The organism is Wolbachia endosymbiont (group A) of Sturmia bella (assembly GCF_964030905.1).
GTDB lineage: Bacteria > Pseudomonadota > Alphaproteobacteria > Rickettsiales > Anaplasmataceae > Wolbachia > Wolbachia pipientis.
Genome location: NZ_OZ034988.1, coordinates 1,210,520 through 1,325,862, shown reverse-complemented (window position 1 = coordinate 1,325,862; position 115,343 = coordinate 1,210,520). Strand labels below are relative to the sequence as shown.

General features: G+C 35.5%; 90 protein-coding genes, 4 tRNA genes and 17 pseudogenes (2 of these 111 running past the window's edge). 47 read left to right on the top strand and 64 right to left on the bottom strand.

From position 1 onward, the window contains the following. From ACQH3L_RS06260 to ACQH3L_RS06250, 3 genes are all read left to right on the top strand, one after another. Positions 1 to 359, top strand: the end of a protein-coding gene (locus ACQH3L_RS06260; RefSeq protein ID WP_425384785.1) for a hypothetical protein. The gene continues 1,255 nt to the left of window position 1, outside the view; the window shows 359 of its 1,614 coding nt (coding positions 1,256-1,614); its start codon lies beyond the left edge, outside the window; the stop codon is at positions 357 to 359. Between the two features lie 177 nt (positions 360 to 536). Next, positions 537 to 884 carry an IS630 transposase-related protein gene (locus ACQH3L_RS06255; protein WP_022626382.1) on the top strand — a complete coding sequence of 116 codons (348 nt, stop codon included), beginning with the start codon at positions 537 to 539 and terminating at the stop codon, positions 882 to 884. 167 nt (positions 885 to 1,051) lie between these two features. Then, the gene (locus ACQH3L_RS06250; RefSeq protein ID WP_425384784.1) at positions 1,052 to 1,387 is read left to right on the top strand and encodes a transposase; all 336 of its coding nucleotides are present in this window, start codon (positions 1,052 to 1,054) and stop codon (positions 1,385 to 1,387) included. A 416-nt stretch (positions 1,388 to 1,803) separates the two neighbouring features. On the opposite strand, the gene ubiB is transcribed toward ACQH3L_RS06250, so the two are convergent. Further along, entirely contained in the window at positions 1,804 to 3,234 is a 1,431-nt protein-coding gene (gene ubiB, locus ACQH3L_RS06245; protein WP_070356945.1) for a 2-polyprenylphenol 6-hydroxylase, read from the bottom strand. Next, the gene (locus ACQH3L_RS06240) at positions 3,231 to 3,971 is read right to left on the bottom strand and encodes a metal ABC transporter ATP-binding protein (protein WP_038199232.1); all 741 of its coding nucleotides are present in this window, start codon (positions 3,969 to 3,971) and stop codon (positions 3,231 to 3,233) included. Before ACQH3L_RS06240 ends, ubiB begins: the two co-directional genes overlap by 4 nt. Here ACQH3L_RS06240 and ACQH3L_RS06235 point away from each other — a divergent pair. After that, positions 3,963 to 4,844, top strand: coding sequence for a zinc ABC transporter substrate-binding protein (locus tag ACQH3L_RS06235; RefSeq protein WP_010962934.1), 882 nt, complete (start codon positions 3,963 to 3,965; stop codon positions 4,842 to 4,844). The genes ACQH3L_RS06240 and ACQH3L_RS06235 overlap by 9 nt on opposite strands. Positions 4,845 to 5,068: 224 nt before the next feature. Here the strand turns inward: ACQH3L_RS06235 and ACQH3L_RS06230 are convergent. From ACQH3L_RS06230 to rpmG, 3 genes and pseudogenes are all read right to left on the bottom strand, one after another. Continuing rightward, a pseudogene (locus ACQH3L_RS06230) lies at positions 5,069 to 5,978 on the bottom strand (IS5 family transposase). Positions 5,979 to 6,286: 308 nt separating this feature from the next. After that, entirely contained in the window at positions 6,287 to 6,562 is a 276-nt protein-coding gene (locus tag ACQH3L_RS06225; protein WP_010082632.1) for a helix-turn-helix domain-containing protein, read from the bottom strand. 25 nt (positions 6,563 to 6,587) lie between these two features. After that, on the bottom strand, positions 6,588 to 6,788 hold the full coding sequence (gene rpmG, locus ACQH3L_RS06220) for a 50S ribosomal protein L33 (protein ID WP_010082633.1): 201 nt from the start codon (positions 6,786 to 6,788) through the stop codon (positions 6,588 to 6,590). Between the two features lie 149 nt (positions 6,789 to 6,937). On the opposite strand from rpmG, the gene ACQH3L_RS06215 reads away from it, so the two are divergent. From ACQH3L_RS06215 to ACQH3L_RS06195, 5 genes and pseudogenes are all read left to right on the top strand, one after another. Beyond that, entirely contained in the window at positions 6,938 to 8,701 is a 1,764-nt protein-coding gene (locus ACQH3L_RS06215) for an Rne/Rng family ribonuclease (RefSeq protein WP_425384783.1), read from the top strand. An 86-nt stretch (positions 8,702 to 8,787) separates the two neighbouring features. Beyond that, positions 8,788 to 10,710: a molecular chaperone DnaK gene (gene dnaK, locus ACQH3L_RS06210; protein ID WP_425384782.1), complete on the top strand. Its 1,923-nt coding sequence runs from the start codon at positions 8,788 to 8,790 to the stop codon at positions 10,708 to 10,710. A gap of 79 nt (positions 10,711 to 10,789) precedes the next feature. Beyond that, positions 10,790 to 11,074: a BolA family protein gene (locus ACQH3L_RS06205; RefSeq protein WP_425384781.1), complete on the top strand. Its 285-nt coding sequence runs from the start codon at positions 10,790 to 10,792 to the stop codon at positions 11,072 to 11,074. A gap of 7 nt (positions 11,075 to 11,081) precedes the next feature. Continuing rightward, positions 11,082 to 12,315: pseudogene (metC, locus tag ACQH3L_RS06200) on the top strand (cystathionine beta-lyase). Next, positions 12,290 to 13,864, top strand: a complete 1,575-nt coding sequence (locus ACQH3L_RS06195; RefSeq protein WP_425384780.1) for a UDP-N-acetylmuramoyl-L-alanyl-D-glutamate--2,6-diaminopimelate ligase — start codon at positions 12,290 to 12,292, stop codon at positions 13,862 to 13,864. The pseudogene metC and the gene ACQH3L_RS06195 overlap by 26 nt, the downstream one beginning before the upstream one ends. Here the strand turns inward: ACQH3L_RS06195 and ACQH3L_RS06190 are convergent. The 5 genes from ACQH3L_RS06190 to ACQH3L_RS06170 all read right to left on the bottom strand — a co-directional run bounded on the left by ACQH3L_RS06190 (position 13,856) and on the right by ACQH3L_RS06170 (position 23,236). Further along, positions 13,856 to 14,719: an ankyrin repeat domain-containing protein gene (locus tag ACQH3L_RS06190; protein ID WP_425384779.1), complete on the bottom strand. Its 864-nt coding sequence runs from the start codon at positions 14,717 to 14,719 to the stop codon at positions 13,856 to 13,858. The two genes, ACQH3L_RS06195 and ACQH3L_RS06190, sit on opposite strands and share 9 nt — an antisense overlap. A gap of 67 nt (positions 14,720 to 14,786) precedes the next feature. Then, the gene (locus tag ACQH3L_RS06185) at positions 14,787 to 15,512 is read right to left on the bottom strand and encodes a ComF family protein (RefSeq protein ID WP_208571762.1); all 726 of its coding nucleotides are present in this window, start codon (positions 15,510 to 15,512) and stop codon (positions 14,787 to 14,789) included. A 596-nt stretch (positions 15,513 to 16,108) separates the two neighbouring features. Further along, positions 16,109 to 18,904 (bottom strand): excinuclease ABC subunit UvrA, encoded by a 2,796-nt coding sequence (gene uvrA, locus ACQH3L_RS06180; protein WP_425384778.1) that lies wholly within the window; start codon positions 18,902 to 18,904, stop codon positions 16,109 to 16,111. Between the two features lie 616 nt (positions 18,905 to 19,520). After that, positions 19,521 to 20,033, bottom strand: a complete 513-nt coding sequence (locus ACQH3L_RS06175) for a hypothetical protein (RefSeq protein WP_022626376.1) — start codon at positions 20,031 to 20,033, stop codon at positions 19,521 to 19,523. Between the two features lie 95 nt (positions 20,034 to 20,128). Then, a complete protein-coding gene (locus ACQH3L_RS06170) occupies positions 20,129 to 23,236 on the bottom strand; it encodes a phosphoribosylformylglycinamidine synthase subunit PurL (protein WP_425384777.1) in 3,108 nt (1,035 codons plus the stop codon). 99 nt (positions 23,237 to 23,335) lie between these two features. Here ACQH3L_RS06170 and ACQH3L_RS06165 point away from each other — a divergent pair, with 99 nt between their 5' ends. Next, positions 23,336 to 26,134, top strand: coding sequence for a WPE palindromic element domain-containing protein (locus ACQH3L_RS06165; protein ID WP_425384776.1), 2,799 nt, complete (start codon positions 23,336 to 23,338; stop codon positions 26,132 to 26,134). A 116-nt stretch (positions 26,135 to 26,250) separates the two neighbouring features. Here the strand turns inward: ACQH3L_RS06165 and ACQH3L_RS06160 are convergent. Then, positions 26,251 to 26,851 (bottom strand): annotated as a pseudogene (locus ACQH3L_RS06160) (transposase); the annotation flags it as partial. 57 nt (positions 26,852 to 26,908) lie between these two features. Between ACQH3L_RS06160 and ACQH3L_RS06155 the strand changes: the two are divergent. Beyond that, positions 26,909 to 27,741 (top strand): IS5-like element ISWpi1 family transposase gene (locus tag ACQH3L_RS06155; RefSeq protein WP_264374449.1). Its coding sequence is split into 2 segments (ribosomal slippage): positions 26,909 to 27,278 and positions 27,278 to 27,741, totalling 834 coding nucleotides; the frame shifts between segments, so codons are not numbered across the junction. A 21-nt stretch (positions 27,742 to 27,762) separates the two neighbouring features. Here ACQH3L_RS06155 and ACQH3L_RS06150 read toward each other — a convergent pair. The 6 genes and pseudogenes from ACQH3L_RS06150 to ACQH3L_RS06125 form a co-directional block, all read right to left on the bottom strand. Continuing rightward, positions 27,763 to 28,107, bottom strand: a pseudogene (locus ACQH3L_RS06150) (DUF6444 domain-containing protein); the annotation flags it as partial. Between the two features lie 247 nt (positions 28,108 to 28,354). Beyond that, positions 28,355 to 30,628: a polyribonucleotide nucleotidyltransferase gene (gene pnp, locus ACQH3L_RS06145; RefSeq protein WP_095742791.1), complete on the bottom strand. Its 2,274-nt coding sequence runs from the start codon at positions 30,626 to 30,628 to the stop codon at positions 28,355 to 28,357. 14 nt (positions 30,629 to 30,642) lie between these two features. Further along, positions 30,643 to 30,915 carry a 30S ribosomal protein S15 gene (gene rpsO / locus ACQH3L_RS06140; RefSeq protein WP_006279944.1) on the bottom strand — a complete coding sequence of 91 codons (273 nt, stop codon included), beginning with the start codon at positions 30,913 to 30,915 and terminating at the stop codon, positions 30,643 to 30,645. Between the two features lie 12 nt (positions 30,916 to 30,927). Further along, complete coding sequence (locus ACQH3L_RS06135; protein WP_231115842.1) at positions 30,928 to 31,266, bottom strand: hypothetical protein; 339 nt, start codon at positions 31,264 to 31,266, stop codon at positions 30,928 to 30,930. A 7-nt stretch (positions 31,267 to 31,273) separates the two neighbouring features. After that, positions 31,274 to 32,190 (bottom strand): annotated as a pseudogene (locus tag ACQH3L_RS06130) (IS5 family transposase). Next, a complete protein-coding gene (locus ACQH3L_RS06125; protein WP_425384775.1) occupies positions 32,165 to 32,311 on the bottom strand; it encodes a hypothetical protein in 147 nt (48 codons plus the stop codon). The pseudogene ACQH3L_RS06130 and the gene ACQH3L_RS06125 overlap by 26 nt, the downstream one beginning before the upstream one ends. 122 nt (positions 32,312 to 32,433) lie before the next feature. Here ACQH3L_RS06125 and ACQH3L_RS06120 point away from each other — a divergent pair. Then, positions 32,434 to 33,416 (top strand): annotated as a pseudogene (locus ACQH3L_RS06120) (IS4 family transposase); the annotation flags it as partial. A 193-nt stretch (positions 33,417 to 33,609) separates the two neighbouring features. Here ACQH3L_RS06120 and ACQH3L_RS06115 read toward each other — a convergent pair. Next, positions 33,610 to 34,541 (bottom strand): annotated as a pseudogene (locus tag ACQH3L_RS06115) (IS110 family transposase). 216 nt (positions 34,542 to 34,757) lie between these two features. Between ACQH3L_RS06115 and ACQH3L_RS06110 the strand changes: the two are divergent. Further along, positions 34,758 to 35,165: pseudogene (locus tag ACQH3L_RS06110) on the top strand (IS4 family transposase); the annotation flags it as partial. A gap of 7 nt (positions 35,166 to 35,172) precedes the next feature. Here ACQH3L_RS06110 and ACQH3L_RS06105 read toward each other — a convergent pair. Next, a pseudogene (locus tag ACQH3L_RS06105) lies at positions 35,173 to 35,716 on the bottom strand (DUF6444 domain-containing protein); the annotation flags it as partial. A gap of 497 nt (positions 35,717 to 36,213) precedes the next feature. Between ACQH3L_RS06105 and ACQH3L_RS06100 the strand changes: the two are divergent. The 4 genes from ACQH3L_RS06100 (at position 36,214) to lepB (ending at position 40,026) form a co-directional block, all read left to right on the top strand. Beyond that, positions 36,214 to 37,239, top strand: coding sequence for a Fe(3+) ABC transporter substrate-binding protein (locus ACQH3L_RS06100; protein WP_010082338.1), 1,026 nt, complete (start codon positions 36,214 to 36,216; stop codon positions 37,237 to 37,239). A gap of 203 nt (positions 37,240 to 37,442) precedes the next feature. Further along, a complete protein-coding gene (locus tag ACQH3L_RS06095; RefSeq protein ID WP_425384774.1) occupies positions 37,443 to 38,330 on the top strand; it encodes an aspartate carbamoyltransferase catalytic subunit in 888 nt (295 codons plus the stop codon). A gap of 45 nt (positions 38,331 to 38,375) precedes the next feature. Further along, positions 38,376 to 38,507 (top strand): hypothetical protein, encoded by a 132-nt coding sequence (locus ACQH3L_RS06090; RefSeq protein ID WP_255317428.1) that lies wholly within the window; start codon positions 38,376 to 38,378, stop codon positions 38,505 to 38,507. Between the two features lie 772 nt (positions 38,508 to 39,279). Next, positions 39,280 to 40,026 (top strand): signal peptidase I, encoded by a 747-nt coding sequence (lepB, locus tag ACQH3L_RS06085; protein ID WP_425384773.1) that lies wholly within the window; start codon positions 39,280 to 39,282, stop codon positions 40,024 to 40,026. A gap of 7 nt (positions 40,027 to 40,033) precedes the next feature. On the opposite strand, the gene hscA is transcribed toward lepB, so the two are convergent. The 4 genes from hscA to iscU are packed head-to-tail and all read right to left on the bottom strand — an operon-like array spanning position 40,034 to position 43,020. Next, positions 40,034 to 41,782 (bottom strand): Fe-S protein assembly chaperone HscA, encoded by a 1,749-nt coding sequence (hscA, locus tag ACQH3L_RS06080; RefSeq protein WP_425384772.1) that lies wholly within the window; start codon positions 41,780 to 41,782, stop codon positions 40,034 to 40,036. After that, a complete protein-coding gene (locus ACQH3L_RS06075) occupies positions 41,760 to 42,218 on the bottom strand; it encodes an iron-sulfur cluster co-chaperone HscB C-terminal domain-containing protein (RefSeq protein ID WP_010962909.1) in 459 nt (152 codons plus the stop codon). The genes hscA and ACQH3L_RS06075 overlap by 23 nt, the downstream gene beginning before the upstream one ends. Continuing rightward, the gene (locus ACQH3L_RS06070) at positions 42,211 to 42,624 is read right to left on the bottom strand and encodes a HesB/IscA family protein (RefSeq protein ID WP_038199190.1); all 414 of its coding nucleotides are present in this window, start codon (positions 42,622 to 42,624) and stop codon (positions 42,211 to 42,213) included. Before ACQH3L_RS06070 ends, ACQH3L_RS06075 begins: the two co-directional genes overlap by 8 nt. Before the next feature lie 12 nt (positions 42,625 to 42,636). Next, positions 42,637 to 43,020, bottom strand: a complete 384-nt coding sequence (gene iscU / locus ACQH3L_RS06065) for a Fe-S cluster assembly scaffold IscU (RefSeq protein WP_007548853.1) — start codon at positions 43,018 to 43,020, stop codon at positions 42,637 to 42,639. 191 nt (positions 43,021 to 43,211) lie between these two features. On the opposite strand from iscU, the gene ftsY reads away from it, so the two are divergent. Next, positions 43,212 to 44,123 carry a signal recognition particle-docking protein FtsY gene (gene ftsY / locus ACQH3L_RS06060; protein WP_010962907.1) on the top strand — a complete coding sequence of 304 codons (912 nt, stop codon included), beginning with the start codon at positions 43,212 to 43,214 and terminating at the stop codon, positions 44,121 to 44,123. Here the strand turns inward: ftsY and radA are convergent. From radA to ACQH3L_RS06015, 9 genes are all read right to left on the bottom strand, one after another. Continuing rightward, positions 44,110 to 45,453 (bottom strand): DNA repair protein RadA, encoded by a 1,344-nt coding sequence (radA, locus tag ACQH3L_RS06055; RefSeq protein WP_425384771.1) that lies wholly within the window; start codon positions 45,451 to 45,453, stop codon positions 44,110 to 44,112. The genes ftsY and radA overlap by 14 nt on opposite strands. A 783-nt stretch (positions 45,454 to 46,236) precedes the next feature. Continuing rightward, positions 46,237 to 46,974, bottom strand: a complete 738-nt coding sequence (locus ACQH3L_RS06050) for a putative folate metabolism gamma-glutamate ligase (protein ID WP_010081866.1) — start codon at positions 46,972 to 46,974, stop codon at positions 46,237 to 46,239. A 1-nt stretch (position 46,975) separates the two neighbouring features. Further along, entirely contained in the window at positions 46,976 to 47,455 is a 480-nt protein-coding gene (locus tag ACQH3L_RS06045; protein ID WP_038199174.1) for a dihydrofolate reductase, read from the bottom strand. Further along, the gene (folP, locus tag ACQH3L_RS06040) at positions 47,452 to 48,732 is read right to left on the bottom strand and encodes a dihydropteroate synthase (RefSeq protein WP_138317886.1); all 1,281 of its coding nucleotides are present in this window, start codon (positions 48,730 to 48,732) and stop codon (positions 47,452 to 47,454) included. The genes ACQH3L_RS06045 and folP overlap by 4 nt, the downstream gene beginning before the upstream one ends. After that, positions 48,729 to 49,115 carry a dihydroneopterin aldolase gene (locus ACQH3L_RS06035; protein WP_007548841.1) on the bottom strand — a complete coding sequence of 129 codons (387 nt, stop codon included), beginning with the start codon at positions 49,113 to 49,115 and terminating at the stop codon, positions 48,729 to 48,731. The genes folP and ACQH3L_RS06035 overlap by 4 nt, the downstream gene beginning before the upstream one ends. Before the next feature lie 39 nt (positions 49,116 to 49,154). Continuing rightward, a complete protein-coding gene (locus ACQH3L_RS06030) occupies positions 49,155 to 49,811 on the bottom strand; it encodes a CADD family putative folate metabolism protein (protein WP_022626367.1) in 657 nt (218 codons plus the stop codon). A gap of 70 nt (positions 49,812 to 49,881) precedes the next feature. Beyond that, positions 49,882 to 49,958: transfer RNA gene (locus ACQH3L_RS06025), tRNA-Ile, on the bottom strand. Positions 49,959 to 50,000: 42 nt separating this feature from the next. Beyond that, a complete protein-coding gene (gene trxA, locus ACQH3L_RS06020) occupies positions 50,001 to 50,324 on the bottom strand; it encodes a thioredoxin (RefSeq protein WP_010962901.1) in 324 nt (107 codons plus the stop codon). Between the two features lie 127 nt (positions 50,325 to 50,451). Further along, on the bottom strand, positions 50,452 to 51,072 hold the full coding sequence (locus ACQH3L_RS06015) for a ribonuclease D (protein ID WP_010962900.1): 621 nt from the start codon (positions 51,070 to 51,072) through the stop codon (positions 50,452 to 50,454). 180 nt (positions 51,073 to 51,252) lie between these two features. Here ACQH3L_RS06015 and ACQH3L_RS06010 point away from each other — a divergent pair. From ACQH3L_RS06010 to ACQH3L_RS05995, 4 genes and pseudogenes are all read left to right on the top strand, one after another. Next, positions 51,253 to 51,325, top strand: a tRNA-Gly gene (locus tag ACQH3L_RS06010). 1,058 nt (positions 51,326 to 52,383) lie between these two features. Beyond that, positions 52,384 to 52,724: pseudogene (locus ACQH3L_RS06005) on the top strand (transposase); the annotation flags it as partial. Positions 52,725 to 52,766: 42 nt separating this feature from the next. Then, positions 52,767 to 53,411 (top strand): annotated as a pseudogene (locus tag ACQH3L_RS06000) (IS630 family transposase); the annotation flags it as partial. Between the two features lie 72 nt (positions 53,412 to 53,483). Beyond that, positions 53,484 to 54,578, top strand: a pseudogene (locus tag ACQH3L_RS05995) (IS3 family transposase). A 197-nt stretch (positions 54,579 to 54,775) separates the two neighbouring features. Here ACQH3L_RS05995 and ACQH3L_RS05990 read toward each other — a convergent pair. From ACQH3L_RS05990 to rpmE, 3 genes and pseudogenes are all read right to left on the bottom strand, one after another. Further along, a pseudogene (locus ACQH3L_RS05990) lies at positions 54,776 to 56,126 on the bottom strand (hypothetical protein). 83 nt (positions 56,127 to 56,209) lie between these two features. Next, positions 56,210 to 57,004, bottom strand: a complete 795-nt coding sequence (locus ACQH3L_RS05985; RefSeq protein ID WP_070356930.1) for an NAD kinase — start codon at positions 57,002 to 57,004, stop codon at positions 56,210 to 56,212. Positions 57,005 to 57,042: 38 nt separating this feature from the next. Further along, on the bottom strand, positions 57,043 to 57,246 hold the full coding sequence (gene rpmE, locus ACQH3L_RS05980) for a 50S ribosomal protein L31 (RefSeq protein WP_007548602.1): 204 nt from the start codon (positions 57,244 to 57,246) through the stop codon (positions 57,043 to 57,045). 128 nt (positions 57,247 to 57,374) lie between these two features. On the opposite strand from rpmE, the gene fabD reads away from it, so the two are divergent. After that, positions 57,375 to 58,355 carry an ACP S-malonyltransferase gene (fabD, locus tag ACQH3L_RS05975; protein ID WP_038199165.1) on the top strand — a complete coding sequence of 327 codons (981 nt, stop codon included), beginning with the start codon at positions 57,375 to 57,377 and terminating at the stop codon, positions 58,353 to 58,355. A 39-nt stretch (positions 58,356 to 58,394) separates the two neighbouring features. Here fabD and gpmI read toward each other — a convergent pair whose 3' ends face one another. The 7 genes from gpmI to ACQH3L_RS05940 all read right to left on the bottom strand — a co-directional run bounded on the left by gpmI (position 58,395) and on the right by ACQH3L_RS05940 (position 64,466). Next, a complete protein-coding gene (gpmI, locus tag ACQH3L_RS05970; RefSeq protein WP_425384770.1) occupies positions 58,395 to 59,915 on the bottom strand; it encodes a 2,3-bisphosphoglycerate-independent phosphoglycerate mutase in 1,521 nt (506 codons plus the stop codon). Positions 59,916 to 59,948: 33 nt separating this feature from the next. After that, positions 59,949 to 60,020: transfer RNA gene (locus tag ACQH3L_RS05965), tRNA-Asn, on the bottom strand. An 807-nt stretch (positions 60,021 to 60,827) separates the two neighbouring features. Continuing rightward, positions 60,828 to 62,339 (bottom strand): bifunctional phosphoribosylaminoimidazolecarboxamide formyltransferase/IMP cyclohydrolase, encoded by a 1,512-nt coding sequence (gene purH, locus ACQH3L_RS05960; RefSeq protein WP_010082407.1) that lies wholly within the window; start codon positions 62,337 to 62,339, stop codon positions 60,828 to 60,830. A gap of 80 nt (positions 62,340 to 62,419) precedes the next feature. Continuing rightward, on the bottom strand, positions 62,420 to 63,319 hold the full coding sequence (fmt, locus tag ACQH3L_RS05955) for a methionyl-tRNA formyltransferase (protein ID WP_425384769.1): 900 nt from the start codon (positions 63,317 to 63,319) through the stop codon (positions 62,420 to 62,422). Positions 63,320 to 63,331: 12 nt separating this feature from the next. Continuing rightward, on the bottom strand, positions 63,332 to 63,697 hold the full coding sequence (rplT, locus tag ACQH3L_RS05950; RefSeq protein WP_006279340.1) for a 50S ribosomal protein L20: 366 nt from the start codon (positions 63,695 to 63,697) through the stop codon (positions 63,332 to 63,334). 20 nt (positions 63,698 to 63,717) lie between these two features. Beyond that, entirely contained in the window at positions 63,718 to 63,924 is a 207-nt protein-coding gene (gene rpmI, locus ACQH3L_RS05945; protein WP_007548610.1) for a 50S ribosomal protein L35, read from the bottom strand. 98 nt (positions 63,925 to 64,022) lie between these two features. Beyond that, positions 64,023 to 64,466, bottom strand: a complete 444-nt coding sequence (locus ACQH3L_RS05940; RefSeq protein WP_010962890.1) for a PAS domain-containing protein — start codon at positions 64,464 to 64,466, stop codon at positions 64,023 to 64,025. 165 nt (positions 64,467 to 64,631) lie between these two features. Between ACQH3L_RS05940 and alaS the strand changes: the two genes are divergently transcribed. Together alaS and ACQH3L_RS05930 are read left to right on the top strand one after the other, a co-directional pair. Further along, positions 64,632 to 67,265, top strand: a complete 2,634-nt coding sequence (alaS, locus tag ACQH3L_RS05935) for an alanine--tRNA ligase (protein ID WP_425384768.1) — start codon at positions 64,632 to 64,634, stop codon at positions 67,263 to 67,265. A gap of 73 nt (positions 67,266 to 67,338) precedes the next feature. After that, complete coding sequence (locus ACQH3L_RS05930; protein WP_153801319.1) at positions 67,339 to 67,482, top strand: hypothetical protein; 144 nt, start codon at positions 67,339 to 67,341, stop codon at positions 67,480 to 67,482. A gap of 731 nt (positions 67,483 to 68,213) precedes the next feature. Here ACQH3L_RS05930 and ACQH3L_RS05925 read toward each other — a convergent pair. Beyond that, positions 68,214 to 69,749, bottom strand: a complete 1,536-nt coding sequence (locus ACQH3L_RS05925; protein ID WP_010082403.1) for a lysine--tRNA ligase — start codon at positions 69,747 to 69,749, stop codon at positions 68,214 to 68,216. Between the two features lie 108 nt (positions 69,750 to 69,857). Here ACQH3L_RS05925 and ACQH3L_RS05920 point away from each other — a divergent pair, with 108 nt between their 5' ends. The 8 genes from ACQH3L_RS05920 to rsmD all read left to right on the top strand — a co-directional run bounded on the left by ACQH3L_RS05920 (position 69,858) and on the right by rsmD (position 85,609). Next, positions 69,858 to 70,154, top strand: a complete 297-nt coding sequence (locus ACQH3L_RS05920) for a type IV secretion system protein VirB3 (RefSeq protein ID WP_425384767.1) — start codon at positions 69,858 to 69,860, stop codon at positions 70,152 to 70,154. 9 nt (positions 70,155 to 70,163) lie between these two features. Next, positions 70,164 to 72,569 carry a VirB4 family type IV secretion/conjugal transfer ATPase gene (locus tag ACQH3L_RS05915; protein ID WP_425384766.1) on the top strand — a complete coding sequence of 802 codons (2,406 nt, stop codon included), beginning with the start codon at positions 70,164 to 70,166 and terminating at the stop codon, positions 72,567 to 72,569. Next, on the top strand, positions 72,562 to 75,126 hold the full coding sequence (locus ACQH3L_RS05910) for a type IV secretion system protein (protein ID WP_010082423.1): 2,565 nt from the start codon (positions 72,562 to 72,564) through the stop codon (positions 75,124 to 75,126). The genes ACQH3L_RS05915 and ACQH3L_RS05910 overlap by 8 nt, the downstream gene beginning before the upstream one ends. Positions 75,127 to 75,135: 9 nt before the next feature. Further along, positions 75,136 to 77,523, top strand: a complete 2,388-nt coding sequence (locus ACQH3L_RS05905) for a type IV secretion system protein (protein ID WP_425384765.1) — start codon at positions 75,136 to 75,138, stop codon at positions 77,521 to 77,523. Continuing rightward, positions 77,520 to 80,498: a type IV secretion system protein gene (locus ACQH3L_RS05900; protein WP_425384764.1), complete on the top strand. Its 2,979-nt coding sequence runs from the start codon at positions 77,520 to 77,522 to the stop codon at positions 80,496 to 80,498. Before ACQH3L_RS05905 ends, ACQH3L_RS05900 begins: the two co-directional genes overlap by 4 nt. 89 nt (positions 80,499 to 80,587) lie before the next feature. Then, positions 80,588 to 84,316 carry a type IV secretion system protein gene (locus ACQH3L_RS05895; RefSeq protein WP_425384763.1) on the top strand — a complete coding sequence of 1,243 codons (3,729 nt, stop codon included), beginning with the start codon at positions 80,588 to 80,590 and terminating at the stop codon, positions 84,314 to 84,316. Further along, positions 84,306 to 84,938 (top strand): WD_0853 family protein, encoded by a 633-nt coding sequence (locus ACQH3L_RS05890; RefSeq protein ID WP_010082417.1) that lies wholly within the window; start codon positions 84,306 to 84,308, stop codon positions 84,936 to 84,938. The genes ACQH3L_RS05895 and ACQH3L_RS05890 overlap by 11 nt, the downstream gene beginning before the upstream one ends. Before the next feature lie 122 nt (positions 84,939 to 85,060). After that, entirely contained in the window at positions 85,061 to 85,609 is a 549-nt protein-coding gene (rsmD, locus tag ACQH3L_RS05885) for a 16S rRNA (guanine(966)-N(2))-methyltransferase RsmD (RefSeq protein WP_010082416.1), read from the top strand. On the opposite strand, the pseudogene ACQH3L_RS05880 reads toward rsmD, so the two are convergent. The 4 genes and pseudogenes from ACQH3L_RS05880 to ACQH3L_RS05865 all read right to left on the bottom strand — a co-directional run. Further along, positions 85,606 to 85,881: pseudogene (locus ACQH3L_RS05880) on the bottom strand (hypothetical protein); the annotation flags it as partial. The gene rsmD and the pseudogene ACQH3L_RS05880 overlap by 4 nt on opposite strands. 22 nt (positions 85,882 to 85,903) lie before the next feature. Further along, positions 85,904 to 86,494, bottom strand: a complete 591-nt coding sequence (locus ACQH3L_RS05875; protein ID WP_010082414.1) for a COQ9 family protein — start codon at positions 86,492 to 86,494, stop codon at positions 85,904 to 85,906. 6 nt (positions 86,495 to 86,500) lie between these two features. Beyond that, positions 86,501 to 88,054, bottom strand: coding sequence for a Mur ligase family protein (locus tag ACQH3L_RS05870; protein WP_425384762.1), 1,554 nt, complete (start codon positions 88,052 to 88,054; stop codon positions 86,501 to 86,503). A gap of 708 nt (positions 88,055 to 88,762) precedes the next feature. Next, on the bottom strand, positions 88,763 to 88,900 hold the full coding sequence (locus tag ACQH3L_RS05865; RefSeq protein WP_010962879.1) for a hypothetical protein: 138 nt from the start codon (positions 88,898 to 88,900) through the stop codon (positions 88,763 to 88,765). Between the two features lie 136 nt (positions 88,901 to 89,036). On the opposite strand from ACQH3L_RS05865, the gene ACQH3L_RS05860 reads away from it, so the two are divergent. Genes ACQH3L_RS05860 through ACQH3L_RS05850 form a run of 3 tightly spaced genes read left to right on the top strand, consistent with a single transcriptional unit; the run spans position 89,037 to position 90,800 of the window. Then, complete coding sequence (locus ACQH3L_RS05860) at positions 89,037 to 89,396, top strand: ferredoxin family 2Fe-2S iron-sulfur cluster binding protein (RefSeq protein ID WP_010082412.1); 360 nt, start codon at positions 89,037 to 89,039, stop codon at positions 89,394 to 89,396. 2 nt (positions 89,397 to 89,398) lie between these two features. Continuing rightward, a complete protein-coding gene (locus ACQH3L_RS05855) occupies positions 89,399 to 90,439 on the top strand; it encodes a hypothetical protein (RefSeq protein ID WP_425384761.1) in 1,041 nt (346 codons plus the stop codon). After that, positions 90,423 to 90,800, top strand: coding sequence for a cytochrome c-type biogenesis protein (locus ACQH3L_RS05850; protein ID WP_010962876.1), 378 nt, complete (start codon positions 90,423 to 90,425; stop codon positions 90,798 to 90,800). The genes ACQH3L_RS05855 and ACQH3L_RS05850 overlap by 17 nt, the downstream gene beginning before the upstream one ends. A gap of 344 nt (positions 90,801 to 91,144) precedes the next feature. On the opposite strand, the gene ACQH3L_RS05845 is transcribed toward ACQH3L_RS05850, so the two are convergent. The 5 genes and pseudogenes from ACQH3L_RS05845 to ACQH3L_RS05825 form a co-directional block, all read right to left on the bottom strand. Beyond that, positions 91,145 to 91,393, bottom strand: coding sequence for an IS110 family transposase (locus ACQH3L_RS05845; RefSeq protein WP_022626363.1), 249 nt, complete (start codon positions 91,391 to 91,393; stop codon positions 91,145 to 91,147). 11 nt (positions 91,394 to 91,404) lie between these two features. Then, positions 91,405 to 91,557 carry a transposase gene (locus tag ACQH3L_RS05840; protein WP_369408987.1) on the bottom strand — a complete coding sequence of 51 codons (153 nt, stop codon included), beginning with the start codon at positions 91,555 to 91,557 and terminating at the stop codon, positions 91,405 to 91,407. Further along, a pseudogene (locus tag ACQH3L_RS05835) lies at positions 91,534 to 91,715 on the bottom strand (transposase); the annotation flags it as partial. The pseudogene ACQH3L_RS05835 and the gene ACQH3L_RS05840, both read right to left, overlap by 24 nt. Next, complete coding sequence (locus ACQH3L_RS05830) at positions 91,675 to 91,947, bottom strand: hypothetical protein (RefSeq protein WP_022626362.1); 273 nt, start codon at positions 91,945 to 91,947, stop codon at positions 91,675 to 91,677. The pseudogene ACQH3L_RS05835 and the gene ACQH3L_RS05830, both read right to left, overlap by 41 nt. Positions 91,948 to 92,043: 96 nt before the next feature. Further along, positions 92,044 to 92,217, bottom strand: coding sequence for a hypothetical protein (locus ACQH3L_RS05825; protein ID WP_010082315.1), 174 nt, complete (start codon positions 92,215 to 92,217; stop codon positions 92,044 to 92,046). A 133-nt stretch (positions 92,218 to 92,350) separates the two neighbouring features. On the opposite strand from ACQH3L_RS05825, the pseudogene ACQH3L_RS05820 reads away from it, so the two are divergent. Together ACQH3L_RS05820 and uvrB are read left to right on the top strand one after the other, a co-directional pair. Next, positions 92,351 to 92,623, top strand: a pseudogene (locus ACQH3L_RS05820) (transposase); the annotation flags it as partial. 394 nt (positions 92,624 to 93,017) lie between these two features. After that, a complete protein-coding gene (gene uvrB, locus ACQH3L_RS05815) occupies positions 93,018 to 94,925 on the top strand; it encodes an excinuclease ABC subunit UvrB (RefSeq protein ID WP_425384760.1) in 1,908 nt (635 codons plus the stop codon). 201 nt (positions 94,926 to 95,126) lie between these two features. On the opposite strand, the gene ACQH3L_RS05810 is transcribed toward uvrB, so the two are convergent. From ACQH3L_RS05810 to ACQH3L_RS05770, 9 genes and pseudogenes are all read right to left on the bottom strand, one after another. Further along, positions 95,127 to 96,140 (bottom strand): hypothetical protein, encoded by a 1,014-nt coding sequence (locus tag ACQH3L_RS05810; RefSeq protein ID WP_425384759.1) that lies wholly within the window; start codon positions 96,138 to 96,140, stop codon positions 95,127 to 95,129. Further along, positions 96,103 to 97,584, bottom strand: coding sequence for a hypothetical protein (locus ACQH3L_RS05805; RefSeq protein WP_425384758.1), 1,482 nt, complete (start codon positions 97,582 to 97,584; stop codon positions 96,103 to 96,105). Before ACQH3L_RS05805 ends, ACQH3L_RS05810 begins: the two co-directional genes overlap by 38 nt. 33 nt (positions 97,585 to 97,617) lie before the next feature. Beyond that, positions 97,618 to 97,812 (bottom strand): hypothetical protein, encoded by a 195-nt coding sequence (locus ACQH3L_RS05800; RefSeq protein WP_274979287.1) that lies wholly within the window; start codon positions 97,810 to 97,812, stop codon positions 97,618 to 97,620. A 233-nt stretch (positions 97,813 to 98,045) separates the two neighbouring features. Beyond that, positions 98,046 to 99,458: a hypothetical protein gene (locus ACQH3L_RS05795; RefSeq protein ID WP_425385019.1), complete on the bottom strand. Its 1,413-nt coding sequence runs from the start codon at positions 99,456 to 99,458 to the stop codon at positions 98,046 to 98,048. Positions 99,459 to 99,843: 385 nt separating this feature from the next. Then, positions 99,844 to 100,573, bottom strand: a pseudogene (locus tag ACQH3L_RS05790) (hypothetical protein); the annotation flags it as partial. A gap of 116 nt (positions 100,574 to 100,689) precedes the next feature. Beyond that, complete coding sequence (locus ACQH3L_RS05785; RefSeq protein ID WP_010962868.1) at positions 100,690 to 102,183, bottom strand: DegQ family serine endoprotease; 1,494 nt, start codon at positions 102,181 to 102,183, stop codon at positions 100,690 to 100,692. Positions 102,184 to 102,186: 3 nt separating this feature from the next. Next, a complete protein-coding gene (gene hflC, locus ACQH3L_RS05780) occupies positions 102,187 to 103,059 on the bottom strand; it encodes a protease modulator HflC (RefSeq protein ID WP_010962867.1) in 873 nt (290 codons plus the stop codon). Positions 103,060 to 103,061: 2 nt separating this feature from the next. Further along, on the bottom strand, positions 103,062 to 104,096 hold the full coding sequence (gene hflK / locus ACQH3L_RS05775; protein ID WP_010962866.1) for an FtsH protease activity modulator HflK: 1,035 nt from the start codon (positions 104,094 to 104,096) through the stop codon (positions 103,062 to 103,064). Between the two features lie 82 nt (positions 104,097 to 104,178). Continuing rightward, complete coding sequence (locus ACQH3L_RS05770) at positions 104,179 to 104,394, bottom strand: hypothetical protein (RefSeq protein WP_006279848.1); 216 nt, start codon at positions 104,392 to 104,394, stop codon at positions 104,179 to 104,181. A gap of 155 nt (positions 104,395 to 104,549) precedes the next feature. Here ACQH3L_RS05770 and walE1 point away from each other — a divergent pair, with 155 nt between their 5' ends. The 4 genes from walE1 to ACQH3L_RS05750 all read left to right on the top strand — a co-directional run bounded on the left by walE1 (position 104,550) and on the right by ACQH3L_RS05750 (position 107,509). Continuing rightward, the gene (gene walE1, locus ACQH3L_RS05765) at positions 104,550 to 106,073 is read left to right on the top strand and encodes an actin bundler (RefSeq protein WP_425384757.1); all 1,524 of its coding nucleotides are present in this window, start codon (positions 104,550 to 104,552) and stop codon (positions 106,071 to 106,073) included. A gap of 441 nt (positions 106,074 to 106,514) precedes the next feature. Continuing rightward, positions 106,515 to 106,850 (top strand): divalent-cation tolerance protein CutA, encoded by a 336-nt coding sequence (gene cutA / locus ACQH3L_RS05760; RefSeq protein WP_006279213.1) that lies wholly within the window; start codon positions 106,515 to 106,517, stop codon positions 106,848 to 106,850. Then, positions 106,841 to 106,915 (top strand) — tRNA-Gln (locus tag ACQH3L_RS05755). The genes cutA and ACQH3L_RS05755 overlap by 10 nt, the downstream gene beginning before the upstream one ends. Before the next feature lie 135 nt (positions 106,916 to 107,050). Further along, complete coding sequence (locus ACQH3L_RS05750) at positions 107,051 to 107,509, top strand: hypothetical protein (RefSeq protein ID WP_022626355.1); 459 nt, start codon at positions 107,051 to 107,053, stop codon at positions 107,507 to 107,509. Between the two features lie 15 nt (positions 107,510 to 107,524). Here ACQH3L_RS05750 and ACQH3L_RS05745 read toward each other — a convergent pair whose 3' ends face one another. Together ACQH3L_RS05745 and recG are read right to left on the bottom strand one after the other, a co-directional pair. After that, complete coding sequence (locus tag ACQH3L_RS05745) at positions 107,525 to 107,812, bottom strand: hypothetical protein (protein WP_010962862.1); 288 nt, start codon at positions 107,810 to 107,812, stop codon at positions 107,525 to 107,527. Positions 107,813 to 108,401: 589 nt separating this feature from the next. After that, positions 108,402 to 110,423, bottom strand: coding sequence for an ATP-dependent DNA helicase RecG (recG, locus tag ACQH3L_RS05740; protein ID WP_038199133.1), 2,022 nt, complete (start codon positions 110,421 to 110,423; stop codon positions 108,402 to 108,404). A 296-nt stretch (positions 110,424 to 110,719) separates the two neighbouring features. Between recG and ACQH3L_RS05735 the strand changes: the two genes are divergently transcribed. Continuing rightward, a complete protein-coding gene (locus tag ACQH3L_RS05735; protein ID WP_038199131.1) occupies positions 110,720 to 111,547 on the top strand; it encodes a hypothetical protein in 828 nt (275 codons plus the stop codon). Positions 111,548 to 111,550: 3 nt separating this feature from the next. Here ACQH3L_RS05735 and miaA read toward each other — a convergent pair whose 3' ends face one another. Next, a complete protein-coding gene (miaA, locus tag ACQH3L_RS05730) occupies positions 111,551 to 112,444 on the bottom strand; it encodes a tRNA (adenosine(37)-N6)-dimethylallyltransferase MiaA (RefSeq protein ID WP_010082478.1) in 894 nt (297 codons plus the stop codon). Positions 112,445 to 112,519: 75 nt separating this feature from the next. On the opposite strand from miaA, the gene ACQH3L_RS05725 reads away from it, so the two are divergent. From ACQH3L_RS05725 to ACQH3L_RS05710, 4 genes are all read left to right on the top strand, one after another. Then, positions 112,520 to 112,990, top strand: a complete 471-nt coding sequence (locus ACQH3L_RS05725; protein ID WP_010082479.1) for a hypothetical protein — start codon at positions 112,520 to 112,522, stop codon at positions 112,988 to 112,990. Between the two features lie 118 nt (positions 112,991 to 113,108). Further along, complete coding sequence (locus tag ACQH3L_RS05720) at positions 113,109 to 113,696, top strand: L-threonylcarbamoyladenylate synthase (protein ID WP_006280292.1); 588 nt, start codon at positions 113,109 to 113,111, stop codon at positions 113,694 to 113,696. Positions 113,697 to 113,713: 17 nt separating this feature from the next. Then, the gene (locus tag ACQH3L_RS05715; protein ID WP_038199127.1) at positions 113,714 to 114,535 is read left to right on the top strand and encodes an AAA family ATPase; all 822 of its coding nucleotides are present in this window, start codon (positions 113,714 to 113,716) and stop codon (positions 114,533 to 114,535) included. 73 nt (positions 114,536 to 114,608) lie between these two features. Then, on the top strand, positions 114,609 to 115,343 hold the 5' portion of the coding sequence (locus tag ACQH3L_RS05710) for a hypothetical protein (protein ID WP_022626354.1). It continues 60 nt past the right edge of the window; the window shows 735 of its 795 coding nt (coding positions 1-735); its start codon is at positions 114,609 to 114,611; its stop codon lies off the right edge, out of view.

Here is a 115,343-nt window from a genome sequence, read left to right as displayed (position 1 = left end):
CACAAAAAGCTGCTGGTAAGGCGATACCAAAAGTAGCAGCAGCTACTATGAAAGGAGGAGCTAATCGCGAGATGGGCAGTAAAGTAAAGGCATTAAAAGAAAAATTTGAGCAAAATCAAGCAAAAGGAAATGCTAATGTACAGCTTGCTGAAAGCAAAACCACTCCAGCAGCACAAGCGGATATCGGTGTGAAGAAAAAACAATCTCATTCATTTCTAACAGAGAATAAAAGATCTGCAACGAAACACGTAACAGCAAAATCTGATCCAAAATCTCATGTCAGCAAAAATTCCCTTCTCACGCATGCAAATGTAAAGGAAATGGTTGCACAAATTGAGAAAGGAAAAGGAGGAAGATAGTAACATTTGGGAAAAAAACATATGTGTCAAGTCAAGAGATTGTGAGCAAATTTAGGAAATTATAGCTAAACCGACTTAGATTTACCGACAATTTGAAAAACCGTCATTCCGCTAACTATAGTATTTTCAAAAGCGAATGATAAAGGTATAATATGTTTTTTTAAAGTAGGGAAAGCGATGGTATATAGTGTAGATTTAAGGGAAAAAGCAGTGTCTTTGGTAGAAAAAGGAAAGTCAAAGGTTGAAGTTGCAGAGGTTTTTGAGATAGGGATAGCAACACTATATAGATGGCTAAAAAAGAAAGCTACTGGCCAAGGTCTCAAAGCGGTAAAAAGTACTGGTTTTATTCGAAAAATAGATCCAGAAATACTCAAAGAATATGTCAAAAAACACCCAGATCACACACTAGCAGAAATGAAACAAAACCTTGGCTTTGGGATAAGTGCAATTTGGTATAGATTAAGACAGCTAAAAATAACCTTTAAAAAAAGTCACATTCTATCAAGAGCGCAATCAAGAAGATAGGCAGCAATTTATCGATAAAGTCTCAAAAATAGACCACTGTAGCATTTTATATATAGATGAAGCAGGAGTTGATAATAGACTATACCGAGAATATGCACGAGCTCCAAGAGGAGAAAAAATATATGCTGATGTTCCAGGAAAAAAGCGGGAAAGAGTGAGTATAATAGGTGGATGAGAAGTTTATTGCACCAATGACCTTCACAGGAGGGTGTAATAAAGATATATTTAATGTATGGTTAGAGCGAAGATTACTTCCACAATTACAGCGTGATACAACCATAGTTATGGATAATGCTACATTCCATAAAACTCCCAAAACAAAGTCATTAATAGAGTCTTTTGGCTGTCATTTGCTTTATCTTCCAACATATTCACCTGATCTAAATCCGATAGAGCATTTTTGGCACACCATCAAAAGTTGCCTCAGACCTCTAATGCATCAATGTACAGACTTACACCTTTTAGTTGGTAATACCATTTTAGACGTTTATCATTCGTTTTAGAAAATACTATAGTTGAAATAGCGCAGTTACTCACCCCATAAATTTGGTGCTCTCTTTCAATCAAAGGTGTCTTGCTGCTTGAAATGTTTTCTTTGTAAAAATTTGGCTTATCTTTATATCATCTCATTCAAACAGCATTAACATAACTTATGCCTTTTTTGGATGTAGAAATTTTCTAGGAATTGTCTTTTTGAATTCTATGGTATTTTGTTTAACATTGAAACAAGAGGCCAGTGTCACGCACTGGCATGACACCCATTTGTTCCTATAGTTGTCTTTTCTTGTCTACCTTATTTTGCCACTCTGCTGAACAGATACATAAAGAAAGTGGAAAATTGGACATTCTCAACTCGGCTCCTGCAGATTAAAAATTAAGTTGAATAAAAATTGGATTTGACGCAGTTTTTTCCCATAGTTTAAGAAATTAAAAGTTTAACGATTAGAATTATAATTACAAACCACAATAAAAAATAGACTTTTCCATTTGATTTATTTTTAATTTGGATGTTTTCTAATTTTTTATCAGCTATTAGGTTTAATTTTTCTATAAGGCTAAATATCCCTTGGATTGTTTTTACAGGATAAGAACTTCTAATTTTTTCCCTATACCCTATTTTATTTTCATGTTGACTGCTTATCCACGCTTCAACTACTTTCCACATATTGATTTCTGAGTAGATCTTTCTACATGTCCCTTCCAGTAAAATCATAGTTTTCTGCAGCAATAACAATTGTGTTTGAACTTTCATATCAAAATCACCAGTTATTTTTAATAGCTGAGCAAGTAAACTAGCAAATGAAATCTTCTGTATAGGCTGCCCAATAATGGGTTCACCTATTGCCCTGCAAGCTGTGACAAAATTTCTATGCTGTGATGAAACATAACCAGCCCTAAAGTGCATTTTTGCAACGTGATCATAATCCCGATTTAAAAAGCCTTTGAGTATCTCTATAACGTAATAGCATGTCTCACGATCTATTCTACCCATGATTCCACAATCCAGGGCAATAATATTGTTATTACTATCAACCATTAGATTTCCAGGATGCATATCAGCATGAAAAAAACAATCCCTGTATACTTGATTGCAAAACGATTCTATAAGATTGATAGCTATTTGCTTACGATTATTCAGTTTTTCAACTTCGTATATTGGCGTTGCTTCTATCCATTCTAATGTTAAAACCTTTTTCGAAGTTCTATTCCAATCTATTTCAGGTACGTAAAAACCTCTGTCATTTTTTGTGTTTTCCTTTAGTTCCGAAGAGTGAGCAGCTTCAAAACGTAGATCTAACTCTAATCGGCAAATTTCAGCAAAAGTTTTGACTAATTCAATTGGCCTCAGCCTTTTTGATTGTTCGCTAAATTTTTCTGCAATTTCTGCAAGCCAAGAAAGCATTTTTATATCCCTTGAGAATGTTTTCTCAATATTTGGCCTTAAAACCTTCACAGCAACTTCCTTACCCTCAGTTGTAACCGCTCTATGCACCTGAGAAATCGATGCTGCTGCAATTGGCTTTTCAGAAAAGCTTGAAAAAATGTCGCTCAATTTACAATTAAACTCACTTTCTATAGTTTTAACTGCTATTTTATGTGAAAATGATGGCAATCTATCACATATCAATAACAAGTTATTTGTTATATCCTCATTTAAAACATCAGTACGTGATGAGATAGACTGCCCAAACTTAATGAACACCGGACCTAATTTTTCAAGAGCACACTTTAGCTTGTGGCCTTGTATTTTATTTATTGATTTTTTTGATGGTGGAAGTAAATAAGGTAATATATTGTAACGCGTCAGCACCGTAGTTATGTGCAGAAGACGCAAAATATTTTGAATCATTTCGCTGCGTAACTGCTAAATATTTCATTTAGGGTTCTATTTTTCATAATCTCATCAGGCTTGCCTTGGCAATAGATAGTATTATTTATACAAATTATGTAATCTGAGGATGGTAGAGCAGAGTTAAGATCATGAGAAGTCATAAGAATCGATACCAATCGTTTTTTTGCTATTTTATTTATAATATCATAAAATTTAGCCCGCGCGTTAATATCCATTGCACTAACTGGTTCATCTAGAATGATCAAGTCAGGCTCTGCAATTAAACAACGTGCAAGCAGTAATAATTGTGTTTGCCCTGCAGAAATTTCTAACACTTGATTTTTCAAAATGTTACCGATACCAGCCAACTCTATCGTTTCTGTAATAATGGATTGATTTTTCTTTAGTCTTTTCAAGGAGCTATTTAAAAGAAAATATTCAACTGTTATTGGCATCAAATTACTAATACTAAAATTTTGCGGCATGTAGCTAATTTTTGTGTTCTCAGCTAACACAATATTTCCAGTATAATTTTTATTTATACCAGCAATTGCTTTCACTAAAGAGGTTTTACCTCCACCATTTGGACCAAGTATTGTAATTATGTCTCCTCTTTCCATGAACATATTGATATTGTCAAGGATTCTTTTACCATCATATGCGAGAGCAAGATTTTCTATTTTTAGAACACGATTATTGACATTATTCAATTTATTGACAAAATTTAACTTCTTCTCAACGTTTATATGAGACATTTACTGGCTTTTTTTCTATTACTTTCACTTACACTATACTATAATATTGCCTTTTCATCCAATTTAAAAGTTGTAGCTACAATCAAACCTATCCACTCACTTGTAGCTTCTGTTACAGAAGGGATTTTAGAACCGGAATTGCTTGGCTATGCAACATCTGCACATAATTATATATTAAAGCCATCTGATGCGAGTAATTTAGAATCAAGTGACGTTATATTTTATGTTGACGATAACTTAGAGACGTTTGTTCAAACTTTCGCCAAAAATAATAAAGAACTAGTGCAATTGTCAAAGGCAATCAACCTACTTCCTACTCGGCCACATTCATTTTCTAGAAAAATCACTCACATTCAAGATGAAAAAGATTTACACATGTGGCTGAGTCCCGAAAATGCAAAGAGCATGATACTTTCTATAAGTGCAACATTGTCTGACATAGATAAAGGAAATTCCCATCGATACAGTTCTAATGCAACAAAAGCTATAAAAAAAATAGACCAAGAAGTAAAAGAAATCATGAAAGAACTGAATGATTTTAAAAATCAAAAATACATCGTTACTCATGATGCTTATCAATATTTTGAAAAATATTTCGGTCTAAATCATCCAAGCGCTATTCTTTCCATAGAAGAGGATTCTTACATAGGTATGAAGAGTTTAATGAAGCTAAAAAAGATAATGAAGGAAGAAAACGTTAAATGTATATTTGCTCATTCACAGGAAGATAGCATAAAGCCTAACGCCCTTTCTAATGACGCAAAAATGGTAGTTCTTGATCCTATTGGATCAGACATAGAGCCTGGAAAAGATGCATATCTAGCTATAATCAATAGCATTGCACAAAATTTTAAGTCTTGTTTTGTTGAGTAATAAGTTCCCTTTTAGCTTACTGTTTTATTGTTCTACAAATCAAGAAGAAGTGAGTTTACAACAAATGGTGTCATTCCAGTCTGGAATCCAGCTTTTTCATAATCATCAAAACGTTGTATTTTAACATAAAATGGCTGCTTTTATGCTTACTAACTTAATAAAATTCCTGGATCCCAGTGGGCTTTGTTGCATCACACTTTATGAGATGGTGATTTATGGTAAATTCATGTAACTATCTCAAATTTAGCCATACCAATATCAGTGAATTTATTAAGCAAATAGCATTTAGTTCTTTTTCTCGATTTATCTCAGATTTATTCCTAAAACTAAATCCGAATATTTGCTTTAATCTTGAGAAAAACCCTTCAATATAAGATCTTTTCCCATAATTTACTTCTTTTTTCCATTCTTTCATGCCATCTTCACCGTATAATTTTATTAACCTAATAGCAGCATTCCTGTCAGACATATAATCTATTTCTGGATGTTCTGCCGCATTGTTTATTGGTGGAATTTTTGTCTTTATATCATATTCGTTACACAACTTATAAAACTTGTGCCTATCACATGCTCTATCTGCATATAGTGCTTTTATGGCATGCTGAAAATCAACTTCTTTTAGCAAATCACAAGCTCCATAGTGATCAGCCGTTACTGTATTTTACAGCTATGGCTTTTTTGTTGTTTATATTCAACATTACGTGCAATTTTCTCGTTTGCTCATAGCCACGATATTTTCTGTCAGTGCTATTTTCCTTGCTGTGTGTTGTTGTATATACTAATTCCTGTACTGTCTATAGCAATTTCGATATCTTCCATATTATTTTCTGCAATCATTTATCTTAATATTAAGTTTCTTTTGATGCTTGTGAATAGCTGCAAATCTCTTCCTATTTGTTGCAAATACCCTTTTATAAACCCGACTGTTTGTCTTAAACCAATTCTAAAGAAACTGACGATTATATGCACCAAAATCACAACTTTATCACTATAAATATAGTTGCCGCCCTGCATTTTTGGACAATTCTCGTACCAATTTTCTATGGCGTCATTGATATAACAAAAAATGCTTCCTCTTTCTTGGAGAAATTTGTTATATTCATGGCAGTTACTGACTCTCATTTTTTGTGGCATATTTTTTCTTCAACAGTTAAATGGCTATTTATAATGAATTTTGTCAGTAACTGCCAGTTCTTTTCACTTGAGCGATGCAACAAAGCCATCCCAGTGTCAAGCACTGGGATGACATCGTAGGGGTGCTGGCCTGATAACCGTCATCCCGCTACTTGTTAGCGGGATCTAGAGATACCGCGAATGAATCGCGGTATGACGGTTCGCGGCGGCATGACGATAAGGTTTATACCTTGTCATCCCAGTGCTTGACACCGAGATTGATTTATCTTGTCTACCTTATTTTGCCACTCCGCTGAACGGATACCATATTATGCAGGTTTAGAATTATGCTTTATTCTTACGTTTATGTCTTGGCCCAATACAATCAATAAGTTAAGCAAGTATTCTAAGGAGAACCCTTCGATTTTTGACCTATTGATTTGAGATACTTTAGGTTGATCAATCTTTAGAGCGTTTGCTGCTTTTTTCTGTGTTGTGTACTTCTTACTTATTAATTGTGCAATGACCTTTATTAATTTCAGTTTTGTATCTTTCACATCCCCCAACTCTACTATTATAGGATAACTTAATTGTAAATTTTGCATAATAATAAAATTCCTTATAAAAAAATTACTTTAGTTTTTCTTCTTTAAATAACACATGCCTTCTGACTACTGGGTCATACTTCCTAAACTCCAGTTTTTTGGTGAGCTTTTTTGGATTACGCTTTTTTACATAAAAATAGCCAGTTGATTTTTCTTCACCAGTTTTTGTTATCTTGATTGCAGTGCTGACTAACTTAACGAGCAAAGAAGCATTTTTTTTCGCCATACTTATAATGATATAATAAATTCTATGCGAGTTTATTACGCAAAATACTAAAAGTCAATCGAATAATGCAGATTGCAAAATCCTTGACAATCAACAGTGCATTAAGTAGCATAAAGTTAACTTCAGAATAAAAAGCAAACGGTAAATAAGTGACAAATAGTGGTAAAAGGGTATTATTGATAGAAAATTCTATCTGTTCTAATGAGGTAAGAGTTGCCTTGTCAATTAATAACAAGGTTGTAGAATTTGAACAAGAATTCAAGGAAAAAAAACAATTAAGAGGTAATATATACGTTGCTTATATAAAGCGTATAGAGCCTTCTTTGCAAGCCGTATTTATTGAATATGGGAAAAATAAGCAAGGTTTTTTGTCTTTTTCCGAGATATCTCTAGATTACTTAAACATTCCAGAAAAAGAAAAGGAAACTATCTTTGAGGGCTACTCAAATGACGATTGTATAGAAGAAGCCTCAGCAAATGTTTCTTCAGATTCTGCAGCTAGTAAGAATGTCAACGGATCAGGTAGTGGTTTTGTAAGAGAGGTACCTTTATATAAAAAATACAAATTACAAGATGTTATTTCAGTAAATCAAAAAGTATTGGTCCAGCTAACTAAAGAGGAACGAGGCAATAAAGGAGCTTCATTTACAACATACATAACTTTAGTGGGTAGATACTGTGTTTTCATGCCAAATTCCATGAGCAAAGGTGGAGTGTCCCGCAGAATTGAAGATGCTAATGTCAGAAAGCAGTTAAAGGAGATACTGAGTTCAATAAACTTGCCAAAAAGATCAGGTTTAATAGTAAGAACTGTTGGTTCAGGAAAAAATAAGAAAGAAATTGAGCAGGATTACAATTACTTATCCTCATTATGGCAGAGCATTCAAAAAAATGCTTTCTCTGTAAACGTTCCATCATTAATTTACAATGAAGCAGATGTAATTATGAGATCTGTTCGTGATTTTTGTAGCGATGGTATAGAAGTTATAGTGTCTGGAAAGGAAGCTTTTGAGGCAGTTAGGCAATATGCTAACAATGCACTAAAAGGTAGTAAGTTGCGCTATAGATTGTATAGAGGTTATGCTCCGATCTTTACTTACTACGGAATCGAAGATCAAATTTCTGAGTTATATAGCAATAGAGTAGAATTGCCATCTGGTGGGTCTTTGATAATAACTTTAACTGAGGCGTTTGTTTCAATAGACGTAAATTCAGGAAAGATGACAGGAGAGGATAGCATAGAAGAAACAGCTTATAGAACCAACATGGAAGCAGTACCTGAAATATCAAGACAGGTGAATCTTAGGGGCCTATCAGGATTAATAGTAGTCGATTTTATTGATATGTTGAAATATCAGTATTGCAGAGCTGTTGAGTCTGCTATAAAGCAAGCGTTTAAAGATGATAAAGCTAAAGTTCAATTTAGCTACATAAATGACTTTGGTTTAATGGTATTTTCAAGGCAAAGAATTAAACCAAACATACAAGAAATTAATACTACAGAGTGTTTACACTGCAAAGGTACTGGAAGAGTAAAATCAAACGAAGTAATTGTTTCATCAATACTAAGGGATTTACAACATATTGCTAACAAGAATCGAAATAAGTCTTTTGATTTAGTAGCACACAGTGCAGTTATAGCGCACATTTTTAATAACAAACGCAATACAGTTTCTACAATCGAAAAAGAGTTTAATATTACATTGAACGTTAGTATTGATAACAGTTTAGATGTAAATACATTTGTTTTAAAACAAGGAGATGATGTTAATTTAAACGGTTATAAGCCATTACAGAACTCTGGATACCAAATTGGGGATAGCAGCAATGAAGAAGCTGATAATTCAAATAAACTACGAGGCAATTTTTGGCTGACTAAGTGGCTTTCGCGCCTTTTAAGTTCTAATAACTAATTAGAAACCTAAATTGGGCTTGTAATTAATGAGCCCTATACTTATATATTCTTACATCAGATAATATTTACAATGGGGTACTCATTATGGGAAGAGCAATAGGCATAGATCTCGGAACAACAAATTCTTGTGTTGCAATAATGCAGGGCAAGGATACAAAGGTAATAGAAAATAAAGAAGGGGCAAGAACTACTCCATCTATAGTTGCATTGACTTCTTCAGGAGAAAGGTTGATTGGTGCTCCAGCAAAAAGGCAAGCAACCACCAATGCAAGTAATACCTTTTTTGCTACTAAGAGATTAATAGGCCGTCAATATAGTGATCCTGAGATGAAAAATCTAAGTGTACCATACAAAGTATTTGCAGCAAAAAGTGGTGATGCATGGGTTAAAACAACTGATAATAAAGAATATTCTCCTAGTCAAATTGGTGCATTTATACTACAAAACATGAAAGAGGCAGCAGAAGCTTATCTTGGAGAGGAAGTAAAAGATGCTGTGATAACAGTGCCAGCATACTTCAACGACTCTCAACGTCAAGCAACAAAAGATGCAGGAAAAATTGCCGGATTAAATGTACTCAGAATAGTAAATGAACCGACTGCTGCAGCACTTGCTTATGGTCTTGATAAGAAACATGGGCACACAATAGTAGTATATGACCTTGGTGGTGGTACATTTGACGTTTCAATACTTGAAATAGGTGATGGAGTTTTCGAAGTGAAAGCAACAAACGGTGATACCCATCTTGGAGGTGAAGACTTTGATAATGTAGTAGTGAGTTATTTACTAGATGAATTCAAGAAAAGTAATGGCATTGATTTGAAAAATGATCCAATGGCTATGCAAAGAATCAAAGAAGCTGCTGAAAAAGCGAAAATTGAATTATCAAGTGCAATGGAAACGGAAATAAATCTACCGTTTATTACAGCTGATGCAAGTGGTCCAAAACACTTAAATATGAAATTAACGAGAGCAAAACTTGAAAGCTTAGTGAATGATTTAATCGAAAGAACTATGGCTCCTTGTAAAAAAGCTCTTGAGGATGCTGGTTTATCTGCTAGTCAAATTGGCGAAGTGGTTCTTGTTGGTGGCATGACTCGTATGCCAAAAGTCATAGAGAAAGTTAAAGAATTCTTTGGCAAAGATCCACATAGAGGAGTTAACCCTGATGAAGTTGTAGCAATTGGAGCTGCAATACAGGCGGGGATCATTCAAGGTGATGTAAGAGATGTGTTACTACTTGATGTGACCCCACTTTCTCTTGGTATTGAAACTCTAGGAGGAGTATTCACTCCACTTATTGAGCGTAATACTACAATTCCTACTAAAAAATCTCAGGTGTTTTCAACTGCAGAAGATAACCAAACAGCTGTTACAATTAAGGTGCATCAGGGTGAAAGAAAACTGGCAGTTGATAATAAGCTACTCGGTCAGTTTAGTTTGGAAGGGATACCTCCTGCTCCGCGCGGAAGGCCACAAATTGAAGTGACATTTGATATAGATGCAAATGGAATAGCACACGTTTCTGCAAAAGATAAAGCTACTGGAAAAGAGCAAAAAATACGCATTCAATCTTCAGGTGGTTTATCTGATAATGAAATAAATCGCATGGTAAAAGAAGCTGAAGAAAAAGCGCAAGAAGATGAAAAGCGCAAAAAGTTTATTGAAGTGAAGAATCAAGCGGATAGCTTAGTCCATTCTACAGAAAAGTCTCTGACAGAGTATGGTGATAAAGTTTCACCAGAAGATAGATCTGCTATTGAAAATGCAGTTAACGAATTAAAAGAAGTTAGTAAATCTGATAACATTGATGACGCTGATTCAATACAGCAGAAAGTTACTAATCTTTCTCAATTATCTATGAAACTTGGAGAAGCTATGTATCAAACATCTCAACAAAATAGTGCTGAAAATGGCTTTTCATCAGAAGGAAATCCAAATGATAAAGAGGAAAAAGTAGTAGATTCTGATTATCAAGACATAGATAATAAAGAAGAGAATAAATAATTGTGATCACTTTTCCTGTCATCCGAGTAGCTGACACTGAGATTACAGGAGGAGCATATTGTTGCTTAAAGAAACCATTATGGACATTATTAAGGCAATAGAAGAAAAGATACGCGATTCGATAGATGTAATTGATATCAACATTATCGATAAATCAGCAAAGCATGCTGATCATTATTTTGCTTCATCTTCAACATTACCTTCGCACATTAAATTAATATTAATATCTGACGGCTTTATTGGAATGAGCGTTCTAAAAAGACACAAGTTGATTTATGAGTTATTGAAGGGTGAGATAGAGCTAATACATGCAATTTCTCTTCACTTGTATACGCAAGATGAGTACAATTTAAAAAATAAATAATAAAAATGTGAAGGAAGAGTCTATATTAGTTAAAGCAGGAAGAAAATTTAATGACTATAAAGGTTCCATGAACCCGCCAGTTTATCATTCTTCTACCATATTATTCCCTACTTACAAGGACTACTTAAATGCAGCAAATGGAGAAAGTATATACGATGTAATCAACGATGGTGTTGCAAGGGATTATAGCTACAGTAATGTTGGTACTCCTACTGTTCATTATCTTTCAAATGCACTGGCTGAAATTGAAGGGAGTGGACAGGCGCTTATTTATCCTTCCGGACTATTTGCACTTACTTTTGCTATTCTAACTTTCGCTAAAGCAGGCTCGCACGTTTTAATTCAAGATAATAGTTATTATAGGCTTAGGAGGTTTGCAGAAAATGAGCTACCAAAAAGAGGAACAGAAGTAACTTTTTATGATCCAACACAGGATATAACTGATTTAATTCAGAGTAATACTTCATTGATAATGATCGAGACTCCTGGTTCTGTAACGTTTGAGATTTCGAATATAGAGCATATAGTAAAAGTTGCTAAGGAACATAAAATTGTGACCGTTTGTGACAATTCATGGGCCACTCCTTTGTTATTTAAGCCGCTTGATTATGGAGTTGATGTTGCACTATATGCGGTGACAAAGTATCTAGCCGGTCACTCAGATTTAGTGATGGGGGCTATTATTGCTGAAGGTGAAATTTTTAAATTGCTTTATGAGAGCTATAAAAATTATGGGGTAACCATTCAATCGCACGACTGCTACCTTGCACATAGGGGACTTAGAACATTGTACACACGTATGAAAAGGCACCAAAATACAGCAATGGAAGTGGCAAAGTGGCTAGAAAAACATTCAAAAATCAAAAAAGTTTTGTATCCAGCACTTCCCTCCCATCCTCAACACGAATTATGGAAAAGTTACTTCAAAGGAGCAAGCGGCACATTCAGTATAGCACTAGATAGAGAATATTCATGTGAAGAACTAAGCTGCATGGTTGATCACATGAAAATTTTTGGTATCGGTGCTTCTTGGGGAGGATGCGACAGTTTGATATTACCAATAGATCGTAGATCTATGTCAAGATCTGTAATGAATTCAGATTATGGTGGAAGTTTTATACGGATATTTTGTGGACTGGAAGATCCTGAAGATTTAATCTCTGATTTAAATGCTGCACTAGCAAGGTTGCCATGTTTGAACACTAAAACTGGCAGATGAAACTGAGAGAATTACTGCATAACATTATTGATGTTAACTTTGATATTGAAATCAAGGGCGTTACATGTAATCCCAATAGAGTAAAGGAAGGTTATCTTTTTGTTTGTGTGTCTGCGGTGTCATTCCAGCGCGTGACGCTGGAATCTAGAAAACCAGCATGTATCCAGATTTTTCCTACTGAATCCCAGTATCACGCACACGACTGTGTAGACGTTGTCATACAAGGAACCAAAAAAGATGTCATCCCAGTGCTTGACTACTTGGATCCAGAAAATTTAATTGCAAATGAACACACTAAGCAATTGCATAATAAAAACTGGATTCCAGTGTCAGCTACTTGCATGACAAATACTCCGAGTTTTGCAGTGCTTGACCACCCAAACCCTCAAGAAATATACAGAGAAATAGTCAGCAGGTTTTATCAATTCAAACAGCCCAAATATGTTGCTGCTGTAACTGGTACAAATGGTAAAACTTCAGTAGTAGAATTTTGCCGCCAGATCTGGCAAAACTCTAGCTATAATGCTGCGTCTATTGGAACACTTGGAACATGCATCAATAATGACAGAGAAGATAATAGCGATAATCTTACCACTCCAGGCGCAGATGACCTTTATTCCACATTATGTGGTATAAATAGTAAGAACGTAGAACAATTAGCATTAGAGGCTTCAAGCCATGGAATTGACCAATACAGAATTCATGGACTTAGGTTCACTGCTGCAGCTTTTACTAATTTCTCGCAAGATCATTTGGACTATCATAAGAGTATCGATGAGTATTTTGAGGCTAAGAAAAGGTTATTTTATGAGGTACTACCAGAGGGAGAAACAGTAATTTTAAATGCGGATATAAATGAGTACCATGCATTGCTTAAAATAGCTGAAAAACGCAGCAACAAAGTTATCACCTATGGAAAAACAGGTTCTGATATTACTTTATTAGAGCAAACACCAACCCCTAATGGTCAATACCTTACAATTAAAATTGGCGATGAAATTTATAACATGTTTTTTCCAGTTTTGGGGCAATTTCAAGCATATAATCTGTTGTGTGCAATTGGTATAGTTACCTCGTCTGGACTGAATTACAGAGAAATATCTATAGGTAAACTCGTTTCTCCACCAGGAAGAATGGAAAAAGTTAAACCTTTTGCATTCGTGGATTACGCACACACTCCAAGTGCGCTTAAACAAGCCCTGTTGTCTTTAAAATGGCACTTCAACAAAAAAATAGTCCTAGTTTTTGGATGCGGTGGCAATCGTGATCGGAAGAAGCGTTCAGAAATGGGTAAAATAGCACAAATGTATGCAGACAAAGTAATAATCACAGATGACAATCCGCGTGATGAAGATCCTGCAAAAATTCGCCACGATATTTTGCTATATTGTCCTAGTGCACTGGAGATAGGGGACAGGAAAGAAGCCATAGAAAAAGGCATAGATATTGCCTATAACGAGGGTATGATTCTGCTGGTTGCAGGAAAAGGACATGAGAAATTTCAAATCATAGGGAATCAAACCTTTGAGTTTAGTGATGTTGAGGTTATTAAAAGTAAAGTTTTATCTTGACCTATATACTCTGACCAATTTCCTGTACAGAGCTCTCTGTTCCTTCCATTTAGTGTTAGGTTTTGACATTACGTACGCAATGCAAACAGATACTAATGCAATGGATACAGATATACCAATAGTTACTAGTATAGGTAATTCAACAATGTATCCAATACCCGCCACTATCAATGCAGTTGCAATACCACCTACAGCAATCATTTTTGCTTGCCTTTTTTTCTTACATTCCATTTCTCTCTTATGTTTTTCTTCTTCTGCTTTCTTTAAAGCAGCAGCATTTTCCTTATGCTTCTCTTCTTCTGCTTTCTCCAAGACAGCAATCACCTCTTTGTCTGTAGCAAACATACTGGGAATGGAATTATTATTATCTAGTGCTAAATGACTAGCTCCTTTATTTAACAGGCACCTCACTGCATTTATATGATTATTAGTAGCAGCAAAATGCAGCGGTGTTGAGCCAAGTTTAGAACATGAGTGAATATGTGCTCCTTGCTCCAGTAGTAATTCTATTATTTCCGTATTACCGCTGCTAGCGGCACAATGCAGAGCAGTGTGTCCACCACCATCGCGTGTACTAACCTCTGCACCTTTCTCCAGTAGACGTCTTACTGTTTTTACTAAGCCTTTATGAGCAGCAATGTTTAACGCAGTAGTATAATACCTAGAAGCATGGGTAATCTCTTGCCGTATTTCAAATAAATGATCTATGTGAAAATTAAGTCTTTTCCACTGATTGTATGTATCTTGGTTACATGCGAGCAGCTTTTGCTTAATTTCTTCAATTATGTCACTTTCTTTTGATTCTTGCTCTATTTCTTGGAATATAGCATCAATTTCTTGCTCTTTTATACTCATACGCTCCCCAACAACTATTCAACTATAAATTATAATTTTATGGATATAGTAAAAGCAAGCCAAGATTTTATGTAATAGCCTCACAATCATTCACCGTTCTTGCAAGTGATAGCACTCTCACTTCTTTTGCACCGGAGTTTAAAATTTCCTGAGAGCAAGATCTTACAGTTGCTCCGGTTGTTACCACATCATCAACTAATATCACGATTTTATTTTCGATAATTTTCTTGTTGCTTGTTTTAAAAGCCTTCTTTAAATTTTTTTCACGCTGTTTAAGTGAAAGACCAGCTTGAGGCGCAGTATGGCGAAGGCGTTTTATTGCAAATGGCGTATAGGATAAATTGGACAACTTACTCAATTCTTTTGCAAGCAGTGCTGCTTGATTATATTTACGTTTAAACAAGCGCATTTTATGTAACGGTATAGGGATTATGATCTCTGCGTTCTGAAATGTATCCTGATTAGCTTGGTGTATCCACTTTGCATAGATTTTTACGTAATTCAAATTATCAAAAAATTTGAAATTTATAATCATGTTTCTACTATGTTGATCATAAGCAAAAACTGATCTTAATACTTTAAACGGTGGAGGATTGATGATGCACTTACCACACGTATAAATATTGTCTGAGATTACTACGCCACAAACATTGCAGTAATGCTTAGTTAGAAAATTGATTTTTTTGTTGCATTCACTACACAGATTAAGATTTTCATCAATGATACATTCGCAACTTACGCATACGCTTGGAAATATGAGATTTGTAGCTTTTTTTAGTAAGAGAAGGTTCACAACTCATTAAATATATTATAAAATAATTTATATAGTATAGCTAAAGTAACTTAAGCTTACACTCTTTCACTTTTTATTCCATTTCAATATAGTTCAAACTGAGCCACTGCTGGGTGCTGTAGCTAGTGCAAGTCAGGTTTTCCTACGTCATACCGCCGCGGTATCTCTAGATCCCGCTAACAAGCAGCGGGATGACGAATTTGTCGTTTATCAAATCGTCGGTAAACCTAAGTCACTTTAGTTATAGTATCAAACATAAAGGTTGCAATATTATGTTGGCTGCTAAAATAGCACCAAGTGCACACAATGAATACACTTTCTCTGCCCTGTGACCCACGTTTATCATTATCTTGATAATACTTGTTATAATTGTCTTTACTCTCAACTCCACAAATTACATCTTTCACAGGTCCTAGCACATTATCAACGTAACGTACAGATTTATAGAAACTATTTTCTGGAACTAGTGTGTTATCTTATGCTTTCTTAGCAGGTACAACTCCATATTCAACGTACCTTCTAAAGTATCGATATACTGACATTCTTATCTCCAAATCATAAATATGCAACCTAGCCTAATATAATTAAGAAATAGTTTATAATAAATACGTTTTAAGATACCTGCCTGTAACACTTTCTGGAATTTTTACCACTTCTTCTGGAGTTCCAGTAGCAATCACTTCTCCGCCTTTTATTCCGCCCTCTGGTCCGATGTCTATTATATAATCTGCAGTTTTTATAACGTGCAAATTGTGCTCGATAACTATAACAGTGTTTCCCAGATTGACTAATCTATGGAGTATTTTTAGTAAGTTATTTATATCTTCAAAGTGTAATCCAGTTGTTGGCTCATCAAGAATATACAATGTTCTTCCGGTAAATCGTTTTGATAGCTCTTTGGACAGCTTTATTCGTTGTGCTTCACCCCCAGACAACGTTGTTGACGACTGTCCGAGTTTTATATAGCCAAGCCCTACTTCCTGCAAAGAAACCAACTTTTCTTTTACCATTGGAAGGTTTTCAAAAAAATCACAAGCCTGATCTATCGTCATATCAAGCACATCAGAGATTGATTTTTCTTTATAAGTAACTTCCAATGTTTCCCGATTATACCTTCGCCCTTTACATTGCTCACACTTCACATAAACGTCCGGTAGAAAATGCATCTCTATCTTTAAGTGCCCATCACCTTTACAAGCCTCACACCTTCCCCCTCTGGTATTAAATGAAAACCGGCCTATATTATATCCCCTTGCTTTTGACTCCGAAAGACCTGCAAACCAATTTCTTATATGAGTGAACATACCAACATATGTTGCTGGATTTGACGCAGGAGTTCTACCAATTGGCGACTGATCAACTTCTATAACTTTATCTATATATTCAAGGCCTTCTATTCTATCACACTGACCATACCTTGCAGACGAATGATGTATCTTATGTGCTGAATATTTATATAACGTTTCTATGACTAAACTTGATTTTCCCCCTCCTGATATTCCAGTAACACAAATAAGATTCCCTATAGGAAATTTAACGTTTACATTTTTTAAGTTATTTTCACATGCATTTATTACTTTTATGAACTGAGTTGCTTGCTTTCTTCTCCTTGGAATTAAAATTTTTTTCTCTCCACTCAAATATTGCCCTGTTATGCTCCCTGAATTTCTTTGCACCTGGTCTGGTGTTCCTTCTGCAACAACTTTTCCACCATTTACGCCAGCTCCAGGACCAATATCAATCGCATAATCAGCAGCCATTATTGTATCTTCATCATGCTCAACAACGATTACAGTGTTACCCATGTCTCTTAAGTTTTTTAGTGTGGCAATTAACCGATCATTATCACATTGATGAAGGCCAATCGAGGGTTCATCAAGAACATATAAAACCCCCGTTAATCCTGAGCCAATTTGCGAAGCAAGTCTGATCCTCTGACTCTCACCGCCAGAGAGAGTGCTAGATTCTCGATCAAGCGTTAGGTAATTCAACCCTACATTCTTTAAAAATGTTAGCCTCTTGATTATTTCACTTAGTATTTTATTTGAGATTTGCTTCTGTTGTTCTGTGAGCTTGTCTGGCAAATTTTCAAACCACTTAAGGGATTCATCGATACTAAGCCCTGATATTTCACCTATATGTTTGCTATCAATTTTTACTGTAAGCGCTTCTTTTCTCAATCTATAGCCAGTGCATTCTCTGCAGTGAGTGACAGAGCAATATCGCTCAACAAGTGTTTCATCATAATCCATCTGGTTCTCCAAGATACTGATCAAACCTTGAAATTTATTAGAGCCAAAGAGTATCATATCTTTTACTTCTTGATCTATGTTCTTCCACGGAATATCAAGGTTAAATTTGTAGTTTTCAGCCAGTGATAGAATTGCACTTTTTAGAAATCCATAACCTGTGTGCACTTGGCGGAACATTGATCCCACTGGCTTTAAAGCACCCTCAGATATTGAAAGAGTTTCATCCGGTACTATTAGCTTTATATCAACACTTAGTTTTTTACCAAGCCCATTACACGAACCACATGCACCGTAAGGGCTGTTAAAAGAAAATAATCTTGGTTCTATTTCCTCAAGAGTGAAACCAGACTCGGGGCATGCAAAATTCTCTGAAAAAGTCAGAATTTGACCATTTTTATACTCGGAATTATGGTTGTCAGGTAGGCTTACTATTTCTACATACATTAGACCATTACCAAGTTTTAGTGCGGATTCTATACTACTTGGCAGTCGATTTCCTATATCGCCCAATATTGATATTCTATCTGCAACCACAAAAACGTCGTGTTTCTTGTTCTTATCGAGTTTAGGCAAGTCATCTACATTGTACACTTCACCATCTATTTTGAACCTTACGTAACCTTGTCTTTTAATTTCCAATATCTCTTTAAGATGTTCTCCCTTTCTACCACGCACAACAGGGGCAAGTATATATATCTTAGTTTCTAAAGGTAACGCAATTATAGTGTCTACAATTTGAGACACCGTTTGTTTTGTTATTGGTAATCCAGTTGCAGGTGAATAAGGAACTCCTATTCGTGCATATACTAAGCGCAAGTAATCGTAAATTTCGGTAACAGTTCCAACTGTTGACCTTGGATTTTTTGAGATCGATTTCTGGTTGATAGATATTGCAGGAGAGAGACCTGTAATCGACTCAACATCTGGTTTATCCTGAATGTTGAGAAATTGACGCGCGTAAGCTGACAGGCTTTCAACGTACCGGCGTTGGCCTTCTGCATAAATCGTATCAAATGCAAGGCTAGACTTGCCAGAACCACTTAGCCCAGTTATAACAACTAGCTTATTTTTCGGTATATTGACGTCTACACCTTGCAGATTATGTTCCCTTGCGCCCTTAACTCTGATAAAATCGTCCATATTATACCATATAACGTATTAACCATTATAGCCTCAAAATACGTGAATTTATAGTGATATATTGATTTTCTATTGATTTTTTCAACTGTTACGGAAAATTAGGCAGCGTTTGATAAATCGTCATTCCGCTACTTGTTAGCGGCTGAGATACCGCGACGGTATGACGGTTAAGTAGGTCAGTGCCCCTATGATGTCATCCCAGTGTCAAGCACATAGCTGTACGAACGTTGTAGTTTAGGAGCAATTCCCACCAGTGGGCCAGTGCCCAGACACTGGTTCTATGCAACTTAATTAAAAACGTTTGTTTTAGCGTAAGACAACTACCTTTAGCTCATCAGCTCAGTTATAAGCAAAATTTCTGGATTCCAGACTGGAATGACACCATTTGCTGTGCAATTTACCTTCAAAAATGAATGTTCGTACAGCTATGTGTCAAGCACTGGGATGACACCATTCTTTTTTCTGGATTCCAGACTGGAATGACACCCCCCTGATAGGCTCAAATCATAATGTTTGTACAGTTGTGGGTTTAGGCTACCTATAAATTCTAAACTGTTGTTACGCACCAAATACACCCCTAGGACCCAAAGTCAGTTTAGCTATATCAGAAAACAGGTTATGTGGAAATCTTAAAATACTTCTTGTTTGCCAAGCAAAATAAATACATTCCTACAAACAAACAGATGCTCAATACTGACGCATAAGAAAACTTAAAAATTAAGTCTCTAGTATATATTGATAGGCATTTACCTGCAGAAAATTTGTATAGTAATCCAACACATACAACGGCACTATCAACCACTGATGCTATAATTAAAGTAATGAAATTTGCCATATGAAAATTCAACTTGGACTTCAATTTTTCAAAAATAATTATGCTTGAGAGAAGAGATACTAAAATTGCAGTATATGAAATCAATATCATCAAATTAAAACTTTGCCATTTAAAAACACAACATAGCGCTGTACACACTATTAAGTTGTACGTAGCTTTGCTTCTGCCATAAAATTCAACCATTGAATTTACAACTAAAGCAGCTCCCACAAATAAGGCAGCACATATCATCAATTTATTTGAAGTGTTGAGTAAAGAAAGACTGATAAACAGGAGTATCGATAAAATAGACATAATTACCTACCCAAAATTAATAACATACATTCATTCTAAATAAACATTACATATAGTAAAAGAGTTATTTAGCATAATAAGAAAAATATTTTATATTAGCATGCCACATCTTTCAGATCTACTTTTAAAACATCCTTTATGTTTAGCACCTTTTTCTCTGTTACTTTGCCAATACATGAATAAACTGCACCTTCAAACAATTCTTCAAACCTCTTCTGATTTTGTGGTGCAATAGTAACCAAAATTCTACTTTGCGATTCAGAAAACATTATTATCTTGTTTATTATGTCTGTATTTTGTATTTTTCCTATTGGCACTAGTGAAAGATCGATTTCAGCACCAAGGTCTCCTGCAATTAGCGATTTTGCCAGAGCAATAACTAATCCGCCTAAGTTTGGTGCAATTGCAGAGGCAATTATGCCATCTTTTATTGCCTGGTTGTAACGCTCATACAACTTCCTAGCGCTCTTTGCATCAACTTTTGGTACGTTGTTATTACCTATTCCACTATATAACTGATATTCAGATCTACCAAGTTCATCAAGTGTTTCTCCAAGCACATATATCAAGTCCCCTGGCATTTTTACATCAAGCGATACCGCATTTTCAATATTTTCTATAATTCCAATTGCTGAGATGAGTAATGAAGGTGGTGCAGAGATTATCACTTTCTCGCCATTTTCATCATATCCCTTGAAGTCATTGAACATACTGTCTTTTCCGGATATGAATGGTGTTTTAAATGCAGTTGCGAAGTCGTAACAAGCCTCTGCAGCTTTCTTTAGTTGCCACAACCTTTCTGGATTATAAGCATCACACCAACAAAAATTGTCGAGCAACGCTAGATGATTTATATTTCCTCCTGCGGCTACATAGTTGCGTATCGCGGTGTCAATTGCACATGCTGCCATGTGGTAGGTGTCAATTTCTCCATAACTTGAGCCAAATCCTTGCGATTTTACAACACCTTTATTTGAAGAAAGGATTGGCCTTGAAACAATAGCTTCACTGCACACTCTTCCCTTGCCCTGCAGTGGTTTCAGCACTGACGACCCTTGAACCTCATGGTCATATTGCACCACTATGAACTCTTTGCTGCAAATGTTTGGTCTGCTCAGCATTTCTTTTAGTTCAATTGCTAAAGAAGGCGAACTTGTTGTCATTCCAGCGCATAGCGCTGGAAGCCCCTTAGACCACGGTTTCGTCTGTAAATGCACTTTGGGATTACCATCATGCAGAAATTCAGTTTCGATGTCCATTATTACTGTCCCTTCAGGACATTTAACAACAGCTTTACCACTCTCATTAAACTCTCCAATCACACAAACCTCCACATCATGTTTTTTCATGATTTGCTTAAACATAGGGAGATTTTCTTCTGGCACTGCTAAGGTCATTCTCTCTTGTGATTCTGATATCCATATTTCCCACTGAGCCATACCATCGTTTTTAAGGAGAACCTTGCTCAAATCAACTTCAAATCCGTCTTTTCCCATTTCACCAATAGACGACGACAGCCCACCTGCTCCGTTATCCGTTATTGCATTATAAAGATCAAGATCTCTTGCTTTTATGACGGCATTGGATAATTTTTTTTGTGTTATAGGGTCACCAATTTGCACAATTGTTGAAGGGCTATTTCCCGATAAAGCCTCTGAAGAGAACGTTGCACCGTGAATTCCATCTCTTCCAACTCTTCCGCCAATAATTACAATCTTATCGCCATTTTTTGGTCCTTTAATGTGTGAAGGTGCATTATTTATATTGCGTGGAATAATTCCAATGCTTCCGACAAAAACTAATGGCTTGCCACAAAATCTATCGTCGAAATATACCGATCCAAGTTGTGTTGGAATACCAGAGCAATTACCAGCAACATTAACACCGTGAATCACTTCTTTCATTATATATTTTGGCGGTAAGATCTCATCAGTGCGCTCTTTATCCCTATAAAATTTGCCTTTTGCTTCTTTGGCAAAGCAAAAGTAATAGGTATTCATTATAGGCTCTGCGCCTTTCCCGAAACCCACTATATCGCGATTAACTCCAAGCACTCCGGTCATTGCTCCACCAAATGGATCAAGAGCTGAAGGGCTATTGTGAGTTTCAACTTTATCTACAATCAAGTAATCGTCATCAAAAATTATTCCTCCTGCGTTGTCGGAGAAAACTGACACGCATATGTCAGAATTTATCTCACGCGTTGCACGCTTAATATAATGAGCATATAGACCGTCTTTTATTTCATCAATAGGGGAGCAAAAAATATTGTGTTTACAATGTTCAGACCAAGTCTGTGCCAGAGACTCAAGTTCAATATCATATGGATTTCTACCAAGTTTTTTAAAGTAATCCTTTATAGCTTTCATTGCTGCCAGCGAGAGCCCTAAAGTGCCATTACCATCGATTCCATCTCTGCTGATTTTCTCAAGTTCTTGGTCACTTACATTTAAATCAACAGATTTAGCCCCATTACTACTTGATATCACTCCAGTGCTCTCTTTTGTCATCCCAGCCTTTTTTTCTGTCATCCCAGTGCTTGACACTGGGATCCAGAAAGAGAAAACGCAGATTCCAGCGTCACGCGCTGGAATGACACCGGAGTGGGTATTTAATGACTTATATTTACCATAATATTTCCAGCTATAGTTATTATTTTCTTTACAGATAAGTGTGCAATACTCAGTGATGGGGTTGAACTCTTGTTTTATATCATCTTCGGTTGGTAAATCTCCTTGACTTAGAATCAATTTTGAACTTCTTGCTTTGATCTCAATTGGTGTCATTCCAGCGCGTGACGCTGGAATCTGCGTTTTCTCTTTCTGGATCCCAGTGTCAAGCACTGGGATGACAAAAGAAGGGGCTGGGATGACAGGCTGGTCGATATAGCCTTTGCTTATTAAATACTCTCTAACAATTTGTTTCACTGTGTTGCCTACATTATCGGTCATGCCAGGTAGGAAGCTTATTTCCAAGCCCCACTTTGCTTGTGGTTCTATGAAATCATACGGAACTTCTTCAAGGTTTTCATTGTAGGAATAATAACGGCAGTCTTGTATGACTTTATTATAAAATAGCCCGCAAATTTCTTCATATAATTTGGATGGTAATTCTTTGCGTATGTAAATCGAGTAAACGTTGACTAACCATCTGCAGCCAATTTGCTCGCATTTATTTAAAACTTCTATTCTAATGTTTGCCATGTAATGTTATAAAAAATTTTAATATATAATAGCATACAAGCACGTTTATATTTTGAATAATTTCTATACAATAAAATATTGTATTAATTGTTACTGTTAGTGGGAAGAGTTTTTACCGTTAATGTGGATGAATCTCTTTTTGATGTGCTGGTTCAGCACATATTTTTTGAATATGAAAGAGAAAAAATTCCTGAAGTAAAAATCATACTTCCTTGCAAGAGGGATGTGATAGCGCTGCTGAGTGCATTCAAGAATCATAACGCTAAAAAATGCATAATTTTGCCAGAGATAGTTTCGCTAGAGAATATTGATGAGGAAGATTTAATATTAAATCTTGATAGGGTTAAAGTTATCAAGCCAACAAAAAGGACACTGCTACTCATTCAATTCATATTGGAGTGGAATAGAAAAAATAATGATAATTTTCCAATTGATTTAGCTTATAGCCTGCCATCACTGCTTGATAAAATTCAATCTACCCAAACAACGGATTGTTATCAATTTGATGAACATTCAAAAAAAATAGAGAATTTCATAAGCTTACTCACTGAGACTTGGAGTAAAACTTTAAAAGATTTAGAAGTAGTAGATATATTAAAACATAAGAGTGATTACATAAACAATATGATAATCTCTTTACAAAAAGACCAATATATAATCTTTGTTGGAATTGGAAAGGATAAGTCGTTAATTAGGGCTATATATGATCTGCCATTTGGAAAAATAATTTTGCCTAACTTGAATTTGAAAATTAAAGAGAAAGACTGGAAATCGCTTGATAAAAAACATTATCAATATTGCCTGAAAGATCTGCTCGATTATTTAAAAGTGGATAGAAGGGATGTGAGTTTTCTGCCAGAAGCGTGTTCTCCAGTGCCCAGACACTGGGATCCAGAAAACTTAACTTTAAATGAGCGCACCAGGTGGCTGTATAATGAAAACTGGATCCCAGTGTCAGCTACTTGGATGACAGAAGAAAGGGCTGGGATAACAGGAAGTCCTGAGGAATATCTAGATTACGTCTTTGATACAACTGCCGATCTAAGCAAAGTTAGTAGTGGACATGTTGGCAATATTGAAGTCATCACTTGTGATTCCAGAGAGGAAGAAGCACAAGTGACATCATTAATTATAGAAAATGAAGGTTATGAAAACATTTCTTTGGTCGTCTTTGATAAATTACTTGCAGCTCGTATAGCATGTTTATCAAGGCAACACAGTGCCATACCGGAAAATTACCCTTATATAACGCTTCTGCTTTATAGTATCGAAGTTTTGACCTCAAATTGGAGCAGTGTGTCATTACTTTCGCTCCTTAAACATAGGCTAGTGACTTTTGGTTACACTCAAGAAGAGTACACTCGGATTTTATCTGAATTTGAAATAGAGATATTACGCAACTTTAGTACAAATGGTCTGAGCGATATTATAAATGCTATCAATGCCCATAAAAAGCTAAAATACAAAGAAGATATATTACTTATTATCAGTAAGTTAGAGATTATATTTAATCCTTTACTTCGTTCTATAAATTGCTCTATTTTCGATGTGGTAGCAACTCATTTGCAGTGTATTAATATATTATCTGGTATAAATTTTTCAGAGCTAAATAGTGAAATAGGTAATTTTACCTGTAATTTCTCAAATGCATGTGAGGGTGTAGGAATTAAATGCTCCTTAGAGTTATATAGCCAAATTCTGACCTTATTTTTAGAGAAAGAGTTTTTCTTTGTAGCAAGTGACTTGAATAAATTCAGCTTATATCACAACAAAGTTGTAATACTTGCTGGATTTAATGAAGCGCCAAGCTTTCAAAGTCCGCTTTTGAATGCACTTACGAGAGAAAAATTTAATCTTCCTTCTGCACAAGAAGAGCAGGGGTATTTTTTTTATACTTTACACAATTTGTTTTGTGCAAGTAAGGTTTATATTACAAGATCGCTAAGCCATAGAAAGCCAATTCTATTGCAGCGTTTGGAAATTCTACTCAAGGAGGGGAAGCAGCCGTATCGTGATTGGCTAAGGATATTAAATACGCCTGAATGTACTGTTCCATGTACTCAGCCTATGCCAAAACCTCAAACCGAAGTTAGAAAAGAAAAAATGCAGGTGATGTCTTGCAGTGCAATAGAAAAGCTAATTCGTAATCCTTATTCATTTTACGTTGAATATATACTGGGTCTTAAACAATTAAGAGACTTGAATTTCAAGCCATCGATATTGGAATTTGGCACTATGGTACACAACATTCTTGCAAGATATTTACGCAACAAAAAATCTCCAATGAGCATTGCACGAGAAGCATTCTCGACTAGTCAGTTTAATTTTTCAAATATGTGGTGGGTAAGACTACAAAAGATAATTCAATCTTTTGTCGAATTTGATGAAACTCGAAGCAATTATGTTGAGTTGGAAAAGAACTTTTCCTGTCCGATATTTCATATTCCAGCGCGTGACACTGGTTCTTGTGATCAGTATGAAACTGCTTGGATGACAAATAAGCCACAAGAAATTTCACTGATAGCAAGATGTGATAGAGTTGAGTATCTACCAAGTGGGCAAGTGGCAATTATAGACTATAAGCTTGGTACACCACCTTCCAATGAAGAAGTAATGTCGGGATTTTTTCCGCAATTAATTTTACAAGCCTTAGCGGTAGAACATATAACAAAAAGAGAAGTCTCAGAACTTGCTTATTGGAAACTTGATTATGATAAAATAAAAGTTATTTCTATACAAAATTATAGATACAAAATGCAAGAATTAAAAAATGATCTGCCTGGTTTTTTATCTAACTATTTAAGTAATTCCACACCCTTTATTGCCTCTCCATATTTTGATAAATTCCTGAGATTTAACAGCTATAAACAGCTAGAAAGGGTAGGAGAGTGGTTGTAAATGGTGTCATCCGAGTACCTGACACTGGTTTCCATCCAAAAGGGTGTCATCCCAGTGCTTGACACTGGGATGGCTTTGTTGCATCACACTTTATGAGATGGTGATTTATGGTAAATTCATGTAACTATCTCAAATTTAGCCATACCAATATCAGTGAATTTATTAAGCAAATAGCATTTAGTTCTTTTTCTCGATTTATCTCAGATTTATTCCTAAAACTAAATCCGAATATTTGCTTTAATCTTGAGAAAAACCCTTCAATATAAGATCTTTTCCCATAATTTACTTCTTTTTTCCATTCTTTCATGCCATCTTCACCGTATAATTTTATTAACCTAATAGCAGCATTCCTGTCAGACATATAATCTATTTCTGGATGTTCTGCCGCATTGTTTATTGGTGGAATTTTTGTCTTTATATCATATTCGTTACACAACTTATAAAACTTGTGCCTATCACATGCTCTATCTGCATATAGTGCTTTTATGGCATGCTGAAAATCAACTTCTTTTAGCAAATCACAAGCTCCATAGTGATCAGCCGTTACTGTATTTTACAGCTATGGCTTTTTTGTTGTTTATATTCAACATTACGTGCAATTTTCTCGTTTGCTCATAGCCACGATATTTTCTGTCAGTGCTATTTTCCTTGCTGTGTGTTGTTGTATATACTAATTCCTGTACTGTCTATAGCAATTTCGATATCTTCCATATTAGAGGTTGTCCGGAAACAAGTAAAAGGCTATAATATCTGAAATTTTAGTACGGGGTAAAGATGAGAAAAAAGTATCCAACAGATCTAAGCGAAAGGGAATGGGCAAGAATAGAAAAACACTTCAGAGTATCATACAAGAAAGGAGGAAGGCTGCCAAAGTATAGCAAAAAAGAAATATTAGAAGCAATTTTCTATGTATTGCGTACAGGGTGTCAATGGCGGTATTTACCAAATGATTTTCCGCTATGGAAGACTGTGTATGAGCAGTTCAGGCAATGGAAGAAGCAGGGAATTTTTGAGAAAATGAATTATGAAATTACAAAATATAGTAGAAGAAAAATAGGAAGGAATGAGCAGCCGAGTGCCTGTATAGTAGATAGTCAATCTGTAAAGACTACAGAAAAGGGGGGATCAAAGGCTATGATGGAAGTAAAAAAGTAAAGGGTAGAAAAAGGCATATAATTACAGACACTCAGGGTTTTATACTAGGTTGTTACGTAGGCGCTGCTAACGAAAATGATAGAGATGGTATTAAAATAGCATTAAACAATATGAGAACAAAATATACTAAAGTTAAAAAAATGTGGGCTGACATGGGATACCAAGGAAGAAATTTAAAGAATCACATAAAGGAAGAATATGACATAGATATTGAAATTGTTAAAAGGCCTCCATGTAGATTTTGGGTGCACAAAGATACGCCACCTGAGCTACTACCAACAAGAGAACAAGGGTTTAAAGTACAGCCAAGAAGATGGGTTGTAGAAAGGACTTTTGCTTGGGTTAATAGGAATAGAAGGCTATCGAAGGAGTATGATTTACTCACAACATCCACTGAGAATTTCATATACCTAGCTATGAGTAGGGTTATGTTAAAGAGGGAATATGCTTGAATTTACTAGTTTCCGGACAACCTCTACTACATAAGGCCTAATTTCCGGAAGATCAACTTTTTGGTGAACATAAGGTTTTTCGCATATTACAAGCTCTCCTCCGCATTCGCAAATATTAGGCAACTCTATTTTTACTACTTTATCCGCTTCCATTGTAGCATGAAAATTTCCTTTATGCCCAACCTGATCGCCAACATTCCTTTCGCTTTTTGGCTTGTCCTTTTTTGTTTTGTACAATTCTTTAGAGCTCGGTAGAGATGAATTTTTCGAGTTTAAACCAAGCCTTTCCTTTAATTCAGCGTTCTCTATCTTTAAAGCTTTATTTTCTGCTTTTAAGTTTTCTATCTCTGCTTTCAGTTTTTCTATTTTTTGCTGTAAATTTTTGCAAAGTTCTCAAAGGTTTACCACATTACCTCACTTTTGCTCTATGATTATCTTTTTAGATCACTTTGTCTACCTTATTCTACCACTCCGCTGAACGGATACCTTGGGTTAGCTATAGCTAACACCACAATTGTACTAACATTGTGATTTGAGAACAACCTTCACCAGAAAGGGTGTCATTCCAGTGTTAAACACTGGAATGACGAGAGGTAACGCAAGAAGTTTACTCTTAATAAAAACCTGATGATGAATCATTATTACCAAATTTCGGCCTATTTCTGTTGCTGAAACCAGAACGAGGACGAGGAGGCCTCTTATGGTGACTTCCTCCAGGTTTTCTACTAAATGAATTATTGTAATAATTATCCCTGTCATTTGGACCATCTTTCCTTTCCTCGTTGTAAAGCTCACCTTCAAAAAACTCTCCCGTCTCTTGATCAACCCGACGTCTTGACAACTTTGGACACCCACCTTTTTCGAAGTCAATTACTAGTGCTTTGAAAGTATCATCTTGTTTAAGTACGCTCTCTATAGAATCTATATGTTCATTAGCTACTTCACTTATGTGCATTTTTCCTTTTCTGCCATTAAGAAATTCAAGCTCTACAATAGACTTCTCTATTCTTACAACCTTGACATCAACTATAGAACCTTGTTCTAGTTCTGTTATTGAATCAATCATCATACTCTTTGCAATTTCAGCTTCAGTGCCACTCGTAGCAAAAACAGAAACTTTACCATCATCTCCTATTTCAATTTTTGCATTACTTCTTTCACACACACTGCGTATATTTTTCCCCTTAGAACCTATAGCAGCAGAAATTTTGTCTTTATCTATGTAAAATGATAACATCCTTGGTGCATGGTCTTTGACATCATCACTGTGTTCTGAAATCACTGCATTCATTTTTTCTAAAATATGTAATCTTCCAGCTTTTGCCTGTTCTAAAGATTTTTCAACAATTTCAAAGCTTATACCAGAAATTTTCATGTCCATTTGTAGCGCCGTAACTCCTTCACTAGTTCCTGCTACTTTAAAGTCCATATCACCAAGATAATCTTCATCACCAAGTATATCGGAAAGTATTACATACTCGTCTTTATCTTTGATGAGACCCATAGCAATTCCAGCAACAGGGGCCTTTATTGGCACACCCGTATCCATTAAAGCAAGAGAAGTCCCACAAACTGTTGCCATAGAAGAAGAACCATCAGACTCCAAAATTTCGGACACTACTCTTATTGTATAAGGAAATTCAGACTTATCGGGTAAAACAGGATGAATTGCTTTCCAAGCAAGTTTGCCATGACCGATTTCTCTTCTTCCTGGTGCACGCGCAGCAGAAGTTTCTCCAACAGCAAATGAGGGAAAGTTATAATGCAACATGAAATGCTCACGTCTATCCCCTTCAATATCATCCACAATTTGCTCATCTTGAGTGGTGCCAAGAGCAGTAACAACCAGTGCCTGAGTATTGCCTCTTGTAAATAGTGCAGAACCGTGAGTTTTGGACAGAATATCAACTTCAACTTCTATCTGACGTATCTCATCATGCTTACGACCGTCTATCCTTACACTTTTCTTCCTAATTATTTCACGTACTAAAGATCTTTCAAAGTTTTTTACTGCATACGTAATTAACTTTTCGTCTTTTCCAGTTTCTTTAAGAGTATTCAATATATTCTCTCTGATCGCTTCTAGAGCTTGAACTCGCTCTTGTTTTACTGTTTGCGAATATGCTTTTTCAAAATCTTTACCGTATTTTTCGAGCTCTTGTGTTATATCTGATGCATCAATAGGGGCAAAGCTCTCAGGTTTATTGCCAATTGTATCAGCAAACTCTTTTATGAGCTTAATGACAGGCTTAAGGTGTTCATGGCCAAATTTTATTGCATTAAAAACATTTTCTTCAGAGAGCTCTTTCACTTCTGATTCAACCATTAAAATTGAATTTTCATCACCAGACAAAAACAGATCCAAGCTGCTTGCTTTCATCTCTTGAACAGAAGGGTTGAGTATATAGTTATTATTTTCATCACAACCAACCATCACTCCAGCTATAGTAAAGTGAAAGGGAACACCAGAAATTGCAAGAGCTGCAACAGCACCAATCAATGCTGGCACTTCAGGAGGATTGACTGTATCATAAGTTAATAGATTGCACACCACACTAATTTCATCATGAAATCCTTCTGGGAATAGTGGTCTTATACTTCTATCTATTACTCTTGAGATTAAAGTTTCTCTATCAGATGGCTTGCCTTCTCTTTTAAAAAACCCGCCAGGGATCTTACCCATGGCATAGCTTTTTGCGATAAACTGCACATTTAAAGGTAGGAAATCAACGCTTTCTTCCTTCTTTTTACGTACAACAGTTACTAAAACAGAAGTATCACCGTAATTTACAACTACTGAACCATGAGCTTGGCGTGCTATTTTTCCTGTTTCTAAAGATAAGGCACGACCACCCCACTCTATAGATTTTTTTATAATTTTAAACATATTAAATTCCTCGATTATTTTCTAATGCCTAACTTCTCTATTAATTCCTGATAGGCTTCATTACCAAATTTACGCTTTATATAATTTAAGTGCTTGCGTCTTCTACCTATCAATATAAGTAAACCACGCTTAGAGTGATGGTCATGCTTGTGCACTTTAAAATGCTCAGTTAAGTTACTGATCCTCTCGGTCAAAATTGCACATTGTACAAAAGATGAGCCTGTATCATCTTCTTTAATTGCATATATATTTATCAAACTCTTTTTCTTTTCGGATGTTATCGACATCTAAACCTCATTTTAAATATTAAAAACACGAATAGGTTTCACACAACCATAAATAAAACTGCAGATTGCAATAGGTACACTACCCACCACCGTACAACAAATATCATGATTCTTTAAATTACGCAAGTTATTTAATACAACTTCCTGACCTTTTCTGATTTTCCCCGCATCTTCTAGGGAAATTTCAACTTTGAACATCGATTTTAAAGCCGATTCAATGGGGATGACGAAACTTTTTGTATTACTCCCTGTCACTCCATCATCTTCTGTCATCCCACCCCCCTCTGTCATCCAAGTAGCTGACACTGGGATGGCTTTGTTGCATCGCTCTTCGGATAGTAGGTAACGCACAATAAATTTATGAAGCTATCTCAAATTTAGCCATACCAATATCAGTGAACTTATTGAGCAAATAGCATTTAACAAGTAGTTCCTTCTCTCTATTTGTCTCAGATTTATTCCTAAAACTAAACCCGAATGTTTGTTTCAGTTGCGAGAAAAAACTTTCTATATAAGATCTTTTCCCATAATTTACTTCTTTTTTCCATTCTTTCATGCCATCTTCACCGTATAATTTTATTAACCTAATAGCAGCATTCCTGTCAGACATATAATCTATTTCTGGATGTTCTGCCGCATTGTTTATTGGTGGAATTTTTGTCTTTATATCATATTCGTTACACAACTTATAAAACTTGTGCCTATCACATGCTCTATCTGCATATAGTGCTTTTATGGCATGCTGAAAATCAACTTCTTTTAGCAAATCACAAGCTCCATAGTGATCAGCCGTTACTGTATTTTACAGCTATGGCTTTTTTGTTGTTTATATTCAACATTACGTGCAATTTTCTCGTTTGCTCATAGCCACGATATTTTCTGTCAGTGCTATTTTCCTTGCTGTGTGTTGTTGTATATACTAATTCCTGTACTGTCTATAGCAATTTCGATATCTTCCATATTATTTTCTGCAATCATTTATCTTAATATTAAGTTTCTTTTGATGCTTGTGAATAGCTGCAAATCTCTTCCTATTTGTTGCAAATACCCTTTTATAAACCCGACTGTTTGTCTTAAACCAATTCTAAAGAAACTGACGATTATATGCACCAAAATCACAACTTTATCACTATAAATATAGTTGCCGCCCTGCATTTTTGGACAATTCTCGTACCAATTTTCTATGGCGTCATTGATATAACAAAAAATGCTTCCTCTTTCTTGGAGAAATTTGTTATATTCATGGCAGTTACTGACTCTCATTTTTTGTGGCATATTTTTTCTTCAAGGTTAAATGGCTATTTATAATGAATTTTGTCAGTAACTGCCAGTTCTTTTCGCTTGAGCGATGCAACAAAGCCCACTGGGATCCAGTTTCACCTTGTGATGGTGTCATGAAAGTAGCTGACACTGGTTTCCATCCAAGACGGTGTCATTCCTTACTATTACCCACAAATATAAATGGACTAAAAAGTAAAATATTACAATATTAAAGTTTGCAAATATTGAGGGTGTAAAATGGCAAGTAAAAGTAGTGAATGGGCTAAAAATGAATTTGGAGATAAAAGGTTAACTGAGCGATTAGTAAAGATTGCTGATATGTTTGACAAAATTACCTGAAAGTTAGATTAATCAAGCATGTGAAAGTTGGTCAGAAGCAAAAACAGCATAACGTTTTTTTCAAAATGAGAATGTAAAAGAAAGTGATATTTTAGCTACACATATTAATAAGACGGTTGAGAGAACAAAAGCTCACAAGAGGGTTCTTGTCATTCAAGATACCAGTTACATTGTATATAATAACCATAAAAAAACAAGCGGATTAGCAAATTTGTCCAGTTATGATACTGCAAAAGGTATTATAATGCATACAGCTCTTGCCGTTAGTATAGAAGGTTTGGTACTAGGGATACTAGATCAAAAAGTTTATTCAAGACCTGAAGAAACTGAGAACCTTAAAAAAAAGAGCGATCGCATTGAAGATAAAGAAAGCGTAAAGTGGTTGGAAACTTTAAGAAAAACAAATAATATTATTGATCCAACTCAAACTGAGACTATAACTGTATGCGATAGAGAAGCAGATATATATGACTTTTTTGAGCTTGCACATAATCTTAATTCGGCAGTGCTAGTTAGAGCATGCAGAGATAGAGCAGTAAATAGAAAATCTCGATATCCTGAAAAAGGTGAGCAGAAGTTATGGGCATTTATTAAATCCTCTCATTGTGCAGGTACGGTAGAAGTTGAAGTTCCTGTAAAAGATAATAAGCCAAAAAGAACAGCACGTTTGGAAGTTAGATTTGGAAAGTTTATGATGAATCCATCTAAGAATAATATTAGGCATAAGACGGAAGAACTACCTAAATTACCACTTTATGCAGTTTATGTTGTTGAGAAAACTCCCCTTCCCTTAAAAAAAACCGCTAGAATGGATGCTATTAACGAATCTTTCAGTTAATACTTTCGATGAAGCTGTTGAAAAAATTAGTTGGTATCAACTATGTTTTTTAAAAATTTTTTTATTTGTGTAATTTTGCAAATTATATGGGCAATAAAAACCCGTTTGTCATAGAAATAGAATTTTATATCAAACAGCTACCACAGCAATTTCTGCTTAAGCTAATGAATATGTGCTTTAAGTCTGTGTGGACGCACATATTCATTAGCCAATTTCAGTTACCGTTGTGAAGATTTTTAAGTATGCAAATTAATTGCTTCTTTAAGTCTTGTATTAGCAATTACTATAATTTTACGCATTAGGGCTGTTATAGCCACCATCTTCTTCTTACCACTTTCAACAAGCTTAGAATAAAAGGCGCCAAGTATAGATTTTGACCTTGTAGCAGCCATAGCGGCTGTAAAGAGCTTTGAACGAACGTTACTTCTACCACCTGTAATCCTTCGGTAACCAACAGCTTTACCACTTTCTTTTGGATGCGGTGCAACTCCGGCAAGACTTGCTACTTCTTTTCTATTTAAGTAACCAAGCTCTGGCATTAAACACAAAAAATCTTGTGATAACTTTTCCAGGAACTGTTTTAAGAATTTTTTGGCGTTGTTGTAATTCGCGGCTTTCATCAATAATCTTTTGTATAGTATCATTGAGTTCGTTTATTTGACTATCGAAAAACTCAATGGTCTTTTGACAGCTTTCTTTTATATGATCATTTTCCGGTGCTTCAAGTCTGCATTTTTCTTGAGTTCTCATTTGCGTAATATCATCACGACGTTGACAAAGTGCAGCCAAAGTTGATTGTTCTGTAGAGGTAGGTACAAATAGAGAGATAGTTCTATGGCGTTCAAATCCATATTGAGCAAGAGCTCTTGCATCTAGACTTTGCTAAAGTTCCGTGAGATAAAATAAAGCTTTTTACTTTACGAGTATTAGCTCGATGCACGGCAATATTTTTGTCGGTAAGAAAATGTGATAAGCCAAGCTCATATTTCCCTGTATTTTCTAAAGTCACTAAAGCATTAGGTAGAATATCTGAAAACTCTTGAAATAATTGTTGCCAACCAGAAGCATTATTATCAAATTCGACAGCATTCTTCTGTTTGTGAATTGCAACGATATTTTTAAATTTTCCGATGTCAATGCCAATAAAATTTTGATAAGATGTAACCATAATAAACCTCGATAGTTTTAGTTAATTTAAGATTGTAAACGGGTGCATATATATGTCCCAAGCAACTATTCAAACGTATCGAGAGATAGGGCTAGCGTACCTTGATACCAACGGTTGTAATACCAATTTCCTTTCGGTCGCGCACGCCCGCTATTCCTAGTGAGCAGGGTTATCTTTCTCTCTTATCTCTTTTATATCACGTTTTTAACTTACAATTGCCTTAGATGGAAAATAGAGATATTACATAAAATTTTAAATCCGGTCTCAAAGTTGAAGAATGTAGGCTTGGAATAGCAGAAAGACTAATGAGATATCTAACAGTTATGAGTATTATTGCTTGGAGGATCTTCTTTATTACATCAATTGCAAGAGCTAACCCAACATTACCATGTACTACCTTATTAGCTGAAGAAGAATGGAAAGTTTTATACGTTAAAATACACAGAAAACCATGTCCAAGTGTAGTTCCCAACATAAAAGAAGCTGTTTCATGAACTTGGAGGCCATTTAGCAAGAAAAAATGACCCAAAACCAGGACCAATTACTCTTTGGAAAGGATATAAACGTCTCTTTGATTTAGCAGAAGGATGGCGACTTGCTCACGAACCTCATATTTGTGGGTAATAGTAAGATTTGATATGCTGCCAACACTTATGTTCAAATTAAAAATGTCATTTATGATACTAGCCACTTCACGCTTTGAGTTTTTGTAAAATCCGCTGAGTGCTGCAATTATAGACTTAACCCTTGGACCAAATGTATCTGGCGTAACACCTTCTGGTAACTTGCTACTTTTTCTTTTTCTGCATCTCCAACAACGACCATGTTCCAATTACTACATAAGGCCTAATTTCCGGAAGATCAACTTTTTGGTGAACATAAGGTTTTTCGCATATTACAAGCTCTCCTCCGCATTCGCAAATATTAGGCAACTCTATTTTTACTACTTTATCCGCTTCCATTGTGGCATGAAAATTTCCTTTATGCCCAACCTGATCGCCAACATTCCTTTCGCTTTTTGGCTTGTCCTTTTTTATTTTGTATAGCTCTTTTGAGCTGGGCAGGGATGAGTTTTTTGAATTTAAACCGAGCCTTTCCTTTAATTCAGCGTTCTCTATCTTTAAAGCTTTATTTTCTGCTTTTAAGTTTTCTATCTCTGCTTTCAGTTTTTCTATTTTTTGCTGTAAATTTTTGCAAAGTTCTCAAAGGTTTACCACATTACCTCACTTTTGCTCTATGATTATCTTTATTATCTTGCTTTGTCTACCTTATTCTACCACTCCGCTGAACGGATACAATTTACTAAACAGAAAAAAAGGCAAAAGAAACCCTAGGGTAGCTAGTTATTCACTATCCATTTTTTAAGTTGGCGTTTTTTAATGTTTTAAATAGCGCATTTCAGCTTATATTAGGTAAAAACCTAGAAATTTTATAAAGAAATAAGGTGCACATAGTGCAAAAAATTAAGCATGATTTACGCCAAATACATTAAGTTTTTTGTCATTAATCCACTGCAGAGATTGCGAAGATAAATAAATAGCTTCAGTGTTATAATAAGGGGGCTGGCGAAGCTTGTCAAGGAAGTTTTTATGATTTATCTAACGAACTTTACACTTGCTAAAGTTGTACCATCTTGGTAACTTTAACTGAAAGAAGTTATTTTTTATCCAATATGAAAAAAGCCTTTATATTCACATCCTTAATAGCAATTATATTGATAGTTATTACTTATTTATACAGAAACGACGGAACTAATGACTCACAAGTGGTAAATGTTTATTCATCGCGCAAAGAAGAATTAGTACGTACTTTGTTTGATGAATTCACGAAAAATACAGGTATTAAAGTACGTTACATCATTGATGATTATTCTCAGCTACTTTCACGAATGGAAAACGGTGGTGAAGCTGACTTATTTTTGACTGCTGATGCAATCAACTTAATTCTAGCAAAAAAAAGAGGACTTTTATCTCAAGTAGATTCAGAGGTTTTAAAAAGTGTTATACCTGCAAGATTTAGAGACAGTGAAGATTATTGGTTTGGTCTTACAAAAAGAGCTAGGATATTGGTTTACAATAAAGAGTCAGTAGACCCTAAGGACTTAAGTACTTATGAAGATTTAGCAAATGAAAAATGGAAAGGAAAAATATTAGTGCGTTCTTCTACAAGTCCATATAACAGATCGTTAATTGCTTTTATGATTGCAAATAATGGTTTTGAAAAGACGAAAGAATGGGTAAGCGGAATTGTGAGCAATATGGCAAGAAAACCAAGTGGTGGTGATACTGATCAAATTTACGCCGTAGCAGCGGGTGAGGGAGATGTTGCAATAGTAAACAGCTACTACTTTGCGAGAATTCTTTCATCAGAAAATAAAAAGAATGTTGCAGACAAGCTAGGGGCTTTTTTTCCTAATCGCAACGATCACGGTGTAATGGTAAACATCAGTGGTGCAGCAGTAACAAAAAACGCAAAAAACAGGGAAAATGCTATAGTCTTATTGGAATTTTTAGTAAGCAAGCAGGCTCAAGAGTTATACGCTAAAAAAAACCAAGAATATCCTATTATTGAAGGCGTTGAAACTTCCGATATACTAAAATCTTGGGGAAATTATTCACAAAGTGATTTGCCTCTAAGTGAACTTGAGAAGCATCTTTTTGAGGCTGTTATGATAGCGGATGAGTGTAAGTGGAAGTAATCCCCAGCGCCACTAAACATTGGGATGAAAGATTTATGCTAATATACCTTACTCTTGACTCGCTGAACTTTTTCTTCCTTCTAACTTAATTTTGACTTTACTATCTTTTTCCGTTCTTTCACCAAAACAATTGCTGCACAAGAAGTCTATTGAAAAAAGGTAATAAGAAAGTAGAATAGGTTCAAGTAGTTGAAAAGGAAACTATGAACAAGAGAAGGAATTTGTTAAACATCTCAGACCTTACAGTCGATGATGTAGAAAATATAACTAAGTTGGCCAACCAGTACCTTAAAAAAGAAGTTGCAAATAGTCATATCTTGGAAAATAAGACAGTAATAAATTTATTCTTTGAAGATTCAACGCGTACACTTGCGTCTTTTGAAATAGCAGCAAAAAGCCTTGGAGCAAATGTTGTAACTTTGCCAATAAGATCTTCTTCTATTAACAAGGGAGAAGATCTAAAAGACATGATCAAAACATTAAATGCAATGAATCCTGATTACATAATAATCAGGCATAAAAGTAGTGGTATCATTAATACACTGGCAAAGTATGTTAACTGCTCGCTAATCAATGCAGGCGATGGAAGTAGTGAACATCCAACTCAAGCTCTTGCAGACTATCTTGTAATCAGCAATCACAAAAAGCAAATAAAGGACCTCAAAGTTGTGATATGTGGAGATATTCTGCACAGTAGAGTTGCAAGATCAAATATAAGATTGCTAAAAATGTTTGGAGCAGAGATAAACTTGGTCGCACCACCAACTTTGATTTGTAAGCATTTTCCTGAAGTAGGTTCAGTCCATTATTCATTAATTGAAGGTATAAAGGATGCTGACGTAATTATGCTTTTGAGATTGCAGAAAGAGCGCATGAATAATAGTTCTTCAGAGAAAGAATATTTTTATTTGTATGGACTTGATTCACAAAAGCTATCATACGCAAAACCAGATGCGATTGTTATGCACCCAGGGCCAATAAACAGAGGGATTGAGATTAGCAGCGATGTAGCAGATTGTGTTATTTTACAGCAAGTAGAATTTGGATTGGCAATACGTAAGGCAGTGTTGCACTATTATAGGCCTTGCTAATATTAAAAGATGCTACACAACTAATGCAAAAAGGGGGGGCATGAAATGACAAGGCTTGTAAATGGTTTGAGAATGGCCATTAAGATGTTAAGGCCGAGGATATGGTGTGGAAGTTTTTACGAAAGCCTGAAGTCAATCAACAACCTTGCAGAACGGCAAATTAGACGGCTATCGTAAAAACAGCTTTTTCACCTGGTCGGAACATGGAGAAAGATTTGTGGAAAGAATGTTGTCGATATTTTTGACATCACGTCTCAATGGCCAAAATCCCTTCCAAAAGTTACGACTGCTTAGTTCTTTATTCATTCTCACAATCCGTGAACGGTTACAACCTAGATTCCAGTGGGCTTTGTTGCATCGCTAGCTATGATGGATTAAAGATAAAAAAGATAGGGAATATCAGTAGCTTATTATTCTGGTATTTATAACAAGAACGGTCAATGAATACCTAAATTTGAGTAAAAGAAATTTCACTACCATTTACCAATCCGGCTAAAATTCAAGAATTTCAATGCTTTAGCTATTTTCAATAGAATTAAATTTATTAATATAAATAACAAATTACTATTCTTAAATTTGATCAGATTGATTGCAAAAAAACAAGATTTTCAATAGGTTGCTTATAATCCTAACTATAGTTAGCCTTTCATAAGTAGCGATGCAACAAAGCCATTCCAGTGTCAGCTACTTTCAGAACACCATATTACCTTAACAAAAGCAAATGTTCGTACAGATGTGCATCAGCTACTTTCATCTGCCACCTGCAAATTGCAATGTTCGTACAGTTATGTGTCACGCTACTTGGATGACACCGTTGAAAGAAATGAACCGCCTTTTCAAAATTGTTTTGAATAGAGGAATAACATTCACAAGTAAAATTTCATATTACCATTTTTTAATTTATGTATTATAATAAGCTTAATCTATAAGAAAAACAAAGTTGGAAAAGTTGGAAGAACTAAGCAAAAACTGGGTGATAAGAACGGGAAGATTTTTATCTTCATTGTTTTTTTTACTGTTGATTGCGCTATCAATACGTAGTTTTTTATTCGAGCCATTTCATATACCTTCTGGTTCAATGAAAAGCACCCTACTTGAAGGGGATTACATTTTTACTAGTAAATATTCATACGGTTACAGTAAACACTCCTTTCCATTTTCTCCAAACATTTTTAGCGGCAGGATTTTTTATACCCCTCCAAAGCGTGGCGACATAGTAGTTTTCAAACCCACAAGAAATGACAGCATCAGGTTTGTTAAGCGAGTAATAGGAACACCAGGTGACAAAGTGCAAATGATAGAGGGAGAATTATACCTAAATGATCAGAAAGTAGAGCGAAGGCAAATTGAAAGTTTTTTTGATTATGAGTCAAATCGTAACATACCAAGATATATAGAAACGCTTTTAAGTGGCAAGGAACATGAGATTTTGGTAGATGAAATTTCTAATAAGCTATCATATAACACTCCGGTTTATTATGTACCTAACGATCAATTTTTCGTTATGGGAGACAATAGAAATAATTCTTTAGATAGTAGGTTTCCTGAAGTTGGTTTTGTACCAATGGAAAATATCATTGGGCGTGTAAGCATAGTTGGTTTATCATTTAAATTAGGAAAGGTCGATTGGTTACCATTTAATTTCAGGTTACCTGTTGCTTTGAGATTAAATAGGGTATTGCACAAGGTTGTGTAAGCTTTTTCTACCTATTTGTTAATTCACACAACTCTAAAGAAGAATTTTCTAACTCGGCGATAGTGTTGTTAATTTCATTCAAGTCATTGCCTTGTAAAGCGTTTTTTGCATTTTGTAATAGGTTTTTCAACTTTTGATCAGTGGAAAGGTTATTATTGTTTTCAACCAAGTGTATGAGTTTATTTCCATTAATTTTAGCACCTGCAAGGGAACGAGCCTTCATATCTTCGTCAAAACTGTTTATTGACTGGTTAACCATATTTTGAACATCAGCTTCACTCAAGCCAAAACTTGAATTTACTTTAACTGTCTGCTCAATTCCAGTAGTTTTTTCTCTTGCAGTAACAGTCAAGATTCCGTCAACGTTAACTGTAAATTCTATTTCAACTCTTGCAGAACCTCCAGGCAGTGGCGGTATACCTTTTAGTTCAAACTGCGCTAGAGATTTGTTATCCTCTATCATTTCACGTTCTCCCTGACAAACATGAATTTTCATTGCTGTTTGCCCATCAATATAAGTTGTAAACTCTTTTGTTTCTGAAACTGGCAGTGGCGTATTTCTTGGTATGATTTTTTCAACTATGCCTCCCATAGTTTCTATGCCAAGTGATAGAGGTAAAACATCCAGGAGAATATTCCTATCTTTTGAGCTCGAAGTTAAATCATGAGCCTGCAGAGCTGCCCCAATGGCAACTGCTTTATCTGGATCCACGTCATTTAGTACTTTATTTCCAAAGAGTTTGACTAGTGAATTTTGAACCAATGGTGTTCTAGTTGCACCACCAACTAAAATTACTCCTTTTATATCATCAATTTTAAGATCTATATCACTCATAGTACGAGTGACTATATTGATAGTCTTATTGACCAAAGAACTGATTGCCTGCTCGAATTCTTCTCTGGTAATTTCGCACTCAAATGGCTTGCCGTTAACATTAAATTCGAAGATACCTATAGTGTGATTGCTTAGGTACTCTTTCACAGAGCGTGATTCGATAAGTAAGGAATTTAGTTGCTTAGCCGTCTTTTCTCTATACTTATCAATCACAATTGAACTCAGCAAATGATCAAAATCATCACCGCCGAGTTTGGTATCACCACCAACTGCAAGAACTTGAAACACTCCTTGATGCAATTTCAATATCGAAATATCAAATGTTCCACCACCAAGGTCATAAACTGCATATATTCCACTGTTATTGTTCTTTTCAATGGAGTAAGAAAGCGCTGCAGCGGTTGGCTCGTTAACGAGGCGAAGAACTTCTATGCCAGCTAATTTTGCTGCATATTTAGTTGCGTTACGTGCTGAATCGTCAAAGTAAGCTGGCACAGTAATTACTGCTTTTTTTACTTCCAGCCCCTTAGACTTTTTTACCCTCTCACATAAAGCTTTTAATATCTCAGCAGAAATCTCAACAGGAGTAAGATACTTTTCCTCCGAACATTTTACTCTAATAACTTTTTCACTTTCGTTATCTATTTCAAAATAAACACCCATCTTGTTCAAATCTTTAACACTTTTACCCATTAAACGTTTTATTGAGTGGATTGCATTTGAGCCAACATCATAGCCAGTTTTCAATGTATTATTTTCACATGAAATGATAGAAGGTAATAGCTCTCTTCCCTGTTCATCTTTAAATATCTCCACGTTGCCAGCTTTATTTACCATAGCAATTAAAGAGTTGGTAGTGCCAAGATCTATACCAAAAACTACTTCATTTGAATTTGGTTCAGAAATTTGAATTGGTTGCATTTTTCTTCATCTCCTCAAATGACTTGTATAAATATTTCAATCTTAAGACTTGTGTAGCAGCTCTATCAAAATTCTTTACAGCAAAAGTGTTAATTAGATTTTTAATGCAACCTTTTATTTTTTCATCGATCATCCTACTTGCAAATTGTAGATCGTCGCAGTCTAGTAAGTACTCTCTTATTTCCATTGATTCACTTAATATTTCAGAATTTAAGTGGTCCTTTTGGCTTTTCACATTAAAAAAATCCAGCAAATGCTCAGCACGTTTTAGCGGTGACTTTAGTATCTGATAAGCTCTGTTAATATTTTCCATGTTTTGGGACTGTCTTTCATTTATATCAGTCCTGCTTAGCTCAATATATTTTTTCTCTAACTCATCAAAGCTGATATTGAAAGCTGGTTCAATTTCAAACAATGCAAAATAGTTGCTAGACATGAAAACTCTCTCCACAACCACATTTTCCTTTCTCATTAGGATTTTTGAAAACAAAACCCGATGAAAATTTTTCTTCTACATAATCCATTTCAGAGCCAAGAATAAACATGACGGATTTTGGGTCGATCAACACTTTAACTTTTTGGCCATCACTACAGTTTTCTTCAATTACCGACTCTAAAGGACGAGTATCATATGCATATTCAATATCATATTTTAAACCAGAACATCCTTTTTGCTTAATTAGCACTCTTATTCCTATTGCTTCTTCCGGTTTCTCAAGGTTAGTATGCTTCTTTTGGTCCAATAAATACCTTATCCTTTCTACTGCTTCCGCAGTTATAGTGATAAGTTTTTTATTCTTTTTTACAGTTTCACCTCCGCCTACTTCTTGATATTCACCCATGTTCGTAGCTTCTTAATTCTTTTGTTTACTTTGATAGTCATGAATAGCAGCCTTTATAGCATCTTCAGCAAGTACCGAACAGTGTATCTTCACTGGAGGTAAAGACAACTCTTCCACTATTTGAGTATTCTTTATCTGTGTAACGTCACTGATGGTTCTTCCCTTTATCATCTCTGTTAACAAGGAACTTGAAGCAATGGCAGAACCACAACCAAAAGTTTTAAATTTTGCATCTTCAATAACACCTTTGTCATTGACCTTTATCTGCAATTTCATTACATCACCGCACGATGGTGCACCAACTAGGCCAGTACCAACATTTGGATCATTTTTATCCAGAGAGCCAACATTCCTTGGATTTTCGTAATGATCTAAAATTTTCTCATTATAACTCATAAAATTACCTGTGAACCGCTATTCTACATTATAACATATTTAGGTTAAAAACTAAAGTAAAATGCACTCAAAAAGTGTAATTTTTGTAAGGTAAAATTGTAGTTTTTGAGTGCATTTTACTTTACAAATTCGCGTAGTGCATGTCATTCTTTATATTGTAATTAAGTTTATAATTTAAAAAGGAGTATCCCTTGAGTTTGTTTAGTAACCTTTATCAGGGCCTGTTAAAAACTTCTTCTCGCTTTAGCGACGGGGTGAAAAGTATTTTTTCTGGCAAAAAAAAATTAGATCAGTCGCTTTTAGATGAATTAGAAGAATTGCTAATTAGCATGGATATTGGTCATAAAACTTCCAAGTTGATTATCGATAGGCTCACAAGCATCAAATTTGACAAGGAAGTTGAGTATAATACCATCACACAGCAGCTAATGAGCGAAATAGAATCGATATTGAACCCTGCTGTGCAACCGCTAATTTTAAACAAAAAACCACATATAATAATGGTATGCGGAGTAAATGGTAACGGTAAAACCACGACTATAGGTAAGCTCGCATATAAATATAAGGAAATGGGAAAATCCGTTATGCTTGTTGCATGCGACACATTTAGAGCTGCTGCTAGTGAACAATTAAACATTTGGGCAGAACGTTCTGATTGCTTGATTGTTACTGGAGAGTACGGTAGCGACTCTGCAAGTGTGGCATATAGAGCTGTAAGTCAAGCTATAAAAGATAACGTTGATGTTGTTCTAATTGACACAGCAGGAAGGCTGCAAAATAATGTGAACCTTATGGAGGAGTTATCAAAAATATATAGAACGATAAAGAAATTGGATGACACTGCCCCTCATGACGTTATTTTAGTTCTTGACGCAACTACCGGCCAAAATGCTTATAGCCAATTAGAAGCATTTAGCAAAATGGTTAATGTTACCGGGCTAATCGTAACAAAGTTAGATGGCACTGCTAAGGGCGGAGTGGTAATTGGACTTGCAGAAGCTTATAAGATAAAGTTACATGCTATAGGAATTGGCGAAAATATAGAGGACTTAAGGGAGTTTACTAGCAAAGAATTTGCTGAAGCGTTATTTAATTGTAATTAAAGACTTCTCTTAATTCCCTTACGTGACCAAGCTTGATTATTTCAATATCATGAGAAGAATAGTTACCATTTTTAGGCATAATTGCTTTTTTGAATCCTAACTTTTGTGCTTCTTTTAGTCTGAGATCAGCATGCGAGATGTTCCTAATTTCTCCTGAAAGTGCAACTTCACCGCAGATTATTGAAGAAGTTGGCAGCGGTAAATTTACTATACTTGAAATAAGGGAAGCAGCAACAGCAAGATCAGCCGATGGTTCCTGTATTTTGAGTCCCCCTGCAATGTTTAGGTATACCTCTTTATCATGCAAAAACATTTTGCAACGAGCATTTAGCACCGCGATGATCATAGCCAATCTATTAATATCCCACCCAACTACTGCCCTTCTTGGGGTTGCCATATTAGTCCCTGCTATTAATGCTTGCACTTCCATTAAAATTGGTCTTGAACCTTCAATTCCTGCAAATACGGTGCTGCCAACTACTTCTCTGTCATGGGCCATCAGAAACAATGATGATGGATTATCAACAGGCACAAGTCCTGCTTCAGACATCTCAAAAACACCAATTTCATTTGCAGGGCCAAATCTATTTTTAATAGTACGCAAAATGCGATATTGATTGCTATTTTCACCTTCAAAATATAATACCGTATCCACCATATGCTCCAGAGTTTTGGGTCCAGCTATTTGTCCATCCTTAGTTATATGACCAACTATTAAAAGAGAAACACCATATTGTTTCGCAAGAATAGTTAATTCATGTGCGCAAGTACGAACCTGAGTTACAGTTCCTGGTGCCGATGTAATTCTGCTATCATACATTGTTTGTATAGAGTCAATTACTAAGAATTTAATACTTTTGTTTTCCTTTATTGTTGCTACTACATCAGTTAAAGATACTGTAGATAAAAGCTTAATTTTAGGTTCATTTATCTTAAGACGCTTTGCTCTGAGACTCACCTGCTCTAAAGACTCCTCGCCGGATACATAAAGACATTCAAAAGAGGAAAGTTGCACAACATTAGCTGCAATTCTAAGCAAAAGGGTGGATTTTCCAATACCAGGTTCGCCACCAATTAAAATGCTAGCACCTTGAACGATACCCCCACCAAAAACTCTATCTAATTCTTCTATTCCTGTTAAAAAACGACTTGGAGTGATAATTTCGCTACCCGATAACGTCTTTATTAAAATTGGTGCAGATATACTTCTTTTGCCCGTTTTTACTGCTATTTCCTCAACAATTGTATCCCAATTGTCACATGCGATGCACTTCCCTACCCACCTACCAGTGCTGTGACCACAGGATTGACATACATATACAGTTTTCATCAAAGCCAAAATTATTTTGTTGTAATTGTAATAAAAATTAGCTGAATATGCGAAGTAAATCTATAGCTAACCCAAGAAAGGGTTCCCTATGTCATACCGCGATTCATTCGCGGCATCTCTAGATCCCGCTAACAAGTAGCGGGATGACGAGCTTATCGTCACGCCGCCGCGAACCGTCATACCGCGATTCATTCGCGGTATCTCAAAGCATAGATCCCGCTAACACGTAGCGGGATGACGGTTGTCGTTTAGCTACAAACGTTAAGAAATTTACCAAATGAAAAAAAAGGCAAAAGAAGCCCTGGGATTATTATCCGCTTTAAAATATTGGCGTTTTTTATGTTTTAAACGCTTGACAAGCGAAGTTCAGCTGCTTTTAATTGCAACTAACTTACGCTGCAAATGTTTAAGAAGTTTACTAAGCAGAAAAAAAGACAAAGAATCCCCGAGTTAGCTAGTCTTTTACTATCTCTGTCGAGTATTGGCATTTTTTGATGTCTTGTAACGCTTTATAAGCGCGTTCAGCTTATTTAGATAAAAATCTAGATGTAGATGAAGTTTTGTAAAGACATACAGTATCTATGTACTGCAAAAAATTAAACATAAGACGCCGATACATTAAGTAATCCTTACCTTTTAATCTGCAGATTGGCGAAAGCAAATACAATAGCTTCACTATCATGATAAGGGCGCTGGCGAAGGGTGTCAAGTAAGTTTTTTGTTTCTATTCCCAATGTTATATGGTTATGTAAGAAGTCTAATAGCAAATTTTTAAGTTCCTCTTTAACTCTTTAACCAGCGGGCTCGCATGAGGAGAGGAGAGTAAAGGTCCTCTTCCATAGATATCTTCACACTTTTTTCTTCTTCTGTAGTTGGCGGACGAGTAAGAAAGTGAATCTTTGGTGCGCCACTAATTATTGCCATTGGTGTTTGCTCCGCCCCTTCTCCCATAACTAAAACAGCAGACGTTGCCAGCGCATCAAGAAGATTGACTTGTGTTACTTGCAGTGGTTGATCATAAAGATCTGGCTTGCCTATATAGGAATAAAATGGTTCAAATCCACACCAACCAAGAGCAACGCCCGTAACCCCAAGGCGCATAGGTGTTATGTTACTATCTGTAATCAAAATACCAAGATGTTTTATGCAGTGTTTTGTCTTGAGATAGTTCCATATTGATAGAGCTGTTTTCTGAACATCCTTTGGGTATAAAATATACATTTCATTACCATTTGATTCATCAATACCAGCAGATGGAATTAAGATATTGTCTTTGATTGTTAAATAGATGCCGTAAGAATTATGGTCTACATCAACAATTGCATCAGCTTCTCTTTTGATTAGCTCTTCTTTAGAACAAGCAGTTTTGCAAACCACTTGTTTTTGACAAATAGAAATGATTTTTGATGTGATAGCAAGAACAACTTCCTCTCTTAGCAACTCTGAAACATAGCGATCAAGAACCTGCTCTAATACTTCTCCACATTCAATGCGGTGGGTATAAATTGCTTCAACATGCATATTAACGTGTCAGCTTGCATATAGTATAATCTTTCGTTTTGGTGAGAATAGTTTTATGCCATCCATCAAGAAGTGTTAAGTTGAAATATACATCACCTTTATAGGGTTTGTGAATTTCTGTTATGATAAATTCTGAGATTAGATCATACTCCAAAAAAAGATGCGCTATTTGTGCTCCACCAATCATGAAGACTTTAGAATTACTTTGGATTGACAAAAACTCTTGCATAGAAGAAATAATAGTGCATTTTACTCCTCTGTTAAAACAAGAATTTAATTTGTCACGAGAAAAAACAACAGGGATACGATTCCCTAATATGTCTTGAGGCATAGTTTCAAATGTCTTTCTCCCCATAACAATAACTTGTTTTTCAGTCACCTGACGAAAATGATCTAACTCACTTGGATAATGCCAGGGCAATCCATTATTTATTCCAATTACCCCCTTGGGATCAACAGCCATAATTCCGATAACTATCATCCCTGTAAAGCAGCTTGAGCTACAAAAAATCGCATGTGATCACGCACATTATGCACTCGAAGGAAATCAACCTTGTTGTGTAATACAGATGATGTAGCAATTGTTTCTAAATCTCGGTTAAAGACAGGTTCTGTAGAAAAAGAAGAAATAAATGACTTTCTAGAATGGCCAACCAGAACTTTGCAGCCAAAATTTTGTAACGTTTCTATACTGCGTAAAATCTGGATATTCTGGTACATAGATTTGCCAAAACCAATACCAGGATCAATAATGATCGAGCTTTGATCAAAACCTAGAGCTAGTAATCTATTAATGTTCCTTTCTGCCCAATTATTTATGGTATCAATTGGATCAATGTCACTTGGGATAATGTTGTCACTATGTGGTGGTATGGAGAGTGAATGCATAATAACGATACTACATCCACTGCTAGCAATCGCTTTTAAGGTATTATCATCTAGATCTCCCTTCTGATCGTTTACCCAGGCAATGTTGTAGTGCTCCAAAACATTCAAAATAACATCTGGCCAGAAACTATCAATGCTGACTTTAATGTCACCAACTTTCATATACTGATTGAGATTATCAAGCACTGGTTTTAAGCGTGCATATTCTGCTTTTGGAGTTTGTATTGAGGAGCCAGGTCTTGTTGATTGAGCACCAAGTTCAACTATGCTTGCACCATCTGATAACAGCCGCAGTGCCTGCTTGGTTGCTTGATCTGCATCATAATAAAGACCACCATCTGAAAATGAATCAGGAGTAATATTGACAATACCTACAAGCTCTGGTGAAAGCGTAAAACTCCTTAAAAAGCAATCCTTAATGTTAGGGTTAACAGTACCAAACGTTTTGTTAACTACTGCCATAGGGTTCAGCATTGTCATCAAGTGAAGCAAAAATGGTCTGTTTATCAATTCTGGGTGAGGAATCTTAAGGTAGGGTGTATCAAGTGTCAGGTCATCCCATAACAAAATATCCAAATCAATAACGCGAGGTGCCCATTTTTCATAGACCTGCAGACGGCCAATGTCACATTCAATTTGTTTAAGGCCCTTTAACAGCTCTTCAGGAGAAGAAGAACAACTTCCATACACAACCATATTTAGAAATGGCCTGTCCCACCCAGGTGAAGCATCATTTGGTAAAATAGCCTTAGTTTCCAGAATAATTGAAGATTTTAAATTTTTAAAATAGCGCTCCTGCAGTAACTGAGCAGCCTTTTGTAAATGGGAAAAGCGATTTCCTATATTTGAGCCAACAGAAATGTAAATCATTCTTGCAACGCATTACGATAAGTAAAGAAAACACCTCCATGCACACTGGGGACAGGTGGTGCAACTTTGTGAATAGTTACGCCTATAGAAGAAATAATAAGCTTTTTTTGCATCACAAGGTTATTAATGGTCCTGTATATATCATGAGTTAAATGCTCGATTAAGTTGAATTGCTTGCTTTGAACGAGAGATTGAATACTCTGAACTACCTCCAAGTAGCATATAGTATCCTCAAGCCGGTCAGTTGTAAGTCCTAAAGGGGGGGATTTAAAGGTAAAATCAATATTAACACTAACTAATTGAGAATGATACTTCTCTTCTGCACTATAGCCTAAATGAACCCAAAGCCGTAAGTCAGATATAAGAAGATTACATGCAGACATTGCATTCCAACATCACTGAGTTTAAGCTACTTACAACTACTAACACACGCTAGCATTCATCATTCCATCAAGAAAACCCCACAAGAGCCTTGCTCCCTTTTGAGCACCCTGCATAACTTTATCTTGCTCTTTTTCATCTAGATCTTCAATAAGATTTGCACATTCCTCAGAATGCCATTCATCAGCATGCATATGGACCGTAAAAAATTGAAGAGAACGCTCATCACTTATTGAATAGTGTTTTTTTAAACCTTCAATTTTAGACTTGGAAACCTCTGGAGTTTGACGTTCGTAAGCGTACAAGGCTCCAAGACCTGCTGCAAAACCTGATCTTACAATGTCAAAGTAACCATCAATTAATTCTTGTGTCTCCTTAATCTGTGCACTTTCACGAAGATCAGATCGCGCAACGCCAAGCCCTTCAGCAAAACGTTTCCATAACTCTGGATGATTTTCATCACCTTGTTCCTCTTCTATTAAATTACCAAGTAAAACCTGTCGCATTTTTAGATCTGGGCACAGAAAATGTATACCACTGATGTAACGAGGAAACGCAGCAACATGGTGATAATATTCTTTAGCATAGGTTTGTAAAGCTTGCAAGCTTAAGCTTCCTGTATTCCATGATTGGTAGAATGGATGATTTAGTAAGTGCAATTCATCTAACTTGTTATTTAGAGACTTAGTAAATTCCATCATTTCCCCCATTACATTAATATATAGTTCATATACTATAGTTTTCTCATTGTTACGATCATGCTAACAATGGTGGGATTGGTAGGACTCGAACCTACGGCCAATTCGTTATGAGCGAACTGCTCTAACCGACTGAGCTACAATCCCTTTTATCAATATTTATAATACACACAAAAGCAAATTTGTCTATTAGCTTATTTCACTATCAACCCAACTTAGCAGATCATTTGTTGCGCCAATTTTGCGTGCAATTTCCTTACCATCTTGAAATATAATCAAAGTAGGTATAGATTGAACCCCATACTTACTTGGCACTTCAGTCCCTTCATCTATGTCGAACTTGCAGATCTTAATCTTGCCTTTTCTGTCTTTAGCCAACTGTTCAATACGCGGCATTAGACTTTTACATGGCCCACACCATTCTGCCCAAAAATCTACCAGAACAAACCCTTTATAGTCAGTGACTTCAGATTTGAAATTTTGATCATTTACCGGTGTAATATCATCACTCATAAAATACCTAAACTTAAAACGATTGCTTGTAAAATATAGCGTATCTATTAGCAGTTAATCAACTAAATTCTTACCGCAGAGCTTGAAAAATTGCCCTAAAGTGTTTTGCACAAACAAAAAACTTCTATTACATCTGGTGGTTAAAGATATCCACGTTTTCCCAACCCATTAAGTCTAATTCAATACGAGTAGGAAGAAATTCAAAGCACTTTTGGGCCAATTCTTTTCTATTTTCACGCTCCAGCATTAAGTCTAGCTTTTCCTTTATCCTGTGGAGATACAAAACATCAGATGCAGCATAACTTTTTTGTTTGTCTGTTAAATTTTCATTTCCCCAATCAGAAGATTGCTGCTGCTTATTTAGTTTGGTATCAAGCAGCTCTAAGCACAACTCTTTTAAGCTATGATTATCTGTGTAAGTGCGAACTAAACGTGAAGCTATCTTTGTGCAATAGCACGGAAGTGCCCAAGTTTCCAAGTAATAACGTATTATGCTCACATCAAATCGCGCGAAGTGAAATATTTTAGTTATATTTTTATCCTCTAATATTTTTCTTAAATTTGGCGCTGTATAATCGTTCTTGAGTTGAACTAAGTGAGCGTTGCCATCATTAAAAGAGAGCTGCACAAGGCATAATCTATCTCTGCTATGAAGTAGCCCCATTGCCTCGGTATCAACAGCTATAGACCTTATATCATCTGGTATTGAACTAGCTGGCAAGTCGTCTTTATATAAAAATATTCCCATAAAATTAATACATTTTTTGGCACAATTGAAAACTTATGATAATCAAAAATGAGTCTTAAGTATACGAAAAGATCATAGAAGGAACCACGCAAATTTATGGGCTCTCACATTTTTCGTGTACACGGGGTTTACAAATCGCTGTATATGCCTATAATTAAGTAAATTTAGGTTAATTTAATTGCGGGAGTAGCTCAGTTGGTAGAGCGCAACCTTGCCAAGGTTGAGGTCGAGGGTTCGAACCCCTTCTCCCGCTCTTTGCTTTCAAAATCATTTCGTCAAAAATCCCTTGACAAACTCCGCCAGCGCCCTTATCATGATAGTGGAGCTATTGCATTTGCTTTCGCCAATCTGCAGATTAAAAGGTAAGGATTACTTAATGTATCGGCGTCTTATGTTCAATTTTTTGCAGTATATAGATACTGTATGTCTTTACAAAACTTCATCTACATCTAGATTTTTATCTAAATAAGCTGAACGCGCTTATAAAGCGTTACAAGACATCAAAAAATGCCAATACTCGACAGAGATAGTAAAAGACTAGCTAACTCGGGGATTCTTTGTCTTTTTTTCTGCTTAGTAAATTTCTTAAACATTTGCAGCGTAGGTTAGTTGCAATTAAAAGCAGCTGAACTTCGCTTGTCAAGCGTTTAAAACATAAAAAACGCCAATATTTTAAAGCGGATAATAACCACGGGGCTTCTTTTGCCTTTTTTTTCATTTGGTAAATTTCTTAATGTTTATGGCTAAACGACAATCGTCATCCCGCTGCTTGTTAGCGGGATCTCTTGTTAGCGGCTGAGATACCGCGAATGAATCGCGGTATGACGTAGGACTGCTGTCATTCCAGCGCGTGACGCTGGAATCCAGTTCTTATTACCTGGTGTAAAGTTAAGTTTCCTGGATCCCAGTGTCTGGGCACTGGGATGACAAGAAAGGAGCACTGGGATGACAAGAAAGAGGCTACTTGGATAACAGAAGAAGGAGGCTACTTGGACAACACCCTGACAACCATCATCCCGCTACGTGTTAGCGGGATCTGGAAATACCGCGGCGGTATGACGTAGGACTGCTGTCATTCCAGTCTGGAATCCAAAAAAGGATGATGTCATCCCAGTGCTTGACACTGGGATCCAGCTTCTGTGCAACCTCATCAAAAACATTCATTTAGTATAAACTTTCCATGCTAGTTTGCTTGCTTACAAGCAAACTTTCCTGGATCCCAGTGGGCTTTGTTGCATCGCTCAAGCGAAAAGAACTGGCAGTTACTGACAAAATTCATTATAAATAGCCATTTAACCTTGAAGAAAAAATATGCCACAAAAAATGAGAGTCAGTAACTGCCATGAATATAACAAATTTCTCCAAGAAAGAGGAAGCATTTTTTGTTATATCAATGACGCCATAGAAAATTGGTACGAGAATTGTCCAAAAATGCAGGGCGGCAACTATATTTATAGTGATAAAGTTGTGATTTTGGTGCATATAATCGTCAGTTTCTTTAGAATTGGTTTAAGACAAACAGTCGGGTTTATAAAAGGGTATTTGCAACAAATAGGAAGAGATTTGCAGCTATTCACAAGCATCAAAAGAAACTTAATATTAAGATAAATGATTGCAGAATTGATAAAAATATAGCTCTTTCCATAAAAGTCCGGATGTGATAGGATAAGGGTAGATGATGATAAGGAGGTTGAATGCCAGCAGCATATAGTTATGATTTAAGAAAAAAAGCAATGGAAGCGCTAGACGAAGGAGAAAGCAGAGAAACAGTGGCAGCAAGATTTAAGATTGGACGAACTACTTTATGGGAGTGGCAGCAAAGAAGAAAAGAAACAGGAGACTTTCAATCAAAAAAACTTGGAAATGGGGGTTACAATCACAAAATTACCGACTGGGATACCTTTGCCAAATTTGCCAGAGAACACGGAGGAAAGACTCTATCGGAAATGGCTAAACTTTGGAACAACGTTAGTATCCAAACGATCTATCGAGCCCTTAAAAAAATTGGATTTACGCGCAAAAAAAGACATATGGATATAAGGAAAGAAACGAAGAAAAACGTGCTGAATTTTTGAAAATTATAGCGACAAAAGAACCTAAAAACTTAGTGTATATAGATGAGTCTGGCATTGATAACACCGAACTACGGATATTGCCAGAAAGGACAGCGGTTTTATGCCTTAAAATCTGGAAAGAAAACTCAACGAATCAGTATGGTTGCAGCCTTAAGTGGAAGAAAGATAGTTGTTCCGTTAACCTTTGAAGGCCACTGTAATATGGATGTTTTTAATGGATGGTTTGAGCAATTTTTGACACCGATCTTGGAACCTGGACAGACTGACCTTACCCAGAAAAAGTGGAGAGAAAGAAAGGAGTTTTTTCGGGTAAAATAAAATTTTGGAGGATTAGAAATGGCAAGAGAATATACGGCAGAATTCAAATTGGAAGCTGTTAAACTGGCAAATGAACAAAGAAAGGCAGGTCAAACAATTACAAAAATAGCAAAGGATTTAGGAATAAAGGGTGGTTTATTAGGAAAATGGATAAAGAAACACAACGAAAAAAAGTCGGCAGCAGATGCATTTCCAGGTAGAGGTAACATGGCTCCTTACGACAAAGAGAGGTTTGATTTACAAAGCAAGAGTAACAAGGGAAAGAGACATTTAAAAAAAAGCCCTGGCCAGTCAAAAAGAGTAAAATATTTTTTCATAAAAGAGCATAGTAAACACTATAAAGTGCAGGAATTATGTAGGGTTTTCTGCTAGTGGCTACTATAAGTGGACTACAAGGAAAATAAGCAGTAGAGAATCAGCAAATAAAGAGTTATTAGCAGATATTCAAAAAATATATCAAGCTTCTAAATGTAGATATGGAGCTCCTAAAATTCATGCTGAATTGAAGGCTTTGGGTAAAAGTTGCAACTTAAAAACAGTGCAAAGTATTATGCAGAAAAATGGTATTCAGGCTATATTGAGAAGAAAATTTAAAATTAAGAAACAACAAACGGACAGTAGCTCCCAATATATTAGACCAAAACTTTATTGTCGATCAACCAAATAAAGTATGGGATTACTTATATAAAAACCAAAGAAGGATGGCTATATTTGGCAACAATAATCGATCTATATTCACGCATGGTAGTTAATGAGCAGTTCAATAAATAAACAATTGGTTATGGACTCTTTATTAATGGCCGTTAACAAGCGTAAACCTGCCAAAAATCTACTATTACATAGTGATCAAGGTTCACAATATACTTCGCAAGGTTATCAATATCTCTTATCCATAAAAAACATAGATGAGTTATAAAGGTTGTTGTTACGACAATTCTGTTGTGGAAAGCTTCTTCAGTTCTCTAAAAAGGGAGTTACCAATAGACACCTCTCGGCACTCTAAACAGCATATCAAAACTGCTATATTTGAATATATAGAAATTTTTTATAACAAACAACGTCACTATTAACTATTGCATTCCTGAGCATTTTGATTCATCATTCTCTTTGTGAAAAACATTCCAAACTTTCTCTCCACTTTTTCTGGGTAAGGTCAGTCAGCTACTTGGATGACAGGGGAGGGAGGTGCTACCCTGACAATCGTCATCCCGCTACGTGTTAGCGGGATCTAGAGATACCGCGAATGAATCGCGGTATGACGGTCTGCAGCGGTATGACGTAGGGCTGCACTAGCTATATCATGCATTTTATTAACCGACACTATAAACAATATCCTTACAATTATGAGATTGAACCACAACTTGCTCAAGCGTTAAGCTGCTGCGTTTAGCGTCTTTACTGTGATTTTCCCCAAGAACATTTGTTCTTTCTCGTTTTATTTCCTCAATGAATTTCCCATTAACATTTTTAGGATCAATCTCTTCTTCAGAATATATAAGGTTAGTGCAATTTGTTTTTCTATAATAATGCACGCCAAGACATATAATTGATAATGCAAGTATACCAGAACCTATAAGTAATGATAATCCTATGTTATTAGTCAAAGGGTTTTGGTAAAATTTTTGTACACCATTAACACCATGTGTTGCAAGTAGCCCTAGAGGAAACGCTATATTTGCAGCAACTACACCAGTAAATAATGCAGTAAATATTGGTCTGTCGTTAATTACTGATTTTATTAGTTCTAGTAATTACTTTTTCGTCAATGTTAGTGAAGCCTTGTTTAGCTTCCCAAGCATTAAGTACAAAATTTGAATGAGTGCCATTGCTATATTCCAGTCTTACAGATTTTATAGCTTTATCTTTTGGCTGGTGCTCCAACACCTCAGCTAAAGTTTTATCCGCATCTTTTTTTTGAATGGAATGTTCTTCAGTATCTATAAATTGCCTTGTTGCAAAAAATATTGGACCAATTGCAAGCAATGCAGCAAGTGCGATAACTGGTATAGTGATATATTTTGGGCTGTTTGTAAAAAATGCAATAAATTTTGCTTTATCTTGTAAATATAATAAAGCTGCAGATATACTGAGTATAATAGCACTTGCAGTAAAAATTATAAAGCCCTTCTGCTGCATGGAATACTTTGCTCTTGGCAAGAATCTGTTTGTTTTTTTATTTGTTGTGCCACCTACATCAGAATTTAGTGACAAAGACTCTTCAGAGTCATCTGTCTTATATGATGGTGGAGAAGTTGAAGGTACATTGCTAAGTTTGTTACTTGATTCTCTGCTTAACCGTGTTAATGTTTTATCAAGATCATCAGGATCATCAAATACTGTCTCTTGAGAAGGGGATCTGCTTAGAGTTGAATTTTGTGGCACGTCAACATGAGTTTCTTCACCTTTTGTTTCTTCTAGGGAAGGAGGTGATACTTGAGTCTCAAGAGTTAACGGATCTCTTGAATTAGCATTGCTGTTTTTTTTCTCTTTAAATTCTTCCTCTAACAAAGCTTCTAAAGCTGTATTTTCATCATTTTTTTTCGGAGTACTTGTCCTAAGTGCTGGTATTGGTAAAATTCCTGGTGTTATCTCGCCATCTTCACTTATTGATGTGGAAGAAATTAATGTTACTGTTTGTTCTTCATTTACTGGTCCAGGCATATTCACTCCAAAATTAATTACTATGCTGCATTGATTACGCTATAGTTATTAAGATATAGTAAATACCAATTTACGGATAATTATTAGTATAGAAATTGTCTATCAAAGATTCTTTCATTCAGAGGGTAATCTTTGTCAAAAAGCAAAGTTATTGTGTTTTCGTGATCTTTTTGTATTTTTATCTGTGATATATTATGAAACTCCTTGTAATCTGATACTACAAGTGCTGGACGGTTTTTTGTGTCGTTAATGTCAATTTGTACGATTGTATCGTTTGATATTAACGCTCCATTCCAATGCCTTGGGTAATAGCTATTGATAGAAGTGAGTGCAAGTAAATTTGAATTTAGCGGCAAGATTGGGCCACCGGCAGAGAAGTTGTATGCAGTGCTGCCTGTGGGGGTAGATAATATTACTCCGTCCCCTCTAAATTTTTCTACTTTTAGCTTATCATTAATAGTAATATTCATCTCTACTATTTGGTTCGCTTTTCTAAAAACGTATACTTCGTTTACTGCTATGTAATGATATCTCTTGCCACTTGTGTCTGTTGCTTCCATTTTTAGCAAAGTTAACTGAGTTGAAGTTGCATGCTCTATATGATCAATTAAATCTTCACTGCAGCTAAAGCATTTATTCATCAAAAACCCAACATTGCCAGTGTTTATCCCATACACATGCATGTTTTTATTTTCTATGACGTAATTGTGCAAAGTGCGTAGCATAAAGCCATCACCGCCAACAACTATCAATAGATCGATTTCGGACTTATTTTCTTCTGTTATATTGATAAAATTAAGTTTCTTTAATAGTTTAGATACTTCCTGCGATTTTGGTGATGGAGAAGCAACATAGCCTATATTTTTGTATTTATGCATGCTTCAGTAAACTCTCTAAAACTTAAAGAGGAGGAGAATTAGAAAATGCTTCCATATTTATCGTTAAACTTAGCTAATTTGCTAGTTTTACTTGCTAACCCGCTTGTCAAACTTCCAGTCCATGCAGGGTGAGTAAGAGGATCTCTATCAAGTTTTACCCTATCTCCCTCCTTTCCATAAGTGGAACGAGTTTCAAACTCTTGACCGTCTGTCATAACTATAATAATTTTATGATAATTCATTGTTGTTTATAAACTTTTAGTCAGCTAATATTCTAGTGAACTTAATTCACTAAGTCAATCATTATTCTAAAATATTGACAAAAAATAAATAAAGTAGTATATTTAATAAGGAATAAATAATAACTATCATGATTTTTGCTTTCCCCGGTCAGGGCTCTCAGTTTGTAGGAATGGGAAAGAGCTTATATAGTGAGTTTTCTGTTGCAAGACAAGTATTTAATGAAGTAGATAGCATATTGGATGGAAAGCTGTCTCATTTAATCTTCAACGGTCCTATTGAAGAATTAACCATTACAGAAAACGCTCAGCCAGCTATAATGGCAGTATCAATTGCAATGCTACGTGTTATGGAGCATGTGTTTGGCAAATCTCTTTTCACTGATCACAATGTTAAATATGTTTGTGGGCATTCAGTTGGCGAATATACAGCGCTGTGTGCTGCAGGAGCGTTAACGCTTGAGTCTGCAATCAAGCTGCTGAAAGTTCGCAGCGAAGCAATGCATGAAGCTTCACTGAAATGTAAAGGCGGAATGGTTGCGTTGCTTGGAGCAGAGATAAATGAAGTGGAAGATATATTGAAATCAGTTCAAATTGACGGAATTTGTGAAATTGCAAACGATAACGGTGGCGGACAAGTGGTTATAAGTGGCACTAGAGAAGCTCTTGAAATGTTACCCGATTTATTCAAAAACTCGAGTGTGAGGAAACTAATTAAATTACAGGTTAGTGGGCCTTTTCATTCATCTCTTATGAAACCTGCTGATGAAAAAGTTTTGGAGTTTTTGAAGGGTATTAAAATAACCCGTCCTATAGTTCCTTTGATATCAAATGTTACAGCTAAAGAGGAGAGTGATCCAAAAGTTATAAAAACTTTACTCGCCAAGCAAGTTGTAAGCAGAGTGAAATGGAGAGAAATGGTTTTGTATATGTCAAGCCGTGGCATTAACAAATTTGTTGAAATTGGCCCTAATAAAGTTTTATCTAATTTGGTTAAAAGAATTGACCAATCTATCAGTACAAAAAATATAGATAGTATTGGTGATATTGACAGCTTCTTTAATGAATCATTAGTACTAACAGCGAAAAATTTAAAAGTTGGATTAAGTTAAAACACATCTATTTGATGTCATTCCGGTGCATAACGCTGCCTAGCTGGAATGACAGAGGGTAATGCAAGAAATCAACGAACTGCCTGTCATTTCGTTTGGTTTTTTAATTCCAAGTATCTGTAAAATAGTAGGGGCAATGTCAGATAACCTTCCGTCTCTTAGTTTTAGATTATCGCAAGACACAATAAATGGCACTTTATTTAGAGTGTGTGCTGTATGAGGTGTATTATTTTCTTCATCGAACATACATTCCACGTTACCATGGTCTGCAGTAACAATTAATGCGGTGTTGCTTGACTTTTTAACAGCATTCAGCACTTTCGCAAGACAATCATCTACAGCTAGCACAGCTTTCTCGGCTGCTTTTATATTACCTGTATGCCCTACCATATCAGGATTAGCGTAATTTACAACTATCAGTGCGAATTCTTGGGAGTGAATTTTTTCTACAAGCTTTTCTGTGAGCTCGAAGGCTGACATTTCGGGCTGCAAATCGTAAGTTTGAACTTTTGGTGAGGGAATGAGTATTCTTTCTTCACCAGAGAAAGGTTCTTCTTTTCCACAATTGAAAAAGAAAGTCACATGAGCGTATTTCTCGGTTTCGGCGATACGTAATTGTCGTAATTTATTGTCTTCTATTGTTTGTCCTAGAGTATCAGCGAAAGAAGTAGGAGGAAAAATATAAGGAATTTTGAGATCTTCTTTATACTTCATCATACTTAAAATTGAAGAGAATTTTGCTACCTTAGCGTAATCTGTTTTGCCAAGCAAAATACTTGCTAATTGTATCATTCGATCAGCACGAAAGTTAGCCAACAGCACTCCATCTTCTGGTTTTATACCTTTATAATCACCTATTACTGCGGGCCTGATAAACTCATCAGTTATGTTATTTTGATAGTTATTCTCAATCAACGATACTGCATTATCATGACAAGGTGCCTTTGCAAATGCGATAGCCTCATAAGCTTCGATTGTTCTCTTCCACCTGTTGTCACGGTCCATAGCATAGTAACGCCCAGAAACAGTAGCAATTCTTGTGTCATTTCCCTTTATACTCTTTGTAAATTCTTGAATGCATTTTTTTCCTGAATTTGGCAATGTGTCTCTGCCATCTAAAAATGCATGTATCACCACTTTTATTCCATGCTGTGATATTTTATTTGCTAAAGTTGAAATATGCTTTTGATGCGAATGAACACCACCATCGGACACCAATCCCATTATATGGCATACTCCGTTCTTACTTTTTAGATCATTAATAAAACTTTGTAGATTTACATTGTTTTCTATTGTTCCAATCTCTTGATTAATGCGCTGAAGGCTTTGTATTACCACTCTACCACTGCCAATATTCATATGGCCAACTTCTGAGTTACCTATTTGACCACCAGGTAACCCCACATCAGCTCCACAGGCAGATAAACTGCATTTTGGATAATTAGAGCTAATATATTGCCAACAGGGTGGATTTGCGTTGCTGATAGCGTTGTATTTATTATTCTCTATTCCATTTCCCCAGCCATCTAGTATACATAAAACCACTGATTTAATGTTCATATAAAATCAACACTAGAATTTCACAGAGAAGAGCTCCCCGGGCCGGATTCGAACCAGCGACCAATTGGTTAACAGCCAACTGCTCTACCACTGAGCTACCGAGGAATAAACCGTTTTTAATTTACCATGTTGAACGTTGGTTGTAAACGTTTTTTGTGTAGACTTTAAGTCCAACTGACCCATAGAAACAAAAAAACTTACTTGACAAACTCCGCCAGCCCTCTTATCATGAGACTGAAGCTATTGTATTTGCTTTCGCCAATCTGCAGATTAAAAGGTAAGGATTACTTAATGTATCGGCGTCTTATGTTCAATTTTTTGCAGTATATAGATACTGTATGTCTTTACAAAACTTCATCTACATCTAGATTTTTATCTAAATAAGCTGAACGCGCTTATAAAGCGTTACAAGACATCAAAAAATGCCAATACTCGACAGAGATAGTAAAAGACTAGCTAACTCGGGGATTCTTTGTCTTTTTTTCTGCTTAGTAAATTTCTTAAACATTTGCAGCGTAGGTTAGTTGCAATTAAAAGCGGCTGAATCTCGCTTGTCAAGCGTTTAAAACATAAAAAACGCCAATATTTTAAAGCGGATAATAACCTCAGGGCTTCTTTTGCCTTTTTTTTCATTTAGTAAATTTCTTAAACATTTATAGCTAAACGACAACCGTCATCCCGCTGCTTGTTAGCGGCTGAGATACCGCGAATGAATCGCGGTATGACGGTTCGCAGAGGCATGACGGTTCGTGGCAGCACGATAAGCTCGTCATCCCGCTACGTGTTAGCGGGATCTCTTGTTAGCGCCGCGGCGGTATATTTGTCATCCCGCTAGCGGGATCTATGTTGAGAGATACCGCGAATGAATCGCGGTATGACGGTTTGTGGCGGTATGACGATAAGACACAAAGCCTAATGGAAAAAACTGCGAACGCCAGTGAAAAACATAGCAATTTTATTTTCATTTGCAGCTTTTATCACATCTTGATCTTTCAGCGAGCCGCCGGGCTGAATTATAGCTGTAATCTCATGTTTTGCACTTTCTACTATGCTATCTGGGAATGGAAAAAATGCATCTGAAGCAAGCACTGCACCTTTACATTTTTCACCTGCTTTTTTCACTGCAATGTTCACACTATCTATTCTGCTTGTTTGCCCTGCACCGATGCCAATAGCACAACCATCTTTTGCTATAACTATTGCGTTGGATTTCACATGCTTACATATTTTCCAGGCAAAAATAAGATCTTTTTTTTCTTTGTCTGTTGCAGTGCATTCTGTTACTTGTTCTGCTTTTATTGTGTGGTCATTATTTTCTTGCACCAAAAACCCACCAACAACATTTTTAGTTTGGTATTTCACATTTTGTTGAAAAGATTTATGAATAATCACTCTTAAATTTTTCTTTCTTTGTAAAATTTTTAGTGCCTCATTGTTTACCGATGGTGCTATCACTACTTCCAAAAATATCTCGTTTAATTTTTCTGCTAGCTTTAAATCTATCTCCCGGTTTAAGGCAACTATACCACCAAAACTGCTTACTTCATCGCACGATAGAGCTTTTTCATATGCCTCCAAAGCATTATTACCAATCGCAGCGCCACATGGGTTATTATGCTTGATTATCACTGCTGCAGGTTCTTCGAATTCAGAAGTTATGTTAAGTGCGGATTCTATATCTACTATATTATTATAACTCAACTCTTTTCCATGTAGTTTTTCCAACGGATATTCTGTAAATTGATTACTATAAAATGCAGCTTTTTGATGGGGATTTTCACCATACCTGAGTTCTTGTACTTTATGCCCGTATAGAGCAAAAAACTCTGGTAACTCATTATTTTTACTCTGGGATAAAAACCAACTGTGAATATTAGAATCGTAGTGTGCAGTGAGAGCAAATGCTTTGGTTGCTAAGTGTTTTCTATATTCCAATGTTGTTTTATTGTTATTTTCTATCATCTCAGCTTTCAGTGCTTCATAGTCTTGAATGCTAGAAATAACTGAAGTAAAACGAAAGTTTTTTGCTGCAGCTCTAATTAACGCCACTCCGCCGATATCAATTTGTTCTATAATTTGCTCTTCATTTGAGCCGCTACTTACTGTCTCCCAAAATGGGTATAGGTTAGTTATAAGCAGTTCTATTGGCTCAATACCTAGATTTTGTATTTCCGTTTTGTGTTTTTCTCTATTGCAAAGTATGCCTCCATGAATTTTAGGGTGTAAAGTTTTTACTCTACCACCCAGTATCTCTGGAAATTGTGTGTAATCTGAGACCTCTTGTGTTTTTATTCCTGCACTAGATAGCACTTTATAAGTATTGCCCGTTGAAAGAATTTCTATTTGTTGCTGCGTTAAAAACGATGCAAGATCAATTATATTCGTTTTATCGTATACTGATATTAAAGCTCTTTTTATTTTCATTTTTATATGGAAAGTTTTTTAAGATTATATCTAAGAAAAGGAAATTTAGCTATTACATTTCTACACTAATTTAAAGCAGCCTATTCTATAAATTTTTTTACCATGCTTGATTTCAAGCCACGAATAAAATCTTCAATACTGCAAGGATTTCTCCCTTCCATTTGTACAACTTTAGGAATTAAAGTGCCACCTTTTAAACTTATGTGCATATTATCGTTAACAATCTTACCTTGTTCTGAAGCGAGAGCTTCAAAGTCAGCATCAAGTATCCTGATACGTTTATTTTCTATCTTAATGAATGCTTTTGGGTAAAACGCTTTAACTTTTCTATAAGCAACTTCACAAGCATCACTTGCATAAATTTTATAGTCTTCCACTTTGTCAGCGTAACATGCATCGTTATCGTTCTGTTTTAAGGGAAGCTGTTTTTCAATTTCGTTTAGCACTTTCAGCAGTAAATCACTGCCTAGCTTAGATAATTTATCATGCAATGTCTTGTAATTATCGTTCTTTTCGATAAGAAATTTTTCCTGTTTTAAAATAGTGCCGGAATCTAATCCTTCATCCAATTGCATAATGCTAACCCCGGTTTCTTGATCTCCTGCTAAAATTGTGTGCTGTATCGGGGCTGCACCACGCCACCTTGGTAGTAATGAAGGATGAATATTAATACAACCATATTTAGGAATATTCAAAATTTCTCTTGGAAGTATCAATCCATACGCGGCAACAACCGCAACGTCTGGCTTGAAATTTCTAAATTTTTCTTGCTCTGCCGAGAACTTTAGAGAGATAGGAGTACATACCTCTATGTTACTTTCTTCAGCGATAACATGTACTGGAGATTTCGTTGGCTTCTGTCCACGCCTCGAAGGTTTTGGAGCCTTGGTGTATACTGCCACCACTTCGCTCTTTGATTTCAGTAACAAGCTCAGAGAATTAACAGCAAATCCTGGTGATCCCATGAAAATAATTCTCATGGTGTTTTTGCTTTAAGAATTCTCCGCTAATTTACCACTTACAGTTTCTACTAATTTGGCAAAATCATCCTTATAATTAACTGCCATCTCAGCAAGAATTTTTCTATTTAAATCAATGCCGGCAAGTGTAAGACCATGCATAAACCTACCATAAGTAAGCCCATGCTCTCTTGCTGCTGCATTAATACGTATTATCCATAAGCTACGGAAATCACGTTTACGGGTTCTTCTGTCTCTGTAAGCATATTGCAGTGCTTTTTCAACTCTTTGTAATGCAATTCTATAACAGCTTTTTGCACGCCCTCTATAACCCTTTGCCAGTTTCAATATTTTTTTATGACGAGCGTGAGTAGTGACTCCACGTTTTACCCGAGCCATTTTATTTTACCTCCATTTTGTTAAATACCGTAAGGCATATGAAGCTTAACTATACGCGAGTCAGATTTACCAAGAATCGTTGTACCGCGCTGATTACGAATATTAGATTTACTTCTCTTTACCATGCCATGCCTTTTGCCTGACTGAGTAGAAATAACTTTACCCTTAGCTGTAAGGTGAAAGCGCTTTTTCACAGAAGATTTGGTTTTTAATTTTATTTTCTTCATATTCCAAATAAATTTACAAGCACTACTATTGAGTTCTTTAATAGTAATTAAGCATTAGTATAAATAATTTTATTAAAGAATCAAATTAAAATTGTATATTAAAGGAGTTTAAAAGTAATTACGCCCAATATGTGTGTTATACCTTCTTTATTCCCAAGTGGCAACAATACTTGCCTCATTTTAACACTTTCACTTTCTTCCTCTTCATTGATCGGGCATTTACTCTCTATTACAGTATCAAGTTTATCAATAACTGCATCTATTTTATATAGTCGCAAAAATGGTGCATCAATTGCATACTTATTATCAATGCGCGTCTTTTTCTCAAAACCATAGAATTCAACAGCCTTTTCTCCTGCATTTTCACAAATATAACCTTGATCCTTGACTTCAATGACAAAACAATGCTGCCATGATTCCATTATTTCTGCAGTGTCTATTTCATGCCTTTCTGGCCAATCTCTGTCTGATCCTTTTATGTCATTCCAGTGTTGAGTCACCACATTTGCTATTCTTTTTTCTTTGCCTACATAAATTTCCATTCCAATTTCCACATATAAAACACAGATATGAGGTAAATTTATCGTGAATATATTGATTTTTTCTTACCACAAGGTGCATGTCACTAAAAGTTCTGAGATCTAGAGAGTGGTATTGATTTTATTTCCATTACAACTTATTATTTATAGATAACCTCAATAAAAACGATGAAGCTAAACGAAATCAGAGAAAGATTTATAAAATTTTTTGTAAATAATGACCACGAGCAGGTTTCTTCTTCTCCTTTGATTCCAGAACATGACCCAACGCTCATGTTCACAAATGCTGGTATGGTGCAGTTTAAAAATATTTTTACTGGTGCTCAAAAAACTGAAATGAAACGTGCTGTCTCAAGTCAAAAGTGCCTAAGAGCAGGCGGTAAACACAATGATCTGGAAAATGTTGGCTATACAACTCGGCATCACACATTTTTTGAAATGCTCGGAAATTTTAGCTTCGGTGATTACTTTAAGGAAACTGCGATAGAATTTGCGTGGGAATTTATCACTAAAGAGTTATCTCTTGATAAAAACAGACTATCCATAACCGTCTACCATACTGATGATGAGGCGTACGAGATTTGGCGTAAGATAAGTGGCTTTTCAAGTGATAAAATCATAAGAATTACAACGGATGATAACTTTTGGAGTATGGGAAGCACTGGTCCGTGCGGTCCATGTTCTGAAATTTTTTATGACCATGGGAGTCCTAATTTACAAGAGGGCGATAGAATTGTTGAAATCTGGAATCTGGTATTCATGGAGTTTAACAAAGATGAAGAAGGTAATTTACACAAATTGCCAAAAAAATGCATCGATACTGGAATGGGCCTTGAAAGAATAGCGGCTGTTATGCAAAACGTCCATGATAACTATGATATTGATCTATTTTCTGCTCTGATAAGTAAATCACAAGAGTACTGTGGAAGAACGGAAAATAAAATAGCGCATAAGATCATAGCAGATCATCTTCGCGCGGCTGCATTTCTCATCGCAGAAGGAGTGCTTCCTGGAAATGAGGGCAGGAATTACGTATTACGCAGATTAATTAGGAGAGCCACACGTTATATTCACCTGCTTGGATATAATGATTCCCTACTCCATCGTATTTTTCCAGTGTTGATAGATAGCACGAGTTCGGCTTATATGGGAGCTGAATTAGTCAGAGCTAAAAGCTTAATAGAAACGACGTTAAAATCAGAGGAAGAAAACTTTAAAGACACTTTGATGAAAGGTATCAATCTCCTGGAGAAATTCACTACAGATTTAAAATCGGGCGATACTTTGCCTGGAGAATCAGCGTTTAAGCTATATGACACCTACGGATTTCCTTTGGATATTACACTTGATATTTTAAAAGAGAAAAAAATAAATTTTGACCAGAAGGGTTTTGATGATGCAATGGGAGAACAAAAAGAGAGAGCACGTGCTAAATGGGCTGGATCTGGTGAAAAATCTGTTGAGCAAGTATGGTTTGATTTGATCAATAAATTTGGCAAAACAAAATTTGTTGGTTATGAGTTCAATGAAGTAAGTGATGCGAAAATACTAGCTATAGTTTCCTCTAAAAATGAAGTAATTGATTCTGCAAAGGAGGGAGAAAAGATAACCATTATACTTGATAAAACACCTTTTTATGGCGAGTCAGGTGGACAAGTGGGAGATACTGGCAGTCTGATCAAATCTGATAGAAGTATTATTATAGTCGAGAATACCAATAAGGTTAATGACCTATATTTGCACAGATGCATAGTTAAGTTCGGTTCAATTTGTAAAGGTAACACAGTTGCAGCAAGCATTGACAAGGAAAGAAGGCAAACCTTAAGAAGAAATCATTCAGCTACACATCTTCTGCACTTTACACTCAGAAAAATTCTAGGTGATCATGTCACTCAAAAAGGTTCCCTAGTTGCACCAGATAGAATGAGATTCGACTTCAGCCATAACACTCAAATGACTCAAGATCAGTTGTTTTGGGTAGAGGATATGGTAAACTCTCTAATCAGAGAAAATCTTTCCGCATCTACAAAAATTCAAAGCATGAATCAGGCAATAGACGAAGGAGCTATGGCGTTATTCGGTGAAAAATATGGCAACCAAGTAAGAGTAGTGAAGATTGGAGATTCAAGGGAACTGTGTGGTGGCACACACGTTGAACATACTGGAGAAATTGGTTTGTTTAAGATAGTAACAGAGAGTTCTGTTGCTTTTGGAGTGAGGAGAATTGAAGCTTTAACTGGTCAGGAAGCAATCAATTATGTACGTGATAATGAAATTAACTTAAAAAAAGTTGCAGAATTCGTAAAAGCGCCAGTGAGTGAAATAACAAGCAGATTAAGTATTTTAAGTCAAGAACACAAAAAATCCGAAACCAAAATAAAAAACCTATATAAAAAGCTTGTGAGTGCAGAGAATATAAAAAGCACCGAAATAAATGGAATAAATTTTATAAGCCACACTTTCACTGATATTCCAGCAAATGTAATAAGAGAGTTTGTTTTGCAGCAACAAAAACCAAAAACGGTAATAGCTTTTACGGCAACAGAAAAAGATAAAACAGTCTTGATTATTAAAGTAAGTAAAGACTTAATCAATAAGATTAGCGCAAAAGAACTAATATCCATAGCAGTTAAAAAGAACTGTGGTGGGAATGCTGAACTTGCACAAACAGGCTGTGATAGCAATAAAATAGATGATGCCATTACAGCCATTTATAGCAAAATAACAGCTTCTAAGCACTCTACGTCATACCACCACGAACCGTCATACCGCCGCGGCGCTAACAAGCAGCGGGATACTTAACCATCGTCTACACCGTCATACCGCGATTCATTCGCGGTATCTCTTAGCATAGATCCCGCTAACAGGTAGCGGGATGACGGTTGTCAGGCTAGCTGTCATCCAAGTAGCTCGACTACTTGGATCCAGGAAAAAGAATGGTGTCATGAAAGTAGCTGACACTGATTCCTTTATGATGGTGTCATCCCAGTGCCCAGACACTGGGATCCAGGAAACTTAATTGCAAGTAATGCATTGGATTTGGTGAGTATGGGTTTTGCGTTATAGAATGAAGCACTTTTGGTGAATTTATAAAGAAAGCTGGATCCCAGTGTCAAGCACCGGGATGACAAGGTATAAACCTTATCTTCATGCCGCCGCGAACCGTCATACCGCGATTCATTCGCGGTATCTCAGCCGCTAACAAGAGATCCCGCTAACAAGTAGCGGGATGACGGTTGTCGTTCAGCCACAAACATTAAGAAATTTACCAAATGAAAAAAAAGGCAAAAGAAGCCCCGTGGTTATTATCCGCTTTAAAATATTGGCGTTTTTTATGTTTTAAACGCTTGACAAGCGAAATTCAGCTGCTTTTAATTGCAACTAACTTACGCTGCAAACGTTTAAGAAATTTACTAAGCAGAAAAAAAGACAAAGAATCCCCGAGTTAGCTAGTCTTTTACTATCTCTGTCGAGTATTGGCATTTTTTGATGTCTTGTAACGCTTTATAAGCGCGTTCAGCTTATTTAGATAAAAATCTAGATGTAGATGAAGTTTTGTAAAGACATACAGTATCTATATACTGCAAAAAATTGAACATAAGACGCCGATACATTAAGTAATCCTTACCTTTTAATCTGCAGATTGGCGAAAGCAAATACAATAGCTTCAGTTTCATGATAAGGGGGCTAGCGGAGTTTGTCAAGGAATTCTTATTAAAACTAAAGAGCTCAAATGAAAGGAGGTAAACTCTAAAGTATACATTTAGTAGCGCTTTCTATGAGAGAAATCGTATTACCTATTCCGTAAAGCTTTATGAAAGATCCCATTCTTGGACCGGTTTTTTGGCCAAGTAACGTTTCATATAATAGCTGAAACCAGTCACGTAAGTTGGTGTAATCATATTTTTTTCCAATAGAAAATACCTGAGATTGAATTTCTTCAGCAGTAGCAGTTGTAGATAGAGAATGTAAAGTGTCCTTCAAATCTAGTAACGCTGCTTTTTCTTTTTCATTTGGAGTTTTATATGATTTTGTTGGCTTGATAAAATCGTGATAATACTTTACTGCAAAGTCTGAAAGTCTATCAAGCATTTTATTATTTTCTGGTGTAACGTTTGGTGCATAAGAGGATATAAAACCCCATAGGATCTCTTTGTTTTCAGCATTACAAGCTGCTGCTAGGTTTAAAAGTAGTGAGAAATTTATGCCTGAAGTTTCTATACTGGGAACATTGCCCTGGTGAATGTGCCAAGCAGGATTATTTATATCCTTTTCTTTGTTCTCATGATAACGCTTTACAAATTCTAAATATTCATCAGTTGATTTTGGTATCACATCAAAATATAAACGTTTAGCTTTTTTAGGACTCTGAAAAATGTACAATGCTAAGCTCTCTGTTGGTGCGTAAGTTAGCCACTCTTCAATTGAAATGCCATTTCCTTTTGATTTTGATATTTTCTTTCCTTCTTTATCAAGGAAAAGCTCGTAGCAAAACAGAAGTGGTGGCTTTTCTCCAAGTATTTCACATATTTGACTTGAAAGCACAGCAGATGGAGTTAAATCTTTTCCGTGAGCTTCGTAATTTACTCCAAATGCGGCCCACCTCATTCCCCAATCAGGTTTCCATTGCAGTTTACATTTTCCTTTTGTCACTGGAACTTCTATTTTTTCCCCGTTTGGGTCTTCATATGTGATTGTTCCTTTCTCTGTATTTGTTTCAATTACTGGAACTTGTAAAACTTGAGAAGTTTTTGGGCATATTGGCAAGAATGGACTATAAGTCTGCTGTCTTTCTTCCCGAAATGATGGAAGCATTACGTCCATCACTTTATCATAATTTTTCAGTAAGAGTAAAAGTTTTTCATCGTAAACGCCAGATTTATAACACTCTGTTGCACTCCTGAACTCGTATTCAAATTCAAACATATCAAGAAATTTACACAACAATGAATTCATATGATGACCATAACTCTGATGAGTGCCAAATGGATCAGGTATCATAGTCAATGGTTTATTTAAGTGCTCTCTTAGCATCTCTTGATTTGGCACATTATCTGGTATTTTTCGCAAACCATCCATATCATCTGAAACTGCAATGATTTTGGTTTTTATACCAGGAGCTATTTTTTTTAATGCATTTACAATAACTGTAGTGCGGAAAACCTCTCCAAAGGTTCCTATGTGGGGTAAACCAGAGGGTCCATAACCAGTTTCAAATATTATTTCTTTTTTATTAGGAAACTCTTGCAATATTTTTTCTGCTTCTTGAAATGGCCAATTTGTCATTATCGGGATTAAATAATGTATCTTAACTTAAAGTGCTACTAGTTTCAATGGATTTTTAATATAATGATATAGTATTAGTGTTAGAGCTATTATTAGAAGGTTAAAGATATGTCCACAGGTAGTATACAAACAGATCAATTATTTAAAGGTCTTACAAGACCTGCAATGCTCTTTGGTGTGAGTTATATGTTTGCAATATTAAACGTCCTGATTTGCATGCTAATTTTCATTAATTCAAATGATTTAAGAGTGGTTCTCTTAATGTTACCAGGTATACATGGACTTGGTTATATAGCTTCTGCAAAAGAACCGTTGTTTATTGAATTATTTATGGTAAAATTGGGAAAGTGCTCGAAATGTTTAAATCGTTTTTACCATGGAGCCAATTCTTATGATATTGCTTAACGTTGTGTGATGCTGAGGTTTAGGGCTATTCAATCAAAGAATAAATCTACTCTGAACAGGGAAGTTCACGCTGCTGAATTTATTCCTTATTCTTGCTATTGGAATAGCACAACCTTGATGACAAAAGAAAATTGGTTGGTTAAGGTTATAAAATTAAGTGGTTTTGCATTTGAAACTGCCGATGACGAGGATTTAGTCATACAGAACAACATCAGGAATCAGATGCTAAGAAGCATTTCATCTCCGGCATTTAGTTTGTATTTTCATACTATCAGACGTAAGAAAAATATTTTTTCTGATGAATTTGCAAGTCAAGGTTTGCCGAATTTTTTCGCTAATCACGTAAATCTAAAATGGAGAGAAAAACACGCAACAAGGCAATCATTTATTAATGACCTATACATTACGATTATCCGTAGAGCGGACACAAAAGGAGTAGAATTTTTGTCACATCTACTAAAAAAATTCGGACATGTAACTTCAAAACATGCTTGGGAAAGTGATATACGTGCCACGTATGAAGATTTAGAGGAAACGACAAATCGTGTAGTGACAAGCCTTAGAAATTATTCGCCTAAAATTCTTGGAGTAAAAGAAACTCCAGATGGTTTGTTCTGCGAAATAATGGAGTTTCTATCTAGAATCGTAAATTGTGGATTCGTTACAAATACGCTTTTTCCGCTAAGAACTGAAATATCAAGGTACTTACCAGTACATAGGTTATTCTTTGGCCGTAAGATGATACAGGTTGTGACTCATAATGAGAGTAAATATGCTGGAATAATTAGTATCAAAGAATATGGAAATCATACTTCTGCAGGAATGCTTGATTCGTTTTTACAACTTCCTTACGAGTTTATAATTACGCAATCTTTTCAATTTATAAACAGGCAAATGGCGATTGGAAAAATGCAGATACAGCAAAATCGAATGATACAGTCTGCAGATAAAGCTATTTCTCAAATAGCAGAAATTTCTCAAGCGCTTGATGACGCAATGAGTGGTAAGATTGCGTTTGGTCAACATCACCTGACTATTTTATGTATAGAAAAAAGTCCTAAATCATTGGATAACGCTCTGTCGTTGGTAGAATCAGAGCTTTCTAATTGCGGTGTTTACCCTATACGTGAGAGAGTTAACCTTGAACCAGCATTTTGGGCGCAAATTCCTGGTAATTTCGATTATATAGTGAGAAAAGCTACAATAAGTAGTCTTAATTTGGCTGGATTTGCATCTCAACATAATTATCCTACTGGTAATAAATTCAATAACCACTGGGGAGATGCCGTTACAGTTTTTGACACGACATCTGGTACTCCATTTTTTTTCAACTTTCATATAAGGGATGTTGGACACACTATGATAATTGGCCCAACTGGTGCTGGTAAAACTGTTTTAATGAATTTCCTGTGTGCCCAAGCGATGAAGTTTTCTCCAAGGATATTCTTTTTTGATAAAGATCGCGGTGCAGAGATTTTCTTAATAGCACTTAGTGGTATCTATACTGTAATAGAACCAAGAACTAAAACAAATTTTAATCCTTTACAACTTGATGATACCTCTGATAATAGAACATTTTTAATGGAGTGGATAAAGTCTTTAATTTCGGTATATAATGATAAATTTACTTCAGAAGATATTGCACGAATTAATGATGCAATTGAAGGAAATTTTAAATTAAGAAAAGAAGACAGATTCTTGAGAAACCTCGTACCGTTTTTAGGGCTTGCAGGTCCTGATACTCTAGCTGGGGCAATATCTATGTGGCATGATAATGGTTCTCATGCTGCAATATTTGACAATAAAGAAGATTTGCTAGATTTTTCACGAGCAAGAGTATTTGGTTTTGAGATGGCTAGCTTGCTCAAAGATCCTGTTGCTCTTGGACCGGTCTTGATTTATTTATTTCATAGGATTAGTATATCTCTTGATGGCACTCCATCTATTATCGTTCTTGATGAGGCATGGGCGTTAATAGATAATCCAGTTTTTGCACCCAAGATAAAAGACTGGTTGAAGGTACTGAGAAAACTAAATGCTTTTGTGATTTTTGCTACTCAGAGTGTTGAGGATGCAAGTAAAAGTACTATTAGCGATACGCTTGTACAACAAACAGCGACACAGATTTTTTTACCAAATCTGAAAGCTACTAGTGTCTATCGGGATGTTTTTATGTTAACTGAACGTGAATATATATTAATTAAGCACACAGATCCGAGTACTAGATTCTTTTTGGTGAAACAAGGAGTCAATGCTGTAGTAGCTAGAATAGACTTAAAAGGCCTGGATGATATAATCAACGTATTATCCGGACGTGCAGAAAGTGTTCTATTGTTACACGATATATTAAATGAAGTTGGGGACAACCCAAAAGTATGGTTGCCTATATTTTATCAGAAGGTAAAAAATGTTTAAGACTAAGCTGTCATTGCTATTAATTGCGATATTTTTACTAAATATAGACTTTTTACTCTCATATCCAGTGCTTGCAGATGGAGTAAGTGGTACTGACAAGACAGAATTTGTTAGCAGATTTAATTCCACTGGCAGTTTTAGTCGTGCCTCTAATCCTGATTGTGGAGCGTTTAAAACAGCTGCAGCACTTGCTGGAATAGCGATTGCTGTTGGCGCAATATTTACTGGCATTGTTTTGATCGTTTCTTCTGCTGGTTTGTTTACCGCTCTTGTTATTGTTGGAATGATAGCTGCAATTGTTGGAGTCTGGAAAGCGATAGGAGGGCTTGTTGTTTGTGAACATAGTTTTGTTAAACACCCAGTTGCACGTGATCATGATGGAAAATACAAAAATTTTAAATTAGAAGACACAGGTTATAGTGGCTGCACCAATGAAAATTACCAAACAGAAGAGGAATATTTTTCTTGTTTGCAAAATAAAGCTCGGGAAGACGTGAACAAAAAAGATTATGACGGGAAAAGAGCAGAAAAAGAAGCCTTAAATTCTAACGTTCAGGAGAGTACAGAGAGTTATTACTGGCCAAAAAATGGTGTGCAATACAGTGAATATATAGAAGTATGTCATCGAAACCCTTTAACTTTTGGTAATCTTTTTAATAAGGTAGACTTTAATTCCAGAGGAAAACCTGGATACATAGACTTTGATGTCAGGGAGAAAGACACTGGATACGTAGATGGGTCATGGTCCTCGAAGGTTGATGGTGGTCTGGAATGTAGAGTTCTCAAAGCAGGACAGAGCGAACCCATACATGGAGCTACATTCAAAGCAGTGAGAAAAACGGGCAGATTATGTGTGGAGTTAGCCAGTGTTAGCATGCTTGGTATCGAAATGACTCCTTGGCCGCAAGGGGTTGATATGGGGTGCACGGAATTGCCACCTGACCCACTTGCTCCTATGTGTGAAAAATCTGTGATGATATTCAAAAATAAAGATGGTACAGGAGAGGAAAAAGTTCCTATTGGTAATAATGATGACTATAAAACTATTATCAGATCTAAAGAAAAAAGACTCAACGGACAAGGGGGGAAAATTTTTGTAGGTTATGATAATGCTGGCTGTTTTAGCTCGTATGTTTCTGAAGCTTGTTATAACCAGGCAGGGAGTAAATCATTAGCTCCTATTCCCGTAACTTCTATGATAGTGCAATGCATTAAGGAATCGTTAGATAATTTAGTTGCAGGTAAAGGTGCACCAAATGGTGAGAGTTTTATATCTGTAGCACAGAAAAGGCTGAAAAACACTGTAACTGCTGTTTTAGTTTTAGCTTTAATACTGTTCTCTATAAAAGCCATGTCTGGTGGAGTTCAGAGGCCTCAAGAAATGTATATGTTGATCATAAAATTCGCTTTAGTGATTTACTTCACAACAGGCAGTACCATGTCTCATTATTATGGAGAATTAACTCGTCTCTCAAATGGTTTGTCAGAGATAGTGCTAAAAGCATCATCTGAAAGTAAAGGCATATGTAATTATAAAGCAGGTACAGATTATGAATATACTCGTGCAGGAAAGAGGGTATCTTACAGTTATCTTGCACCTTGGGATAGGCTTGATTGTAGAATTTTATTTTATTTAGGTGCCCCTTTAGATGGAATTGGTGGCAAAATTGGTACTGGAGGTGTTGCAACGTTAGCAGTCTTGCTTGGTGCTGCTCCTGTCTTATTAGTTGCAGGTTCGGTAATCGGTATTATTTTTGCTGGTGGACAAATTTTAGTAGCTCTTGTCTGTATATTTATGGCCGTTCTGATGATGATGGTTATTTTGTGGCTGTGCTATGTATTTATTTTATCTCTAGTTGCTTTAAGTGTAATCATCATTTTATCACCTTTGTTCATTCCTATGGTTTTATTCCAACACACCAAAGGATATTTTGAAGGCTGGGTGAAAGAGTTGATTACCTATAGCTTATACCCGGTTATCCTTTTTGCGTTTTTGTCCTTTATGTTCATAGCATGTGATAAAATCTATTTTAAAAATTTAAATTTTGAACTGGACGAGTCATATAAAAATGAACAACCGGACAAGTCATATGAAAAGAAACAAGCAGAAATCTCATATAGTAAGAAAAAACAGTGGTTTAAATTGAAAGATGGGGAATGTGATAAAAATGAAACTACTCTTGCATGTATGATGCAAAATTATAGCTTTAAAAAGAGCAGCATACTTGGTCTATTCGACTTTACATACATGGAGTTTGGCAGCTCTCTCATCGGAGAATTATTAAAATTGTGTTTAGTATTATTCCTCTTTTACCACTTTTTAAACATTCTTCCTGGCATGGCTGCTGAACTTGCTGGTAACCATAGAGCAGCACTTGGCTCAGGTCAGACACCTGGACAAATAGTGGGCAAAGCTTTATCTGCTGCCAAAGCTGCTGCTGGGGGTGTTGCTGGAGTTGCTGGTGCTGCTGCTAAGAAGTTGAGTGGTGGAGACAAGAGTAAATCTCGAGGTTCTGGTTCTAGTAGCTCCGAGAGTGTTAACAAAAGCACTGAATGAGTTGGATTTATGCTAAAATTTTTGCTGATAATACCGTTTTTTTTTCTGTCAGGCTGCGGGGAACATCACTGTATTAAGCCAGAAAATTTATCAGGTTTGCGTGAAAAACTAGATATAGTGTCAACAGAGCAGAAATGGGTTGATTCTGGTGTTAATATCTCAGATAGAATAAGAGTAACAGAGATTGATATAGTGCCTAGTAAGGTTAATTTTTGTCCTAAGCAGTATGCAGATTTTGCAATTGGGCCTGGGAGAAATGACGTTGCATTACCATTTGCACTTAAAAAAGGCGATACGATAAGCTTTAGTGTGATTGGAAGTAAAGTGTGTAAAGATAAAGAGAGTGAGACAAAAATCAGGTATTTGAAAATCGACGAAAAGTGTAGCGAGCAAGAAACGGAACATTTTGCACATGTTTTAAATCAAGAGAAATGCCAAGGTGGCAAGGATGGGATATGTCCTAATAAATATATAATAGGCGATGCGCAATGGTTGAGTGGAAGAGAGTACTGGTTTTCGAAGTTAGATCAAGATGAAAGAAAAAAGGAAATTGAAAATATTATTAACTCTATAAAACAAGGAGAGAATATAGATTGCAGTAAGCTTTCAGAGAGCAGTGCAAGTAAGATAGATACGCACATTTTAAATTCACTCTGTAGACGTATATGTAAATTTTCTTCTGGTCGTAGAGGCGAGGATTGCGTGTATATTGAATATAATAATATAGAAATTGAGCTATTCAATGCTTTAAATTCTAGTGGTGAATCTGTTGTTGCTGAAATTATTAGTAACGTATTAAAGGGAAAACAGGTAAAAACTGACATTACATTTCTAAAAGTTGGTATGGATAATGAAACTCTTGAACACATTCCAGGTGGTGGTTTATGTACTAGTTGTGATCATAAGATGGAGAATGACCATCAAATACCAAGTTTAACTTTTAGTCTATGTAGCAGAAATGACAAGAGCTGCTACAATACAAATGACAAAGGCGGGTTCAACATAAGAGTAACGAAGAACCATAGTCTGGAAAATAGCTTGTATATAAGTGTTTCCGATAAATTCCCTGAGCATAAGCCTGGTGAAAATCAAGCGGATATATCTGTAGATATCAGCAAAGTTCATGACATGGAAAACTTGAAAGGAAAATTAAAAGACAAAACAGGCACCATATATTACGGAATAAGAGACCATGGCTGCGATTACAAAAATGAAGGTCAATTTAGTATTAACCTAACAACTAAAGAGCCACCTACAAAAACTTTTAGTGCAATATATAATTTCTTTGATGAAAAAGTGAAAACTGCATTTTTCGGCTCTAATTATAAAGACCCTAACGCAATTCACTCTGATACTAGTCCTGTAAAGTCTCTTTACGAAAGTTTTATAAAATCAAGCAGAACAAATACCATTAGATCTACTATAATATCACTATTAGTACTATATATAATCTTATATACTCTTTATTACTTTTTTGGATTAACTCATATTTCTATATATGAGTTTTTAATTATATGCGTAAAGATAGGAATCATCGCCCAGCTATTGCAGGATAATAGCTGGGACTTTTTTTATAACAACGCATTCTCTATATTTATTAACACTCCAAAACAACTAATAGAAATAGCAAATTTTAGAGGCACTACTTCAAATGTTTTTGAGTTTCTTGATTTGCCGCTCAATAGGTTCTTGTCATCGCATTCAGTATTGTTAATAGTATCTCTTATATTTTCTGGCCCTTTGGGCATTGTATCTTTTTGCTTGGTGGTTTGGGGTTTAATCACAGTGAGCTTATCTATTTTTAATGCCTTATTTTCTTTTATTACATCTATAGCAATAGTTGCGTTATTGCTTTCTTTAGCACCTATTTTTATTATTTGTCTTTTATTTGCGTATACTAGGCAGATGTTTCACAACTGGGTTAAAAATTTAGCAAGATTTGCGATTCATCCAGTAGTGCTTTTAATTTTTATATCACTGATAAGCCAGGTTATGGATTATATTGTGTATTCAGTATTTGATTTTGAGGTCTGCTCTACATGTATACTTAATATTAACTTAAAGATTTTTAACCCTTGTATTTTTTATGGTTATGCTTCCAAATATACACCTAATATTACCGCTATGATGGCTTTTGTTATTTTGGGACACGCTATGAAAGCTTTAGTTGAAGCTTCTTCGACAATATCTGACTCGTTGTTTGGTGCTTATGTAGCAAGCGAACCTGGAAGACAGTATCAACAAAGCTTAATGGGAACAGTAGGGTTAGATGAACAAAGCGTTCAAAGAAGAGAAAGAGGAGGTGCTTCTCAACAGTCAGGTACGTCAAGACCTCAAATACCACAAGGGACTCAAAGGTCAACGCCTCAGATACCACCACCAGGAAGACAGCAATGATAAGTAAAAGATCACTATTGTTGATACTGTGTCTTGCAATCACTGGTTGTAACATGGATTGTGTCGAACCTGGGTTGCAGAGCAGAAACACTAGTGTTAACGTGGATGTTCCAGTTCATAAAGCTGGTGAAGAAGTTAAAATTCATTGGGTTGATTCTGGTCAAGTAATTATTAAGGGTGAGGAAATCAAATTCACCCTCGATGGATCAGTAAATTTTTGCCCTTTTAAAGAAGACAAAAATCCAAGGAAAGTACTTGTGCCAGCTAGCTTTTGTGCTGATGGCTCAGAACCAAATTATAGTAAAGCTGCAAATATTAACGATGTGCCTAATAATTATGGCGTTGATGAAAAAGGCGTAAATAAAAACGAATTGTGCGGTGGTAAAGGATTTGGCAGCAATAGACGTTATGTAGACACTGGAATTAAAGTAAATCCTGGTGATAAGTTAAGCTTTAGCTTAGTTCCCAGAAAAATAACAATTGATTATGACAATCCAGGAGGGAAAGGTATCAGCTTTGATGACGATTGTTATAGAGCTGAAGAAGGAGGTGAAAAAGTGTCAGAAAGTGAAATATTGAATGTTAGCAAGCAAGAGGGAGAGGAATTTTTTTGTGAGGGCAAGGATGGAAAGAGAAATAAAATAAAATTTTTACCTCTTGATAAAACAAAAGCAAAGGAAAGCAAAGTGCTAGTTGGCAATGGGTACACTCCATATGATAATAAGGTACATTTTAATAAAGGTTATGTTAAAAACAACGAACCATGGATACATGGCTCGCTGTTCGATTTACGCCGAGTTAAAATAGGATTGAATGAGTTATGTGATGGAAAAAACTGTAGTTTGGATGAGAAAAAAAAGTACAGTTCTTATGAGCTTAATTGTTACTATCAGAATATATGCTATACTAGAAAAGGTATATGGAGCTATGATTCAGGTCGAGCAGGAGAACGGAACTGTGTCTCCTCTATAAGGTATAAGAAGTACGATAAAGGAAATAAATGTGATATGTATTCTTATCTAGAAAAAATGGAAGGGAATGTTAAAGCAGGTAGTTTTACTGAAGATGATAAATCTTGGGCTGAGGCTCTTGTTGCAAAAATTGGTGATCTTGGTGATCAAGATACTGATAAAGGTATGCAATGTCTTCCAGATAATGAAGTAGGTGCAAGAAAGGATAATGTGTGTTCGCAAATTAGTGACAATTTCGAGGATTTTTCTCTGAAATTAAATAGTGACTATGCAGTAAATGACAATGTAAAATATGGTAGTAGTGTGATGCTTGCTATAGCAGATTATGGTTACTATGGAGCTAATAGGGGCGGGTACCATGTTAAAGTGACTAGATCGTGTGAATATATCAATGGTGAAAAACTGTATGTGTATTTGGGTGATAACCCGCCAGGGGATCCATCTGCTCCAAAGACTAATGATTTCAAAAAAGTAGAGCACTTAGATAAAACAAAGGATAAGGTATATTATATAATAGATGGAGGTCTTTTAACAGATGAATGCAAAGACAAAAAACCTATAACAGATGAATGCAAACCTAAGAAGATATATTTCGGCATCAATGTAAGCAACGTAGAGAAAGATGACATTACGGACAAAAATGGCAAATATTACGAAAACAATAAGTATAGTGTAACTTTATTTGTCAAAAGAAAAATTAATGATTTTATTTCATCGAATGTAAACGGGGTATTTAAATTTATAAAAGAAGAAGTAATTGGGGACAGCGTTAAAGATTCATACAAAGGATATGCAAGAGGTCTTCTTCAGGGGGTAAGAGCTTTACTTACTCTATACGTTATATTTACTGTCATTGGCTATATGCTTGGAACAATACAGCTAAGTAAATTTGATTTCATTGTAAGAATGTTCAAGATAGCATTTATAGCTTTTGCCTTTAGCGATAGAAGCTGGGAACTTTTTGGTACAACTTTATCCAGACTTTTTATAGATGGTAGCACTTATTTGGTTGATAGCTTTTCTGGCTATATAGGGGAAGGGGGGAGAAAATTTGCATTCTTAGACTTGACAGCAGGAGTATTATTCACAGCAGAAACTTGGTTAAAGTTTTTATCATTGATGCTCTCTGGTCCTTTTGGCTTTATTGCATTTTTGGCAATACTCTACGCTACTTTTATGTTCTTAAAATGCATTATTAGCGCTACGTTTAAATATGTAATATCTACTGTTCTAGTGGCGTTTTTACTGTCATTAACACCTTTATTTATCGTATTTATTCTATTTCAAAAGACTAAACCCTTGTTTGATAATTGGATAAAAACGTTGGCTCATGTTTCATTAGAACCAGTCATTTTATTTTCATTTTTATCTCTTTTAAATCAGTTGATGTATTCAGTTTTATATAACCTCACAAATTTTTCTGCATGCTATCAATGTTTAATTAGCGTAAATTTCTTATCGTATGATCTGTGCTTGATGAAATCAATACTGCCTCTTGGATACAGTCCTGGCACTAGCGTTGATGTTGCACTCAGTACCGGAGAAAGGGCTAGTGGACACTTTGCAGCATTACCTATAGACCTAATCCAGGCGTTTATATACCTCATTATTGCCGGTGCAATGGAAGCTTTTGTTTCTATATCGGAAACTATGGTACAAACACTATTTAGCTCTGGTTATGGAGTTACTGGCGGTGTTGGTACAGTTGCTAAGAGCGCATCGCAAGCTATGCTGTCAACCGTTGGCCTTGATGATAAGACCCAAAGTATGATACAGAGTATCAAGCAGAAAATGAGTAAAGATCGGGGAAAAATTGAGGCTAAATTACCTAACACGCCAAAGCAACCAGACAAAAAAGAAGATTCTAAAGGAAGTTCTGATGAAACAACGAGTGATAGACCTAAAACATTAAAACAATCAGATCAGCAAAAAAATTCTGATGAAACAATAAGAAGTGATCCTAGTGCTAAAGCTAAAAACAAGGAAGAAAATGGAGAGGAGTAAGATATAAATGATATTATGGAGTAACTAATTAAAAAGATATTTTAAGTAAAGTTTTAGAAATTTATTCTGTATTTGGAAAAAGTTTAGATATGCAATCACGTTTAGGCAAATGTTGGTTTAGGGTATTACTTCTTGCAGCTTATGTGCTGATCACAGGTTGTAGTAAAAACGATATGCCTTTTCCAAGGTGTATATCTGCTGACTATTTTGGTCCTAAACCTATTGCAGTAAGCGCTCATTTTTCAAGCGACCACGATGCGTTTATTCCAGGAGATGGAGAAGTTATTGATCCTGAAACTGGCGAAATTAATTATGGTTTTCACCATAACCAAGTGGTGAAGTGGGAGGATACCGGACTCGAAACCAATGGAGATAGTTTAAAAGTGCGAGTTAATGGTGCATGGACATCTTGGAGTAATAATAACAAGAAGGAATCTAAAAAAGGCAGTTATACCTTACAAAGCTTGGAGCAGTTAAAATATGCAACTAAATTTGAAGGTAAACAAAGTGATAATAGTTTACCTAATTTTCACTTAGTTTGTAATGATTATAAACCTAGCATACAAAAATTTTCAAGTAAGCCTAATGCAAGTTGCACTGTAAATTGCAAGTGCATTAATGAAGATGATAGTGCAAATACAGTATCACGTGGTGCTCCATGTTGGTTTACCAACGGTCATGGTGCTTATCTTTTGTTTCAAACGGGGAAAGATGATACTAACGAAAATCTAAAGTTAATGCGCGATCCTCAATATCCTACTGTACATCTAGGTTATAACTCCACAGCAGAGGGCGACAATGGATTTTTTACTTTAGACAGAGATAACACTAAATTAAAGGACAGAAATTGTAATGAGTTGAAGTTAAAAAAGGGATGGAAAATATATGTAAAAATATTAGATAGATATTACTTAGATAATGTAGGTGGCTACTCTTTTGAGTTCTTAAGTGGAGTGCAGCAGCCAAGTAGTTTTGGGTTTTTTGATTACATTTATAACTATCTAAAATGTGTATTATTGATTAACGAAAATTGCAAAGAACATTTTAATAGCAATGATCCTGCAGTTGCACAAGCTATGTTCGAAAATATAGCTGAAAAAAGTACGAGCTTTCACAATTTTGTTCTTTCCTTGCTTGTTCTATTTGTAATGATTTCATCGCTTCTTTATCTTTTTGGCATGATACGAGAAACTAAGCATGATATGCTCATCAGAATGATGAAAATCACTCTAGTAATAGTGCTTATATCTCCTGGAAGTTTTAGATTTTTCTATGATCATTTTCTTGTTTTATTCGTTAAAGGTCTTGAACAATTGATAAGTGTAATTACTAACTTTGCTCCCAACATGAACACCGGAAGTATTGCTCAAGGAGATGAAGCTAAGTTGTTTAGCTTCATGGAGGACATGTTCAATAAATTTTTTGCTTATTCTGTTTGGAAAAAGTTTGCAGCGTTTTTACATTACCAAATGTGGGCAAGCCTTCTTATGATACCGGCAATTTTCATAGGGATTGTACTATACTTCTTGTTGTGCTTGTATGCTTACATAATATTTCTCTCTGGCTTTATGGGTATAGCTTTTCTTATAGCTATCATGCCACTGTTTCTAATTTCTATTTTATTTTCACCGCTGAAAAGTCTATTTGAAGGTTGGATAAAATTCTGCATCAGTTTTTGTTTACAATCGATTATGATATTTACTCTCTTGTCATTGTTGGCTTCAATGATAATGAACACCTTTTATAGACAACTAGGTTTTACTGTATGCTACAATAAATGGTTCGAGGTAAAGTTATGTGCTCCAAAATGGGTGTTTGGCGGTTTTTGTATCGTTGATAAGCAGTACTTTGGTTGGACCCCAGGGCAAATTTTTGTACCTTACACTCTTGGAGAAGCTTCTTCTCTTAACATAGATAAAAGTATAGAAGGTATAGAAAAGATAAGCAGAGAAGGTGGTACAATAAAATTTACTGGTGGTGCTGGATATATCCCGCTTCCACCAGATTACCCTAAAGATAAAAATGGTGAACATATAAAAGGGTTTCGTTATATAGATTATCCTTTCTTTAATCCAATTCCTGGAACTAAAGATAATCCAGCAGACCACTATATTGCAGAAAGTGATATGGTAGTTAGTAATGGCTGTAGTGAAAAAGATCTAGTGCGCTTAACAAATAGTTTATCTCATGCATCAGAGAGGGCTGACATTATATTACTGATCAACAATATAGAGAAAAGGATAGGTGATGTTAGTGAAATAATAAAACGCTACTGTCAAGATATAAATAAATGCAATAGTTATAGGGAAATAATTAATGAAATAAGATCTTTAGTGCGGAGTGCGGTAGAAAAACAAGGTTGTAGAATACTGAAACTTCATGATTTATATAAGGATCCCAACAGTGAATACTGTCAGAAATGTAAAGATTGTGAGGATTGCAAAAATTATCAAGAAAATAGCGATTACCAAAGGGTGCAAGACATACAGAGAGGTTATTTAATCAATGCAGGGGAAATCTTTATACTATTCTTGCTTTCATTTTTAATGTTCTCCTTACGCACGTTCGTACAACAAATGGGCTCAAGTATCGCTGGTGGTGGATTCAGCGTTTACAATATATCTAGTATGTATCAGGCATCGCCTTTGACTGGCATAATGGAAGGATTCAAACAGCAGTGGCAAAATTTTGCTGGTAGAGGACTTGAGTCTTTAGGCAGTTGGGCTACTCATTTACCGGATAGATTAGCCGGAGGTGCAGCTAATCTGCTGGGGAGAGTACCAAGAGTTGGAGGAGTGCTGAAATACGCTATTGATGTGCCACGTAAATTTGTAGGTGCTACTATTGAAGCAACGAAGTTTGCAACATCGCCTGAAAATGATGTTGATAAGCTCGAGGAAAAAATTTACAGGGCATTTGGAGTTGATAAGGAAGATATTACACACAGAAGGATCGGTAAATATTTAGATTATTATAAAGGATACGTAGGATCACATTTGGGCTATACAATAGAAGATGCTATGAAGTTTACTTGGGAGCATGGTCTTGACTCTATAGGAAAGCATGGCTATGACCATAACCTACTCTATAGAGCAAAAGAATATAGGCGAGATTTCTTAGAGAAGCTTCATGATTACACTATCGGCCGTAAGAGAGAACCAGAAAAAGACAATCCTGATCAATCAAATAAGGTAGAACGAGAGTTAGGCACGGAACTAGTAAGAGATAACCATGATCAGCCACTAGAAGAAGGCGACCCTCTTCGACTACGAGGGGGAGGTCAGCCAGATAAGGTAGTACGAGAACTAAGCACAGAACAAGAAGACAAGCCTAATCAACTACAGCATGATCAGCCAACAGAAGAAGATAAGCCTGATCAATCAAATGAAGTGACACGAAATTTAGGCACGGAACCAAAAGGTTCAGATGAAATTGATGATTTTGGATCTGCTTTTGAAGGTATGGAAAAACGTGCTGAAAGAGAAGGCAGAAGAAATCAAGATAAAGTTTACAACCTCTCACCACTTTTTGAAATGAACACTCCAGAAGCTGTAGAAAAACGTGCTGAAAGAGCTAGAAGAAAAGAAGAAAGAGATCGAAAAGACGAAGTTTATAATCTTAAGCCTTTATTTAAAGAACCAAAAAATCCAGAAGAGTACGTTAAGGCACTTTTTGAAATGAATACCCAGGAAGCTATAAAAAAACGTGCTGAAAGAGAGGAAAAAAGAAATCGAGAAGACAGTAAAAGGAAATTACCGGAACCAATGAGGAAACCAGATGCAAAAGGAGATGAGAAGAGGATTGAAGATGAAGACTAATAAAAATTTCAAAGGCCTTGATTATTATAAATTGCAGCAAGACAAAGATGGCAACATAAAGTTAAATGACTACGACGACATTTTAAATGCGCGTAGGGCAAGGGTAGACTTGTTGCGGGATAACACATCACTTGACAAGGATGTCAATTTTGCTAAATTGAATAAAGCTTTGAGTGAGAAATTTGTAGATAATCATAGTTTATTGTCTGAATTTGATAAGGAAGACAAAGAGATTGTACAAGAAAGGATTAAGGTGTTTAGTATTTTAGAAAGTCTTGAAGACCTTAAAAGCGTGAAAAGTGAAGATCTGTTAGAGGTTAGCTTACTGCTGTCAGATCTTAGCTTCATAGAGAGAAATGTTGTACTAAATACCGATCAGAATTCTGATCTAGCAGGATTTAAAAACCTATTTATTGAAAAAAAAGCATCTGGTGAAGAGTATAGTGAAGAAGAATGTAGAGGCTTTCTTGATAATATAGATAAAATCAATACTATAATTAAGTTAGAGTTAGAAAGCAGAATTGAAGGGCTAAATCATGATGAAAAAAATGATCATGATGATTTACAAGATGAGATTGGTCAAGCAATTAATGCAGCAGGCAAATCAGAAAAAGATAACTGATGAGTCTTGTGTTTGTGTTTTTCTTACAAGCGACTCGATAGCTTCTCTCTATTAAACTGCTAAAGCCATATTGACATTAATCATATAGTATAAATAATTAATTATTTTGGAGCTTATTTAATATGCTACGCATCATTGCAGGCAAATATCGCGGAAGAAAAATAACTACAGGTAAGCATTTAGCTGCACGACCAACTATGAGTATTGTTCGAGAAGCAATATTTAGTATACTTTCCTCAAGAAAACCTATTTATAACTTGAATGTACTTGATTTGTTCTGCGGAAGTGGCTCTTTTTCATTTGAAGCGCTTTCTCGCGGCGCTAAACATGCATTCATGGTGGATTCAGATTATTACAATTTGCAACTGCCTAAAAAAACAGCAGAAGATTTTGGAATTACGGACAATGTTACGCTAATTTGCTGCAGTGCTAACTGCTTACCAAAACCTATTTCAAAATGCGACATAGTTTTTATAGACCCACCTTACAATAGCAATCTAGTTGAATCAACGTTGAATGGACTAGCTAACTCAGGCTGGTTAAGTGATGATGCATTGATAATTCTAGAGATTAGGAAAAACGAAGGTTTTGAGTGCAATAAAGACTTTAGTATAATCTTGGAACGTATTTACGGTATAGCAAGAATAATTTTTCTTTCTCTATCAACTTAAACTTGCATATACTTTTCATTGATGAGTTCCAGTTCTATTTTCGTCAAGTTTCCGGAGAAATTACTTATTCTGTACTGCCCTAGATCAAAATTTTTATTAAATTCAGAGTCTATTAAATATTCATGTGCTTCTTCAATAAATTTATTTTCTTTTTCTTCGTAACTGGTGTATTTTGTTGTACCATTATTATCCTCACAATAAACTAGATGTTCTTTATGATCAGCATGAATATTTTTATTTTCACAAACCTTTTCAGGATCGTGCTCAAGTACTTTTCTACCAACAATCAATAGCTTATAAGAAATTTCCTATGATTCCTTTTAAGCGAGTTTTGAATTTTTGAAATGTCATGACATTGTTGATACGGTTATCAAGAAACGATAAAGTATCCACAAAATCTTCTGAATAATCATTGATAAAAAAAAGTATCGTACTTAAGTACACTCCAGCTAATATTGCTCTTTTTGTATAGTAGTTAAAATCTGTTGATTGGTCATGAATGCCATACCAAATCGCACTAATAGTTCTGTATAAAAGTTTACTAGAAAAATATGTATTTTTTGGTGATACGGAGAATGATAAAACATTTTTTAAAAGTTCTCTATAATTCGGTAGCTTAGCATAGTTTGAAAGGTGTATTTGAATAGCTAACTTTACTCGCTCTCGCACTTTCATATCTTCTAAATTAGAATTTCTTAATTCAGCTTCCATTGAGCTATTTAAGTCCTCTGCTATGTGCTCCAAAGCGCTATATATTCCATTCTGAAATTTGCAAAAGCTATTAGCTAGATTAAGGTCAGTGCACACCTTTAATAGGGTTTCATCGCTTATCCCTTCAAATGGAATAACCCTAATTAGCTTATCTATTATTAACTTTTGTTCCACGCAACATCATACTAAACAGCATGTGTGATTGTACCTGAGATTTTCAAACATTCTACAAAATGCTTCACCACGTTCCTCGAAATTTTTCCATTGATCAAAAGAAGCACACGCGGGAGAAAGTAATATTGTTACTTCTTCTGCGCTATTTAAGGCCTCTTCAAAAGCCAATCTGAATGCATCTTCTAGATTGTAACATTTAACATAATCTACTTTATTCTCCATAACATTTGCAAAAGCTTCGGTTGATTCTCCAATAAGAAAAGCTTTTCTAACCCTTGTAAAATGCTTGCTTAATGATTCTATTCCACCTTTTTTGCTTCTTCCACCAGCGATCCAATTTATGTTTTCATAAGATAAGATCGCCTTTTCGCTCGATTTTGCATTAGTTGCTTTGCTATCGTTCACGAAAAACACATTTCTTATTTTGCCAAGCAGTTCATTCCTATGCCTCAGTCCTGAAAAGGACTTGATTCCATTGATAATAGTGTTGCTATCTACTCCAAGTACCTTACATACGGCATATGTGGCTGCTATGTTTTCTGCGTTGGATATTAGGTTTATTTTCACGTCGCTTACTGATAAGCTATGATTCTCTAGTTTTAACGAGATCTTCTGGATCCCAGTGCCCCTTTTGTCATCCAAGTAGCTGACACTGGGATCCAGATAATTTCGATCTATACCAGTAATCTGTTCACTATAATCAAGCAAATTGTTACCTGCCAATGATATTAGATCTCTTGCACCACCCTCTGTCATCTGAGTAGTTGGCAATGGTTTTTCTTTTCTGGATTCCAGCGTCACGCGCTGGAATGACATCGGGGAATATGTTACTGAGATTGGAATTTTGTCTCCAGTGAATTTGTTGAATATATCAGCAGTAATCTCATTGTCACATCCTATTACGGCAACCTCACTACCGTTTATCAGTTTTAATTTAGTTGCTATGTAGTTCTCCATACTTCCATGCCTATCTATGTGATCTGGTGTAATATTGAGCAGTGCTGAAATGTCCACGTTAATTTCATTCATCAACTCCAATTGAAAAGAGGAGAGTTCGATTACATAAATTTCTGCATCTCTTTCTAGATCCAAAACAGGAACGCCTAAATTTCCACCAATAGCTACTTTTTTCCCTGCAGATTTTAATATGTGCCCTATTAGTGATGTAGTGGTTGATTTACCATTTGTTCCTGTGACGCCTATTACCTTCTGGTTCGTAGTTTTAGCTTCAAGAAATAGCTCAATGTCTGATTTTATTTTGCAATCAAATCTCCTTGCAAGTTTTACTATCCAATGTGGCTCTGTTGGCACTCCAGGGCTTAAAACCAATGCACTGATCTCATGCCAATTGTATTCCTTGGGATGAATAAAATTACATTTTTTATACATCATTTTTGCATTTGCTATTTGCTCTTCATGATCATCCCATGCATATATTCTTGCACCACTCTTTGTTAGAGCGTTAATGGCGGATAAACCAGTTTTACCAAGACCAAAAACCGCGACGTTTTGATTTTTGTATTTGTTTAGTTGCACTGCTAGATAACTTATGCGAACCATTTTATAAAGATATCGTACAAATTACAACAGACTTCTTTCGTAGGTTACAACTGTCATTCAATAGAAACAAAAAACTTACTTGACAAACTCCGCCAGCGCCCTTATCATGAAACTGAAGCTATTGTATTTGCTTTCGCCAATCTGCAGATTAAAAGGTAAGGATTACTTAATGTATCGGCGTCTTATGTTCAATTTTTTGCAGTATATAGATACTGTATGTCTTTACAAAACTTCATCTACATCTAGATTTTTATCTAAATAAGCTGAACGCGCTTATAAAGCGTTACAAGACATCAAAAAATGCCAATACTCGACAGAGATAGTAAAAGACTAGCTAACTCGGGGATTCTTTGTCTTTTTTTCTGCTTGGTAAATTTCTTAAACATTTGCAGCGTAGGTTAGTTGCAATTAAAAGCAACTGAATTTCGCTTGTCAAGCGTTTAAAACATAAAAAACGCCAATATTTTAAAGCAGATAATAACCACGGGGCTTCTTTTGCCTTTTTTTTCGCTTAGTAAATTTCTTAACGTTTGTAGCTAAACAACAACCGTCATCCCGCTACTTGTTAGCGGGATCTCTTGTTAGCGGCTGAGATACCGCGAATGAATCGCGGTATGACGGTTCGTGGCGGTATAGCAGTTCGTCATCCCGCTACGTGTTAGCGGGATCTAGAGATACCGCGGCGGTATGACGTAGAGCTCGCGTTAGCTATACTTTTATGCTTACTAACTTAATAAAATTCCTGGATCCCAGTGTCTGGGCACTGGGATGACAAGAAGAAGGCACTAGGATGACAAGAAGAGGGCACTGCCGTCTTGGATGGAAACCAGTGTCAGCTACTTGCATAACACCCTTTTTTCTGGAAACCAGTGTCGGCTACTTGGATAACAAAAAATAGGCACTGGAATTGTAAAGAGTTTGCAAATATTAGTTATTACCTGTAGGATATAGAGAAATTAGTAAGGATTTTAATAGGAATAATATGCCATCTGTTACTTTTATTTTACCTGATGGGAGTAAGAAAAGCTATGAAGCTGCAGAGGGAGAAACTCTGCTCAATTTAGCCCACAGAAGTGATCCAGATCTGCTTGAAGGTGCATGTGAAGGTTCTCTTGCTTGCTCTACATGCCATGTAATTGTTGATCCAAAGTTTTATAATGCTGTAGAAATACATAACCCTATATCTGATGAGGAAAATGATATGTTAGACCTAGCTTTCGGCTTAACAGAGACATCAAGACTTGGGTGCCAAATAAAAATCACAAAAGATATCGACGGCTTGTGTGTAACCATACCAAGGGGTACAAGAAATATATCATTGGATAAACAGGGGAGTGATTAGCTATGCGTAAGATTTTTATCTATATTATCATCTCTTTACTTTTGTTTATTCCTGTAGCGTATAGTGGTCTTTGGTATTTTTCTGCATGTAAGGTAAAAAATCTTTTAGCTGAAACAATACTATACATTAACGACGAAAAATTTGATATTTCACATGATTTTAGTGGATTTCCTTCTAACCTAATTTTTCGTGTGACAAACCCAAAATTTTCCAATGAGCAATTAACCATCTCATCTGATGCTTTATTGATAAAAAATAGATTGTTTGATAAATCAGTATATATCTACATACCAAGCAATGAAGTCAATATTGCTGTTCATGGTGATGAGAAAAAGAATATAAAATGCCACACAAACGATAGCAGCCACTTTGTTGTTAGACTAAACGATTTACCATCTTCATTGCGATTCAACAAAAATAGTACCGTGATAGACTATATAGATACACTTCGTTACGAAGATTATGGATTAAAATGTGATGTTTTAGAAAATCAGCAAAGTGTTATAACTGAAGTGAATGATAAAAGCAATTACATTCAATTTCACCTCGATAAAGAACTGAGTGGAAATGCTAAGCTAGGATTTGATTTGTATACTTATCGGTATAAAAATACTGCAAGTCCTGAAAGTTACCTTAGTATCGACATTAAATTTGATTATGAATTTGTAAACGACATCTCGGCTTCCAGAATTAATTTCAATATAGAGAAATTTTTGATTCAAAGTAATAATTTTTCTTTTGCTGCAGATGGTGGGGTAAACAATTACAACTTAGTTACATATTCATTTAAAGACAAAATCAACGTGGCTATATCAAATTATAAAGAATTAATCTCGTTTATGATTGGTGACTCAAAAACTTCAGATGCGTTCGAAAAATTAGTACCTTCCTTATCAGAAAAAACAACTGATAATGGCATTCAATTTTCAATAAAGTACGATGATGATGTAGGGTCAAGCTTTATTGGAAAGTTATCCATCACTGATTTTATGAACCAACTCAGTAAAATAATCCAATTAACCAAGAATGAGAATAGTAATTAGCTTACTTTTCATATTGATATTCCACTCAGGCGTAAACGCTTTTACTCTGGATAATAAACTCAGAGATAAAAGCATGGAAAAACGAGCAACCAGTTTATTTGAAATAATAAGGTGTCCAATATGTTCTGGCGAATCATTGTCTGAATCTGGATCTCAGATCGCGTATGATATGCGAGAAGCAATTCGTAAAAAAATCAATGATGGATACACTGATGAAGAGATAATCTCAGAGTTAAAAAATTCTTACGGCAATTCAATTATAATCGTACCACCTAGCACTTACATTTTGTGGTTTATTCCACTTACAACTCTGCTTATTGGGTGTTTTTTAATACAAAGATACATCAATACAACCACTTAAACCTTTTATATATAGCTAAAGTGACTTAGGTTCTCTAATTGCACATAAGTCAACAATAATTTTCACACAAATCAAAACAGCATATCTTCTCCATAATCCTTGGTAATTTTACATAAGTTAAAAGTAGCATATGGTTCTCTCCGCGGTCTGAGATGACAATAAATTTGTCAAGCCGCATTATACTTGTTAGGCGGAAGTGGACGGCAACATGTTTACCACGAAGTCTAACTAAGTTCTTGCTTGTCCCTTCCATCGGCATTGCTATCTTTATTTTCAATAAAATTATTGTCCTATGCTCTTTTGATGTTTATTGATAATAAAATTCTGTTTTATCAACCAACATCCTATGCATAATTACAGCTAATTTTCTTGCTACTGCTACAATTGCTTTTTTCATTCCTTTTTTCTTCGCAACTCCAGTTTTTTAATTTAAATGTCCTCTTGGTAACTGTAAGCATTGTTTGTGCAGCTTCATATAACATACTTCTACATTCCGCTGGTCCCATCTTTGATATGCTGCCATGCCGATCAACTTTTCCAGAAGAATATTGCCTTGGTGTCAACCCTATATACCCCAGTTGCGGATTAGCCAACGAAGTAAAGCTTAGAAATGCAGCGGCTGCATGGAATATGAAACAAGCGTAGAAAAAATGTGTACCAAAAAATTTATCGGTGATCTGTGGCGAGTATGCTCAATCTCAAATTTGTTTTTCAGAGAGCCAAAAACTGTCTCAATAATCGATCTTTTTCTTAACAAAATCTTCTCATTTAGCACCATTAATGAGTTTTTCATACCCTTTTTATACTGGTTACAAGCTTTAACCCTCTATCGAATAATTCGTGAAAAAGATCTTTTTTGATATATCCTTTATCTCTAAACAATAATCCAGTCAATTTCTGAGTTAAATTTGGCACAGGTATCAACGTTGCCTTTTGTCACCGTAACCCCTTGAATTTCGCCAGTTTCGTTGATTACTAGATGTACCGAAAAACCACCCATAAGTAGTCTTTCCAATCTTTGCCAACCCTTTGAAAACTTTGTTTCTCGAGGTCCTTTTTGGATGGCAAACAGCGATAGATTATGTACGAAATCCCTGTCACTTTTGACTGTTCGCAAAACCATTGCATTAAGAGCGCTAAATACCATAAAACCTGCGATTTTAGCCTGATAAACTTACTATAGGATGGCAATTTTGGAAACGCTGATTCGTATAATAATTTCAAATAATGCACATAGAAAATTTTAAAATTGTCGCACTTGATATAGCAATATTATGGTAAAAATCTCTGAATGCGTAATCTCTGGCGTCCTGGTTGGTTTTTTGCCACTTGGTAGAAGTTTTTCTGCAAAATTTTCATCGACTGTATTGCAAAAATCATCGACTATACAAAAGATTTCTGTTACTTTCTCTTTCATTGGTAACCTCCTATTTTAGGAATGAATATCAAATACCTCGGAGTTTACCCTATTTCCTTACCTTTTCTATTTTTTCTAATTTACAACTGGGGTTAGCAGTGCTGTGAGAATGGTTGAAAGCGCAAAAGAAAACCTCTCGGAAGTTAAAAATATACTGGTCGATGCAGGTTATACAGGAGAAAATTTTGCAACTCAAATAAAAACGATTATTGGAGCAACTGTAGAAGTAATAAAACGAAGTGAATTACATTCCTTTGCTGTATTGCCACAAAGATGGGTTGTAGAGCGATCTTTCGCTTGGTTAGAAAAATGCAGACGATTGTGGAAAAATTGCGAGCGAAAACTTAACACTAGCCTACAAATGGTCGTTCTTTCCTTCATTTCTCTTCTATTGAGAAGATTTTAAACAGGTTCTAAATCTTTATTTTAAAAATGTCATATTGACCACCGGTACCTGAAAATACTATTCCAATTGATCAGAGCTATCCATTTCCTTAATTTTTGTAACGTTGTCATAGGAGTACTATAATTTAGTATCAACTATGTTTTATTGTTTTTGCATCTAAAAAAATTTAGCTTATTCAAGCAGCATTTTGCCTTTTTTTGGATGTAGGGATTTTTTAGGAATTGTCTTCTTGAATTCTATGGTATTTTGTTTAACATTGAAACAAGATTCCAGTGTCAGCTACTTGCATGACATTGTTGGTTAATGTTTTATGGCTTTACGATAGCTATACAACTTATCTTAAAAGCAATATAGTGTTCACTATGCAATGAATCAAAGATAGTAAGTAAAGTCTATGAAATTTCAAATCACTACACATTTTCAACCTGCTGGAGATCAACCGCAGGCAATCGATAGTTTAATTGCGGGGCTAAATAGCAATAAAAGAGACCAAGTTTTGCTTGGAGTTACTGGTTCTGGGAAAACTTTTACTATGGCAAATGTTATTGCAAGGACAAACAGGCCTGCATTAATTATGGCACACAATAAAACTTTAGCAGCACAGCTTTATGAGGAAATGAAAGGATTGTTTCCCCATAATGCTGTTGAATACTTCATTTCTTATTATGATTATTATCAACCTGAAGCCTATTTACCACAAACTGATACTTATATCGAAAAAGATTCTGCAATTAACGAAAGAATTGAGATGCTGCGTTATTCCACCGTCTGCTCCCTTTTGGAGCGCAGGGATACGATCGTAGTTGCCAGTGTTTCCTGCATATACGGTCTTGGTTCGCCTGAGAGCTACCGCAGCATGATCATACCGCTTAGTGTTGGAAATAAAATTCGTATTAATGATTTCCTGAGCAACTTAACTGATCTTCAATACAAGCGCTCTGATGCCAGGTTTGAGAGAGGATATTTCAGAGTGCGCGGCGATATTGTTGATATATTTCCTTCCCATTATGAAAATAAAGCTTGGCGTTTATCGCTATTTGGCGATGAAATAGAAGAAATTTCTGAAGTTGATGCTATAACGGGCAATGTTACCAAAGGCGTAAATAAAATCACCATTTTTCCAAATAGCTATTACATAACCCCGCGTGAGGCTTTGTTGCAGGCAATTGAACTAGTCAAAAAAGAGCTGCATGAACGCTTGGATTATTACTACTCGCAAAACAAGATTGTTGAAGCAAAGCGCCTCGAGCAACGCACTAATTTTGATATCGAAATGATGAGAACAACAGGAATATGTAAAGGTATTGAAAATTATTCGCGTTATCTCTATGGAATGGAAGCTGGGGATCCACCACCTACTTTGTTTGAATATTTACCTAAAGACGTAATTTTATTTGTTGATGAGAGTCATGTCACCGTTCCTCAGGTTGGTGCGATGTACAGTGGTAATGAGGCGCGTAAAAAGAAATTGATTGACTATGGCTTCAGGCTCCCTTCCGCTTTTGATAATCGTCCATTAAAATTTGAAGAGTGGGAGGGAGTTAGGCCGCAGACTGTTTACATTTCAGCCACTCCCGGAAAGTATGAGTTGGCAAAGACCAGTAATGTATTTATAGAGCAAGTTATCCGTCCAACAGGGCTTACGGACCCAATCTGCATTGTAAAACCAATAGAGAGTCAAATTGATGATGTAATTCATGAGGCACAAGTGACAATAGGGAAGGGATTTTGTGTTTTAATCACTACATTGACGAAAAAAATGGCTGAAAATTTAGCTGAATATATGAGTGAAATGAATATGAGAGTGCGTTATTTGCATTCTGATATTGCTGCGCTGGAGAGAATAGAAATTATATACAAATTGAGATCTAAAGAAATCGATGTTTTAGTAGGTGTTAACTTGCTGAGGGAAGGTCTTGATATTCCAGAGTGTGGGTTGGTTGCAATTTTGGATGCTGATAAAGAAGGATTTTTGCGATCGGAAACTTCATTAATTCAAACGATTGGTCGTGCTGCGCGTAATGCTGAAGGTAGAGTAATTTTGTATGCAGATAAAATCACTGGTTCTCTGGACCGTGCATTAAGAGAGACCGAAAGAAGAAGAAAAAAACAAGAAGAACATAATATATTGCACAATATTGTCCCAAAGACTATAATAAAACCTATATCAAACACCTTACAGGAGAGGGCAATAGCAGAACCGAAAGTAAATACTAATAAGGATGATTTGAGAAAGCAAATGATAGAGCATGCTGAAAATTTAGAATTTGAAGAAGCAGCAAGAATAAAAAAATTATTGTAAGGTTAAATAACACATGATGTAATGTGCATAGTATAAAAATGTAAATAATTTTATTGATATCTTTATATTAATACTTTTTAAACATTTAGTACCGCGCAATATCTGCAATGGATGAGAAAAACTAACACCAGTGCCTTTAGGGTCAGGGACTTTGCCCTAACCCTAATAAAACGCTTAGGTGGCTGAGAGCGGTGGATTAGATCAATTGCTTCTAAATTTTTTTATGGGAGAGTGCTGCTCGGCCTTAGTGGCATACAGGTCTGTGGATATTGTCAATTCTTCCATTCCCACACTCAACTCTAGAGTACGTTTTGGCGATCCTCCTCTAGTATTCTCACAATCCATAGACTCATAACCACTTGTTGTTGCCTCAGCTTTAGAGCTTACGTTTTCAGCATCAGTTGCCTCCGCTGAAGAGATACCGCTGTCTTTATTATCTTCGGACTTCATCTTTTCAGCTTTTGACGTACCTTTAGCAGGCCATTGCTCTTTCCTAAACGACTCTACTTCCGAACCATCATAATCACGGTTAATCCAGTATCCACCTTTGTCTTTTGTAATTGAAATATATTCTAATACTCTTTCATCGGGATAACAGGTTTTAATTGCTTTTTTAGGGGATAACCCATGTTCTTGCACCTGAAAATTTACCCATTTGTCCTTTTCAGATTTCACTGTCTTTTCGACGATGTTAATGTCGATATCTTTTATTTCTACTTTTCCCTCATGCTCCCGACTAAAAAGTTCTTTTAAGTTAAGTAAGGCACCACGACTTATATTAGCAACAACTGTTGTTTCTTGGTTTTTCTCACAATTAGAAAGAAATTGAAATGGAAACTCATTGAGATCATAGGCTTCTTCCTTATTGACACGATACTCTTCTTTCGTTTTATCTATTATCTCCTCTAAATACTCTTTTACATCAACACTATCATCAATTAAACTAGCAATCTTCCCATTTTTTACAATAAAGTTAGTATGAGGAGGATCCAAAGCATAATTATTTAAGTTAAACCAATAAAGCAATGCTTTAAACAACTTTTCTTCTTCCTTTTCCTTAGTAACTTGCTGTTTTTTAGGTTCCTCATTAGAAACCTCAGGATTTAAGAATGTTGAATCATCCCATGCTATAGGAGAAGAAATCGATGATGATCTACTCAAAGATAGCTGTGATTGATCACCAGTGGATTGACTTGAATCTATTTCCCCCGGCACCAACTGAAACAGCCCCCCTTTTCCTTCCTCTCTCTGATCCTTGCCTGGGAGGGCTCTCTAACCCTTCACCACGACTTCGCTTGTGAAACTCCTGTGTCGGTGATGACAATTCAGTTAAGCCAGAACTTGGACCACCACTTGAAGAACCAGAATCCTTAAGTTGTGGAGGTGAATCACCAAGACCACTACCTCTGCCTCCTCTAGATTCAAAAAACCTAGCTCCAGTTTGTTCAAGCGGTGTTCTTGGTGGCTCTGCATGTGTAGGAGAATTGAGTGGAGAAGTTACCGTTGAGGAGGATCGACTCGAGCTACGTCTCTTAAAATTCTCAAGACCAACTGAAAATTCAAAACGTCCGTTTATTTGATTATATGCAATTGGAGACCCCATAATTTTAGGAAGTAACTGAGCAATCTGCTTATTAGAGAAAGCATAAACTGGCTCTTTACAATTAGCAAATTGTGGATTTGCAGTTTTGCCTCTAATATCACTTATACAATGAAAACCATTAAATATTCCTTCATTAATCTTTGATGCATCCCTAGAACTTAAAGATTTCAACTGACCATTCTCTTCTATAAAAGGTATAAGAGCAAAACTATGCCCATTCTTTATTTTGTTTTTGTTTGTAAAGTCATCATAATCACACCCGTCAACAAACTTTCCTGTCGCTTTAAGAATTAGTTCACTCAAAACATTTTTACAATTTTCAACTTTAGACTCTACGCTGCCTGGAGTTCTAAAATCAAGCGCTACTCGCCCTTTAACATATTCTGTTACACTCCTGACTACCTTACCACTCACATTTTTAATGTATAACATACCATCTTTATATTCATAAAAGTCTGAACTCTTAAGATCACACGCCTCTAATCTTGAGTTAAATTCACTGATATAAAGACTCTTCAATAGCTCAAAAATCCTCGAATTATACCTTTTTTCGAGGTACTCGTTGCTAAAAGCTATACAGTATAGATAAGGACTACCTATCGCTCCTGTTCCAACAGTTCCATTGACCCATTCATATGCTTGTTCCTTCGTTATTCCTACTAATTCTTGTAGAAGTGCAGCCACTTTAGATCTCACAGCCCCCTCAAACTCATTAGCAAAATGAACCTTCAAGTTACGAATTACTCCATTATCTGTAGAATCTGCAAGCTTTACTTTCACTATGCCATTACCTAAATCCTCTTTATCAGGATTAGCATCTAGAACAAATGGAAAATAGTTTAAGTTATAATATTCACTTGCTAACTCAGTTCCATCACTGTAGTGCTGCTTTATTATCTCCTCTCCTATTCTTCGCAGATATTCTTTTGTATTAGTACCACTAGCAAATAAACCAACAATCTTTTTACCTTCTACAGTAAAATTAGTATTGACCTTATCAATACCATAATTATTTAAGTTAAATGCGTTAACTAGCTCTTTTGTAGAATTACCCATAACTCCCCCTACTAAAATTGTGATGAAACAACATTACTTACTTTTACCTTTACTACTGCCAGCACTAGTAGAGCTACTACTCTCCATTTGCGAGCCAGGCTTGCTACTTTTACGTCTTTGTCTTTCACGTGCCTCAAGCATTACCGGATTAGAACCGCTATACTTTTCATACCTGCTGCTTGGAGTAAACCCTTTATCGCTATCTTTTTTATCATTATTACTATACATATTGACCCCTAAGTAAAAACATTATGTAACTAGTATACTAAAAATAAATTGTAGTGCAAGCACTTTTTTTATATTTTTTAGTATAAATTTTATTCGTCATTTTTATACTCCTGGATTCCAGCGTCACGCACTGGAATGACATGGTGAGGCGTCATCCAAGTAGCTGACGCTGGTTTCCATCCAAGAGGGTGTCATCCCAGTGCCCAGACACTGGGATCTAACTACCTTCACGATTATGTCTTTCCTACTGATTGACCTTCTACACATTTCTCAACTTTTACATCATTAGTCAATCCTCTTGGTGATTGAGCATCATTCACAGAACCTTCATTCTCAGCACCATTCCAAACACCTATTTTAAAATTGGCAAGTTCTTTTGCAAGTTTGGTGTAAAGGTTATCCGCTTCTTTCTTATTAACATTACCATTCAGACGGCTTGCTGCATAACTAGCAGACTCGTTTTTCTTCCCATTATCAAGCTTGTTTCCTTGTCCATTAGTGGGTGGCGTGGTTCCTCTTCCATTAACACTAGTATTCGCATCCCTTTCTCGGAAACCAATATTCTTTATTTTATTAAAATTAATTTTTATCCCACTTGCCACAGGCTTCTTGTCTGGAAGTTTCGGTGGACACACCTCTTTCTTCGGTTCAGGCTTCGCTTTTTTCTCTTCATTCACTTTTTCTGGTTTTTGTGAATTTTCATGATATTTTCTTTCAAGCTCAGCAAGACGCAATAGATGTTTCAAAGGATCTGACGCAATTTCAAGTTCTGGTTTGCTCAGAACAACCGGTCTTACAAATCCTGGTGAAATTTCAAAAAGGAAAACTGGCACTTTAGGTTTTTCTCTTTCATCCACTTTCATTTCTACGTTTTCGCAAACTTCTTTAGTTGCTTCTAATGATGTTTTTTCTGCTTTTTTATCTTCTTTTTCTGTAGATGCCTCTACCGCAGCCGCCAACTCAACTCCAAACATCTCTGCGAACATTGTAACAATCCATCCGACAACGGCCATTTGTAACCTGAGTTTCAGATCTTGCAATGCAGTTAATCTTTCTAACGCCCTTGCAAACTCTTCTTCTGATAACTCACCACTGCCTAATTTTTTCTGCAATTCTTTTATCTTTTTGTCCAACTTCTGATTGAAACTTAAATCGCGTGCAAAAATCTTCTTGATTAACTCCTTAAGCTTATCACGCAAAAACTTCATTATCGCAGCAATCAGGTTTTTTTCTTTCTTCTCCTTGAGCATTTGGTAGATTTTCGGATCATCTACATCTACTTCAAAAAGGTTGAAGAGAGATTCAAAGAAATTCCAGAAATCTCCGAGTACTCTTCCTTTTTCACCAGTGAAGTAATCCTCATCATCACCTTCTCCGATATATAGCTCTGCTTGAGATGATATTTCATCGATACAACTAGAAGCCTGACGCTCACACTCGAGCCTCCTGAGCAAATCTTGTCTGGTAAGCTCCTCTATGGCTGCTTTTAGTTCATTTAGCTTCTGCTCTGCAGAGAAATCTTGCTCCCTGATTTTTCCTTGGAAGATTGAGCTACCGTTTCCGTTATTATCTGAAAAATTTTCCATTATTTTTGCCTCCTCAATAAAATTACTGCCTTTGTTGTTACCTGAAAAGCTTTCCACCATTTTTACTTCCTTCATAAAACTTAATTCTACAGTACTAAATATTTAAGAACTATTAATGTAAAGATGTCAATAAAATTATTTACATTTTTACACTATATATATTATATCATGTGCTATTTAACCTTTCAATAATATTTTTTATTTTTACTGCTTCTTCAAACTCTAGTATGCGCTTTTCTTAAATTATCCTTATTAATATTTGCTTTTGCCTCTATCCCACTTTTTCTTGTAAAGTATTTGATATAGATTTTATTATACTCTTTGGCATAACATTTGCAACATACTTTATCTATAAATGGAAATTATTATACTTGCAGCTAGACACAATTTGAAATAATTTACACTATAAAGTTAAGGAACGAGATCCCAGATACAAGTGTCTGGGCACTGGGATGACAGGAGGGGGGATTGGAATGACACCAGTATGGTTATTAATTGAATAAATAACCTCCTTATTTTCAGAAATCATTGGCAAACAAATGTGATGCCATATGTTTTTTGGCTTAGATAAGAGGTTCCCAGTTAAGTCTTCCAGGTGGAGCCTATGCATCACAAGCACAATTACTCCTTTTTTTCTATCGTTGAGTCTCGTTACTAAAGTCTGATCGAACCAGTTTGTGGCACGTTTTCTAAATGTTTCACTCAAAGCTTGAGCAGGGTTAAGCGGATCATCCACAATAATAGAGTCACCACCTTCACCGGTTAATGTTCCTCCAACTGATGTTGCGATTCTGTATCCTCTCTGCACTGTTTGGAATTTATATTTAGTGTTCTGGTCTTTGGATAGTTCTACCTCTGGAAATAGTTCTTTATACCAATCAGATTGCATTATGCACCTGGTATCAAGCGAATGTTTTTCACTAAGCAACTTAGAATAACTTGCAACTATTATTCTTGCAGTTGCCCAGTATCCATGCGGGCCACGCAACACTCATACATATGGACTTCATTGAACGCGGAGGCATATTGAATATTATGCGCCTTACTTCGCCAGCATTCGCTGCTTCCAGCCTTTCTGCTATGACTTTTATGTACTGATAATCATTATACTCACATCCCGGCACCACTGTTTGAAAGCACAGTTCAATGAATTTTAGAAAATTTATATTATCCATATGTGTATTTTAGTGAATGGAATGTAGACTTTAATAGTTTTGATTTGTCTTGTAAGATTGAGGTGTTACAGTGACAGGCTTACAATGCTGCTAATTTAGTAAATAACCTACGAGTGCTATTTCTTCAACTTTATCGAAGTAAAGAATTGATTTCCATTGCGGTAAATGAGCAACATTATTGAATCTTTACCGTTTTTCTTTACTGCTGAATCAACTTGTTTTTGAAAATCATTAGTATTTTCTATATCGGTTCCATCTAATTGGATAATAATGTCTCCTTTTTTAATACCACGCAACGTGGCATTACTGTTACTATCTACATTGGTAACTATCACACCTTTTGTAGGTACATTATTTTTACTTTCTTTTGATTCTTTTGGCAGATTTGAAACAGTTAAACCGGTTACATAATCAGATGTTGATTTATTTTCTTCTTGATTGTTATCTTGGCCATCATTTGTAGATTCTCCGATCACAACTTTAATATTAACCTCTTTGCTCTTTCTAAGTAACTTAACTTGCACTTTTTTCTCAGGTCCAGCTCTTGAAACCATTTGAGGTAATTGTGTCATTCTATCGATTTTTTTACCGTCAAATTCTAATAATATATCACCTACTTTAATCCCACCTTTTTCTGCAGGACTATCCTTTACTATACTTGCAACCAATGCGCCTTTTATATCTTTTAAACCCAAGGACTCAGCAAATTCTTTCGTTATAGGCTGAACTTGCACACCAAGCCAACCATGTTTTATTTTTTTGCCACTTTTTAATGTGTCAATAATTGACATAGCTAAATTAGATGGTATGGCAAAACCTATACCCACGTTGCCGCCAGACTCAGATGGAGAATAGATAGCAGTATTAATACCTATAACTTTTCCATTTAAATCAAATAACGGTCCTCCAGAATTACCCCTATTAATTGCAGCATCAGTTTGAATAAATTCATTCATAGTGCCAATACTAATGTCCCTGGACCTTGCAGATATAATTCCTGTGCTTACAGAGCCACCCAAACCAAATGGGTTACCTATTGCCATAACCGTATCACCAACCCTTGCTTTATCAGAATCACCAAATGCAACAGAAGAAAGATCTTTATCAGAATTAATCTTAAGCACAGCAAGATCAGTTCTTGCATCATAGCCTAAAACTTCTGCTTTGAAATAAGTATTATCGTTCATAGTAACTGTGATATCTTTGGCGTTTTTAATAACGTGATAATTGGTTACTATAGTTCCACCTTTATCTATAATAAATCCAGAACCAAGCAACACCACCTCTTTGTTAACACTAGGGCCCCTATCCATAAAAAACTGATCAAAATGCTCAAAAAACTCTCTAAAATCATCAAAAAAATTATTTCCTGGCATAGATGGAACTCTAGTTCTGCTGTTATTTTCTTGTTTGATGATTTGTTCGCTTGAAATATTTACAACCGCAGGAATGAGTTCTTCCACTAAATCGGCAAGTCCTTGATTACAGTTGCATGCAGTAGTGCTAGCATCAACGACCTTTTTTGCATTCCAATCAAACATATTAGCATACGAAGAAAACGCAATTAGAAAATATGCAAATATAGATAAAATAAATGCCTTACTTTTCATAGACTATTTCCACCCCTTATTTAAAATATCTAAAAAGTTATTGTTTGGTGAAAGTACAAATTTAGTATTATTTTCGGCAAATGATTTACTGTAAGCGCTCATAGAGCGATAAAAGTTAAAGAACTCTTCATCGACCTTAAATGCCTCATTATAAATTCTAGTTGCTTCAGCATAACCACGGCCCCTTATTTCGTACGATTCTTTTACTGCACTGGAGATAATTTCCCTTTTTAATTTATCAGCTTTTGATCTAACTTCCTGCCCAGCTTGCTCTCCTTCTGCTCTAATTTCTTTTGCTTCTTTTTCCCTTTCAGTTTGCATACGGCGAAATATTGCAGAACTATTTTCTTCTGGTAAGTCTGCTCTCTTAATTCTTACATCTATTATTTCTATGCCAAATTTTTCAGCTTCAGAATAAACTCCACGCTGAATCAATTGCATAACCTCTGATCTTTTTTCATTCAACAAGCTAATCAACGAAAATCTGCCTATATTTTCTCTTATGTGTGCTTCTATAACCGGATATAATCTTCTAACCAGACCTGATTCATTCCTCACAGCCTGGTAAAAAGTAACAGGATTTGTTATTTTATATTTTGCATACGCATCTACTATAATACGTTTTTGATCCGCTGTTATCACTTCCCTTGGGATCTTATCAGGACTTAAATCTAAAACTCTTTTATCAAGAAACTCTACACTATTTATGAATGGCAACTTAAAATATAAGCCACTTTCCCTAACATCCCTTACAACTTTACCGAGTTGTATAACTATCGCTTGCTTTGTTTCTTGCACAACAAATATTGAATTAAATAAAACAATCAATAAAACAACAAATACAGAAACAAAAACAATTTTAATATTACTACTCATGGTTATTTTCCTAAATTTGTAAGAGGTAAATAAGAAAACATACCTTTCAGATCATCAGTTACAACAACTTTGTCTACCTTACTGAAAATATTTTCCATAGTTTCAAGATAAATACGATTCTTAACGAGAGAAGGATTCTGTCTATATTCCTCATAAAGAGATAAAAAGCGATTTGCATTACCTTTTGCTTCATTTATTATTTCATTTTCATATGCTTGTGCATCTAATTTTATCTTTATCGCTTCACCCTTTGCTCGAGGTATAATATCATTATTATAAGCATATGCTTCGTTTATAGTACGCTCTTTGTCTGCACGAGCACTTTGTACATCTCTAAACGAACTGATTACTTTTTCTGGTGGATCAATTTTTTTCATTTGAACAGATAAAATCTCTATACCCATTTGGTATCCATCAAGAATCTGCTGCAATAGAATTCTAGTATCTCTAGAAATTTCTGGTCTGCCTTGACCAAGTGCAAAAGAGATCGTATTTTTACCTATTATTTCTCTCATGGCACTTTCAGCAGCATTTTTAACACTGAAACCGGGTTTGTAATCCCGCACTTTGAATAAATAGTCCTTAGCATCTCTAACGCGCCACTGAACCTCGAAGTTAACGTTGACTATATTTTCATCTCCAGTTAGCATCACGCCTTCACCGCGATCTGTATCTCGCCCATAAGAACTACTTACCCCAATTTCTTCACGATTTACTTCCTTAACGTTCACTTTAAAAACCTTGCCAATAGGGTAGGGGAAGTGATAACGCAAACCAGGTGTTTCTGTATTAGAATATTTACCAAAGGTAAGTTCTATACTTTCTTCACTAGGATGGACAATATAAAAGCCAGTGCAAGCATAGAACAGCAAAATAATGAAAATGATGAAATAAGGTTTTTTGCCCCTGTTTCTGGTTAATCCATTAAGAAAGAACCTTATATCAGATACAGCTTTACTTAAAATATCTTCATTATTAGGAGTTTTGTTCCCTACCGGTTTCTTTCCCAGATTCCAAGGATTATTATCATCAAACATAATGATTGATTCTATAATTAATACGCTAATATTACTTCTTTAATAAGAAAATGCAAACATAAATTGCTATTTTATTTACAAATTAATCATCAGGATGGAAAACATGATCGTACACTTCCTTTTCTCTATGTAATATGGTCGACTCTATGGAATTTTCTGGCTTTTTTTTGAATTCTTTGTTGTCACTCTTTAAGTGCACTACGTCTTTGTGAAAATGGGAATTATACCTAAATAGTAAAGCTATTATTATTAAAGTTATAACAGCCAAAAAGATGAGTGTTCTTTTTCTATACTTCATAAATGCTGCAGCTTCTTGACCTAATTTTCTATGTTACCACAAAACACGTCAAGCGAAATTATTTGAAGACAAATAAATACTGGCAATCAATTTAACACTAACTTAAGAATCAAGGAATACAATTATAATATATTTAATTAATAGTGAGGTTTAAAATGTTACATAATGAAAAAAATTCAAATTCTGTTGGAACTCAACAAAACCAACCAGAAGATAGTTTTGATTTGAATAAAACGATGCAAAATCTACCAAATTCAGATATTGCTAATGATCACAAGAAGCTAAAAGAAAGAATGACTGACCTGTTAAAAGGAGATACAGAATTCCCTAAGATGAAACAAGGAGATAAGATTCTTGTAGTAAGTACAGCAAGTGGATTATTTACGGCAGTACTACCACTTTTGGCAGTTGGTGCAACACTTGCTATACCGGGTGCTATAGTTGGTCTTGCTTTATATTTCGCTGTAAAAGTCGCTGTAAAAGCAGTTCAATCTGGATATAAAGGGCTCAAGTGGTCAGCAGAAAAAACAGTTGATGGGGCGAAATATACTGCTGGGAAAGTTAAGGACGCATCAACATACGCTGCCGGAAAAGTTAGAGATGGTGCTATGCATGTTAAAGATAAGGTGAAAGAAGGTTATGAACATTCAGTAGGTTCACTGAAAAAAGGCGCTAGTTTTGTAGGCGAAGGAGTGGCAAATAAGTTCCATAAGGCATCTGGTGAGACGGACTATTTAGATAAGGTAAAAAGGTTTACTCCAGATGCAATTAAGAAATCTGACGAAATAAGAAATGATATGAAAGCAATTTTTGCTGATAAAGGAAATAATTCTGGGTTAGTGAAAAATATACTTTCTGGAATATCGTCAGAAATTGATTTAAAAATGGCAGAGAAGGCAAAATCAGGGGAGATTGAACATACTTCTGGATGGCAAGTACAGAAAGAATTCATTAATAATTTAAATGAAAAAAGCTTGCATAACTTGTTAACACAAAGGTCATTACCTAAAGGTAGTTATTTCATCGACAGTGTTTTCTCTGAACATCACGATGAAATTAAGAAGGTTATTAAAGAATGTAGAGAAAATCATTTGTACTCAAGCGTAAGCAATATGTTTGACAGAGCAGAGAAAAAAGCTAACAGGCCTTCTGTCAAAAGTTTAACTAGGTCTGTGTCATCATCATTCTCTTCACTGGGAAGAAAAGGCTCTGAACAATCTAACAGCTTGTCAAAAAGCAATTCACTAAATTCTATAGGAACTGAAAGTACTGCTACTGTCTCTGATTCAGATTCTCAGAACTTTGCAACAGTCCGTAGAAGCAATTCATCTAGTAGCTTAACTCCTAAGCTTACTCCAGTTGCTCCACCAGAACTACCAAGAAGCGCCTCATTGACTAACTTAAATGGACAAAGTTCTTTCAGTGAAGATGTTCTCAGTGATCCTATTGTGGAGCAAAACCTGGATAGTTTGAGTAACAGAACTCTCACTCACAGTAATTCTACTGATAGTGGAATGGGTTCTGGTTCTTCTACGCTAACAAGAAAACAAGTTCTTCCTTTAAAAGAAGAATTTGACAGAGAACTCGAAGAAAAGTTGGCAAAACGACGCGCATCTCTAGATCAACCTAGTGCAGAACCTGTCAACTCAAGAGCTACAGCAACTCCAGGAACAGTGTAATAAGTAAAACTTCTACCTTCTCCAAAAGGATGTTACTCAATGAGTAACGTCCTTTTTTTGTTTTTAAACTATAGAAAAATCCTAGATCCCAGCGGTATGCGTACAACCGTATGAACATTGTGATTTCTCTGCTAGGAAAGGTGTCATCCGAGTAGCTGACACTGGGATCCAGGAAAGTTTGCTTGTTTACAAGCAAACTAGCATAGGAAGTGGTTACAACGTTTTCGATGAGATTATATGGAAAACTGGATTCCAGTGTCAAGCACTGGAATGACATCACAGGGGCACTGGGATGACACCTTTACGTTTGAGGCAAACTAGCTATAACACTTAACATACTACCTTTGCAAACAAATGTTCATACAGTACGCGCTGGCGTTATTTTCTCTTGATGAATAAATCTCGGTAGAGTATAGTAGCAATGCATTTATGTAGCTACTAATGAATAATTTAGTTTTGGTTTATACAACTTTTTCAAATTTTGAGGAGGCTAAAACTGTTTCTGAAGAATTGTTAAACGAGAAATTAATTGTATGTGTAAATATATTTCCCGAAGTGAATTCTCTGTATTTATGGGAAGGTAAAATTAGTAATAGTTGTGAAGTAGTGGCAATTATGAAGAGCAGGAATGATCAAGTTGATAAAATTGTAGAAAAAATCGAAGCAATGCATTCTTATGATCAGCCAGCTATTGCTGTGATGCCCATAGAAAAAGCAAATAAATCTTTTACTAATTGGGCTAATAGTGTTATTGATGTAAGTAGTATTGGGGTGTAGCCAAGTGGTAAGGCAGCGGTTTTTGATACCGCCACGCGAAGGTTCGAATCCTTCCACCCCAGCCATATTGAAGTGGGTGTGAAATGATATCACTTTTCTATAAATTAAGATTATTGAATTATATATTAGGTAGTCTAAAAGATATAATTGTGAAACTGTTTCTCTTCACAATGTATCTTTACACATTCAGCATTGTGCTCATGTTTCTCAGCAATGGTTTTTGGTATGCTGTAGAATTTTGCTCTTTCAAAAATGCGTTTTACCGTTTGTTTCAATATTGCAAGTGGTATTATGAAAATAGGGAAGATCTCGGTTACGGAATTTCTATTCGAATATTAGTGGCGTTTCTTACTCCGCATTTTCTCTATAAATTATTACTTGGCACAGGCTGGAAGTCCTTTTTAAAGGAAAAGATAATACAGATACTCAACACAAGAAGAAAAAAGGGTAGTGAGTTCAGTAACAGTAGCAAACCAAGTGGCAGTAGTTATAGTGATAAGAATAATTACAGCAATAACAGTGGTAACAATGAGCGTCAAGCTCAAGATGCAAAGCGAAAAGTAAACATGATAAAGCAGCTATTAATCAAAGATATAGAGGCAACTATAGATAGGAGATTGAATTATATTTTTTTCGGTAAAAGGAGTAAACCTCATTAAGTATATAAAAAGGCTTTATCTAGTAAGGCTTTTTAAGGTTGGCTGTATTTTATTTTTTACGTATACCGGATCACAATCAGCCAATATACATGTGTGCACAAAATCTTGACTAAAGTCTGACAACCAAGAAATTGCCTTACGTTTTTCTACCAAGCTTTCTGTTTTTTTACAGTTACTTGCTGCATCAATCATTGCCTGCGCTATTACTGATTTCCACAGCAAATAATACCTTTGTATATCATCTGACGTACTATTTGTTTCATAGTGGTTAAAAAATTCTTTAAAATTGAAGTTGTTTGACATAATGATACCTCTTTGGATTGAAATTTGAAATGATTTGAGTTTATGTCGCCACAGCAGATTCCGCTAACAAGCAGCGGGATGACGGTTGTCGTTTAGCCATAAACATTAAGAAATTTACCAAATGAAAAAAAAGGCAAAAGAAGCCCCGTGGTTATTATCCGCTTTAAAATATTGGCGTTTTTTATGTTTTAAACGCTTGACAAGCGAGATTCAGCCGCTTTTAATTGCAACTAACTTACGCTGCAAATGTTTAAGAAATTTACTAAGCAGAAAAAAAGACAAAGAATCCCCGAGTTAGCTAGTCTTTTACTATCTCTGTCGAGTATTGGCATTTTTTGATGTCTTGTAACGCTTTATAAGCGCGTTCAGCTTATTTAGATAAAAATCTAGATGTAGATGAAGTTTTGTAAAGACATACAGTATCTATATACTGCAAAAAATTGAACATAAGACGCCGATACATTAAGTAATCCTTACCTTTTAATCTGCAGATTGGCAAAAGCAAATACAATAGCTTCACTATCATGATAAGGGCGCTGGCGAAGGGTGTCAAGTAAGTTTTTTCGTTTCTGTGGGCTACCTGGTTTTCCTACTGAAATTTTGAAAAATGTAATCTACTCCTATATTCAAATATATCAAGCAGTAATTCAAAATCAGCCATTGCGCCTTTTGCGTTATTATACGCGAGATTGAGCAGCTCTTTGTCCTGATATAAATCAGCAAATTTAAATTCCATACATCCTGATTGTTTTGTGCCTAAAATATCTCCACTGCCTCTTAGCATCATATCCCTTTCAGCAATGTAAAATCCATCTTGTGACTCACACATGATCTTTAACTTTGAAGATGAGCTTTTACTTAAATTATCGTATAATAATACACAAAAAGATGGCTTGTTTCCTCGCCCTACTCTGCCTCTTAACTGATGCAATTGTGATAACCCAAATTGCTCTGCATTTTCTATAATCATGATGGTTGCATCTGGCACATCTATACCAACTTCTATCACAGTGGTTGCAACAAGCAGAGAAAATTCATTCCTTTTGAAGGAAAACATAACTTGATCTTTCTGCTCCTGAGTCAATTTTCCGTGTATTATCCCGACTTTATCAAGAAATGTTTTTTGTAATTCCTGAAAACGCATCTCTGCTGCAGCAATATTGGTCTCTTCGTTTTCTTCTATATATGGACAAATCCAATATGCTTTTTCGCCCCTGTTTATAGCACCTTTTAGCTTTTCAATAACATCTGGCACCCTACTAATGTTCATAGTTACAGTTTTTATTGGCAATCTGGATTTTGGTTTTTCTTTCAAAATTGAACATTCAACATCACCATACATAGCTTGCTGCAAGGTTCTTGGAATGGGAGTTGCAGTAACGAAAAGTATATCGGCATTTTCTCCTTTTCCTACCAAGCGATTTCTCTGCATCACTCCAAATCGCTGTTGTTCGTCTATGACTGCAAGCCCTAAATTTTTAAATGTAACGTTAGCTTGAAATAGTGCATGAGTGCCAATCACTATATTTAAAACACCACTTGCAAGTTCGTTCATGATAATCTTTCTTTCCTTGCGCGAAGTTTTACCAGTAAGCAGCGCAACTTTTATATCGGTACAGGATAAAACTTCCTCAATCCAATTATAATGTTGCTCCGCCAAGATAGTAGTCGGTGCCATTAGAGCTGCCTGCATGTTGTTTTCTACCACATTTATCATTGCAAAAAGTGCAACTACGGTTTTGCCACTACCAACATCACCTTGCAGCAAGCTTATCATGCGATACTTGGATTTTTGTCTCTCTGAGATCTCATCTATTGCACGAGTTTGATCATTTGTTAATTGAAACGACAATTCATTTAAAACTTGCTCTTTGTATTTACTCAATATTATAAATTCTCTTCCCCTTTCTTTCACATGATTTTTTCTTGCAAGTTTCAGCGCTAGCTGATACGCAAACAATTCATCATAAGCAAGCCTTTTTCTACAAACCTCAGCTTCCACCAATGAGCTTGGTCTGTGCAACTTTATGATGCTTTCCCTCCAACTTAACCATTTTTTTTGCTTGATTAATGTATCATCTATCCACTCTGGTAAATCAGGCAATTCCTTTAGATTAGAGCTTATTATGTTCCCAATGCGCTTATTGGTAATGCCACGGCATAATTGGTAAACTGGCTCTATGCAAGCTATTTCTTTAAATTGGTTGATGTCAAGCGACACGTAATCTGGATGAGTAATTTGCCAATGTTCAGCAAATTTTTCGAGTTTGCCACTGATGATCACATTCGCTCCAATTGGAAATAGTTTATATAAATACTTAACTGAGTAATTAAAAAAGACTATGAATATATACTGACTCTCACTTTCAACGACTATTTTATATGGTCTACCTCTAAAAGTGGGCGACTGATGCTCATAAACTTTTGCAATGAAAGTTGTAAATTCTCCAACTCGAGCATCAGATAGTAACTTGCTTCTATCCACATAACTAAGTGGCTTATAAAACAGCAGATCCACCACCTTGTCCCCACCACAAAGTTTAGGCAATATTGCGGAATGGAACTTAGGTATATTCTCCAGCCTGCTATTTAGAAAAATCTGATTGCTCATTGAGATTCATACATGTGTAAAACTGTTATAGAGCCTTTTTAAAATCTTGTCACCTTATGGTCAGGTATGCACTATAGCTAGCACAGCTCTCTAACGTTATACCGCGATTCATTCGCGGTATCTCAGCCGCTAACACGTAACGGAATGACGAATTTGTTGTTTTTAAAATCGTCGGTAAGCCTAAGTTACCCCTAACTATATTTGCTATCATAGGGCTTATAGTAGGTATTTTATTAACTTATTAATCATTTTTATGTATTATTATACCATTAGCAGTCTATATCAAGGTATTAATGATGAACGGCTCTACACCAAAAGAAAAGGAAAATCCAATAGTTACACTAAGAGCTCAAGCAGAAAAGTTTGGTTTTAGCAGGTTGAGGGCTGGTAAAGATAATGCTGAAGCGAATTCTGGTGCAACTATGTACGTAGATCTTCCAAGAATGAAACTTGTTATTCAGAACAAAGTTATAACAAAAGAGCTTGTTGATGAATTATATAATAAACATACCAACCTCATTTCAAATGACAAAAATAAGTACCGCCAATTTGTAAAACAAGTTTTTACAGAGCTATTTGAATATGCTGAAGCAGAAGTTCCAAATGATTCTATTCTAGAAGAACTAATCACTAATTGTAACCAGGCTGCTTATGTGGGTGCATTGTATGGTAAAGGAGGACCTATCCTTCATTTAGCTGAAACATATGGGTTATTGTTTCAGTCTAATCATGTAACACATATTAATTGTAGTGATCCAAGTCATGCGGCAATCAGAATTGAAGAAAAAATTGCAGTTCGCACTTTTGCAGAACTGGAAGAAGAATTATGTAAATTGGATAGCTCGCTAGAATTCACACTTAAGTCTCAAGGTGATAAAAATGTAACATATGAAGATGGTAAATTGTCACTTACTGTTCCTAAGAGACTGAAGGACTATAATATAGGTGATAAAAACTTGTTTGACGTTATAAAAGAGTGTTTTCAGAAATTTTGCGAGAGGCTTGGATTTTTTAAAATAAAAATAGAGCATGGCTTGGATAAGCCACCAAAAGTGAACAGCCATCTGGAAAATATGGAACCGCCCATTCATAGCAATGAGTATGGAAATACACCTGGAAACTAACAATTAAAATATTTCAAGCGCTGTTAGCTCATTTGCACAATCAATGACTTCAGAACTTGGGAACTGGTTTTTAAACCAAGTGTACTGGCGTTTTGCGTAGTGTCTTGTGTTTGTTTGAGCAATCTGTATCGCTTCGTCTAAAGTAATCTCACCTTTCAAATACTTTACAATTTCTGGCACTCCATGTGCTTTCATAGCTGGCAAATTTGGAGCTAAGTTCATACTAAGTAGCTTTTTTACTTCATCAATTGCTCCATTTTCGATCATTTTGATAAAACGAGAATTTATTTTTTGGTATACATCCTCACGTTTAGGCAAAATTGTATATATCTTAAAATTATCGAATAAAGGAGGCTGTCTATTTTCTTGCCATACAAAGATTGTCTTACCAGTTTCAGTGATAACTTCAAGTGCTCTTGAAAGACGGTGCGAGTCATTAATACAGATTTTATCTTGAACTTTTGAGTCTTTGCTTAATACTAATTTATAGAACTCCTCTTTACTTAAATTTTTCCTGAGCTCACTTACGTTTTTTCTCACTTCCTGACTTATTTGTGGCATTGATGATAAGCCTTTGATGAAACTGCTGATGTAAAGCCCGCTTCCTCCAGTGATGATAGGTATTTGAGCATTTTCTAATGCGTGATTAACTTCTTTTTCTAAATCCTCTAACCATAGACCCACGGAATAATTTTCTTTTGCTGAAACATAACCATATAATTTATAAAATTCTTCTTGCTTTAGTGGTTGAGCAGTAATTATGGGAATTTCTTTGTATACCTGCTTTGAATCACAATTTATTATACTAATATTTCCATATTTTTCTCTCAGGTTATCGCATAATTCTGATTTACCTGAGGCCGTAATTCCTGTAATAATTACTATATTATTTTTCATTTATATTAATTTAATTAACATATGATAAAGTGTAGTAAAAGTTTGGATTCTACAATCTAAAGTTTGGAGATTTTTATGGCAGAAAACAACGACAATAATTCATTTACTAAGCGTTTCACAAACAGGACTCCTGGCGGTACAGGGGAAGGTTTTTCCAGTAAGTATTCGTCTCAAAACACCAAAGAACGGGCATTAGGGGAAAAAGGAAAAATTTCTGAATTAGCAGGCAAAAAAACCGAATCCAAGGAAGCTTTTTCTGAAAGTGGCGGCATAAAAAGTAAAAGCAGAACTGTCAATGAAAGATCTTTTGCTGATGCAACAAAAAGAAGTAGGTCAGATCTTATATACTTAGTCCGTGGTAAAGATCGTGGAAAATCAGCGTGGCATTATGTATTAGTTGATAAAGAGAAAAGAGAAATGTTTCTAGCAAAAAGCAGAACTGGCTCTATAGATGTTGCAGACTATGGAGAGATTTTGTATTCAGGATGGGGAGAGGATCCACCACAGGCAATAATTGATAAAGTCAATGAAGAGTTTGGGTTGTAGCAAATCTGCATAACAAATGGTAAGCTGCGTTGCATTACGTTTACAAAAACTAGCAGTTACTATATAAGATACAGTGCAACAAAACTGATCTAGTTGTTATGAATAAGTTTTTAGCTATATGGTATCTAAAATAATAAATGCAATACAGAACAATTTATTAGTGTGTTTTCCAACAGAAACAGTGTATGCTCTTGCTTGTAATGCACTAGATAATGAATCTATAGGAAAAATATATCAGATAAAGAAACGCTCTCAAAATAAACCACTGTCTATATTTGTTAGTGATATTTACAATTTGACAAAAATAGCAAAGGTAAAGGAAAGATATATTGATTTAATAAACCACTTTTCTCCTGGACCAATTACCTATATTTTACCACTTAAAAACAACAACATATTGCCAAACGAATTCTTTAAAGATAGTATAGGTATCAGAATTCCTGAGCATCCTATTGCAATTTCAATACTAAACAAACTGAAAGTTCCAATAGTTGCAACTAGTACAAATATTTCAGGAAAAGAAAGTGTATGTAAGGCAAACGATATACCACAATCCATTAAGCAACATTTATCTGTAGTGATTGAAGATGACGAACTAGTTTCTGGTATAGAATCTACTATTATTGACTTAACCGAAGATAAGATTAAGGTTTTAAGGGAAGGTGCAATTTCATTACAAACAGTAAACAACGCATTTTCAAACTAAAATCTATAGGAGAAAGAATGAAAAAAGTAATAGGCCACAACCAAGCCAAAAAAAAAATAATGAACAACTTATCTGTTCAGTCTTGGCTGATCTGTGGTAAAAAAGGTATAGGAAAAGCAACACTTGCAAAATCCTTCTCCAATTGGTTACTCATAAAAAACTATAATGAAGTAGCATTGGACTTACACATTGTTGAAGGTGATACTATCGGAATAGAAAAAGTCAGAGAAATGAAAAACTTTCTACACTTAAGTCCCATTCAATCAGAACACAAAATAGCTATAATAGATAGCTTAGAGGCAATGACTAATAACGCTAAAAACGCAATATTGAAAATATTAGAAGAGCCGCCAAAAAATTCTAAGATATTTATAATTAGCCATAAGCCATATGATATACAAACCACTATCCGGTGTAGGTGCTTTCAGCTAAATTTACTCCCATTAACTTATGATGAAACAAAGCAAGTTGCTTCATCTCAATGTAAATTTGATAATCAAACGTTTGACGAAATGATTACTTTATTTCCTGGAATGCCAGGAATGATAATAAATACAATAAGTAGTGATGCTTATGAAGCATACAAATGCTTTTATAAATTTCTTCATGATTTAAAGAATCCCAATATGATTAATAAAGTAATTAATAGCGAAATCGAACTAGAACTAGCATCATATATAATTCAGGCCTTCATTTTAGAAAGCATAAAGAGAGAGGTAAATGGTGTTGAAATTCTGCTAAGTCAGTGGAAAAAAATAGATGAACTTTTCGTTGCCGCAAAGCAACTCCACTTAGATAAAAAGCATGTTTTAGCTAATGTAGTTAATATCATGACATAAGTTTACAAAGTATAATACTTTTAACATAAATTCATGATAAAATTCTGTTAATTTAATACTCGAAGTATATAATTTGACTGATAATAAATTAACTGTATGGCAATCAATAGAAGTTTTGACGAAAGCCATATTGAACATGCAGAAAAAATTAAGCTTAATTAAGAATATAGCTTCAGATCAAGACATAACCCTAGAAAAAGGAAAGGAGTTGTTAAGTGGCATTTATGAAGCAAATTTTAAGCTAAACAAGACAATCAATATAGCTACTTTGCCAAAAATTGGCTATCATATGCTAAATGGTGAGCTTGTTGTACGTAATCATATTACGGAAGAGGAAGTAAAGATTCCTGGAGATTTTCATTACCTTAAAGTCGTAAAATCCGATCATGATAATTATAAATTAACGTTTTGTAATTTTTTAGGTAATGAGTTTTTTGAATATAAAAAGTATGATCCACAATATTCTGGTATTTCAGATGAATATAAATTTGTGGATTTTGGTAGTGTAAAAAAGACTCATAATCTAAAATTTAAGGAATACATTGGTCATGCACCTAAATTTTTTGCTGCAGAAGGGCCTATTGAGCCTGGATCCCAAAACCATGTAATTGATCTATTTGAGCTAGTCAAAAGTGGTAAAGGTAGAAAAGTGGGAACCTTTGCTGATGAATTTGGTTATTTTGATGATCAAAATAAATTACATTATTATAATTATCACAAAAGTGTAGAAAGTAATACTTATGATCCTGAAAATTTCAGTGTAAAAATGATAAATATAGATGTGAGCAAAATCGATAAATTCTACCTC

What these genes read in the sequence shown, in the direction of transcription:
- ACQH3L_RS06070 (WP_038199190.1), bottom strand. Translation starts at nt 42,624, where the DNA reads ATGGGTGAATATCAAGAAGTAGGCGGAGGTGAAACTGTAAAAAAGAAT.
- uvrB (WP_425384760.1), top strand. Translation starts at nt 93,018, where the DNA reads ATGAAATTTCAAATCACTACACATTTTCAACCTGCTGGAGATCAACCG.
- ACQH3L_RS05725 (WP_010082479.1), top strand. Translation starts at nt 112,520, where the DNA reads ATGGCAGAAAACAACGACAATAATTCATTTACTAAGCGTTTCACAAAC.
- ACQH3L_RS06225 (WP_010082632.1), bottom strand. Translation starts at nt 6,562, where the DNA reads ATGCAAAATTTACAATTAAGTTATCCTATAATAGTAGAGTTGGGGGAT.
- ACQH3L_RS05865 (WP_010962879.1), bottom strand. Translation starts at nt 88,900, where the DNA reads ATGCAAGTAGCTGACACTGGTTTCCATCCAAGACGGCAGTGCCCTCTT.
- ACQH3L_RS06030 (WP_022626367.1), bottom strand. Translation starts at nt 49,811, where the DNA reads ATGGAATTTACTAAGTCTCTAAATAACAAGTTAGATGAATTGCACTTA.
- rpsO (WP_006279944.1), bottom strand. Translation starts at nt 30,915, where the DNA reads ATGTCGATAACATCCGAAAAGAAAAAGAGTTTGATAAATATATATGCA.
- ACQH3L_RS06035 (WP_007548841.1), bottom strand. Translation starts at nt 49,115, where the DNA reads ATGTCTGCATGTAATCTTCTTATATCTGACTTACGGCTTTGGGTTCAT.
- pnp (WP_095742791.1), bottom strand. Translation starts at nt 30,628, where the DNA reads ATGTTTAAAATTATAAAAAAATCTATAGAGTGGGGTGGTCGTGCCTTA.
- ACQH3L_RS06170 (WP_425384777.1), bottom strand. Translation starts at nt 23,236, where the DNA reads ATGGCAAACATTAGAATAGAAGTTTTAAATAAATGCGAGCAAATTGGC.
- ACQH3L_RS05890 (WP_010082417.1), top strand. Translation starts at nt 84,306, where the DNA reads ATGAAGACTAATAAAAATTTCAAAGGCCTTGATTATTATAAATTGCAG.
- ACQH3L_RS06075 (WP_010962909.1), bottom strand. Translation starts at nt 42,218, where the DNA reads ATGTCTAGCAACTATTTTGCATTGTTTGAAATTGAACCAGCTTTCAAT.
- fmt (WP_425384769.1), bottom strand. Translation starts at nt 63,319, where the DNA reads ATGAGAATTATTTTCATGGGATCACCAGGATTTGCTGTTAATTCTCTG.
- ACQH3L_RS06015 (WP_010962900.1), bottom strand. Translation starts at nt 51,072, where the DNA reads ATGGGAATATTTTTATATAAAGACGACTTGCCAGCTAGTTCAATACCA.
- ACQH3L_RS06205 (WP_425384781.1), top strand. Translation starts at nt 10,790, where the DNA reads ATGGACATTATTAAGGCAATAGAAGAAAAGATACGCGATTCGATAGAT.
- ACQH3L_RS05800 (WP_274979287.1), bottom strand. Translation starts at nt 97,812, where the DNA reads ATGTATAGTAATAATGATAAAAAAGATAGCGATAAAGGGTTTACTCCA.
- ACQH3L_RS05905 (WP_425384765.1), top strand. Translation starts at nt 75,136, where the DNA reads ATGCTAAAATTTTTGCTGATAATACCGTTTTTTTTTCTGTCAGGCTGC.
- ACQH3L_RS06095 (WP_425384774.1), top strand. Translation starts at nt 37,443, where the DNA reads ATGAACAAGAGAAGGAATTTGTTAAACATCTCAGACCTTACAGTCGAT.
- hflC (WP_010962867.1), bottom strand. Translation starts at nt 103,059, where the DNA reads ATGAGTAGTAATATTAAAATTGTTTTTGTTTCTGTATTTGTTGTTTTA.
- ACQH3L_RS06235 (WP_010962934.1), top strand. Translation starts at nt 3,963, where the DNA reads ATGAGACATTTACTGGCTTTTTTTCTATTACTTTCACTTACACTATAC.
- ACQH3L_RS06045 (WP_038199174.1), bottom strand. Translation starts at nt 47,455, where the DNA reads ATGATAGTTATCGGAATTATGGCTGTTGATCCCAAGGGGGTAATTGGA.
- folP (WP_138317886.1), bottom strand. Translation starts at nt 48,732, where the DNA reads ATGATTTACATTTCTGTTGGCTCAAATATAGGAAATCGCTTTTCCCAT.
- ACQH3L_RS05785 (WP_010962868.1), bottom strand. Translation starts at nt 102,183, where the DNA reads ATGAAAAGTAAGGCATTTATTTTATCTATATTTGCATATTTTCTAATT.
- ACQH3L_RS06255 (WP_022626382.1), top strand. Translation starts at nt 537, where the DNA reads ATGGTATATAGTGTAGATTTAAGGGAAAAAGCAGTGTCTTTGGTAGAA.
- ACQH3L_RS06190 (WP_425384779.1), bottom strand. Translation starts at nt 14,719, where the DNA reads ATGAGTATAAAAGAGCAAGAAATTGATGCTATATTCCAAGAAATAGAG.
- recG (WP_038199133.1), bottom strand. Translation starts at nt 110,423, where the DNA reads ATGAGCAATCAGATTTTTCTAAATAGCAGGCTGGAGAATATACCTAAG.
- rsmD (WP_010082416.1), top strand. Translation starts at nt 85,061, where the DNA reads ATGCTACGCATCATTGCAGGCAAATATCGCGGAAGAAAAATAACTACA.
- fabD (WP_038199165.1), top strand. Translation starts at nt 57,375, where the DNA reads ATGATTTTTGCTTTCCCCGGTCAGGGCTCTCAGTTTGTAGGAATGGGA.
- rpmG (WP_010082633.1), bottom strand. Translation starts at nt 6,788, where the DNA reads ATGGCGAAAAAAAATGCTTCTTTGCTCGTTAAGTTAGTCAGCACTGCA.
- ACQH3L_RS05940 (WP_010962890.1), bottom strand. Translation starts at nt 64,466, where the DNA reads ATGGAAATTTATGTAGGCAAAGAAAAAAGAATAGCAAATGTGGTGACT.
- radA (WP_425384771.1), bottom strand. Translation starts at nt 45,453, where the DNA reads ATGAAAACTGTATATGTATGTCAATCCTGTGGTCACAGCACTGGTAGG.
- ACQH3L_RS06050 (WP_010081866.1), bottom strand. Translation starts at nt 46,974, where the DNA reads ATGCATGTTGAAGCAATTTATACCCACCGCATTGAATGTGGAGAAGTA.
- ACQH3L_RS05770 (WP_006279848.1), bottom strand. Translation starts at nt 104,394, where the DNA reads ATGAAGTATAGAAAAAGAACACTCATCTTTTTGGCTGTTATAACTTTA.
- dnaK (WP_425384782.1), top strand. Translation starts at nt 8,788, where the DNA reads ATGGGAAGAGCAATAGGCATAGATCTCGGAACAACAAATTCTTGTGTT.
- hflK (WP_010962866.1), bottom strand. Translation starts at nt 104,096, where the DNA reads ATGTTTGATGATAATAATCCTTGGAATCTGGGAAAGAAACCGGTAGGG.
- ACQH3L_RS05895 (WP_425384763.1), top strand. Translation starts at nt 80,588, where the DNA reads ATGCAATCACGTTTAGGCAAATGTTGGTTTAGGGTATTACTTCTTGCA.
- ubiB (WP_070356945.1), bottom strand. Translation starts at nt 3,234, where the DNA reads ATGATTCAAAATATTTTGCGTCTTCTGCACATAACTACGGTGCTGACG.
- ACQH3L_RS06195 (WP_425384780.1), top strand. Translation starts at nt 12,290, where the DNA reads ATGAAACTGAGAGAATTACTGCATAACATTATTGATGTTAACTTTGAT.
- ACQH3L_RS05870 (WP_425384762.1), bottom strand. Translation starts at nt 88,054, where the DNA reads ATGGTTCGCATAAGTTATCTAGCAGTGCAACTAAACAAATACAAAAAT.
- miaA (WP_010082478.1), bottom strand. Translation starts at nt 112,444, where the DNA reads ATGAAAAATAATATAGTAATTATTACAGGAATTACGGCCTCAGGTAAA.
- ACQH3L_RS05860 (WP_010082412.1), top strand. Translation starts at nt 89,037, where the DNA reads ATGCCATCTGTTACTTTTATTTTACCTGATGGGAGTAAGAAAAGCTAT.
- iscU (WP_007548853.1), bottom strand. Translation starts at nt 43,020, where the DNA reads ATGAGTTATAATGAGAAAATTTTAGATCATTACGAAAATCCAAGGAAT.
- ACQH3L_RS05715 (WP_038199127.1), top strand. Translation starts at nt 113,714, where the DNA reads ATGAAAAAAGTAATAGGCCACAACCAAGCCAAAAAAAAAATAATGAAC.
- walE1 (WP_425384757.1), top strand. Translation starts at nt 104,550, where the DNA reads ATGTTACATAATGAAAAAAATTCAAATTCTGTTGGAACTCAACAAAAC.
- ACQH3L_RS05915 (WP_425384766.1), top strand. Translation starts at nt 70,164, where the DNA reads ATGCTGAGGTTTAGGGCTATTCAATCAAAGAATAAATCTACTCTGAAC.
- cutA (WP_006279213.1), top strand. Translation starts at nt 106,515, where the DNA reads ATGAATAATTTAGTTTTGGTTTATACAACTTTTTCAAATTTTGAGGAG.
- gpmI (WP_425384770.1), bottom strand. Translation starts at nt 59,915, where the DNA reads ATGAACATTAAATCAGTGGTTTTATGTATACTAGATGGCTGGGGAAAT.
- ACQH3L_RS05855 (WP_425384761.1), top strand. Translation starts at nt 89,399, where the DNA reads ATGCGTAAGATTTTTATCTATATTATCATCTCTTTACTTTTGTTTATT.
- rpmE (WP_007548602.1), bottom strand. Translation starts at nt 57,246, where the DNA reads ATGAATTATCATAAAATTATTATAGTTATGACAGACGGTCAAGAGTTT.
- ACQH3L_RS05805 (WP_425384758.1), bottom strand. Translation starts at nt 97,584, where the DNA reads ATGGGTAATTCTACAAAAGAGCTAGTTAACGCATTTAACTTAAATAAT.
- rplT (WP_006279340.1), bottom strand. Translation starts at nt 63,697, where the DNA reads ATGGCTCGGGTAAAACGTGGAGTCACTACTCACGCTCGTCATAAAAAA.
- uvrA (WP_425384778.1), bottom strand. Translation starts at nt 18,904, where the DNA reads ATGGACGATTTTATCAGAGTTAAGGGCGCAAGGGAACATAATCTGCAA.
- ACQH3L_RS06240 (WP_038199232.1), bottom strand. Translation starts at nt 3,971, where the DNA reads ATGTCTCATATAAACGTTGAGAAGAAGTTAAATTTTGTCAATAAATTG.
- hscA (WP_425384772.1), bottom strand. Translation starts at nt 41,782, where the DNA reads ATGCAACCAATTCAAATTTCTGAACCAAATTCAAATGAAGTAGTTTTT.
- ACQH3L_RS06090 (WP_255317428.1), top strand. Translation starts at nt 38,376, where the DNA reads ATGACAAGGCTTGTAAATGGTTTGAGAATGGCCATTAAGATGTTAAGG.
- ACQH3L_RS05900 (WP_425384764.1), top strand. Translation starts at nt 77,520, where the DNA reads ATGATAAGTAAAAGATCACTATTGTTGATACTGTGTCTTGCAATCACT.
- ACQH3L_RS05920 (WP_425384767.1), top strand. Translation starts at nt 69,858, where the DNA reads ATGTCCACAGGTAGTATACAAACAGATCAATTATTTAAAGGTCTTACA.
- ACQH3L_RS05850 (WP_010962876.1), top strand. Translation starts at nt 90,423, where the DNA reads ATGAGAATAGTAATTAGCTTACTTTTCATATTGATATTCCACTCAGGC.
- ACQH3L_RS05985 (WP_070356930.1), bottom strand. Translation starts at nt 57,004, where the DNA reads ATGCATAAATACAAAAATATAGGCTATGTTGCTTCTCCATCACCAAAA.
- ACQH3L_RS05930 (WP_153801319.1), top strand. Translation starts at nt 67,339, where the DNA reads ATGACGGTTGTCAGGCTAGCTGTCATCCAAGTAGCTCGACTACTTGGA.
- ACQH3L_RS05830 (WP_022626362.1), bottom strand. Translation starts at nt 91,947, where the DNA reads ATGGTATTTAGCGCTCTTAATGCAATGGTTTTGCGAACAGTCAAAAGT.
- ACQH3L_RS05750 (WP_022626355.1), top strand. Translation starts at nt 107,051, where the DNA reads ATGTTTCTCAGCAATGGTTTTTGGTATGCTGTAGAATTTTGCTCTTTC.
- purH (WP_010082407.1), bottom strand. Translation starts at nt 62,339, where the DNA reads ATGAAAATAAAAAGAGCTTTAATATCAGTATACGATAAAACGAATATA.
- ACQH3L_RS06125 (WP_425384775.1), bottom strand. Translation starts at nt 32,311, where the DNA reads ATGACACCATCACAAGGTGAAACTGGATCCCAGTGGGCTTTGTTGCAT.
- alaS (WP_425384768.1), top strand. Translation starts at nt 64,632, where the DNA reads ATGAAGCTAAACGAAATCAGAGAAAGATTTATAAAATTTTTTGTAAAT.
- ACQH3L_RS05825 (WP_010082315.1), bottom strand. Translation starts at nt 92,217, where the DNA reads ATGAAAGAGAAAGTAACAGAAATCTTTTGTATAGTCGATGATTTTTGC.
- ACQH3L_RS06100 (WP_010082338.1), top strand. Translation starts at nt 36,214, where the DNA reads ATGAAAAAAGCCTTTATATTCACATCCTTAATAGCAATTATATTGATA.
- ACQH3L_RS05925 (WP_010082403.1), bottom strand. Translation starts at nt 69,749, where the DNA reads ATGACAAATTGGCCATTTCAAGAAGCAGAAAAAATATTGCAAGAGTTT.
- ACQH3L_RS05735 (WP_038199131.1), top strand. Translation starts at nt 110,720, where the DNA reads ATGAACGGCTCTACACCAAAAGAAAAGGAAAATCCAATAGTTACACTA.
- trxA (WP_010962901.1), bottom strand. Translation starts at nt 50,324, where the DNA reads ATGAGTGATGATATTACACCGGTAAATGATCAAAATTTCAAATCTGAA.
- ACQH3L_RS05795 (WP_425385019.1), bottom strand. Translation starts at nt 99,458, where the DNA reads ATGGTGGAAAGCTTTTCAGGTAACAACAAAGGCAGTAATTTTATTGAG.
- ACQH3L_RS05745 (WP_010962862.1), bottom strand. Translation starts at nt 107,812, where the DNA reads ATGTCAAACAACTTCAATTTTAAAGAATTTTTTAACCACTATGAAACA.
- ACQH3L_RS05720 (WP_006280292.1), top strand. Translation starts at nt 113,109, where the DNA reads ATGGTATCTAAAATAATAAATGCAATACAGAACAATTTATTAGTGTGT.
- ACQH3L_RS05910 (WP_010082423.1), top strand. Translation starts at nt 72,562, where the DNA reads ATGTTTAAGACTAAGCTGTCATTGCTATTAATTGCGATATTTTTACTA.
- ACQH3L_RS06175 (WP_022626376.1), bottom strand. Translation starts at nt 20,033, where the DNA reads ATGTCTATTTTATCGATACTCCTGTTTATCAGTCTTTCTTTACTCAAC.
- rpmI (WP_007548610.1), bottom strand. Translation starts at nt 63,924, where the DNA reads ATGAAGAAAATAAAATTAAAAACCAAATCTTCTGTGAAAAAGCGCTTT.